Consider the following 82,285-nt stretch of genomic DNA (forward strand, 5'->3'; position numbering starts at 1 on the left):
GCGTAGGCCCGCCGGACGTCCAGCCCGGTGACGCCGGGGCGCAGCCGGCTGTAGGCGGTGATCACGATGCCGCGCGGGGTGTCCAGGCTGTACGTGGAGAACTGCAGCCGCGGTGCGGCGCCGCCCGCGTAGTCCGCCAGGGCCTGGGCGATCTCCGGCCCGTGCCGGTGGCCGAACAGCTTGTGGACCCGGAAGTTGCCCGCCCGGTCGGCCGGGTGCTCGTTCGAGGTCCGGCCCGAACCGCTGGAGCCGGTCTTGGCGTCCACCACCACGTCGTCCTCGACCAGGCCCGCGGCGAGCAGCGGGCGCAGGGCGTAGATCGTGGAGACGGCCATGCAGCCGGGCAGGTTGACGAACCGGTTCTCCGGGACGTCGTCGAACTCCGGGACGTGGTAGGCGAAGGGCTCCGGCCAGGCGGCCGAGGCCGGGTAGTGGGCCGCGGCCTGCTCGGGGTCGCGCAGCCGGAAGTCGCCGGCCAGGTTCAGCACCCGCTTGGCGCGCTCGGCCACCAGGCCCATCTTGCCGGGCAGTTGGCCGCCCGGCAGGCAGCCGAACGCGACGTCGACCTCGGTCAGCTCGTCCAGCGGGCGGTACTTGAGCTTGCCGGCGGCCGGGTGGTTGCGCAGCCAGGGCAGGACGGAGGCCACCGACTGGCCGGCGCTGCGCTCCGAGGAGAGGAAGGCGAGTTCGGCGTTCGGGTGCTCGGCCAGCAGCCGGATCAGCTCCGCACCGGTGTAGCCGGTGCCGCCGAGCACGGCGACGGTGAACGGACGCTCCTGCTGCGCCCCCGCGGGGGCGGTCTGCTCAGCCAAGGCGGGCCGCCCGCTCCTGCGGGCGCGGGTACTCGCGCTCGGTGGCCAGCTTGCGGATGGCGTCGGGCCGCCGGGCGACCTTGGTGAACGCGTCCGCGTAGCGCAGGGCCCGCTCGTACTCGACCGGCGAGCGCAGCTCGCGGCAGAGCACCAGGGTGCTCTCCAGCATCGCGACGACGTTCGGGAAGTCCTCCGGGCGGTGGTCGCGGACGGCCTGCGGGTTCAGCGTGAACGGGTAGCCGCCGCCGAAGCCGTCGCGCTGCCGGAACGGCAGGTGGCAGGGGATCGGGGTGTTCTGCCACTCGCGGGCCGGCACGCCCTCGGCCACCAGCAGCTGGTGGACCGCCTCCTTGACGGCGTGCACCGGCAGGTCCTCCAGGCCGACGGCCTCCGGGACCAGGGTGATCCGGTACATGTTGTAGGCGTGGGTGCTGCCCTCGGGGACGTGCGGCGGGCGGAACAGCCCGGTCTGCGCCAGGGACTCGGCCAGCAGCGTGGAGTTGCGGGCGCGGACGGCGTCGTAGTAGGGCAGTCGACGGAGCTGGCTGCTGCCGAAGGCGGCCGCGATCCAGGACATCCGGTAGTCGATGGCGTGGCGCTCCAGGTAGTCCACGGCGCGCTGGTGGGCCTCGTCGGTGGCGAAGAAGGCGATGCCGCCCTCGCCGCCGAGCGGGAAGTTCTTGTCGGCCATCAGGCTCTGTCCGGCGGTGTCGCCGAGCGAGCCGGCCACCTTGCCGCCGAGGGTGGCGGAGTGGGCGTGCGAGGCGTCCTCGACCAGGGCCAGGCCGTGCCGGTCGGCCAGCGCCCGCAGGGCGGGGACGTCGGCGGGCAGGCCGTGCACGTGGACCGGCATGAGCGCCCTGGTGCGCTCGGTGATCGCGGCCGCGGCGGCCTGCGGGTCCATGCAGTAGGTGAGCGGGTCGATGTCGACGAAGACCGGGACGGCCTTGGCGGCGACGACGGCCTGGGCGGTGGCGATGAAGGTGAAGGCCGGGACGATCACCTCGTCGCCCGGCTGGACGCCGGCGCCGATCAGGGCCATGTGCAGGCTGGAGGTGCCGCTCGCGGTCGGCAGGGCCCGGTGGGCCCCGACGTACGAGCGGTAGGCCTCCGCGAAGGTGTCGACGACCTTCTCGGGGCTGCTGCGCTGGGACAGCAGCATCGTGAAGATGTCTTCCTTGGTGATGACCGGGAAGATCGTCCGGCGCAGCTCCTTGGGGATGATCGCCTCGCCGCCGAACTCGGCCAGCTGGGCGTCGAGTTCTTCGGCGGTGGGCAGTGGCAGGGGGGCCGAGGGGAAATCGCTGATCACGCGGACGCTCCTGACGGGGCCGACGAGGAGGCCTGCTGGACGGCCATGCGGACGCAGGCGGCCACCAGCGGGCTCAGACGGTAGTTGAACTGGACGCCGGGGACGAGGTCGGCGTCGGCCTCCTCCTGGGTCCACATGGTGCGCAGGTCGTAGGCGCCGAAGATCTTCAGGCGCTCCGCCCGGGCCCAGACCTTGGGGTCGTCGGTCAGGACGGCGGCGGCCGGGCCGAAGCCGAGGCCGGTGAGGTCCACGACCAGGACGGGAGCCGGCTCGACGCCGACCGGCCGGGCGAGTTCGCGCAGCCGGTCGGCGTTCTGCTGGTCCAGCGAGATCTGGTCGAAGGCCGGGCGGGCACCCTCCTCCGCACGGACGGTGACACCCAGCCAGGAGACGAACGCCGCCGTCCGCGGGTCGAGGCCCGGGAGGTCGGCGGTGTCGCCGTGGCCGATGCCCTGACCGGCCAGCGCGGCGTGCACGGCCGCGGTGCGGCTGTTCACCAGAACCACCTTGGCCCGGCCGGTGGCCTTGGCCAACAGCCGCTCAAGCCCCGGGAGTTCGCGGTCACTCTTCTCGATGCTCATCACGGTCCCCGAGGTCATGACCCGGGTCAGCACGACCGCCGTGTCGAACAGTTCCATTGCACCTTCTTCTTCGGTGGAGCGGGGCGGGTACGGGCCCGGTCAGCCGGGCAGCGAGGCGGGTACGGGCCCGGTCAGCCGGGCAGCGAGGCGGCGAGGTAGGACGCGAGCCGGCCGGCCACGTCGACTCCGTGCTGGCCCGACGAGCGGGCGAACTCGGGGTTGGCGTTGATCTCCAGGACGCCGAGCTCGCCGGTGGCGCGGTTCTCGATCAGGTCGACGCCGTAGAAGCCCTCGCCGAGCAGGTCGACGGTGGCCAGGCAGAGCTTGGCCATCTCGTCGGTGATCTCGGTCCGTTCGACCTCGGCCCCGAGGTGGGTGTTGGTCCGCCAGTCGGCCGAGACCCGCCGGAAGGCGACCACCGGCTCCCGGCCGACGACCACGACCCGCAGGTCGTGACCGGGCTTGTCCACGTACTCCTGGACGAGCACCGGGAAGAGCTTGCCGGCCGCGTCGACCGACTCACGCGCTCCGACCCAGCTCTCCAGGCACTCCACGTCGGAGAGCCGGACCACGCCGCGGCCCCAGGAGCCGCTCACCGGCTTGACCACCGAGGGCCAGCCGAGCTCCGTGACGGCCTCGCGGACCTGGTCGTGGGTGAAGGCGTGCAGCGAGCGCGGGTGGGAGATCCCGTGCCGGGCCAGCATCAGGGCCTGGAGGCCCTTGTCGTTGCAGATCTCGATCGCGGCGGCGGTGTTGAAGGTCACCACACCGGCCTGCTCCAGCCGCCGGGCGGCGCCGATGGCCTCCCGGTGCGAGAGGTTCCGGAGCACCGCCAGCCGGGGGGCCGGGACCCGGCCGGAGAGGACTCCGGCCAGGTCCGGCACCAGCGCGGTGCGGGCGGTCAGCCCCTGGGCGCGCAGGGCGTCCAGGAGTTGCCGCTCCTCCGGGCGGAGCATGGTGAGGGACAGCAGGACGTCGACTGCCTCCGAACTCATTCGCCCCAGTCCTCCTCGACCTCGGGGGCGAGCTCGACCTTGACGGTGGCGTCGGACTTCTCGACGACCTCGTGCTCCTGACCGCAGGAGTCGCAGGCGACGATCTCGCCCACCTCCCAGTCGGTCTGGATCTCCACGGGGCTGTCGCAGACCAGGCAGGCAATGGCGGGTGCAACGGGTGCGGACATGTTTCCTCTCCAGGGTTTCTTGCGTCGGCTGGTGCCGGGCGGTTGGTCGCCGGCTGCCGGGATCGGTCAGCCGGTGGGGTGCGGGTCGACGATGACGCGCACCTGGTCGGTGAAGGTCTTGGTGGCCACCTCGATGGACTCGTCGAGCGGGACGTCGACGATCAGCGAGGCGGAGCGGTGGCCCGAGTCGACCTGGGCGTCGAGCAGGTCGCCGACACGGCGGCCGACCAGGACGCCGCGCAGCGCCGCGGGCGCCTGCGGGTCGAGCGGGGTGAGGACGGGCCAGCGGTCGTCCCGGACGATCCAGGAGACCTCGGCGTCCTCGGCGGTGACGTCCACCAGCCGCCCGTGCGGGTGGTCGACGAAGTGCTGGCGGGCCCGGCGGCGGGGCTGGGGGTGGCTGGTCGGGACCCCGGTGGCCAGGTCGATCATGGCGGGCTCCACGCCCTCGCCGGTGGCCAGCTCCCACAGGAAGGTGATGGCGTCGCCGGGCAGCCGGGCGGCCACCTCCATCAGCACCACGCCGTCCTCGGTGAGCCGGTACTCGGCGTGGGTGATGCCGTCCCGCACCCCGACGCTGCGCAGCACCTCGCGGTTGGCCTCGACCAGCGCGGTGCGGGAGGCCTCGTCCAGCTCGGCCGGGGAGGTGTGCTCCACCTCGGTGAAGAACGACCCGCCGGACTCGTTGCTCTCCTTGCCGGTGACGCCGGACCAGAGCACCTCGCCGCCCTGGACCAGGGCCTCCACCGAGAACTCGGGGCCGACCACGCGGCTCTCCACGAGGGCGATCTCGTGCGGCGCCAGCGCCGTCAGGGCCGCCGTCAGCTCCTCCTGGTCGTGCACCATGCGCACGCCGGAGCTGTAGAAGCGGCCGGCCGGCTTGACCACCGCGGGCAGCCGCTCCGCCGGGAGCGTGAAGCCGGCCCGCTCGTCGGCCGGGACCGTCTGCCAGGACGGTGCGTAGGCCGGGGCGGCGGTGCGCTGGAGCAGCTTGTTGCGGCAGATCAGCGCGGCCTTGGAACCGGTGCCGGGCAGTCCGAGGGTGTCGGCGAGGACGCCCACCGGTTCGACGAACACCTCGCCGACCGAGATGACGCCGCGGACGTGGTAGCGGCGCAGCAGCGGTTGCACGGCGGGGGCCACGGTGGCCACCTGGGCGTCGGCGACCTGGACGACCTCGGCGAGGCCGGACAGCGGGTGGGAGGCGTCGGCGCGCAGCTCGGCGAGCCGGTCCAGGTCGGTGTCCAGGCTGACCACGGCGAGCGGGGCCAGGCCGCGGCGGCGGGCCTCGGTGATCAGCCGGCCCTGGCGGGCCAGGACCACCAGGTCACCCATCAGGAGCAGGGCGTCGGGCCGGTTCTGCGGATCGGATTGGGACGGGGGCACGGAAGGCACGGTGGATCATCACTTCCTGGGGTAGGGGGTTCGGCCGGCCCGGGGGCGGGCCGCCGGGTCGTACGGCGGGGTCCGGGCGGCTCTCGGGGGCGTCCGGGCCCGGAGGCGGGCACGGTCGACCCGCCCGGGGCGGATCGGTTCGCCCCGGGGAGGGGCGCCGCGGGTGGCGGCGGCTTCGCGGTGGTGGCGGTTTCGCGGTCGGCGGCGGTTCGCCGCGCCGGGGTCAGGCTCCGTCGGCGGCCGCGACCGCGGCGACGGCGACGGGCCGGGGCTCGTCCGGGACCGCGGCGGGGTCCTCGTGCCGGCCGCCCTCACCGTCCGAGCCCGACCGGACCAGGCTGACCGCGAAGACCAGCCAGCCCGCGACCAGGCCGACGGTGGCGAGCACCAGGGCGGTCCGGAGGCCCAGCCAGGTACCGGCCCAGCCGCCGAGCGCGGCGCCGATGCCGATGGTGCCGAAGGCCACGAAGCGGTTGGTGGCGGAGGCCGGCGCCAGCAGGTCGTCCGGCGTGGTCCGCTGCCGGGCCGTCAGGCTGAAGATGTTGAACACGGTGAGGCCGAGACCGTACAGCACGAAGGCCGCGGTGCACACCGTGGCGGTGAGCGGCTTGGGACCGGACACCAACGGGATCACGAGCGGGGCGACCGAGGCCAGTCCCATGCCGATGATCAGCGTCCGGGCCGCCCCGAAGGACGTGCCCAGCCGGGTGGCGAACAGCGAACCGAGGACGGAGCCGGCGCCGCCGATGGTCATCGTCAGGCCCAGCAGGCCGGGCGAGAAGTCCAGGTCGCGCACCGCGTAGACCAGGTAGAGGGTGAGGACGGCCTGTTCGAACAGGTTGAACCAGGCCGCCTGGAGGGTGAGCCGACGCAGCAGCGGCACCCGCCAGGAGAACTTCAGCCCCTGGCCGATCAGTTGGAAGATGCCCGGCCCCTGGCTCGTCCCGGCCGCCGGAGCGGCCGGGACGGCCGGGACTTCGCGGTGACGGATCGTCAGGAACGCTCCCACGGCGAGCAGGTAGGCCGCAACACCGAGGGCCAGCGAGGTCGATCCGCCGAGCGTGCCGAGCAGGATGCCGCCCAGCCCGGGCGCCGCGACGGTGGCCAGCGCGTAGGTGGTCTCCAGCCTGCTGTTCGCCGTCACGAGCCGGTCGCCGACCACCAGGACCGGCGCGTAGGCGAGTGCGCACACGTCGGCGAAGCAGGTGATCGCGCCGATCGAGAAGACCACCACGTACAGCAGGTGGATGTCCAGCCAGTGGAACGCCATCGCCAGTGGCACGAGTGCCAGCAGCACCGCGTTGACGGCGTTGGCGGCGATCATCGTGGGCCGGTGGGCCCGCCCGCTCAACCAGGCCCCCGCGAACAGGGTGAAGATCAGCAGCGGCAGGAACTGCGCCGAGTTGATCAGACCGACCTCGGTCGGCCCCGCGTTCAGCGCGACCACGGCCACCAGCGGGATGAGCAGGGTGATGCTCTTGCCCGCCAGGTTGGCGAGCGCCTGACCCAGCCAGAACTTGGCGAAGTCCGGGGTGACGACCAGTGCCGCGGTACGGCGTCTGAGGTCGGAAGGCATGACGGTCCCTTCGGGCGGCGCGGGCGGTGCGCGCCGGCCGGTCGGTCGGTGAGGAGGGGCGGTCCGGTGGTCAGCGGATGCGCCAGCGGATACGTCGGCGGACGCGTCGGCAGTACGTCAGCAGTACGGGGCGAAGGCGTCGGTGACGACGGCCTTGGCGACCGCGCCGGAGGACGCGACGAGCTTCTGCAGCTCCGCGGCGTTGTGCGCGCGGATGGACTCCGCGTGGCCCGCCAGGGCGCTGTCCTCGGCGAGGTCGAGCAGCCACAGCGGCCGCAGTTCCGCGCCGCGCAGCGCCTTGGCGTCGGCGGCCTCGATGCCGGCGTGGACCCAGCGACAGCCCGCCTCGGCGGCGGCCCGGATGGGCTCGTAGTACACGGTGTTGAAGTACTCGCAGGCGTCCTTGAGGCGGGCGTAGTCGAAGCCCGCCGCGCGCAGGTACAGGGTGTCGCCCCAGGCGTAGTAGAGGCAGAACCCCACCGGGGGCTCCCCCTCGACGCCGCAGAACGCCACCTGGGCGGCATCGCCCATCGCCGCGGCCTGGCGGCGGAAGGACTCGGCGAGCACCGCCGGGTCCGAGGCGTGCCCGTACCGGGCCTGGGTGCCGACCAGCAGCTCGGCCGCCTCCTGGTAGCACTCGCCGAGCGTGGACCGGGTGATCCGGTAGCCGGCGTCCTCGAAGCGCTTGACGTCCCGTCGGACCATGTCGACCCGGCGCTTGGACGGCAGTCCGTGCATCCACTCGTTCCAGCCGCCGTCCGGGATCGGGATCCAGGCGTCGGCGGCCAGCAGCAGCGGCGGGCCGGCGGCTCCGGCCGCACGCAGCGCCAGCACGTCGTCGGTGCTCAGGAAGAGGCCGAAGGCGGGCACCGGCTGCGAGGCCGGGGTGGAGGGCAGCAGGTCGGAACCGGCCAGCTCCAGCCGCAGCTTGCCGACCGCGTCGAACACGGCGGCGGCCGCCTGCTCGCGCCCGACACCGGGCGACGCGAGCAGGTGGGTCTGGTAGCCGCGGCGCTGCCCGAGCAGCAGGCCGGCCTCCCCCGCGCCGGGCAGTCCCAGCGCGGAGAGGTGGGACTGCCACTGGTAGAAGGAGTTGGGCTCGTGCTCGACCGCGGTGACCGCCACCGCCGCCGTTCCCCCGTCCCCCACGGGTACGTGCAGACCGCCCGTGGTGGTGGTCCCGCCGATGTCCGTCGCGCAGAACCGCAACCAGTCGTGGGAGGAGTAGAGGCGGTTCCCGGTCAGGGCGTCCCAGGCCTCGGGCGCGAGTCCGCCGAGGACGTCCGCGAAGGGCGAGGTGTGTGTCATGCGTATGGGGTCCTGTCTGAAGAGGGCGACCGGTCGGCTCTGCTGAGGGCGACCGGTCAGCCGCGCCGGGCGGCGAGCTCCAGCTGCTGGACCCGGCTGCCGACCCGGGTGCGCAGGACCACGCGCGGCGCGTCGCCGGGGAGGACCTGGACGGTGCGCTCCTCGGTCCAGCCGGCGAAGCGGAACTCCTGGTCGCCGACGTGCACCAGGCGGAACTCCGGCCGGCCGTCCAGGGTGAGCACCAGGTGCTCGCCGTCGCGCTCGATGACGGCCGCCAGCTGCTTCTGCGGCTGGAGGAACTCGCCCTCGGTCTCCTCCCAGTTGGCGAAGGACTCGGGGAGGTCGAAGGCCACCAGGGAGGCCGCGGCGGCCTCCGCCGTCAGCGGCTGCCGGCCCCGGCTGAACACGATCTCGGCGCCGTCGACCTGGTCCCGCACCTCGGCGGGGAACAGCTCGAAGAGCTCCTTGCTCGGCAGGGTGTCGATCACCAGGTGGACCCGGGTCTCGGTGCCCGTGTTCTCCACCCGGTGGACCCGGCTGAAGTCGCCGAACCAGAAGGTGCCGGGCTGCCACTGCTGGAGCTCGTCCGCGATGTACATCCGCGCCTCGGCGTGGGTCAGGATCGGGACGTGCACCCGCGCGGTGCCCCACGCGACGCCGTACTTGTTGTCGAAGTGGTCGGCCGAGCGGGCGCCCGGGCCGAGCGCCATCAGGCGGGCGCTGCGCAGCTCGGCGGGGATGGTGTCGAGCACCTCCGCCAGGTACGGCGCCTTCGCCAGCCACTCGGTGGGCTCGAAGTCCTCCAGCGCCGGGCCGCCCGGGTCGGTGCGGTCGAGGGCGCCGCCGGGGCTGCGCAGCGGGAGGACCCGCCAGTCGATCGGCGCCTCGCCGATCACGCCGTCGGCGCCGTAGGTGGCCTGCAACTTCCAGGCCTGCCGGCGCAGTTCCGCGACGTCGGCGACCAGTCGCTCGACGTCGAAGTCGAGTGCCAGTCGTGCCGCCGCGGGCAGTCCGGGTACCACGTGCGCTTGGGTCGCCTCGGTCATCTCGTGCTTTCTCCTCTGGCCTTGATTGCTGATCGTGCGGGAGGTGCGGTGCCCGTCCCGGCGGTCCGTCGGTTCGACCCGGCGTCCGCGGTGGACCGTCAGCCCCAGCCCGGGTCACCGGGCATCAGGGCGGTCATGGTGCCGACCGCGAACGCGACCGCCGCGGAGACACGCAGCAGGAGGTAGAGGGTGGAACGCATCCTGGACTCGCTTTCGAAGGTCGCCGGTTGGGACGTGAGTAAGCCTGCGGGTCCGAGGGGGTGCTGCGGGAGACCCTTCGATGCGCATGAAGTTGCAGTGCAACAAGGTGAGCTCGGAAGGCGGATAACCCAGAACAAAAGTCCAGGACATGACAAATCGGATGTTTCCCACTATTCGCCCGGCCATTATGAACGCCCTGTAAAGAATTCCCCGGAACCTTTACGGCACACCACGTCCGACGGACACTGAGGCGCGTCCCCCCTCCGTATCCCCCCTGGTGAGTAACGGATGAGGACCGATAGCCGGTTCGACTCCGATCACCTAGAGTTGGCCGGGTGATATTGCCGAAGCCCGGAATTCCCGAACTCCTGCCTTCACTCGACGACACCAGCATCGCGATCTACAAACACGCGCTTGAGCTCGGTGAACTGACCGTCGAATCGGTCTCCGTCCTCACCGGCGCCGACCCCGCGGAGGCCGAGGCGACCCTCTCCGGCCTGCTCGCCATGCGCCTGCTCCATCCGCACCAGGACGGCTGGGTTCCAACTCATCCGTCCACGGCCCTCGCCACCCTGCTGGCACCGGTCGAAATCGAAATCCGCATGCGTGAATTGGACGTGGCCCGGGTCCGCGAGGAAGTCGCCGCACTCCTGCCGCTCTACGAAGAGCACAGCGCCGCAAGGGAGTTGCCGGCCACCACGATCGAGGTCCTGGACAACCTCGAATCGGTGCGCTCGGCCCTCGACGCCGCCAGCGCCCAGTGCCGCGAGGAGACCCTGACGGCCCAGCCGGGCGGCGGCCGCCAGCAGGAGATGCTGGCCGAGGCCACCCCGCGGGCCCTGGCGATGCTCCAGCGCGGGTTGCGGATGCGCACCATCTACCAGCACACGGCGGTCTTCAGCGGACCGACCCGGGACTACGTGCACGAGGTCACCCGCAAGGGCGCGGAGGTCCGGATCTTCGGCGAGGACTTCACCCGGATGATCATCTTCGACCGCCAGGTGGCCTTCGTCGGCGACCGCACCCGCCCCAACCTCGCCCTGGTGATCCGCGAACCCACCCTGGTCGGCTTCCTGGCCGACGACTTCGAGCGGCTCTGGCGCTGGAGCAACCCGTTCCTCGCCGCGCCGCAGCGCATCACCCGGGAGCCCGCCGGGGGCATGAGCAGCGCCAAGCGCACCGTGCTCCGGCTGATGGCCGACGGCCTGAAGGACGAGGTCATCGCGCGCTGCCTGGGCATGTCCGTCCGCACCTGCCGCAAGCACATCGCCGAGATCATGCAGGAGTTGGACGCCGGCAGCCGGTTCCAGGCGGGCTGCCGCGCGATGCAGCGGGGCCTGATCGACAGCGGACCGCTGAGCGTCACCCCGGACGGCTACCTGCTGCCCGACGGCAGCGACCCGGCCGCCGCGGCGGACGAGCGGGACCCGGGCAGCCGGGCGGCGGCCGGACTCGACCGCGTCCGGGGCTGATCGCTCGGGGCTGACCACACCCGGGGTTGACCACATCCGGGGCTGACCGCAGGGGCGCCGCACGCGCGGAACATCAGGAGCGCGGCGGGCCGGACGCCTCCGGCAGCAGGGCCGCGGCCGCCAGACAGGCGGCGACGGCGGGTTGGTGAGCGGTGCCCTGGCGGACCGCGGTCTCAATGGTGCGGGCCAGCCCGCGGTCGGTGACCGGTCGCGCGGTGAGGTTCGGGGGCAGGCCGTGGGTGGCCAGCCGGGGGATCAGGGCGGTGTGTCCGCCACCGGCGGCGAGGGCGACCATGGCGGAGAAGTCGGTGCAGGTGTGCCGCACCCGGGGGGTGAAGCCGGCCGACCGGCAGGCCTGGAGGACGGCGTCACCGCAGGCCGTCCGGGGCGGAGCGGTGATCCAGTCGGTGTCGGCGAGCTCCCTCAGGTCGACCGGGGCGCCGGCGGGGTCGGCGGCCGGGTGGTCGTCGCGCAGGACGGCGACCAGCGGATCGGTCTGCAGCAGCCGGGTCTCGATGCCCGCGGGCCGGGGCGCGGCGAGGTTGGTGTAGCGGTAGACCAGCGCGACGTCGACCCGGCGCTGGAGCAACAGCCGTGCGGCGGCCTCGGGTTCGGCCTCGGTGATGTGCAGTTCGAGGCCGCGGTGGGTGCCTTCGAGGGCCGCGCCGAGGGGGACGGCCAGCGATGCGAGGGCGCTCGGGAAGCAGGCCAGGTGCAGCGGGCCGACCGGTTCGCCGCTGCCGGCGCGCAGCCGGGCCCGGGCCCGTTCGAGCGCGGCGAGCACCTGCTCGGTGTCCTCGGCCAGCCGGTGGCCGGCGGCGGTGAGGTAGACCGAGCGCCCGGAGCGTTCCAACAGCTCGGCCCGGGTCTCCTCCTCCAGCAGCCGGAGCTGCTGGGAGACGGCGGACGGGGTGACGCCGTGGAGTTCGGCCACGGCGGTCACCGTGCCGTGCGCGGCCAGGTCGCGGAGCAGGACGAGTCGTCGGACATCAAGCATTAGCCCATCTTAAGGATGTGCTGTAGGAGATGTAGCTGGACACTCGAATGCCCGTCCGGCGAGGCTGGTCGCCGTAAACCCGAGTCCCCGAACAGTGCAGGAGTGTTCCGTGCGCGCCACCGTCATCCACGGCCCCGACGACATCCGGATCGAGGAGGTCCCCGACCCGGTGATCAGCCGGGCGACCGATGCGGTGGTGCGGGTGGTCGAGTCCTGCATCTGCGGCAGCGACCTGTGGGCGTACCGCGGCGTGGCGTCCCGGGCCCCCGGGCAGCGGATCGGCCACGAGTTCCTTGGCATCGTCGAGGAGGTCGGCTCCGGGGTGTCCGGGTTCGCCCCGGGTGACTTCGTCGTCGCCCCGTTCGTCTGGTCGGACGGCAGCTGCGAGTTCTGCCGCGAGGGCCTCCACACCTCCTGCCCCGAGGGCGGCATCTGGGGCCAGGTCGGCTCCGACGGCGGCCAGGGCGAGGCGGTCCGGGTGCCGTTCGCCGACGCCACGCTGGTGAAGCTGCCCAAGGAGACGGCCGGCGAGGAGAAGCTGCTGCCGAGCCTGCTCGCGCTCTCCGACGTGATGAGCACCGGGCACCACGCGGCGGTCTCCGCCCGGGTCCGGCCCGGCGCGACGGTCGCGGTGGTCGGTGACGGCGCGGTGGGCCTGTGCGGCGTACTCGCCGCGCACCGGCTCGGCGCCGGGCGGATCATCGCCCTCGGCCGGCACGAGCGGCGCACCGCGATCGCCCGCGACTTCGGGGCGACGGACGTGGTCGCGGAGCGCGGCGAGGCCGCGGTCGAGGCCGTCCGGGAGCTGACCGGCGGGCTGGGCGCACACGCCGTGCTGGAGGCGGTCGGCACCGAGGAGTCGATGCGGACGGCGATCTCGATCACCCGGGACGGCGGCGCGGTCGGCTACGTCGGCGTCCCGCACGGCGGCTCCGCGGGCGTGGAGATCGGCCGGATGTTCGACCGGAACGTGGCCCTGGTCGGCGGCGTCGCCCCGGCCCGCGCCTACATCCCGGAGCTGCTGGCCGACGTGCTCTCCGGCGCCATCGAGCCGGGCCTGGTCTTCGACCGTACCGTGGACCTGGACGGCGTGCCGGACGGCTACCGGGCGATGGACGAGCGTACGGCGCTCAAGGTCCGGATCACCCTCTGACGGCGGCCGGTGAACGTCCGCCGATGAACGTCCACCGAGTGTCCGCGGTCCGCGTCGGACCGCCGATCGTCCGTTCCGGAAGGGGAGTTGCATGAAGATCGCGATCGCCGGCGGCCACGGCCAGATCGCCCGGCGGCTGGGCCGACTGCTGGCCGCCCGGGGTGACGAGCCCGTCGGCATCGTCCGCAATCCCGCCCACCGCGACGACCTGCTCGCCGACGGCGTGCGGCCGGTGGTCTGCGACCTGGAGAGCGCCTCCGTCGAGGAGGTCGTCGCGGCCGTGGCCGGGGCGGACGCGGTGGTGTTCGCCGCCGGGGCCGGGCCGGGCAGCGGTGCGGCGCGCAAGCACACCGTGGACCACCAGGCCGCCGCCCTGCTCGCCGACGCGGCGCTGCGGGCGGGGATCCGGCGGTACCTGATGGTCTCCACCCGCGGCGCGGGCAGCCCTCCCCCGGCCGACGCGGACGAGGTCTGGGCGGCGTACGTCCGGGCCAAGACCGCCGCCGACGAGCACCTGATGGCCCAGGACCTGGACTGGACCGTCCTGCGGCCGGCCGCGCTCACCGACGCGCCGGGCACCGGCCACGTCCGCCTCACCGCCGGGCGGAGCGTCGGCGAGGTCACCCGCGACGACGTCGCCCGGGTGCTGCTCGCGCTGCTGGACACGCCCGCCGCCGCGGGGCTCGTACTGGAGCTGGCGGCGGGACCGGACCCGGTCCCCGACGCGGTGGCGCGCGCGGTGCGGGAGCGCACCGGCGCGCGGTAGTCGCCGCCGTCCGAACGCCCGGCGGCCGGATCAGGCCGGGGCGTCCAGGTGCCGGCGGGCGGCGGCGAGGATCTCCCGGGAGAGCTCCGGGTCCTCGCTGGCGCGGGCCAGCAGGATGGCGCCGACCAGGGTGGAGAGTTCGGCGAGGGCGGTGCCGCGGTCGCCCTCGTTCGTTCCGGCCGTGCCGGCCGTGCCGGCCGTTGCGACCGCGTCGTCCGTTCCGGCGGCCCGGGCGTCGAGCCGCCGGTAGCCGTCGACGAGGTCGCTCAGGCCGGCCGTGAAGGCCGTGCGGATCGGGGCGCCCGGTTCGGCCCGGGCGGCGTCGGCGGCCAGGGTGGCGGCGGCGCAGCCGGCGCCGGGGTGGTCGCGGTGGAGGTCGGAGAGGTAGCGGGTCAGGAACTCGGCCCGGCCGGAACCGACTTCGGGTCCGGACCCGTCCGAGGACCGGTCGGAGGACCCGTCGGAGGAGGCCTCGTCGGCGAGCCGGTCCATGGCCTCCCGCCGCTCGGTGAAGGCGGCCCGGAGGGCCTGGACGATCAGGTCGTCCTTCGAGGAGAAGTGCCGGTAGAAGCCGCCGTGGGTGAGTCCGGCGGCGGCCATCGCCTCGGGGACGCTGACCTGGTCGGCGCCCTTCTCCCGGATCAGCCGGGCGGTGTGGTCGATCACCTGCTGCCGGTGCTGCTGGGCCTCGGCTCGTGACACACGGGGCATGGTCGGCGGTCCCTTCTCACGGAAAGCTCCTGAGGATCCTACTTCCGCATCCGCTTTAGATGATGGTAATAATCTAAACGCCATCCTGGAGCGAAGGGAACGCACATGACCGTGATCGAAGGCTCTGTCGCGCTGGTCACCGGAGGCCGACGCGGCATCGGCCGGGCATTCGTCGAGGAACTGCTGCGGCGCGGGGCGCGGAAGGTCTACGCCACCGCCCGCACCCCCGACACCGAGACCGACGGGCGGATCGAGGTCCTCCCCCTGGACGTCACCGACGACGCCTCCGTCGCCGCCCTGGCCCGGCACGCCCGCGACGTCGACCTCGTCTTCAACAACGCCGGCGTGCTGCACCCGGCACCGCTGCTCACCACCGACCTGGCACTCGTCCGGGACACGTTCGAGACCAATGTGCTCGGCCCGCTGCGGATCGCCCGGGCGTTCGCGCCGGTGCTCGCCGCCCGCGGCGGGGGCGCGCTGATCGACATCCACTCGCTGCTGTCCTGGGGTTCCGGCGCCGGCGCGTACGGCGCGTCCAAGGCGGCCCTGTGGTCGCTGACGAACTCCCTGCGGCTCGAACTCGCCGCCCAGGGCACCCAGGTGGTCGGCGTCCACCTCGGCTTCGCGGACACCGAGATGGTCGCGGCCGTCCCGGTCACGAAGCTCGCGGTCGCCGACGTCGCCCGGGCCGTCCTGGACGGCGTCGAGCGCGGGGACACCGAGGTGCTCGTCGACGACGCCACCCGCGCGGTCAAGGCCGCGCTGTCCGGACCGGTCGAGGGCCTCGCCGTCGCCCTCCGCCGCTGAGACCCGCCCCCCTACCCGCCCCAGCCGCCCCGTCAGCCCCCGAGGAGAGCCATGCCGCTCTGGCACGTCTACCACCCGCCCGGCACGTACACCCCGCCGCAGAAGAAGCAACTCGCCGACGACGTCACCGGGTTCTACACCCGGTTCGGACTCCCCCGGTTCTACGTCGTGGTGCTCTTCCACGAGGTCGCCGCCGACTCCTTCCTGATCGGCGGCGAGCCCGCCCCGGACGCCGTGCGCATCGTCGTCGAGCACATCGCCCGGCACACCGAGGACCCGGAGCTGCGCCGCCGCACCCGGGAGCGCCTCGCCGAACTGCTCGCACCGCACACCGTGGAGCGCGGCCTGTACTGCGAGTTCCACATCGACGAGACCCCGCAGGACCTCTGGATGATCGACGGCCTGACCCCGCCCCCGCCGCAGAGCGAGGCCGAGCAGCGCTGGGCCCGGGAGAACCGCCCGAGCCCGTACTGAGCAGCGCTCTCCGCCGCCGGGCCGGTCAGGCCCGGCGGCGGAGGGCGATGACGGCCGCGCCGAGGACGCAGGCGACGGCGGCGACCACGTAGGCGAGGTGGTAGCCGGCGAGTTGGTCGCTGCGGCTGGCCGCGACCAGGACCATCACCGCGACGCCCACGCTGGCGCCGATCTGCTGGGTCACCACATTGACCGCGCCGGCCACGCCGTGCTGCTCGGGCTGGACGCCGGCCAGGGCGGCGGAGGTCATCGAGGGGAAGTTCAGCCCCTGGCCGATGCCGCTGAGCACCAGGCCGGGGGCCACCTGCAGCAGGTAGTTCCCGTCGTGCGGGGTGCCCAGCCACAGGCCGGTGCCCACGCCGATCAGGACCAGGCCGACGGCCATCAGGGTGTGCGGGGTGTAGCGGGCCAGCAGCTTGCCGGTGGCGAAGTTGGCGGTCAGGAAGACCGCGGCGGACATCGGCACCAGCGCGATGCCGGACTCGAACGGCGAGTAGTCCAGCATCCCCTGGAGGTACAGCGGCGCGAAGAACAGCATCCCGACCGAGGCCATGTACTGGAGGAAGGCCGCCAGGCTGGCGGCCCGCACCGGGGCGAGCCGGAACAGGCCGAGCGGGAGCACCGGGTCGGCGGTGGCGCGTTCACGCAGGACGAAGGCGACCAGCAGGACGACCGCGGCGGCGAGTCCGACCCACCGGGCCGCGCCCCCGCTGCTCGCCCCGACCACCAGCAGGGTGAGGCCGAGGGTGCCGGTCACCGCGCCGGGCAGGTCGAGCCGGCCGCTGTGCCCGGCGCCGTCGGGCAGGCCGATCCGGGTCACCGCGAGCACCGCGACACCGAGCAGGACGGAGAACCACAACACCGAACGCCAGCCGAGGAACTGGGTGAGCACGCCACCCAGCAGCACCCCGCCGCTGAAGCTGGCGGCGCCGACGGCCGCGTAGACGCCGAAGGCCCGGTTGCGGGCCGGACCGGCCGGGAAGGTCTCGGTGAGCAGCGCCAGCGCGGCCGGCCCGGACAGCGCGGCGCCGATCCCCTGGACGGCGCGCGCGCCCAGCAGCACCCCGATGCTCGGGGCCACCGCGCCGACCAGCGCGGAGAGGGTGAACAGGGCGATGCCGACCTCGAACACCCGCCGCCGGCCGAGCACATCGGCGAGTCGGCCGCCGATCAGCAGGAAGCCGGCGAAGGTGACGGCGTAGGCGGTCATCACCCACTGGAGGGTGGTGTCGCCCAGGTCGAAGCGGTCCCCGACGGACGGCAGGGCGGCGTTGAGCACTCCGAGTCCGCTGACGTCCAGGGCGAGTGCCCCGGCCAGCACGCCGAGCGCCAGTCCCGGCCGGCGCAGCGCCCCCACGGTGGTGTCGGTCATGCCGTGCCGCCCTGGACGTCGGGGCCGGTGCGCGCGGCGCGGGGTGCGGGGAGCGGGCGGACGGGGCCTAAGCCGTCGGCCGGGGCCGCGGTCGCATCAATAGTCTCAACTGCCATGCCGATCAGATTGCAGTGGTCACTCAACTGCTGTCCACCCCGCCCGGGCTCGAACTGTCTCTGGCTCCACCCCTGTTGAGCGGTGGCGGCGGCCCGCTGCCGGGCCGGGGCCGGGGTCGGCGGTTCGCGGGCGGCTGATTCGGAGCGGTACGGGTGAACCCGCCGACCGCTATCCTCCGTTCGCCCTCCGGGGGTCCGCTCCGGCCCGGGCGGGACGCCGTTGACCTGGGGTGACGGGGCCGGCGGGCGGTCGGGCGGGGTCGGTCCGGGCGGCTCGCCCGGTGGCCCGCTCCGGCCGCGACTGCCTGGTTTCGGTCGAGTGATCCGAAAGATTCCGAAAGATTCTGGGCATTTTTCGCGCCTGAAGAGACCGAACCGGACAGGTTCGAGATCAGATCACGCCACTATCACGCCGCTGCCCCAATCGGCCCTCAGGAGACGCTTGTCTCACCATTCACACGGTGGCACTCTGATGTCCGCCGGTCAGGAAAGCCCCGGACAATCCGGCCCCCTTTAAATCCGCATACTCCTTGCACGCGCTTTCCGCGACCGTGCGTTCCCGCCCTGCCCTGTCCAGGGCGGATGAAGAGATCAGCGCCACGGAATCCTGCCGCCGGGCCGCCGTCGAGCCGCCGCCGGCCCGAGGCGCACTTTCATTCGACCCTCAACGAATAACGGCTTCGCCCATGCCCGCCGCCACCCCCGACCGCCCCATTCCACCCGGCCTGCCGAGGGAGTCGCCATGCCCCAAGAACGCGCAGCGCTAGACCTGTCCGCCGTCACGGACTTCCTCCATTCCCGCGCGGCCGAACTGTTGGCCGTACCCCCGGCCACCCTGGACCGCCGGGCCCCGCTGCACCGGTACGGACTGGACTCCGCCAAGTCGGTGGCCCTGGCGGCCGCGCTGGCCGAGTTCACCGGCCGACCGGTCCCGGCCACCTGGATCTGGCAGTACCCGACCGTGGCGGACCTGGCCCGGGCGCTCGTCGAGGGCCCGCCCACCGCCGAGCCCGACCCGGTCGCCGAACGCCGCACGCCCTCCCGGGAACCGGTCGCCGTCGTCGGCATCGGCTGCCGCTTCCCCGGCGGGCCGGACCCGTCCGCATTCTGGCGGCTGCTCACCGAGGGCCGCGACGCCGTCGGCCCGGTGCCCGCCGACCGCCGGGCGCTGATGAACGACGCGGTCCGCTGGGGCGGGTTCATCGACGGCATCGACCGCTTCGACCCGCTGTTCTTCGGCATCTCGCCCCGCGAGGCCGTCCAGATGGACCCGCAGCAGCGGCTGATCCTGGAGCTGTCCTGGGAGGCCCTGGAGGACGCGGGCATCGCCCCGTCCACCCTGCTCGGCAGCGACACCGGCGTGTTCATGGCCTCCTGTTGGGGCGACTACGCCGCCCTCGCCCACTACCGCGGCCCGGACAGCCAGATCACCCCGCACACCGCGACCGGGATGCACGACGGCATCATCGCCAACCGGGTCTCCTACCTCCTCGGCCTCCAGGGCCCGAGCATGGCCATCGACGCCGCCTGCGCCGGCTCGCTGGTCTCGGTGCACGTGGGCTGCCAGTCGATCTGGCTCGGCGAGAGCGACCTGGTGCTGGCCGGCGGGGTGAACCTGAGCTTCGTCCCCGACTACTACACCGCGATGGACCGGATGGGCGCGCTCGCCCCGGACGGCCGCTGCAAGTCCTTCGACGCCCGCGCGAACGGCTACGTCCGCGGCGAGGGCGCCGGCGTCGTGGTGCTCGCCCCGCTGAGCGTCGCCCTGGAACGCGACCTGCCGGTGTACTGCCTGATCAAGGGCAGCTCCTCGAACAACGACGGCCTGAGCAACGGCATGACCGCGCCCAACCCCCAGGCGCAGGAGAAGATGCTGCGCACCGCGTACCGGCGGGCCGGCATCGCGCCGCACCTGGTGGACTACATCGAGTGCCACGGCTCCGCGACCCCGCTCGGCGACCCGATCGAGGCCAACGCGATCGGCGCCGTCCTGGGCGGCGACCGGACCGAACCGCTGCGGCTCGGCTCGGTCAAGTCCAACGTCGGGCACCTGGAGGCGGCCGCCGGGATCGTCGGCCTGGTCAAGCTCGCCCTCTCGCTGCGCAACGGCGTCCTGCCGCCGAGCCTGCACTACAGCGCGCCCAACCCGCAGATCATGTTCGACGAGTACCGGATGACCGTCCAGGACCGGCTGACCCCCTGGCCGCGGCGCTCCGACGCCCGCCGGGGCGGAGTCAGCTCCTTCGGCTTCGGCGGCGCGATCTGCCACCTCGCGGTCGAGGAACTCCCGCGCCCGGAGGCCTCGTTGCTGCTGCTGGCGGCGGACTCCCGGGAGGCGCTGGCCGAGCGGGCCCGGGCGCTGCGGGACGAGACCGACCTGCGCGCGCTGTGCGCCCGCACCCCCGGCGAGGGCGCCTTCCGGCTGGCGGCCGCCGCCCACGACATGGCCGAACTCCGCTCCCAGCTGGACGCCTTCGGCAGCGGCGAGGCGGCCCCGGGGCTGAGCGTCGGCGAGACCGACGGGCGCCGGCCTCGGGTGGCCTTCCTGTTCTCCGGCAACGGCTCCCAGTGGGTCGGCATGGGCCGCCAACTGCTGGCCGGCCTGCCGGTGTTCCGCCGCTCGATGCTGCGCTCCGACCGGCGGATGCGGGAGCTGCTGGGCTTCTCCCTGGTCGACCAGCTGCTGGCGCCGGACGGCCGGCTGGACGACATGGACGTCTTCCAGCCGCTGCTGTTCTCGCTCCAGGTCGCGCTGGCCGACGCCTGGCGCTCGCTCGGCGTCGAACCGGACGTCGTGGTCGGGCAGAGCGTCGGCGAGTTCGCCGCCGCCCACGTGGCCGGCGCGCTGGACTTCGCGGACGCCTCCCGGCTGGCCGCCCAGCACGGCCGGCTGCTCCAGCTGCTGGCGGTCGGCCGCGGCGAGGGCATCGTCGTGATGACCCCCGCCGAGGAGGTCCGGCCGTACCTGACCGGCGGCCTCACCCTCTCCGGCCGCAACGGCCTCGGCTCCACCCTGGTCACCGGCACCCCGCAGGAGATCGACGGGCTGGTCCGGCGGCTGACCGAGGCCGACGTCACCAACCACCGGGTCCGGATGGGCCACGCCCCGCACTCCCCGCTGGTCGACCACGTGCTCGCCCCGCTGAAGGTCGAACTCGACGGCATCCGGCCCCGGACCGCCCGCGTCCCGATGATCTCCTCGGTCACCGGCGAGGCCGTCGACGGCGCCGAACTCGGGCCGGACTACTGGGCGGAGAACCTGCGCCGGGAGATCCGGATGGTCGACGCCCTGACCGGGCTGCGCGCCCACGACGTCGACGCGGTGGTCGAACTCAGCCCCCACCCGCTGCTGCTCAAGTCGGTGTCCGAGCTGCTCCCGGCGACCACCCTGCCCTCGCTGCGGCGCGGCGCCGACGAGGCCGCCACCCTGCTGGGCTCGCTCGGCGCGCTGTACGCCGCCGGACTGCCCGCCCCGGCGCACCCGTTCCTGGCCGGCGACCGGGGGCGGCACACCACCCCGGTACACGCCGACGCCGCCCCGGACGGGCCGCCGTACCTCGTCCCGGTCTCCGCCCGGACCGCGGGCGCGCTGGCCGACACCTGCCGCGAGCTGTCCAACCACGTCGAACGCGACCCCGGTCTGCGGGTCGCCGACCTCGCCTACACCCTGGCCGCCCGGCGCACCCACCACAACCACCGGGTCGCGCTGTTCGCCCGCAACCGGCAGGACGTCCTGGACGGGCTGGCCCGGGTCGCCGCCGGCCGCCCGCACCCCGAGGTGCTCACCGGCACGGTCTCCGGCGGCGTCGACGGCCGGGTGGCGCTGGTGTTCTCCGGCGGCGGCACCCAGTGGGTCGGCATGGGGCGCGAACTGCTGCGCTCGCACGCCGGGTTCCGGGAGTCGATGCAGGCCTGCGACGCCGCCGTGCGCGCGGCCGGCGGCTGCTCGGTGCTCGACCGGCTGGCGGCCCCCGCCGAGGAGGCCGGGTACCACGAGATGGACGTCCAGCAGCCGGTGCTGTTCGCCCTCCAGGTCTCGCTGGCCCGGGTCTGGCTGGAGCTCGGCATCGAGCCGACCGCCGTGGTCGGACACAGCCTCGGCGAGGTCGCCGCCGCCCACGTGGCCGGCGCCCTGTCGCTGGCCGACGCCGCCCGGGTCGTGGTCACCCGCTCGCACCTGCTCGAACGCAAGGCCGCCGCAGGCGCGATGATCGCCGTCGACCTGCCGGAGGCCGAACTGCTCCCCCGGCTCGCGCCGTACGCCGCGCACGCGGCCGTCGCCGTGGTCAACAGCCCCACCAGCGCGGCCGTCTCCGGCTCGCCCGAGGCCGTCGCCGCGCTGCGGGCCGAACTCGAACGGGACGGCGTCTCCGTCCGCCTGATCCGGGTCGAACGCCCGGTGCACAGCCCCGGCATGGACCCGCTGCTCCAGCCGCTGCGCGAGGGCATCGAGGGGATCACCCCGCTCTCCCCCGGCATCGACTTCCACTCCACCGCCCTGGCCGACACCGTCAACCCGGCCACCGACGTCGAGTACTGGGTGCACAACCTGCGCAACCGGGTCCGCTTCGCCGACACCATCGGCGCGCTGGTCGACCGGGGCGTCACCACCTTCATCGAGATCGGCCCGCACGAGACGCTGCGCGGCGCGGTCGAGGAGACCGCCCTGAGCCGGGGCGCCCAGGTGCACGCCGTCAACTCGCTGCGGCGGGAGGAGAGCGACCTGCGCTGCCTGCTGGGCGCCGCCGCCTCGCTGTACGTCCGGGGGCTGCCGCTGACCTTCGACCCGCTGTTCGGCGACGACGTCGAGCTGGTGGAGACGCCGCTGGTGCAGTGGCAGAAGGAGCGGCACTGGATCGACACCGAGCCCCGGCCGGCCCCGGCCGGGCAGCCCGCCGCCGCGGTGGCGCCGCCCGAGGCGCACCCGGTGGAGCAGCCGGTGGAGCAGTCGCCGGTGGCGGCGGACCGGCCTGTGGCCGAGATCGTCCTCGCCGAGCTGGCCGATGCGCTGGGCGTGCCGGCCGACGGCTTCGACACCAACGCCTGTCCGCGCGACTTCGGCCTGGACTCGATGGTCGGGATCCGGCTGGTCAACCGGATGCAGGCGCTGTTCGGGCACCGGGTCTCGCCGGTGGTGTTCCTGGACGGGCGGCCGATCGCCGCGGTGGTCGATCACTTCGTCGAACTGACCGGCGGCGCACCGGCCGTACCCTCGCCCGTCATCGCAGCCGTACCCACACCGGATCCGGAGCCGGAGCCGCGGCCGTCCCTCCTCGACGAACTGTCCGAGCTGGACGCCGAGGAGCTGCTGGACGAACTGGACGCCCGCGGCCTGCTGGCCGCCACCGACGACCCCGCCCTGGACCAACTCCGCGCCGGCGGCCTCGGGTTGGAGCTGGCCCCGGCCTCGCACGGCCAGGCCTCGCTCTGGTTCATGCAGATGGTCTCGCCGGACGCCGTGCCGTACAACTTCATGGTGGCCGCCCGGATCCGGGCCGCCGTCGACGAGAAGGCGCTGGAGCGCGCCCTCCAGGCCGTGCTGGCCCGGCACCCGGCGCTGCGCACCCTGTTCGTGGAGGCGGGCGGCCGGCCGTACCAGGTCGTTCTGGACGAGCCGGTGTACGAGTTCCTGGTGGTGGACGGCGCCGGGCTGGACGACGAGCGGGCCCGCGAGGAACTGGCCCGGCACGGTCACCGGCCGCTCGACCTGGACCAGGGGCCGCTGGTGCGGGTCGTCCTGCTGAGCCGCGGCCCGGCCGACCACCACCTGCTGGTGCTGGTCCACCACATCGCCTCCGACGCGGCCTCCGCCGACGTGATGATCCGCGAACTCCAGGACTTCTACCAGGGCGGCGACCCCACCGCCGGCGCGCCGGTCGCCCCGTACACCGAGTTCGTCGAGTGGGAGCGCCAGTGGCTGGCCGGGCCGGCCGCCGCGGCGGCGCTGGACTGGTGGTCGGCGAAGCTGGCCGACCCGCCCGCCCACCTCGACCTGTCCACCAAGGAGCGGCCGCCGGGCGTCACCTACGAGGGCCGCGACCTCGCCTTCCGCTGGAGCGCCGAGGAGACCCGGCTGCTGCGGGAGTTCGCGGTGCGCGAGGGCGTGTCGATCAGCACCGTCGTGCTGGCCGGGTTCTTCGCCACCCTCAACCGGGCGGTCGGCACCGAGGACGCCCTGCTGGCCACCGCGATCGCCCAACGCGCCGAACCCGGTTGGGAGTCCGCGATCGGCTACTACCTCAACACCGTGCTGGTCCGGGCCGAACCGGCCGCCGACCGCAGCTTCCGCGAGCTGCTCCGGGAGGTCCACGCGTTCTCGCTCGGACTGCTGGAGCACATGAACTACCCCCTGGACCTGCTGGCCGCCCAGCTGAAGCCGCCGCGCGCCGAGGGCCGCTCCCCGTGGTTCGACGTGGTGGTGAACTGGCTGTCCTCGGACGCCTTCCCGCGCTCCGTCAAGCTCTTCCACGGCGTCGGCTCCACCATCGCCCCCGACGGCGGCCTGCCCCTCGAACCGGTCCAGGTCCGCCGCCACCTCGCCAAGTTCGACCTGGAGATCTCGATGGCCGACATCGACGGCGAGGTGGCCGGCCACGTCCAGTTCAAACCGAGCTACCTGGAAAGGCCCACCGTGACCGCCCTGCTCGCGCTGTACCGCAGCGTGCTCTTCGCCTCGATCGCCCGCCCCGACCTGCCGCTCGGTGCCGTCGCGCCGGCCGGCCTGCCCGAGGGGACGGACCGGTGACCGACACCCTGCACTCCGCGTTCGTCGAGCTGGCCGCCAAGAACCCCGACGCGACCGCCGTCTACTCCGAGGCCGGCGTCCTGAGCTACGGCGAACTCGACCGGCGCTCACGGGAGTTGGCCGAGCGGCTGACCGCCGCCGGCGCCGGCCCCGGCGTCCCGGTCGGGATCTGCGTCGAGCGCACCCCCGAGCTGCTGGTCGGCATCCTGGCCGCCCTGCGCAGCGGCTCCTGCTACCTGCCGCTGGACCCCAACTACCCCGCCGACCGGCTGGCGTTCATGGTCCGGGACAGCGGCACCCGGCTGCTGCTCACCACCCCGGCCTCCCGGACCGGCTGCCCGCCCGGCCCGACCGTGCTGGTCCTCGGCGCGGACGACACCGTGACCACCGAACCCGGCGCCGCCCCCGCCGCCGTGGTGCCCGGGGACACCGCGTACGTCATCTACACCTCGGGTACCACCGGCCGACCCAAGGGCGTGGCGGTGCGGCACTCCGGCTGCGTGGCGATGCTCGCCGCGATGGACCGCGTCCTGGAGGGCTGCGACCTGAGCGGGGTGTCGGCGGCCAGCTCGGTCTGCTTCGACATGTCGGTGATGGAGATCTTCAACGCGCTGTGCCGCGGCGGCGCCGTCGTGCTGGTGGAGAGCGCCGTGCACCTGCCGGAGAGCCGGTACGCGGACCGGATCACCCACCTCAACGTGGTCCCGTCCGTGATGAACGGCCTGCTGGACGCCGGGGCGCTGCCGCCCACCGTGCGGACCGTGGTGTTCGGCGGCGAGGCGCTGCGCCGCAAGCTGGTCGACCGGACGTACCGGGAGACCGGCGCGACCCGGGTGTTCAACGCCTACGGCCCCACCGAGGGCACCGTGTTCTGCACCTTCGGACCGGTCCCCGAGGACTCCGCCGAGGAGCCGACCATCGGCCCGCCGACCGAGGGCGCCCGGGTCTACGTGCTCGACGAGCGGCTGCGGCCCGCGCCGACCGGCGAGCTCCACCTCGGCGGCGCCGGCCTCGCCCACGGCTACGTCGCCCGGCCGGGCACCACCGCCGAGCGCTTCGTGCCGGACCCGTTCCGGGACGGCGAGCGGATGTACCGCACCGGCGACCTGGTCGAGGTGACCGAGAGCGGCGAGCTGCGCTTCCTCGGCCGCACCGACCACCAGGTCAAGCTGCGCGGCTACCGGATCGAGCTGGAGGAGGTCGAGGCCCGGCTGACCGGCTGCCCCGAGGTCCGCGAGGCCGCCGCCGCCGTCCGGGGCAACCGGCTGGTCGGCTACGTCGTCCCCGCCCACGGCACCGCCCCCGACGAACCCACGGTGGACGCCGCGCTGCAGCACGCCGTCACCGCCCGGCTCGCCGCCGAACTGCCCGACCACCTGGTGCCCGCCACCCTGGTCGTGCTGCCCGCCCTCCCGCTCGGCCCGGGCGGCAAGCTCGACCGCGCCGCGCTGCCCGAGCCCCCGGCGGCCGGCCCCGGCGGGCCGCGCACCGCCCCCGGCACCCCGACCGAGATCGCCCTGGCCGAGATCTGGGGCCAACTGCTCGGCCTGGAACCGTCGGAGCTCGACGTCCAGTCCGCCTTCTACGACCTCGGCGGCGACTCGCTGCTGCTGATCCGGCTGGCCCGGCTGATGACCCGGCGCTTCGACCGGCGGGTCCGGGTGCCCGACCTGTTCAGCTTCCGCGACATCGCCTCGCTCGCCCGGTGGCTCGACGACGACAGCGGCGCCGCCCCCGAGGTGGTCCAGTCCGCCCGACGGCGGGCCGGCGCCCGGCGCGCCGTGCTGCGCGGCCGCGGCGCCGACGACCGCTGACCTCCGTCCACGACCCGAAGCAGGAGCCCTCACATGACCGACAACCCCGAGCAGGAGTACGACCCGGGCGACGTGGCCGTCATCGGCATGTCGCTGCGCGCCCCCGGCGCCCGGACCAAGGAGGAGTTCTGGGACAACCTGGTGCACGGCCGGGAGTCCATCAGCTTCCTGGCCAAGGACGACATCCACGTCGACGAGACCCTGATCCACAGCCCGTTCTACGTCCGGGCCTGCGGGGTGCTCGACGGCTACGACCGGTTCGACCCCTCGGTGTTCGGCATCAGCGACCGGATGGCCGCCGCGATGACCCCGGAGAACCGGCTGTTCCTGGAGAGCGCCTGGGAGTCGCTGGAGGACGGCGGCTACGACCCGGACCGGCTCAAGGCCGAGGTCGGGATGTACGGCGCCAACAACCCGCAGACCGCCGCGCTCTACAGCTCGCCGCCGGACCGGGTGTCGGTCGGGCCCGAGGCGATCGAGGCCAGCCTGGCCTGGTCGCCGGACACCATGACCTCCAACGCGCTGTACTACCTGGGGCTCACCGGCGAGGCCGTCACCCTGGCCGCGGTCTGCGCGGGCTTCCACTACGCGGTGCACCTGGCCTGCCAGTCGCTGCTGCTGGGCCAGACCGACCTGGCGGTCGCGGGCGGCGCGATGGTCCGGCTGCCGCACCCGCGCGGCCACCTCTGGGAGGAGAACCGGGTGCTGTCCAAGGACGGCCACTGCCGCCCGTTCGACGCCCACGGCACCGGCACCGCACTGTCCAGCGGCGTGGTCACCGTGCTGCTCAAGCCGCTGAGCCACGCCGTCGCCGACCGCGACCACGTCTACGCCGTGGTCAAGGGCTCGGCCGTGAACAACAACGGGGTCAGCGCGATGGCCTACGGCCTGGCCCAGCCCGAGCGGCTGAGCGCCTGCATCGCCGCCGCCATGGAGGTCGGCGGGGTCGCCCCCGACACCGTCGGCCTGTACGAGGCCAACGGCCTGGGCCTGCCGATGACCGACGAACTGGAGGTGCACGCCGCCGGCATGGCCTTCGGCAAGCAGACCGCGACCACCTCGATCGGCGGGGTCAAGGGCAACGTCGGCCACGGCGGCGTGGTCTCCGGCGGGTTCGGGGCGGTCAAGGCCGCGCTGGCGCTGTACCACCGCAAGCTCCCGGCGACCGTCAACCTCACCGAGGTCAACCCGGACCTCGACTTCCCCAGCACCCCGTTCGTGCCGCAGCTCGAAGGGGCCGACTGGGAGCCGGAGTCCGGCATCCGCCGGGCCGGCGTCACCTCGATCGGCGGCGGCGGGTACAACGCCCACCTGCTGCTGGAGGAGCCGCCGGCCCCGGCCGGGCGGGCCGCCGAGGAGACGGGCCGGCCGCGGCTGGCCACCCTGTCCGCGCTGGACGACGAGGCCCTGGACCGGCAGCGCGCCCGGCTCCGGGAGCGGCTGGAGGCCGACCCGGACCTGCGGCTGGACGACGTCTGCTTCAGCCTCAACCTCGGCCGCAAGGTGCTGCCCCGCCGCTGGGCGGCCGTGGTGCGCAGCCGCGCCGAGCTGATCGCGGCGCTGGCCGGGGAGGGCGGCGTACCGGCCGTCAGCACCGCCGCCGCGCCGCGCGGCGACGCCGGCGCCTTCACCCGCACCGACCAGGGGATCGTCCCGGCCGGCCGGGACGCCGACGCGCTGGCCGCGCTGGCCGACGCCTGGGTGACCGGGCAGCAGGTGGACTTCGACGCCCTGCACCGCGGCGAGGCCAGCCACCGGGTGCCGCTGCCCACCTATCCGTTCCAGCCGCGCCGGTTCTGGCGGACGGACTGGTGACCGTGCACCCGCCGGCCCCGGCGCCGGCCGCCGTGGACCTGGGCGACCCGGCCACCTTCGCCGGCCACGACCTGGACGACCACTGGCGCACCCTGCGGGACACCGCCCCGGTCCACTGGAACCCGCCGACGGACGGCCGCCGCGGCTTCTGGGTGGTCTCCAGACACGAGTCCATCCTGGCCGTCTACCGGGATGACGCGCACTTCACCTCCGAGCGCGGCAACGTCCTGGTCACCCTGCTGGAGGGCGGCGACGCCGGGGCCGGCCGGATGCTGGCCGTCACCGACGGGCACCGCCACCACGAGTTGCGCAAGATCCTCCAACGGGTGCTCTCGCCCCGGGTGTTGGACCAGGTCGCGGCGACCGTCCGGGTGAACACCCGGCGGTGGATCCGCGAGGCCGTCGAGTCCGGCGGCTGCGACTTCGCGGAGCGGATCGCCGCCCGGATCCCGATGACCACCGTCGCCAACCTGCTGGGCGTGCCCGAGCAGGACCAGGACTACCTGCTCAGCCTGACCAGGGCGGCGCTGTCCGCGGACGACGAGGACGTCGACGAGGTCGACTCCGAGATGGCCCGCAACGAGATCCTGATGTACTTCGCCGACCTGGTCGACGAGCGCCGCGAGGCCCCGGGGGACGACGTGATCAGCATGCTGATCGCCAGTTCCGTGGACGGCGTGCCGCTGACCGACGAGGACGTGGTGCTCAACTGCTACAGCCTGATCATCGGCGGCGACGAGACCAGCCGGCTGACGATGATCGACTGCGTCCGCACCCTGGCGGCCCGGCCCGGCGAGTGGGGCCGGCTCAAGCGGGGCGAGGTCGCCGTGGACACCGCGGTGGACGAGGTGCTGCGTTGGGCCTCCCCCACCCTGCACTTCGGGCGCAGCGTCGTCCGGGAGACCGAACTGCACGGGGTCCGGCTGCGCCCGGGCGAGATCGTCACCCTCTGGCACGCCTCCGGCAACCGGGACGAGCGGGTCTTCGACCGGCCCGGGGAGTTCGACCTCGGCCGCACCCCCAACCGGCACCTGGCCTTCGGGTACGGACCGCACTTCTGCGTCGGCTCCTACCTGGCCAAGGTGGAGATCGCCGAACTGCTCACGGCGCTAAGGGACTTCACCACCGGATTCGAGCAGACCGCGGAGCCGCTGCGGATCCGCTCCAACTTCCTGACCGGGTTCTCCACCCTGCCGGTCCGGTTCGAGCCGGACGCCGGGGGCCTGGCCCGGGAAGGGGCCGAATGACGACCTGACCCGGCCCGAGACCCGACCAGTGAGCGCAGGAGTACGGATGAACATCTACCTATCGGGACAAGGGGCGTTCGCGGTGCAGGTCGCGGAAGCCCTGCTGGACAGAGGGCACAAGATCGTCGGGGCGGCCGCCCCCCGGCTGCGCAAGGGGCAGTCCGACGAGGCCAACGCGATGTGCTGGGACCGGCTGCGCTCCTGGGCGTACCCCCGGGACATCCCGTGGACCGACTCGGCCGAGCTGCGCGCGCACCACGTCCCGGACGGGGTGGACGTCATCCTCGCCGCCCACTCGCACGCCTTCCTCGGCCGGCGGACCCGGGCCCGGGCCGCCGTCGCCACCATCGGCTACCACCCCAGCCTGCTGCCGCTGCACCGGGGCCGGGACGCGATCCGCTGGACCGTCCGGGACGGCGACAAGGTGACCGGCGGCAGCGTCTACCACCTCACCGAGCGCACCGACGGCGGCCCGATCGCCGCCCAGGAGCACCTGTTCGTGCCCCCTGGCTCGACCGCGCAGAGCCTGTGGCGCGACCACCTGGCCCCGCTCGGGGTGCGGCTGCTGCTCAAGGTGGTCGCCGACCTCGCGGCGGACCGCCGGATCGAGGTGCCCCAGGACGAGTCGTTGGCGACCTGGGAGCCGGCGATGGACACCAAGCCGCTGTTCAAGCCCGAGCTGATCGCGCTGCCCGGATCGGTGCCGGTCGACGGCAGCAGGTGGGCGCTGCACGAGGACTGACCCCCGGAACGGCCGTGGCCCGCACAGGTGCTGTGCGGGCCACGTGCCGTGCCGTACGCGGGGTCAGAGCGGCAGCCGGAGGCGGAACAGCGCCCCGCCGCCGGGGGCGGCCTCGGCGGTGAGGGTGGCGCCGTGCGCCTGGGCGATCTGGCGGGCCATCGCCAGGCCGAGGCCGGAGCCGGGCAGGGCGCGCGCGGCCGAGGCCCGGTAGAAGCGGTCGAAGACGTACGGGAGGTCCTCGGGGGCGATGCCGGGGCCGTGGTCGCGCACGGTCAGCTCCAGCCGGTCCGGCGAGCCGGTGAGGCGGACCTCGACGGCGCCGCCGGGCGGGCTGAACTTGGCCGCGTTGTCCAGCAGGTTGGTGACCAGCCGGGCGAGCCGGGCGGGCACGCCGGCCACCGGCCGTCCGGGCCCGGTGACCTCCAGGGTGAAGGCGACGGCCGGCCAGTGGCCGCGCGCGGTGTCCACGCAGTGCTCGACCAGCGGGCCGAGGGCGACCTGTTCGAGCAGCGGCTGCGGCTCCTCGTCCCGGGCGAGTTCGATCAGGTCGTTCACCATGCCGGTCACCTCGCGCAGCTGGCGGCGCAGCGCGGCCGCCGCCCGTTCGCGCTGACCGTCCGTCAGGCGATCGGCCCGGGACAGCAGTTCGGCGTTGGTGCGGAGCGCGGTCAGCGGGGTGCGCAGCTCGTGCGAGGCGTCGGCGACCAGCCGGCGCCGAGCGGCGACGGACTGTTCCAGTTCGCCCAGCATGGCGTTGAAGCTGTCGGCGAGCCTGGTGAGTTCGTCCTCCCGGCGGCCGGGCGGCAGGTCGATCCGCAGTCCGGCGTCCCGGGTCGCGGCGATCCGTTCGGCGGTGCGGGTCAGCCGGGTGACCGGGGCGAGCGAGGTGCGGGCGACGGCCAGCCCGAGCAGGGCGGCCAGCAGCACCCCGGCGGCGGCGACGGCGGCCATCAGCACCCCGGCCTGGCGCACCCCCTCCTGGACGCTGTCGGAGCGCAGCGCGACCTGGACGGCCTGGCGGGCGCCGGGCGGCGCCGCGGTCATCGGGGTGGTGAGCATCCGGGCCGGGTGGCCGCCGATGGTGAGGTCGGTGAAGTAGCCGGCCCGCTGCCGGTCGGCGACCTGGCGGGTGGCTGCGGTGACGGGCAGCAGATAGGGCTCGTTGGCCGGTTTGGCCGGGTCGGCGGAGACGATCTGGGCGCAGGCCGGGGCGGCGAGGAAGTTGCACTCGCCGTAGACCACCTGGGGGCCCTGGTCGCGGTGCTGCTGCTGGACCAGGGTGGCCTGCTGGGTGAGGTGCTGGTCGAGCTGGTGGTCGAGTTCGTAGCGGACGATGCTGAACGCGGCCGCGCTGACCCCGAGCGCGACCAGCGCGACGGCCGCCGTGCAGGCCAGTGCCAGCCGGGTGCGCAGCGGGCGCCGGCGGCGCCAGCGGGCGTGCTCCCTCACGCCCGGTCCAGCCGGTAGCCGACCCCGTGCACGGTCTGCACCAACCGCGGCTCGCCGCCGGCCTCCAGCTTGCGGCGCAGGTAACCGACGTACACCGCGAGGGAGTTGGAGTCGGGGCCGAAGTCGGCGCCCCACACCCGCTCCATGATCATCTCGCGTGGCAGCACCTGGCCGGGGTGCCGCAGCAGCACCTCCAGCAGGGCGAACTCGGTGCGGGAGAACTCCACCGGCCGCCCGGCCCGGGTGCCGGTGCGGGTGACCGGGTCGACCTCCAGGTCGGCGAAGCGGTAGCCGGGCTCCTCCTCCGGGGCGGCGGCGCTGCGGCGCAGCAGGGCGCGCAGCCGGGCGGCCAGTTCGTCCAGCGCGAAGGGCTTGACCAGGTAGTCGTCGGCGCCCGCGTCCAGGCCGTCCACCCGCTCGCTCACCGAGTCGCGGGCGGTCAGCACCAGGATCGGGATCCGGTCGCCGAGCGCCCGCAGCCGGCGGCAGACCGCCAGGCCGTCGAGGACCGGCATCATCAGGTCGAGCACCATCGCGTCCGGCTGCCAGGCACCCACCTCGGTCAGCGCGGCCAGGCCGTCCGCGGCCCCGCGCACCCGGTAGCCCTCGACCGCCAGGCCGTCCTCGACGGCGGCCCGCACCTCGGGGTCGTCGTCCACGACCAGCACCTTCTGCCCGTTGTCCATGCGGACAACCCTCTCAAATCGGCTCTGAGAAGTCTCTTAGACGGCCTCGGCAGGGTCGACGGCATGCGGACGACGACGACAGAACACGAGACGCCCGGCACCTTCCACGACCAGCCGCCGCTGTCGGTGGTGATCGGCGCCGGCGGCACCGGCGGGCACATCTACCCGGGCCTGGCGCTGGCCGAGGCGCTGCGCCGGGCCGACCCGCGGACGGTGATCTCCTTCGTGGGCACCGAACGCGGACTGGAGACCACCCTGATCCCCCAGGCCGGCCACCGGCTGCACACCGTCGACATGATCCCCTTCGACGCCTCGCTCGGCCCGCGCCGCTACCTGCTGCCGGCCGCACTGCTGCGCTCGGGCCGGCAGTGCCGGGAGATCCTGCGCGAGCAAGGTGCCCAGGTGGCGGTCGGGATGGGCGGCTACCCGAGCGCGCCGGTCATCGTCGGCGCCCGGATGGCCGGACTGCCCAGCGTGGTGCACGAGTCCAACGCGGTGCCCGGACGGGCCAACCGCTTCGCCGCCCGGCTCACCCCGCACATCGCGCTCGCCTTCGACCGCACCCGTGAACACCTGCCCGCCGGACGGGCGGTACAGACCGTCGGGATGCCGCTGGTCGGCGCGGTCGCCCGGCTCGACCGGGCGGCGCTGCGGGCCGAGGCCCGCCGGCACTTCGGCGTCCCGGACGGCGCCGGGCTGCTGGTCCTCAACGGCGGCAGCCTGGGCGCCGCCCGGCTCACCGCGGCCGCCCTCGAACTGGCCGAACGCTGGCGCCACCGCACCGACCGGCGGCTGCTGATCAAGACCGGCCCGGCCGCGCTGGCGCAGGTGCAGGCCGCGCTCGCGGGCAACCCGGTGGCCCACGCGGTCGCCTACCTGGACCGGATGGACCTGGCCTACGCGGCCGCCGACCTGATGGTCTGCCGGGCCGGCGCGGCCACCGTCGCCGAACTGTCCAGCGTCCGGATGCCGTCCGTCCTGGTGCCCTACCCGCACGCGCCGCACGACCACCAGACCCACAACGCGCGGGTGCTCTCCGACGCCGGCGCCGGCCTGCTGCTGGCGGACGGCGAGTGCACCGGCGAGCGGCTGGCCGAGCTGACCGAGCCGCTGCTCGCCGACCCGGCCCGACTCGCCGCGATGGCCCGGGCCGCCGACCCGGGCGACCACGCCCGCGCCGCCGATCTGCTCGCCGCCAAGGTGCTGCGGGTGGCCGGCCGGGCGCCCGCCGCCGCCCACCACTGACCGACCGACCCCCGAACGACTGGAGCACAGCCATGACCGAGCACACCACCCCGCAGGACGTCACCGGCCCGCAGGGCTTCACCGGCCCGCAGGACTGGAGCGGCCGGACCGTCCTGGTCACCGGCGCCGAGGGCTTCATCGGCAGCACCCTGGTCGACCTGCTGGTCGCCCGCGGCGCCCGGGTCCGGGCCCTGGTGCACTACAAGCCGTACGCCGAACGCGGCTATCTGGCCCGCTACCTGAACGACCCCGACGGCCCGGTGGAGCTGCTCGCGGGCGACGTCCGGGACGCCCACCGGGTGCTGGACGCGGTGGCCGGCTGCGACACCGTCTTCCACCTCGCCGCGCTGATCGGCATCCCGTACAGCTACCAGGCCCCCGAGGCCTATGTGCAGACCAACGTGGTCGGTACCCAGAACGTCGCCGCGGCCTGTCTGAAGCACGGCGCCCGGCTGGTGCACACCTCCACCAGCGAGGTGTACGGGACGGCGATCACCGCGCCGATCGACGAGCACCACCCGCTGCAGCCGCAGTCCCCGTACTCCGCGTCGAAGATCGGCGCGGACATGACGGCACTCTCCCACTGGCACGCCTTCGAGCTGCCGGTCGCCGTGGTCCGCCCGTTCAACACCTACGGCCCGCGCCAGTCGGCGCGCGCCGTGATCCCCACCATCCTCGCCCAACTCCACTCCGGGGCACGGGAGATCAGGCTCGGCTCGATCACCCCGACGCGCGACTTCACGTACGCCACCGACACCGCCGAGGGCTTCCTCGCGGTGGCCCGGTCCGACCGGGCACTCGGCGAGGTGGTCAACCTCGGCACCGGCAGCGAGGTGTCGATCGGCGACCTGGCCAAGGCGCTGATCGTCGCCTCCGGCCGGGACGCCGAGATCGTGGTCGACCCGGGCCGGCTGCGCCCGGGCGGCAGCGAGGTCGAGCGGCTGCTCTCGGACAACCGCAAGGCGCGCGAACTGACGGGCTGGGAGCCGCTGGTGGGACTGGACGAGGGGCTGCGCCGGACCTCCGACTGGGTCGCCGAGCACCTCGGCCTGTTCGACCCGCTGCGCTACCAGGTCTGACGCGGGCACGACGCGCGCGGCCCGGGGCTGGGAGGCCCCGGGCCGCACCGCTTGCCGTGACGAGGTGAGCCCGTTACGAGGCGACCGTCCAACTCTGCCCGGCGACGGCGCCGTTCACCGCGTCGGTGGTCACCGTCGACCCCGCCGCCGCGCCGCCCGCACCGCCCGCGGTGAGCGCGAGGCCGGTGGCGACGTTGGTGATACCGAGCGCGCCGGTCGTCGGGTCCTGGGTGACCCGCCACTCCTGCCAGGGGTTGCCCGGCGAGTAGTTCAGCAGGTAGGCGCTGTTGCCCGGCGAGGTGCCGGCCGCCAGCACGGTGTGGACGTGGGTGGCGGTGTCGCAGTCGTCGCTGATCCGCACGGTGCCGTCGGGGTTGGCGGTGAAGGCCCACTGCTCCGAGGTGTGGGTGGGCCACCAGGTGTTGACGTCGGCCACCGAGCCCAGCGGCGAGCCGCAGGTGCCGGCGACCTCCAGCACCAGGCCGCCGGTGCCGCCCGCGCTCACGGCGTGGTACCTGCCGTCGCCCACGGCGGACGCCGCCGGGGTGGTGCCGGACTGCGGGGTGAGCCGGTACATCGCCACCGCGTGCGGGGCCACCGTGCCACCGCCGACCGTACCCCCGGCGGCGATCGTGCCGGTCGCGCCGGTCCACAGCTCCTTGTAGCTGTACCCGCCGGTCAGCCCGAGCGCGCCGAGCCCGGTGCCGATGGCCTGCGGGGTGGTCGGGTCCTGGTTGACCAGCAGCACGGCGGTGTCCCCGTTCGCCAGGCGCCGCTTCAGCACCACCGGTGCCGTGCCGCTCGTCGGCGCTGCCCCGACCAGGGTGGCGGGTTGGGCCAGCGCGTCCTGGTCGATCCCGATCACGTCCGCGTTCTTGAGCACCGCCAGGCTGGACGCGCCGATCCCGGTGGACCAGGTGGCGCCGTCCGCGCTGTGCCCGGACTGGGCGGCGGTGCGCAGGTCGGCGCCGGAGATCAGCGGGGCGGCGAGCATCGACAGCACCGAGGTCTCGGTGCGCGACTCGTCGTCGGTGAACGGCTTGTGGCAGGTGCAGGTGTCGGTGGTGCCGTAGCGCCCGTAGACGTCGTTCCAGCCGGTGAACATCATGTCGAGGTCGTTCCAGCTGCCCGGGCGCACATTGCCCGGGTACTGCAGCGCGGTGCGCAGCTGGCCGTTCCAGAGCACGCCGTCGAGTTCGCTGTCGCGGTCGCCGCCGATCCGGCACAGATTGGCCACCTGACCGCACCACACCCCGGTCGGGGCGTAGCCGGGCGCGTCGAACGGCGCGGTGCCGGCGGCCTGGACGACCGGGTCGGTGCGGGCCGGGTCGGCCGGGTCGAGGAGGTAGGGCACCCCGGTGTGGGCGGGCTGGGCGGAGACGCTGAGGGTGACCTCGGGCCGTCCCTGGGCTGCCGAGGCGGCGTCCAGGGCGTGCTGGAAGGTCTGCACCCGGGTGTAGATCGAGCGGGTGAGCTCCTTGCCCTCGCCCTGGGTGGAGTAGTCGTGGCCGTCCGGGCCGGTGATCGACGGGCCGTACGGGCAGTCGTCGTACTTGACGAAGTCGACGCCCCAGGCGACGAAGTCGGCCGCGTCGACGGACTCGTGGCCGAGGCTGCCGGGGTGCATCTGGCAGGTCTCGTAGCTGTCGGTGGCGTAGAGGCCGAACTTCATGCCCTTGCTGTGGGCGTACCGGGTGAGGTACTGGATGCCGTTGACGGTCCGGCCGTCGACGGTCTGCGCGGGGAAGTGGTCCGGGCGCGGGATCAGGTGGCCGGAGGTGGGGTCGTTGCCGGTGCCGTCGGTGCCCGCGACCGGGTTCCCGGCGGCGTCGTAGAGCTGCATCGAGCCGCTGGGGGTGCGGACGAAGTCGGTGCTCTGGCCGTCGCGGTGCCAGAGCGACCAGCCGTCGTCGACGGTGACGGTGTTGTATCCGGCGCTCACCAGGCCGTTGGCGGCCATGAAGTCGATGGTCTGGACGACCTGGTCCTCGGTGACCTCGGTGCCGAGCGAGTTCCAGGAGTTCCAACCCATCGGCGGGGTGAGGGCGTTGCCGTTGCCGAGGGCGGCGGCCGGGGTGGCCGCGCCGAGGCCGAGGGCGCCGAGGCCGGTGGCGGCCAGGGCGAGGGCGAGCAGGGGTGCCGCGAGGCGGCGTGGGTGACGGCGCATCTGCGCTCCTGTGGGGGTGTGGGGGTGGGGGTGGTACGGCGCCCCGGCCGAGTGGGGGTCGGCCGGGGCGCCCGCGGGTCAGCCGCTGACCGCCGCGGTGGCGGTGCGGCCGGGGGCGAGGGTGACGGTGGCGACGGTGTAGGTCACGCCGTCGACGGCGGTGGTGCGGACCGGGCGGGGCGTGCCGTCGACGGTGATCCCGGCGTGGGCGCCGGGGAAGCGGGCCTCCCAGGTCAGCGGCCGGGTGCCGGTGTTGGTGAGGGTGCTGCGGGTCGTCCCGTCCTGGCGCAGGGTCACCGTGCCCGCCCCGATCGGGATGTCGGCGATCTGCAACCAGCCGATGTCGGCGGGGAGTTGGGAGGCGGTGACGAGACGGTGGGCGGCGGCGTCGGGCTGCACCCCGAGCAGGCCCTGGACGGTCTGGCCGAGCAGGGTGAACGGCAGCTCGGGGTAGTCGCCGTTGAGCATCCGGCCGCTGGCGTGGACCTGGTCGACGCTCCGGTGGATCCGCTGCATCCACTTCCAGGCGGTGGCGCCGTCGTGGGCGGCGAAGAAGGCGTCGGGCAGGTAGCTGAGCGCCTCGGCGTTGACGGAGGCCTGCGGGCCCGACTCCTGGGCGTCGACGGACCGCAGGAACGCGTCCAACCGGGGCCCGGGGTCCAGGAGTTGCTTGGCCGGCATCAGCACGTCGGCCTCGTAGCCCCAGCCGGTGACCGGGCGCCCCTGGGTGTCGTAGCCGTGTACGACCTGGTCGGGGTGCGCCGGGTCGACGCTCCAGCTGGTGTTGACGTACTCCTTCAGGGCGTCGGCCGACTGCCGGTACCCGGCCGCCCCGGCCGCGTCGCCGCGGGCGTCGGCCAGGGTCGCGGCGGACAGGTAGGCCTGGTACTGGGCGGCCAGCGCGTCGCCGGCCTCGGCGTAGGTGCCGGTGGCGTTCTCGGCGTAACTGGCGGTCCCGGCGAAGATGCTGTCGCTGGTCGCCTGGGGGATCGGGAGGCCGTGGTTGTCGACCGGGCCGGGGTGCCGGTCGATGAAGGGGCCGAGGGTGGTGCGGACGAAGTCGGTCAGCAGGGGGTCGGCGGCGTAGTCCCGGTCGCCGGTCCACCGGTAGGCCTCACCGGCCTTCTGGACCAGTTCGAAGGGGGCGGGCAGCTCCCGGACGAAGGCGTCCGGGCCGTGGTAGTCGATGGCGGCGTAGCTGCGGGCGTCGAAGTTGAGGGCCCAGACCGGGTAGTGGCCGTTGAGGTCGGTGGCGGAGGCGGCGAAGCCGCGCAGCATGGTCTTGTTCTGGGCGTCGAGTCCGAGCAGGTGGGCGCCGACCAGCTGGTGGGCGAAGTCGCGGCTGTAGAAGGCGGACCGGAAGGGGTAGCCGGCCCAGTAGGTGGTGTCGTACGTCCCGCTGGAGGCGCCGCCGGTGTGGTTCTCGTCCATGTTCAGCACGCCGGTGGTGCCGGCCTGCTGGACCCAGCTGTTGGCCTTGGTCTTGGCCCAGTCGAACAGGGCGACCAGCTCGGGGTCGGAGGAGCTGATCCGCGGGTCGTTCGGCGCGGACGGCGCCACCGCGGCGTCGTCCACGTTGACCCAGCCGGACGGGGCGGAGCCGATCGCGAGGGTGACCCGGTCGCCCGCGGCGACCTTCACCCGGGGCAGGCTGTACTTGGCGTAGACGGGCTGCTCGGGCAGGGTCAGCGACTGCACGGTGGTGCCGTTGACGGCCACCGAGAGGGTGCCCCCGGCGGCGCCGGTGGCGATCCAGGCGGACAGGTCGTACGAGCCGGCGGTGACCGCGGTGACCTGCTGGCTCACCCGGTACCCGGGGCCGGCGTCGAGGTAGGCGAGTCGGCCGCCGGAGTGGGGGTTGTTGTCGGCGACGCCGGTGTGCTCGGTGAACGTCCAGCCGGCGGTGCCCTGTTCGAAGCCGGGGTCGGCGAGGACCAGCGGCTCGGTGCGGGTCAGCGTCCAGCGCTGGTCCGCACCGGCCGTGCAGTCGCGGGCCCGGACCGGCCGGCCGTCCGCCTCGCCGGGCGGCGCGGTGAGGCACTGGCGGGCGCGGTCGACCGGGGCGAGGGCGTAACCCCCGCCGGGGGCCGGGGAGATGGTGAACCGGGCGCTGTCCGGGAGGCTGCCGCAGTCCGCGGTGACCGCGCTGCGGGCCCGCCCGTCCAGCTCCAGGCAGCGGCCGGTCGCGGCGTTGATCAGGGCGTAGCCGGCCGGGGCGGTGGTGGTGACCCGCAGCAGTCGCCACCGCTGGCTCAACAGCCCCTGGCAGGCGGCCCGGACGGCCGGGGTGCCGGCCGCGGCCCCGGCGAAGCGGGTGCTCAGGCAGCCGCCGCCCGCCGCCGGGCCCAGGACGTAACTGCCGCCGTTCACCGGGGCGTCGCCGCCCGCCGCCCGGGCCGGGGCGGCGACGGCGGCCTGGGCGGTGAGCACGGCCAGGGCCGCGAGGACGGCGAGGCCGCCCGACGGCAGGGCGCGGGCGGTACGTGGCGAGGGCATCGGGGGCTCCTTGGCGATCCGCACGACGAGGGGCTCGGGTGGGGGCTGTGCGGGTGCGGGCTGGGCGGGCAACGGCTGGGCGGGTACGGGATTTGAACGTTCAAAGTCGCGCGCCGAGCGGTGCGGACGCGAACCTGGACCCCGGATTCTTGACCCATGCGATCGGTGACATGTGCCATTTCACATGCCGCACCGGGCGCCGTCAACGGACTGCGCACGGGCGGCCGCCACTTGACCGGCTGACGGCACCGCCCGCCGGCCGGGCCGGCGGGCGGTGCACGGTCCTACGGCGCACGGTCCTACGGCGCGCGGTCCGAGGGCGCGCGGTCCGAGGGCGCGCGGTCCGAGGGCGCGCGGTCCGACGGCGCGCGGTCCGAGGCGGTCAGGGACGCAGCTCCAGGGTGCAGCACTTCACGGCGCCGCCCGCCTTGAGGAGTTCGGTGAGGTCCACCCCGATCGGGTTGAAGCCCCGCCGCCGCAGCCGCTCGATCAGGCCCGCCGCCGCCTGCGGCAGGACGACGTTGTAGCCGTCGGAGAACGCGTTGAGGCCGAAGACCGCGGCGTCCTGGGGGTCCGCGTGCAGGGCGTCCGGGAAGAGGTTCTGCAGCACGGAGCGGCTGCCCGGGCTGAAGGCCGCCGGGTAGTACATGATCTCGGTGTCGGAGAGCACCGCCAGCGCGGTGTCCAGGTGGTAGTGCTCGGGGTCGACCAGGGTGAGCGAGGTGACCGGCAGCCCGAAGAACTCCTGGGCCTCGTGGTGCGAGCGCTGGTCGGTGCGGAAGCCGGTGCCGGCCAGGATGCGCCGCCCGACCGGCAGGTAGTCGCCCTCCCCCTCGTTGATGAACTCCGGCCAGAGCACGTCCCGGTAGCCCTGCGCCGCGAACCAGGAGAGGTAGGCCGGACCCTCGGCGGTGCGCTCCAGGTGCCGGAACCGGGCGCCGAGCACCTTGCCGTCCACCACCGTCGCGCCGTTGGCGGCGAACACCATGTCCGGCAGTCCGGGCAGCGGGTCGATCACCTCCACGGTGTGCCCGAGCGAGAGGTACACCTCGCGCAGCCGGTCCCACTGCAGCAGCGCCAGTTCACGGTCGACCGGCTTCTCCGGGTGCATCCACGGATTGATGGAGTACGTCACCTCGAAGTGCTGCGGCCGACACATCAGCAACCGGCGCGGGGTTGCCGTTCGGGCCGTCGGCCGTATCGGCTCGGGCTGCGTACCGCCAATGGACACAGGGGTCTCCTCTGTGATGGTGGTGCTCCGGGGAGTTGCGGGGGTCACCCGCCCGGCAGTCAACTACGCCCGGGTGAATGCGTCCACGGGTCGAGAATGAAATTCGCGCGTCATTCGCCGACCGCACCACGGGCGAGCCGGGGCGACTCGTCAGGACACCAAGGGCCCCTCCGCGATCTCGGTCAGCGTCACGGTGCACAGCCCGCCCCGCTGGGCCTGGACGTCGGTGACCTCCAACTGGGTGCCCGGCAGCAGGATGTACTCCTCCTCCCCGGTGAACGCCGAGTACCGCTGGATGCCCGTCGCGCGCAGCGGCCGCACCTCGAACAGCGTCCGCTTGCCCCGGCTGCCGAGGAAGGACTTCGCCACGCCGAGCTCGGACGTGCAGGAGGAGACGCCCCACCACGTCACCGTCCGGCCCAGCGGGTACTGCTTGCGCAGGTCCAGCGACACCCCGCGCCAGAGCGGCTCCGTCCGCACCGGCAGCTGCGCCACCGCCGCGAACAGCAGCCGCAGGTACGGCAGGTAGGGGACCAGCCGGGCGCGGTCCGGCGAGCGCAGCACCGCGTTGATCTCCCGGTAGAACGCGGACTCGCAGGTGTAGAGGTACAGCGCGGCGATCGCATCGGCGGACAGGCCGTCGGCCGCGCCCTCCCCGGCCCGCCGCCGACCGAACTCGTGCGACTGCGCCACGTGCCGGTCCAGACCGCGCAGCAGCGCCGCGACCGGGGCCACGGCCTCCCGGAAGTCCACCACCGGGGTGTCGAACACCCCGCTGATCGCCGGGAGTTCGAGGCCCTCGTCCTTGACGCTCGCGAGTCGGTCCAGGTAGAGCTGGTGCAGCTCCATGGTGGAGGCGATGAACGCGCCCATCCGCTCGGCGACCCCGCCGTCCGCCCCGCCGTCCGCGGCCGCACCGGCGTCCCAGCCCTTGCTGGGGAGCCAGTCGATCCCGTCCGCCCCGAGCGAGGCGAGCGCGGCGTTCACCGTGGCGAAGTGGTCGTTGTCGCAGAAGATGTCGCCCTGGGCGGCCGGGTTGGCGTGGTCGATGTGCCGGACCTCGACCTCCGGGTACTTCTTCTCCAGCCGCTGCACCACGCTCTTCAGGCTGCGCGCGTGCGCACCCCACCAGGCGAAGACGACGCCCCGGTCCTCCTCCCCCGCCTGCTGCTTGGCCCGGAGGATCTCCTCGACGATCCGCTCGGCCACCGGCCGCCAGAACCCGGTGTGCTGGTCCGGGCCCATCGCGCCGTCGGCGCTGGCGGTGAGCGCCGCGTTCAGCAGCAGCACGCCCTGGGTCAGCATCGCCTGGAACCACTCCGGCGGCTGGACCGTCTCCTCCTTCTTCAGCAGCGCGCGGATGTCGGCGATCGGCGTCTTCTTGGGGATGCCGTACTTCCACATCGCCGCGGCCTTGATGATGCAGCGGATGCTGATCACCCGGCCGAACTGGCTGTCCTTCCAGTCGTGGAAGGCGTTGTCGAACATCGCGATGCCGGTGGCGCTCTCCGGCCGCGGGTACGGGTTCTGACCGAAGACCACGACCTTCCAGCGGTGCGGGGCGTGCGGCTTGAGGGCCTGGAAGGTCAGCTCGCGGACCGGCACGACCTCCGGGCCGCGGCTCGGGCCGATGAACGAGGCCGCGCCGGGCTGCGCCTCGATGACCGGCTTCAGCAGCGGCAGCCACGGCTCGCCGCCGCCCCGGAACAGCTCCGCCAGGGCCAGCGGGTCGTTCGGGTCGGGCTGGGTGGTGGCGGGGGTGTCGGCAGCGCTCATGGTGGTACTCCGGCTGGGTCGGTCCACGCGGGACGTGGTGGTGACGGTCCGTCAGTTCTCCGGCGGACACCCCCTTCCTAACAGCCGGCACCGACAACCGGGACCGCCGATCCCGGTCGCCGGACAGCGCGGAAGGATCGGCGGACGGATTGTCAGTGCCGCCCGCTAGCGTCGGGATCGACAGCGGGAAACACCTCGACGTACGACAGGAGTTGCAGCATGACGACGGACCGCGCGCAGTCCCCGCTCAGGGTGGTGCTGACGGACCTCAACGCGACGGTGGTCGAGTCGTGGCGGGCCGCCTTCGCCGACACCCCCGAGATCGAGATCCGCAAGGGCTCGATCCTCACCGAGCAGGTCGACGCCTGGGTCAGCCCGACCAACTCCCGCGGCCTGATGGACGGCGGGGCGGACGCGGCGATCAAGCGGCACCTCGGAGCGGGCATCCAGCTGAAGGTGCAGCGGGCGATACGCGACCAGTACGCGGGCACCCTGCCGGTGGGCAGCGCGGTCTGCGTGCCGTCCGGGGCGGTCAACCCGAGGTTCCTGATCTCGGCGCCCACGATGCAGACCTCCTCGCAGAACGTCAGCGAGACCCTGAACGTCGCCCTCGCCTGCGCGGCCGCCTTCCAGGCCGTCCACCGCCAGAACCGGCTGGCGCCGGGCAGCATCCGCTCGGTGGCCCTGGTCGGCATGGGCGCCCGGACGGGCCGGGTCCCGGCCCGGGTCTGCGCCAACCTGATGTGGACGGGCTACACCCTCTTCAACGACCACCACTTCGAGGACTACGACGACCTGCGCGCCACCGTCCTGGGCCAGCTGCGGGACATCGAGGACGCGCCCGCCACCACCCGGGTGCGGATCAACGCCCCGGCGGCCGACGGCCGGCCCCGGCGCTGAGCGGAACCCCCGGGGGCCGATGCCACCCCGCCCGCTGAGCCCGCTCCCGCCCGGGCCCCGCGCCGCGCCGACCCTTCGGCGCGGCGCGGGGCGTTTCCGCGCGGGGCTTTCCGGCCGCGCGGGCCCGAGGCCGCCGCCGTCACCCGGCGGCCAGCGCCAGCCTGATCCAGCGCTCCGCCTCCGCGGTCGCCGTCGGCACGTCGAAGGCCTCCGGTGCGGCCGCGGCCTGCACCACCAGCCCCTTGAGCAGCCCCACGAAGGCGAACGCGAAGGCCCGGGCGTCCAGCCCGGCCCGCACCTCGCCCTCGGTCACACCCTGGCCGACCACGTCCGCCACCCAGTCGCGGGTCCGGGTGTCCAGCTCGGCCACCGCCACCGTCAGCTCGGAGGCCCCGGCCAGCGCCTCGGCGCCCAGCACCACGAAGGCCCGGCCCAGGTCGGTCGGGTTCCGCACACCGTCGAGCACTCCCCGGGCGAAGCCGCAGAGCTCCTCCGCCGCCCCGGCGCCGCTGCGCTCGGGCGCGGCCGCCGCCATCGCCTCCGCCAGCGCCTCCTCCTGGAGCCGGGCCAGCAGCGCGGCCTTGGAGCCGAAGTAGTGGGTGGCCAGCCCCCGGCTGAAGCCCGCCTCCTCGCCGACCCGGGCGAGGGTGACCCCGGTGCTGCCGTGCTCGGCGATCAGCCGGGCGGCGGCGGCGAGCAGCGCGGCCTCGGCACGGGCGCGCCGCTCCGCCTGGGTCCGCCGTTCGGCCTGGGCGCGGGGCGGCTTGGCGTCCTGCGGGACGGTCTCGGCGTCCTGCTGGGCGGTCTCGGCCTCCTGCGGGGCGATCGCGCGGGCCGTCGGGTCATCGTGCGTGGGCATGGCACCATGCTAGGCTCAACTTGCTTGTTGGTTAACAAGCAAGTTTGGGGCGGCGGGGCACTCCCCCGACCCCGCCACCCCCGACCGAAGGGAAGTCCCGATGACCGCCACGATGCTCGCCGGCCGCCTCGACGTCGCCAAGGGCGCTTTCGCCGTCGAGGAGGTGCCCGTCCCGACGCCGGGCCCGGGTCAGGTGCTGATCAAGGTCGAGGCCGCCGGCGTCTGCCTCTCCGACGTCCACCTGATCGACGGCACCCTCAAGCCCTTCCTCCTCCAGGGCTCCAAGGTCACCCTCGGCCACGAGGTCGCGGGCACCGTGCACACCCTCGGCGAGGGCGTGACCGGTACCGCCGTCGGCGACCGGGTGCTGCTGCAGGCCGGCGAGACCCGCGACGGCAAGGTCTTCACCCGCGGCGTGGACTACGACGGCGGCTGGGCCGAGTACGCGCTCGCCACCGTCGCCACCCTGGTGCCGATCCCGGACGAGCTCCCCTTCGAGCAGGCCTGCTTCATCCCCGACGCGGTCTCCACCCCCTGGTCCGCGATCACCGCCACCGGCGCCGTCCGCCCGGCCGAGGCCGTCGGTGTCTGGGGCGTCGGCGGACTGGGCGCCCACGGCATCCAGCTGCTGCGCGCGATCGGCGCCTTCCCGATCGTCGCCGTCGACCCGCTCCCGGCCGCCCGCGAGCGCGCCCTCGCCTTCGGCGCCGACGCCGCCCTCGACCCGGCCGACCCCGCGTTCGCCGAGCGGCTGCGCGCGGCCACCGGCGGCCGGCCGCTCTCCGCCGCCTTCGACTTCGCCGGCGTCGCCCCGGTCCGCGAGCAGGCCGTGGCCAGCCTCGGCGAGCACGGCCGCCTGGTGCTGGTCGGGCTCACCGACAAGCCGCTGACCATCACCAAGGGCACCATGGTCAGCTACCTGCGTCAGCAGATCCTCGGCCACTACGGCTCCCAGGGCCAGGACGTCATCGACCTGGTCAACCTGGTCCGCGGCGGCCGGCTGGACTTCGCCCGCTCGGTCAGCGGCACCTTCCCGCTGGCCGACGCCGCCCGCGCGGTGGAGGCGCTGGAGCGCAAGGAGGGCAACCCGATCCGCCTGGTCCTCAAGCCCTGAGACCTCCCCGCACCTGCCCGACTGAGCCGGGCACGGCACCGGGGGCCGGCAGCCGAACAGCGGCCGCCGGCCCCCGTTCTGTCGGCCCCCGACCTGCCGACCGCCGCTACTCCACCGGCGACACGTGCAGCCCCCACGGGGCCGCCTCGACCACGGCCGCGCGCTTCGACGCCAGGTACAGCCGCGCCCGGAACACCCCGAACAGACTCGCCGTCACCGTCACACCGGCCCCCAGGCACAGCGCCGCGCCGACCATCAGCGCCGTTCCGAGCACCCGGTCGGTCGCCATCAGCCCGATCGACAACACCACCAGCGACGGCACGATGCTCACCACGGCCGGCAGCGACAGCCAGGTCGTCCCGCGCAGGAACTCCCCGCGGTCCCGCCGGTACACCTCCCGGGAGCCGCGCATCGCCGCGCGCACCCCCGCCCCGTCGAGCACCAGCGCCGGCACCACCAGATAGCTCGCCAGCGACCACACCAGACCGACCATCAGAAGCGCCCCGAGCACCTGGACCGCCCCGAGCGGCGCCCACCTCGCGAGCACCCCCAGCCGTCCGGCAGCGCGCCGGTAGCTGGCCCCGACCCCCACCGGCCGCCCCCGCAACGCGTCGGCGGCCGCGACGAGCAGCGCCGAGGTGCCGAACACGGCGAGGAAGGAGAGCACCAGCAGCCCCAGCACGCCCAGCAGCAGGCTCCCGCCGAGCAGCACCTCCGCCCGGACCAGCAGCGCGGCCACCCCGCCGAACACGGCCACCGTGATCGCCGGCAGGAGCAGCAGCACCTTCCGCCGCCACACCACCCCGGCCAGTGCCCGCACGCCCCCGTCCTCGTCCACGTCCACGTCCTCGATCTCCACCACTACTCCAGCAGGCTGCCCATGTGCCCGTCGTCCACCCGGATCGGCCAGAAGTGGCTGTCGGTGGCGAACGCCTCCGGGTCCAGGGCCCGCAGCACCGCCTCGGCCGCGCTGTCCAGGAGTTCGGACGGTTCGAACACCGACCACGGTACCGGCGCCTGCGGGTCCTCCGCCTCGCGCCGTACGGCCCGCAGCCGCTCGAACGTCCACAACACGTACAGCAGCGCCGAGAGGTCCCGGTGCAGATAGGCGGCCGTCTCCCCGTCGCCCTCCGGGTCGGGCAGCTCGACCCGCCCGGTGGCGCCGTCGAGGGCGACCACGGAGTCGTACATCCACCCGCCGACCACCGGGAATCCGCCCTGGTAGGCGCGGGGCCCCTCCGAACAGCTCCCCGGGTAGGTCTCCGCCACGGTGCGGAACGGGCCCTCGGCGTCGACGGACAGCACGCAGCCCTCGGCGACCGGCAGCCCGACCTCGGTGAGCAGCCGCCGGGTCGGCCCGTGGGCGAGGCTCGCGGGCAACTCGGCCTCCGCGAGCCGGCGGACGTCACCCTCGCCCGCCACCGTCGCCAAGTCCTCGACCAGCGCCGGGGACACCTCGTACGCCAGCCCGTCCGCCGCACCGGCGGCACCCCGGGCGAGCGAGCGGATCGTCAACGCCGTTCCCCAGTGGGCCGGTCGGCCCGCCGTCCGCCGGTAGAGCTCCGGATCGGCCTCGCGCAGCCGCTGCCCCACCGCCCGCTCGACCTCGGCGACGGCCGCCGGACCGTGCGCCCGCTCCGCCCCCGCCGGCCGGAGCCCCTCGACCTCCGCCGCCAGCGCGATCAGGCACCCCGGGCTGCTGGCCAACAGATCCCGCCGGAGCACCCCGTCGTCGTCCGGCCGGGCCAGGTACACCTCGCCGCCCGCACCGTCCAGCAGCACCGTGACCGGCCCCTGCCAGTCGTCGTACCGGGCCTCCCCCAGCACGTACAGCCCCTCGGCGCCCCGCACCCCCTGCCGCTCGTACCAGGACACGGCCGTCTGCAGCGGTTCGTCCCCCGAGGCCTCCAAGTCCAGGTAGGCGCGCGACCAGCACAACTCCCCGGCGGTGAGCAGCTCCCGGCTCGGCCCGTGGGTCACCCCCTCGGGCAGCACCGGCACCGCTCCGGCCCCCGCACCCGTCCCCGCCATCGCGCTCCCCCTGCCCGCCGCCCACGACGGCCGATCACCCACCGATGCGAACGACCCTAGCGGAGCCCACCGACAACCCGTCCTGGCCCACCCCCGAGGACCGCTGACGACGGGTCAACTGTCGCTACGGCAAAGGCGAAATGGCATGCACGCCACTAGCCAACCGGCCAGTAGCGCCCCTACCGTCGACTCCCCGTGGCTTCGACGGAGGAGCTCGCCTTGCGCCTACGCCCCCACCCCCTCCACCGCCCCCGCAGACCCCGCAGCCGGTTCCCGAGGGCGGCCGCGGCCGTCCTCGCGTCGGCCCTGTTCGCCACCGCCGCCCTGACCGCCCCCGGCAGCGCCGCCGCCTCCCCCACGGCGGCGGCCGCACCGGACTACTGCGGCGGCCGGTGCACCGACATCCTCCCGCCCGGCGAGAACGGCAACGCGACGCTCGCCGAGATCCTGCTGAACCGGATGTTCGGCAGCCGCCCCGCGCACACCGACGACCAGCTCGGCCCGTACTCCGCCCTCGCCTCCGGCTACCCCGGCCTGACCGAGGCCGGGCTGCGGAACTTCTTCAATGACGCCTCGTCCGGCGTCCCCGCCGACCAGGCGGCGAGCACCACCAGCCCGCGCCCGGACGTGACGATCGTGCGCGACAAGGCCACCGGCGTGCCGCACATCACCGGCACGACGCGCTACGGCACCGAGTTCGGCGCGGGCTACGCGGCCGCCCAGGACCGGCTCTGGGTGATGGACCTGTTCCGGCACGTCGGCCGCGGCGAACTGTCCGGCTTCGCCGGCGGTGCGGCCGCCAACCGGCAGCTGGAGCAGAGCTTCTGGCAGGCCGCGCCGTACACCGAGACCGAGTTGCAGCAGCAGATCGACGCGCTGGCCGCCCGCGGCGGCCGGGCCACCCAGGCCCTCGCCGACGCCAACGCCTACCTGGACGGCATCAACCAGTACGTCACCCAGGCGTACAACGGCCGGACCTTCCCCGGCGAGTACGACCTCACCGGCCACATCGACCCGATCACCAACGCCGGTTCGATCGAGCCGTTCAAGCTGACCGACCTGGTCGCCCTGGCCTCCGTGGTGGGCGCCCTGTTCGGCTCCGGCGGCGGAGGTCAACTCGCCTCCGCCCAGGTGAAGTCGGCGGCCGAGGCCCGGTACGGCAAGGACGCCGGGGACGCGGTGTGGGCGTCGCTGCGCGAGGCCGACGACCCGGAGGCGGTGCGGACCCTGCACGACGGGCAGAGCTTCCCGTACGGGACCGTGCCGGACGACCCGCAGGGCCAGGCACTGCCGGACCCGGGCTCGGTGGTGCCCGAGCGGATGATCTACGACGCCACCGGGTCCGCGGGCACCGCGACGACGGCCGCGAAGGGCGTGCTGCCCGGCAACCTGCTCACCGCCAAGCACGGCATGTCCAACGCCCTGGTGGTCTCCGGCGCGCACACCGACGACGGCCACCCGGTCGCCGTTTTCGGCCCGCAAACCGGCTACTTCGCCCCGCAGTTGCTGATGCTGGAGGAACTCCAGGGCCCGGGCATCAGCGCCCGTGGCGCGGCCTTCGCGGGCCTCAGCTTCTACGTCCAGCTCGGCCGCGGCCAGGACTACGCCTGGAGCGCCACCTCCGCCGGGCAGAACATCACCGACACCTACGCCGTGCCGCTCTGCACCACCGACGGCTCACCGGTCACCACCGCCGCCAACTCCTACCTCTGGCACGGGCAGTGCCTGCCCTTCGACCGGCTGGAACGCCGGGACGCATGGAGCCCGACCACCGCCGACGCCACCCCGGCCGGCTCGTACACCCTGGTGATGTACCGGTCGAACTACGGACTGGTGACCGCCCGCGGGACGGTCGGCGGGGCACCCGTCGCCTTCACCGCGCTGCGCTCCACCTACCGGCACGAGGCCGATTCCATCATCGGCTTCCAGGAGTTGAACGACCCCGGCGCGGTGCACGACGCACCGAGCTTCCAGCAGGCGGCGCAGGACATCAACTACACCTTCAACTGGTTCTACGCCGACTCCCGCGACACCGCCTACTACAACTCCGGCAGCAACCCGGTGCGCGCCGCCGGGGTCGACGCCGGGCTCCCGGTGCTGGCCCGACCCGCCTACGAGTGGGCCGGCTTCGACCCCGCCACCAACACCGCCCGGTACACCCCGCCGGCCGAGCACCCGCAGTCCGTCGACCAGGACTACTACGTCTCCTGGAACAACAAGCAGGCGAGCGGCTTCACCTCGGCCGGCTTCGGCAACGGCTCGGTGCACCGCGCCAACCTGCTCGACGACCGGGTCAAGGCGCTGATCGCCGGCGGCGGCAAGGTCAGCCGGGTCTCGCTCACCCAGGCCATGGAGGGCGCCGCACTGGCCGACCTGCGGGCCGAGGACGTACTGCCCGACCTGATCCGGGTGCTGCGCAGCGCCCCGGTCACCGACCCGGCCGCACTCACCGCCCTCCAGCAGTTGGAGGCCTGGCTGGCCGACGGCGCCCAGCGGAAGGAGACCTCGGCCGGCAGCCACGGCTACGCGGACGCGGACGCGATCCGGGTGCTGGACGCCTGGTGGCCGCTGGTCGCCGACGGGGTGATGCGCCCCGGGCTCGGCGACCCGCTGTTCACCGCGCTGACCGGCGCCCTGCAGATCAACGAGTCGCCGTCCGGCGGCCAGAGCGGCGCGACGGGCGGCGGCCCGGTCAGCGCCAACGAGTCCATCCCGCACAAGGGTTCGGCCTTCCAGTACGGCTGGTGGAGCTACCTCGACAAGGACCTGCGCGCCGTCCTCGGCGACCGGGTGGCCGGCCCGCTGGCCCGTCCGTTCTGCGGCGGGGGCGACCTCACGGCCTGTCGCACCGTCCTGCTGAACACCCTGGTCCGGGCCGCCGCCGAGACCCCGGCCCAGGTCTACCCGGGCGACGGGGACTGCGCGGCGGGCGACCAGTGGTGCGCCGACACCATCATCCAGCGGCCGCTGGGCGGGGTGACGGACGACAAGACCACCTGGCAGAACCGGCCGACGTACCAGCAGGTGGTGCAGTTCTCCGGCCACCGCTGAACCGGCGCCGAGCCGAACCGGCCCTGCGACGCGGCGCGGCCGCCGGCACCCTTCCCGGGGTGTCGGCGGCCGCGCGCGCCGCCGGGTCTCAGCTCAACCGCTCAGCTCAACCGCTCGGCTCAACCGCTCAGCTCAGCCGCTCGGCGACCTTCCGCTCGGCCTCCCGGAGATTGCCCGCCTCGCCCCGGAGCCGGACGCCCGCCTGGTGGTAGACGTCCGGGCCCTGGTGGGTGGCCATCCGCTCGGACAGGGCCGCCGCCAGCTCCCCGGTCACCTCCAGCAGATCGGCGAGCGAGCCGAGCATCACGACGGCCTCCGCCGCCGGGACCCGCTCCCGAACCCGGGCCTCCGCCTTCGGCAGCGCGTTCTCCCGCAGCTGCCGCCGGGCCTCGTCGACCGCGTCGACCATCGCCCCGATCCCACTGTCCGTCACACTGTCCATCCCGCTCCCCAGCTCCCGTCCGGTTGTCCGTCGTCGAACATCCCCCGGAGTGTGTCCGCCGCCCAAGATTCAAAAACCCGCCCGGTAGCACCCGAAACCGCCCTAGGCTGCTTACATGGCAACCGACGACTCCCTCGCAACCGGCCAGCGCTCACTCGGCGACCCCACCCTCGACTACCCCCTCTGGCCTCCGCTGACCTCGGGCTGCCCGCGCACCGGCACGGCGGAGCTCGCCTACCCCGTCGAGGTCGACTACGCCTACGACAAGGTCGACCCGGCCGCCCTGTTCGCCCCCGTCCGGGCCCGCGGCGGCCTGGAGCGCTGGGCGCCGCTGCTGCCCCCGCTGCTCGCACCGGGCCTCGGCGAGGGCGCCACCCCGCTGGTGGAGATCGAGCCGGGCGTGTACGTCAAGGACGAGTCCCGCAACCCGACCTGGAGCCACAAGGACCGGCTGAACCGCTGCACCACCAGCGCCGCCGTCGGCGCGGGCGCACCCGGCATCGCGGTCGCCTCCTCCGGCAACCACGGCGCCTCGGCGGCCGCGTACGCCGCCCGGGCCGGACTGCCCTGCGTGGTCTTCACCGGCCCGGACGCACCGCCCGCCGTGGACGCCTTCCTGAACGCCTACGGCGCCGTGGTGCTGCCCGTGCCGTGGGAGGCGCGCTGGCCGCTGCTGCGCCTGGTGGTCGAGCGGCTCGGACTGCACCCGGTCAGCAACCTGACCCCCACCCACACCGGTCACGCGTACGGCCCGGAGGGCTACAAGACCGTCGCCTACGAGATCTTCCAGGACGTGGGCGTGCCGAGCGCGGTCTTCGTCCCCACCGGCTACGGCGAGCTGCTCTTCGGCGTCTGGAAGGGCTTCACCGAGCTGCAGCGCCTCGGCCTGGCCGACCGGGTGCCGCGGATCTTCGCCTGCGAGTCGGCGGCCTCCGGCCCGCTGCACCGGGCGATCGCCGAGGGCCTCCCCGCCGCGCACGTGACGGTCGCCCCGAGCGCGGCGTACTCGATCGCCTCGCCGGTCAGCGGCTACCGGGGCGTGCTGGCGGTGCGCGGCAGCGGCGGTGCGGCGCTGACCGTCGACGACCGCCGACTCGCCGACGCCCAGGCCGAACTGGCCCGCGCCGGACTGTGGACCGAGCTGTCCGCGGCGGCCGGTCTGGCCGGACTGCGCAGCCTCGGCGAGCGGGCGCCGCGACCGGACGAGGGCCCGGTGGTCTGCGTCTCCACCTCCAGCGGGTTCAAGGACAAGGGCATGGGCAGCCGCCCGACCGCCCCGGTCACCCCGACCTGGGAGGAGGTCGAGCGCCGCCTGCGCGCGGCCGGGATCGGCGCCTGACCCCGGCGGGGACGGCTCACCCCGGGACGGCTCACCCCCGGGGCGGCGCACCCCGGGGACGGCTCGCGCACGACCGGTTCCGGAAGCCTGCTGTTCGTCGTACCGTTCGCTGACGTAGGGTCGGCGTTCGCCCACGCACAGCAGGCTGACTCCGCCCCAACTCCCCCGCGTCGAAGGGCCGTCACCGTGATCCGTTCCCCCCGCCGCCTGCTGCCGCTGGCCGTCGCCGTCGCGGCGGTGCCCGTGCTCGCCCTCCCGGCGGTGCCGTCCGCCGCGGTCTCCTACGGCACCCCGACGATCACCTTCTCGGCCGGCTACCTGTCCGGCGCGGTCGGCGCCGTCGGCGACCCGACGGTGGGCGTCACGATCGCCCAGAGCGGCGCCCCCGCCTCGGCGTTGACGGTCGCCGCCTCGGGCAGCACCCGCACCGCCGTGGCCCGGACCGGCGACGTCACGGTGACCGGCAGCGGCGGGACCCGCACCCTGGCGGTCGCCGCCCAGGGCGTCGGCTACACCGACCTGACCGTCAAGGTCACCGGCCTGGGCGGCAAGACCGCCACCCGCACCCTGCACTACGCCGCCTCGCCGGCCGTCCACGACTCCGGCGCCAGCCGCTACCTGACCGGCTCCAGCGACGCCTCCGCCGCCGTGGACGCGGGCGGCGGCCATATCCTGGTCGGCGACGACGAGTCCAACACCCTGCGGCTCTACGACCGCAACAACTCCGGTGCCCCCGTGCGCACCTGGGACTTCAGCGCGGCGCTCGGGGTCAGCAAGGAGATCGACATCGAGGCCGCCGCCCGGGTCGGCGACACCGTCTACTGGACCGGCTCGCTCGGCAACAACAAGGACGGCAAGGTCAAGCCCGACCGGCACACCCTGTTCGCCACCAAGGTGACCGGCTCCGGCGCCGACACCCAGCTCTCGCTGGCCGGTTCGTACCACGGGCTGCGCGACGACCTGATCGCCTGGGACAGCGCCCACGGCAACCGCTACGGCTTCGCGGAGGGCTCCGCCGAGGGTCAGGCGCCCAAGCAGATCGACGGATTCAACGTCGAGGGGCTGGAGTTCGCCCCCGGCAGCGGCACCACCGCGTACATCGGCTTCCGCGCGCCGCTCACCCCGGCGGTCACTGGTGGCCGGGCGCTGCTCGTGCCGGTCACCAACTTCCCGTCCCTGTTCGACGGTTCGGCGAAGCACGCGACCATCGGCGAGCCGATCGAGCTGGACCTCGGCGGCCTGTCCGTCCGCGACCTGCGCCGCAACGCGCTCGGCCAGTACCTGATCGTGGCCGGCTCCTGGGCGGCCGAGGACAACTCCGCCCCGTACGCCCTCTACCGCTGGGACGGCCGGCCGACCTCCAAGCCGGTCAAGCTGATCGACCTGCCCACCGGCGACGCCGGCGCCTGGGAGGCCGTCCCGGACGTGCCGGACCTGGACGCCCCCGGCGCCCGCGCCCAGCTGATCACCGACAACGGCTCCGCCGACCTGTACGGCGACGGCACCGCCGCCAAGGACCTCACCCACCCGGAGTGGCAGAAGTCCCGCAGCACCTGGTTCACCCTGGGCTGACCCGAACCGGCCCCTCGGCTCCGCCAGGCCGAGGGGTCTCCCCGTGCGAGGGGCCCGGCCCACGGGGCGCACGCGGACCCACCGCGTCGCCCAGGAACCGGCCCGCTCCGCTCAGGAACCGGCCCGCTCCGCTCAGGAACCGGCCCGCTCCGCCAACTGCCGGGCGGCCTGCGGCTCGTACGGTGCGAGCCGCTCGCACAGCCCGCGCAGCTCGTGCCCGACCAGCGCGGGCACCGCACCCACCGGGACCGTCTCCAGGGCGGGCCCGAGCAGCTCGACGGCCGCCCGCGGATCGTGGGCGCACACATGGCAGTCGGCGGCCCGTACCGTGAACAGCAGCCGGCTGGCCGGCAGTTGGTCCGGTCCGAGCAGCCCGAGCGCGGTCTCCGTCGCCGCCAGCGCCCGCCGGGCCAGCCGGGGGTCGTCCACGGCGGCGGCGAGGTCGCGCAGGGCGGCCGCCGCGGCGGACTCCACCCGCAGTCGCATCGAGGCGATGGACAGCCACGGCACGTCCGCCTCGTCCCGGGCGTCGATGTGCTCCAACTCGGCCCGGGCCAAGGTGATCTGTCGTACGGTGCCGCGCACGTCGCCGGTCAGGGCGCGCGCCCGGGCCTGGCTGACCCGGCCCATCGCCCCCGCCCACGGACGGTCGGGGGCGACCCGGTCGATCTCCCGGGCGTAGCCGAGCGCGGCCGCCGGATCGCCGTCCAGCCGGGCCAGCACGCTCAGGTCGCTCAAGGTGCCCACCTGGGTGGCCTGGTCCCCGGCGAGTTCGGCCCAGACCAGCGCGCGGTCGAAACAGGCCATCGCGGTGGCGCTCCGGCCGCCCTGCATCCGCAACGCCCCGGCGGCGTGGGCGTGTTCGGCGGCGAGCCGGGCGAGCGGACGTCGCTGGGCGGCCGGTGCGACGGCCAGCCGGGCGAGCACCACGTGCAGGGTCCGCTCGACGTCGGCGACCAGCCCCGGGTGCACGCCGGCCTCGGCGGCACGCAGCTGGGCGGCGAGCAACCCGGCCAGGGCGTGCGCGGTGTCGGCGTCCAGCGGGGCGCCGGTCGCCGGGTCGGCGGTGCAGAACTCGGTGTACCGGGCGATGAGTTCGTCCGGCGGGGGGACGGCGCAGCCCTCGGCGTCGTGCAACGGGCAGAGCAGCCCGTAGTCGGGCAGCCGGGCGGGTGCGACGGCCGCCCCGGGGGAGCCGACCGGGTCGCCGGACCCCCCGCCCGGCAGCGGCGGCCGGAGCACCCCGGGGGCGAAGGGCCCGAGCGGCGACATCCCGGCCGTCTCGGCGCGCAGCCCGGCAGCCGCCAACTCCCCTCCGGCGCCGAGGAGTCCGTCGATCCGGTCGACCAGCCGGGGGGCGACCCGACGGGTCCCGTGCTCGATCTTGCTGACCGCCGTGTGGTCGTAGCCGATCCCGGCGCCGAGCTGCGCCTGGGTGAGTCCGGCCCGGCGGCGCCAGTGCCGCAGCAGGGCGCCGAACTCCCGCCAGACGTGGGGATCCGGTGCGAGGGCGGGCGGCGGGGCCGGCGGAGCCGAGGTGGCGACGGAGCCCACACGGTGCACGACTGCCTCCCCGACGGCGGGCCCCGACCCGGGGCCCTGGGACGATTGCCGACGGGAAGGACGCTACTCGATCGCACCCGCCCCGTACATGATGTGGTCTCAACCACTCGCGGGAAAGCCCAGCTTGACGCGAAACGGCAGCCGCACCTTGACGGAATTTGCCAACCCTATGCCGAGCCCGCACCAGCCATTGACCCGAGCATGACGTCATGTGAGTGTTCGGGCACCCGAGCGCGGACGGCCCGCAGCGGCCGTCCCCCGGACGCGGCCTGCGGTGCGCCACCAGCCTTGCCGTCCGCGGTCGAGGACCCCCACACGCGAGGAGCCTCGATGCAACGCAGAGTTTCCCCACGCCGGTTGCTCAGCACGGCGACCACCCTTGCCGTGCTGGCCGGCCTGGTCGGCGCCACCGCCGGAACGGCCGCCGGCGCGCCGGCGCCCTCCCCCGCGCCGCCCAGCGCCCTGGCCGCCGCCGTCAACGCCGCCGACACGGCCGCCGCGGCCGGCGCCGACGCGCTGGCCAAGGGCCCCGGCGAGAGTTATGAGCGCCGCACCGTCACCCCCTGGCTGAACGGCCTCTACTCCGTCTCCTACGAACGCAGTTACCACGGCCTCCCGGTGGTCGGCGGCGACGCCGTGGTGCTCGCCGACGGACAGGGCAGGGTGCGCGGCCTCCAGTCGGCCGCCACCGGTCCGGTCGGCGGATCCACCACCCCGCAGATCAGCGCGGCCGACGCGGAGAAGACCGCGCGGACCGAGCTGCCGACCGTGGACAAGGCGGACTCCCCCCGCCTGGTCGTCCGGGTCAAGGACGGCGCCGGCCGGCTCGCCTGGGAGACGGTCCTCACCGGCCGCACCGAGCACGCCCCCAGCCACCTGCACGTCTTCGTCGACGCCGGCACCGGCGAGGTGGTCGACAGCTACGACGACGTCGAGGCCGGCACCGTCAACAGCAAGTGGAACGGCCCCGGGCCGCTCACCATCAGCACCACCAACTCCGGCGGCTCGTACTCGTTGAGCGACCCGAACCGGCCCGGCCTGTCCTGTTCCGACATCGACTCCGGCCAGGTGTTCACCAAGTCCTCGGACTCCTGGGGCAACGGCGACCCGTCCAGCCGGGAGAACGGCTGCGGCGACGCCATGTGGGCGGCCCAGAAGGAATGGGACATGCTCCGCGACTGGCTCGGCCGCAACGGACACGACGGCAACGGCGGCAGCTGGCCGATCAAGATGGGCCTGAACGACGTCAACGCCTACTGGGACGGCAGCTCGGTCTCGATCGGCCACAACCAGGCCGGCGAGTGGATAGCCGCCCAGGACGTCGTCGGCCATGAGTTCGGCCACGGCATCGACCAGTACACCCCGGGCGGCGCCAACAACGAGAACGGCCTCGGCGAGGGCACCGGCGACATCTTCGGCGCGCTCACCAAGGAGTACAACAACGAGCCCGCGCCCTACGACTACCCGGACTACCAGGTCGGCCGCGTGATCAACCTGGTCGGCCAGGGCCCGATCCGCAACCTCTACCAGCCCTCGCGGGTCAACAACGACCCGGACTGCTACTCCTCCTCGATCCCGAGCACCGAGGTGCACGCCGCCGCCGGGCCGCTGAACCACTGGTTCTACCTGCTGTCCAACGGCTCCAACCCGGGCGGCGGCAAGCCCACCAGCCCGACCTGCAACAACTCCAGCGTCACCGGCATCGGCGTCAAGCAGGCCGGCCAGGTCTGGTACGGCGGCATGCTGCTGAAGACCAGCGGCATGACCTACAAGCGGTACCGCACCACCACCCTGACCGCGGCCAAGAACCTCGACCCGAGCTGCACCTTCTACAACCGCACCAAGGCGGCCTGGGACGCGGTCAGCGTGCCCGCGCAGAGCGGCGACCCGACCTGCACGCCGTCCGGCAACAACGACTTCTCGCTCGCGCTCGGCCCGGCCGCCGGTTCCGTCCAGCCCGGTTCGTCGACCACCGCGACGATCTCCACCGCCGTCACCTCGGGCACCGCGCAGACCGTCAACCTGACCGCCACCGGCGCCCCGACCGGGGTCACCGCGACGGTCAACCCCGGTTCCGTGCAGGCGGGTTCGTCCGCGACGCTGACCCTCTCGGCCTCCGCCTCGGCCCCCGCCGGCAGCTACGTGATCACCGTCACCGGCACCGCCGGCCCGGCCACCCACACCGCCCAGTACACCCTGACGGTCGGCGGCGGCGGAACACCCGGCGGCCCCGCACCGGACATCGACGTGGCCAAGATCCAGGCCGACCTGGCCCAGCTGAACACCATCGCCACCCAGAACGGCGGCAACCGCCGGGCCGGCAGCGCCGGACACACCCAGTCCGTCGCGTACCTCAAGGGCAAGCTGCAGGCCGCCGGCTTCCAGGTCAGCGAGCAGACCTGCACCTCCTGCACCTACCAGTCCAACAACCTGATCGCCGACTGGCCCGGCGGCCCGACCGACCAGGTCACCATGCTCGGCGCCCACCTGGACAGCGTCGCGGCCGGCCCCGGCATCAACGACAACGGCTCCGGCTCCGCCGTCCTGCTGGAGAACGCCCTCGCGCTCGCCCAGCAGAACCCGAGCCTCACCCGGCACGTCCGGTTCGCCTGGTGGACCGGCGAGGAGCAGGGCCTCCAGGGCTCCCAGTACTACGTCGGCCAGCTGAGCTCCGCCCAGCGCTCGGCGATCAAGGCCTACTACAACTTCGACATGGTCGGCTCGCCCAACGCCGGCTACTTCATCAACAACCTCACCTCCGCGGCCTCCGCGCCGCTGAAGGCCTACTGGGACTCGCTCAACCTCCAGCCCGAGGAGAACGTCGAGGGCCAGGGCCGCTCCGACGACTCCTCCTTCCAGCAGGCCGGCGTCCCGACCTCCGGCTACGCGGCCGGCGCCAGCGCCGTCAAGACCTCCGCGCAGGCCGCCAAGTGGGGCGGCTCGGCCGGGCAGTCCTACGACTCCTGCTACCACCAGTCCTGCGACACCACCAGCAACGTCGACGCCACCGTGCTCAAGCGCAACGCCAACGGCGTGGCCGCCACCATCTGGAAGACCTCCGTCGGCGGCACCACCCCCGCCAACGACTTCTCCCTCTCGGTGAACCCGACCACCGCCACCGTCAAGGCCGGCGCCTCCGCCACCGCGACGGTCGCCACCGCCACCACCTCCGGCAGCGCCCAGACGGTCAAGCTGACCGCCACCGGCGCCCCCGCCGGGGTGACGGTCTCCTTCAGCCCGTCCTCCGTCCAGTCCGGCGCCTCCGCAACGCTGACCGTCGCCACCGCGGCCAACACGGCGGCCGGCACCTACAGCATCACCCTCACCGGGACCGGCTCCGCCACCCACACCACCAGCTTCACCCTGGTCGTGAGCAGCGGTAACCCCAACCCCGGCAACGCCTGGACCCCCGGCACCACCTACCAGGCCGGCGACGTGGTCACCTACAACGGCGTCAGCTACCGCTGCGTCCAGGGCCACACCGCCCAGGTCGGCTGGGAGCCGCCGATCGTCCCCGCCCTCTGGGAGGCCGTGTGACCTTGACCGTCTGACACCCCCTTAGCCGCTGCGCCGCGATCCGTCGAGGGGGACGGACCGCGGCGCAGCCATGTCCGGGGCGCCACCCAGGCGGACGGTGACCTCGCGTGACCGTCCGGCCACCCGACTGCCGTAGAGTCGGCCCGCTGCGCCCCCACCCTTCGCAGCCCACCCGCCGCGCGCCGGGGACGGACCGCGTCGGGCCGAGCCGAACCGAACCGAATCGAGCCGAGGAGCCCCCTGGTGACCACGGACACCGCCCCCGTACCCGAGCTGTCACCCGAGGCCGTCGAGCAGTGGCGGGCCGAGGAGGCCCAGCTGGTCGAGCTGCTCGCCCGGGCGAAGCGCGGCATCGGCGGGATCGCCGCCTTCCGGCTCGGCGGCCCGACGCCGACCGTGCTGGTGACCGACCCGGCCGCCGTCCAGCACGTGCTGGGCCACCACCCCGACCGGTACGTCAAGCGCTCGCACCGGGCCAGGATGCTGGTCGGCGACGGCGTGCTGTCCGCAACCGGGGACGCCTGGAAGCGCCAACGGCGGCTGCTGCAGTCCCAGTTCACCGGCACCGGAATGCGCCGCTACGAGCAGCGGATCGCCGCCGCGGCGCGCCGCACCGCCGATCGCTGGGAGGAGTACCGGCGCAGCGGGGAGACCTTCGACGTGGCCGAGGAGATGCGCGGCTTCGCCCTGGACACGGTGTGGCGGGCGCTCACCGGGCGGGAGCTGGACGACCGGACGGACGGCGAACTGCGCTCCGTGGAGCGGGTGGTGGCCGCGATGCCGACCCTGCCCACCGATGCGGCGGACGCCCGGGACGCCGTCGCCGAGGACCTCGCCCGGATCGACGCCGTCGCCCAGGCCGCGATCGAGACGGCGCGCGACACGGACCCGACGGACCCCGCGGAGCCCGGGGTGCTGCGGGTGCTGCTCGACGCCGCCGACGAACACCCGGAGTACACCGACCGGTTGATCCGGGACGAGCTGGTCACCCTGCTGGTCGCCGGGCACGAGACCACCGCCACCACGCTCACCTGGCTGTTCCTGCTGCTCGACGGCGACCCCACCAAGCACGACCCCGCCGCGCGCGGCGCCGACCCGCAGGCGCTGGTCGCCGAGACCCTCCGGCTGTACCCCTCGGCCTGGCTGCTCCCCCGGCACGCGGTCGAGGACGACGTGATCTCCGGCCACCGCATCGCGGCCGGCACCGACGTGCTGGTCTGCCCCTACCTCACCCACCGCGACCCGGAGTTGTGGCCCGACCCGGAGCGGTTCGACCCCGCGCGCTTCGCACCCGGCGCCCCCCGGCCCGCCCAGCACGGCGCCTACCTCCCGTTCGGCCTGGGCGCCCGCGCCTGCCTGGGCACCCAGTTCGCCCTGCGCGAGACCACCGCGCTGCTCGAACTGCTGCTGCCGCTGGGACGGTTGGAATTCCGCTCGCGCCCGACGGGTGCGGCCTACAGCATCACCGTCCGCCCCGACGGGCCGACCCCGGCGGTGCTCCACCGGTAGGCGTCGCCTCAACCGCCGGGTGGAGAGCGGCGGTTGGCGGTCCACCCGGCCTCTCCACCCCCCGACTCCACCCGCCGTCCGAGGCCCGCACCCGGCCGGCGGCCTACCGTCGGGCGCATGACCGCGCTCATGCGCCGCACGGCCGCCACCGGCGCCCTGCTGCTCTCCCTCGCCCTTCTGCCGACCGCCGTGGCCCCGGCCACCGCCGAGGCCGCTCCCGCCGCCCTCTCCTGGGGCGTCTGCCCGACGCCCACGCCCAACGCCGACGGCACCCCGTGGCCGCGCGACCCGCGCCAGCAGTGCGCGACCCTGCGCGTCCCCCGCGACTACCGGCACCCGCGCTCCGGCAGCATCACGCTGACCGTCTCCCGGATCCGCACCGCCGACCCGGCCCACCGACGCGGCGACCTCGTGGTGGTCCCCGGCGGGCCGGGCGGCTCGGGCCTGGACTACCCCGGCCAGGCCGTCGGCTTCCTCCCGCCCGAGGTACTGCGCTCCTACGACCTGATCGGCTTCGACGAGCGCGGGGTCGGCAACAGCACCCCGGTGCACTGCGACCTGCCCGTCGAGGAACGCGCCGCCCAGCTCAACTACCCCTTCCCGGCCGGCGACGGCTCGATCACCGCCAACCTCGACCACGCCCGTCGCATCGCCGACGCCTGCGCGGCCGCCACCGGCCCGTACCTGGCCGACGTCACCACCGCCAACTCGGCCCGCGACCTGGACCGCATCCGGGCCGCCCTCGGCCAACGCCGGATCTCCTACCTGGGCACCTCGTACGCCACCTACCTCGGCCAGGTCTACGCCACCCTGTTCCCGTCCCGCACCGACCGGGTGGTGCTGGACAGCACGGTCAACCCCGACGGTGAACAGCGCGGCGTCCAGCTGTTCAGCGAGGGCGCCGAGGACGCCTTCCCGGCCCTGGCCCGCCACCTCGCCGGCCTCGACTCCACCCTGCACCTGGGTGCCACCCCCGCGGACGTCCGGGCGAGCTACCTGCGACTGGCCGCCGAACTCGACCGCTCGCCCCTCGTCCTGCCCTCCGGCCGGACCCTGGACGGCGTCGCCCTGCGCGCCGTGGTCTACTCCTCGCTCACCAACCCGCGCTACTACCCGCTGGCCGCCCACGCCCTCCAGCTCGCCGCCACCCGCTCCGCGCCGCCCGCGACCGGCCCGTCGCTCCCCATGGTGATCCCGGACAACTTCGTCGCCGCCCAGGACGCGGTGCTCTGCGACGACGCCGCCTGGCCGCGCGACCCGGCGGGCTACGCCGCCCGCACCGCCGCCGACGCCCGCCGGTACCCGCTCACCGCCGGCATGGGCGGCAACGTCTGGCCCTGCGCCTTCTGGCACTACTCCCCGAAGGAGCCCGAGGTCCGCCCCACCCCGGACGGCCCCCGCAACGTCCTCCTGCTGCAGAACCGCTACGACCCGGCGACCCCGTACTCCGGCGCCCGCCAGACCCTCGACGCCTTCGGCCACCGGGCCGCCATGGTGACGGTCGACGCCACCGGCCACGGCGTCGACTTCGCCGACCCCCACGTCCGGGACCCGTTCACCACCTTCCTGCTCACCGGCCGACTGCCCCGCTGAACGGCCCGGAGCAGAACGGGCGTGGCCGCCCCCGAACGCCGGGGGGCGGCCACGCCTGGAGCCGTGGAGTCAGCTCAGGACTCAGGACTCAGGACTCAGGAATCGGTGTTCAGGACTCAGAAGCCGAAGACGTCGCCGGTGTACTTGGCCAGCGTGCTGGGGTTGTTGAAGGTGTTCGACCAGTTGACGGCGGTGGCGCCCCAGGTGCCCTGCGCGGTGACGGAGACCGGCGCCGGCTGGGCCAGCGGCAGCCAGGTCGGGTGCACCAGCAGCTTGCTGAAGTCACCGTTGACGGCGTTCAGTTCGGTGCAGGCCGCGTTGGGGTTGGTGACGGTGCCGGTCCCGGTGACGGTGGTCACGCCGGAACCGTCCACGGTGGCCGAACAGGACAGGTCCGCCGAGGTGGTGACGCCCGAGGCGTCGGTCTTGGTCAGGTGCACCGAGCCGAGCTGCGTGGTGTCCGTGGTGAGGGCCTGGGCAGAACCGGCCGCGAAGATGATCGAGGCCGCACCGGCCGCCAGCAGACCGGTGACCGCGATGGCGTTGCGTCGCATTTGTGATGCCTTTCCCCTGTGCTGCCCGGATCTTGTGTTTCCGGGCAGTGCGTGGGCGCCACACAATCAGCCTGAGGTGTTCACTTCAAGAAGATCACATGAACGACGGCAGCAGGCGCATGCCCCACGGTCTAGACCACCCTGGAACGGGTCGTACCCATGCCGTTCTCCCGCGCCGACGATGATCGCAGGTACACCGGCCCGCCGGGCCGGAACGCCCGCCACCCCGCCGAGGCCGTGCACAACGTCGATCCTTTTCAAACTGTGCCACAGATCACCGACTAACCGCAGTGGCAGTCCAACTGACCGACAATCACCTTGCGGACCACGAAGTACCCCGCCCCCGACAGGGAACGGGGTACTCGTCACATCGGCCCGGAAACCTGCCCGCAGATCCGGCTACTTCCGGACGAAGGCCTCCTGCCCCGCGTCCACGCCCGTCATCTGCAGCCAGTCCTGACCATCGCGCTTGCCGTACTGGAAGAACCGCTCGCACTTCAGGTCACCAGCCACGGAGACCAGTTCGGCGACGGCGCCGGGCCCCGCATCGTCCAGCTTGCCCCGCCGCCAGCTCCCGGTGAACTTCACCGCCGTCGGAGACGCGTCCCCCCGACACATGGCCGGCAACAGGCTCACCTCGCCGAGCCTGCCACCGTCCAGGAACTCGATCGACGCGACACTCGACCTCCAGGCCCCGACCACCGGCGGCGGCTGCTCCCCGGCGGCACACGACACCGACAACGGCAGCACCACGGCCAGCGCAACGCACCGGCCACCCCACACCACAGCCTCCGGAGCCCGCCTGGTTCCCTGCCGCAATCCCCTCACCCGCATCCTCGAATGCCTCGACGTTCTCGCATGGTTGACGCCTTCGTCTTCGTCCGGGTCGCCCCCTTCGATCCGTCGAAGGCACACGAACGGATGACCCCGGCGGAGAGTAGACGATTTGTTGAATCCCCCCAGGAGGACGGGGCACCCGTCACTACTCGTCGTCCGCCAGATCCCGACGGACCGCCGGTCAGTCGGTGCGCGCCGTCGGATTCACGGTGCAGAAATAGACCCGGCTGTTCTGCCGGTCGAAGTAGAAGCTCCCGGAGTACTGGTTCCGCGTCACCGTCCGGTCGAACGACTCGCTGTGCAACCACGCCGACGTGGTGGCGCCGACCTCCTCGACGAGCGCGCTCGGGACGGGACAGGCGATGCCCCCCTCCTGCCACGTCCCGTTCCCCGTGATGGTCGCGAGCGTCCCGGGATCGATGCGGGCGACCCCGTCCAGGCTCACGTCGGTCGGCCCGGGAAGTCCCGATCCGGCGTACTGCCCCAGGGTCCGGCCGATCCACTTCGTCGCCGACAGCTCGCCCAGCTCCGGGAAGCGGCGCTTCAGCGGATCGACATCGGTGCGGATCTGCGGCGCGGTCGCGTCAGCGACGGGGGCCACCGAGGGATTCCGGCGGTCCGCGGTGCTCTGCCGGCCGGGCCCGGCCGCACAGCCCGCGGCGAGCAGGGCCGCCGTCGGCAGGAGGAGCAGGGATCGGGCGGGGAGGGAACGCCGCTTCAGCCGCACAGGGTCCATCGGTTGACCATCCTCGAATGCCTCGACGTTCTCGCACGGTTGACGCCTTCGTCTTCGTCCGGGTCGCCCCCTTCGATCCGTCGAAGGCACACGAACGGATGACCCCGGCGGAGAGTAGAGGATGGGCGAGCTCGCGGTCCAGGGATTTCCAGGTGCGCCTGGAGAAAAGGTTTGACCTTGTCACCGTGACAAGGTGTCCACTGGGCGCAGGAGGTGGTCCCGATCAACACGACAACCGGAACCGAGCAGTACACCCGCATGATCGCCGCACTGGGCGCCGAGGACTCGTCGGTCCGGCTCCAGGCGGCCCTGGCGGTCGGCTCGAACCCCGACCCCGGACTGCTGGAGCCGCTCGTCGAGCGGTGCGCGGTCGAACCCGACTTCTTCGTCCGGGACATGCTGTCCTGGGCGCTGACCCGCCTCCCGGCGGAGCTCGCCCTGCCCCGGATCCGCCGGGAACTCGACTCCGGGCGCAGCCAGGCCCGCAGTCAGGCCCTGCACACCCTGTCCAAGATCGGCGACCGGAGCGCGTGGGGCTGGATCACCCGCGACCTGCTGCGGGACGCCGACGACGAGGTCGCCCGGACGGCGTGGCGGGTCGCGGTCGTCCTCGTCCCCGAGGACGGGCGGACGGAGCTGGCGGAGGAGTTGGTGCGCCAGCTCGGCCGCGGCGGCCGGACCGTGCAGCTGAGCCTGAGCCGGGCCTTCGTCGACCTCGGTGCCGGGAGCGAGCCGGTGCTGGAGCGGGCCGCGGCCCACCCGGACCCGGAGGTGGCCGCGCACGCCCGCGCCACCGTGCTGCTGATCCACGACCCGGAGACCGGCTTCGACGAGGCCCTGTTCGAAGCGAAGCGGGTCACCGCGCTCGGCCCCGAGCGGACGGCCGCCGCCGAGGCCGCCCGCGCGACCGCCCACGAGACCGCCGGAACCGTGGAGACCGCGGAGTGCTGATCGGTGAGGTCGCCCGCCGCTCCGGGGTGAGCACCCGGATGCTCCGGCACTACGACGCCCTCGGGCTGGTGCGGCCCACTGGCCGCACCGTCGGCGGCTACCGCGAGTACTCCGCCGAGGACGTCCGCAGGATCTTCCACGTGGAGAGCCTGCGCTCGCTCGGGCTCTCGCTCAAGCAGATCGCCCGCGCCCTGGAGGACCCGGCCTTCACGCCGTCCGACCTGGTCGGCGACCTGATCCGGTGGACGGAGGACCGCCTGGAACGGGAACAGGAGCTGCTCGGGCGGCTGCGTGCGGTGGACGCCTCGGCCCCCACCGGCTGGCAGGACGTCCTGCGGATCGTCGAGCTCCTCCAGGGGCTCGGTTCGAGCAGTGCCGCGCGCCGCCAGCAGGCCGTGCTGGCCCCGCCGGAGGACGTGCCGGTGCCCGCCGAGGTGCTGGCCGGGGCGGTGCTCTCGGAGGCCGACCCCCATGTCGCGGGCGCCCTGCGCTGGGCGCTGGCCCGTTCGGGCGGCGACGCCGTGGCGACGCTGACCGTCGGCCTCCGGTCGGCGGACGTCGACGTCCGGCGGCGCGCGGTGCGGGCGATCGCCGAGCTGCCCGAGGCCCCCGGTGCGGCGGCGGCGCTCGCGGACGCCCTCGGCGACCCGGACCCGACGGTCCGCGATCACGCCGCGCTGGCCCTGGGCCGACGCGGCGCGACCGCGGCCGTACCGGCCCTCCTCGCCATGGTGGTCACGGGCTCCCACGACGTCGACGCGGCGGAGGTGCTCGCGGCGCTCGCCCAGGACTGGGAGTCCGCGGACCGGATCGCAACCGCCCTGCTCGACGCCCTCGCCGCCCACCCCGCCGACCCCGCGGTACGGATCCGGCTGACCCAGGCCCTGGTCGAACTACCGGGGCCTGCCGCGGAGCAGGCCCTCCGCCGACTGGCCCGGGACGGGGACCCCACCGTCGCCCTCGTCGCCTCGGCCTTCGTCGCCGTCCGCGCGGAACAGTCCCCCGAAGCCGAAGCCGAAGTCGACCCCGACTCCAGCCCCGACGAGCGAGCCTGAACGGGCGGCCGCCGCTCCTCAGTGGCGGTGGTGGTTGTCGGGTTGGGCCGGGTCGCCCGGGTGTTCCAACCCCTCGACCAGGGTGAGGCGTCGGGCCCGCTCGCAGTCGAGCCAGCGGACGAACTCCGCGCGGCGGGCGGCTTCGCGCAGGACGGGCGCGGGGTCGGGGTTGCGCGGGATGGTGAGGGTGGCGAGCAGGGCGGCCTGCCAGGGACCGACAGTGACCCACTCGCCGGGGGCGGCGGCGCGCAGGGCCTCGGCGAGCGCGGTCGGGAGGGTGTCGGGGTCGGCCTCCAGGCAGCCGTCGGGGAGGGCGAGGTGCCAGCGGGTGGCCGGTGGGCGGGCGGTCAGGGTGCGGTAGTGGGCGAGGTCGGCCGGGGCGGGTTCGACCTCGGCGGTCACGGACTCGTACACCGCCCGGACGGCCGCGCTGCCCTCGTAGGCGGCGGCGGTGATGGAGCCGAGTTCGACGGCGGCCTGCTGGTCGAGCCGGGCGGGCCCGACGGAGTCGACGGTCAGGCCGCGCTCGGCGGCGACCGTCTCGCACAGCGCCTCGGTCAGCAGCACCTGGGCGACCCACCGGACCAGCTGCCGGTCCTCCGAACTCCCGGGCTGGGGAAGGGCGGTGGAGCGCGGTCCGGACCGCAGCGCGGCGAGGCGGGAGTCGAGGGCGGTCCGGGGCAGCGGCCGCCCGTCGAGCAGGCCGAGGGTCATGCCTCCACCACCAGGGCCACCGTGGGTGCGTACTGGCAGCGGCCGAACCACATCACCTTGGCCAGCGCCCAGGACGACCCGGGCTCGCTGAACTCCGGTACTGCTACGGCGAATTCGACGGTCGTCGTCCCGCCCGCCGGCACCGCGAAGCCCCGGACCGGGTCGGCGAACGCCTCCCAGGTCCCCCACGGGGAGACCAGCTGGAGCTCCCCCCGGATCTCGCCCCGGGTCCGGTTGGTGAGGGTGAGCCCGAGGGCGGTGCGGCCGCCGGGGGCGACGCGCAGGGTCTCGGCGGACACCTCGACGGACAGCCCGGTGTCCCGACCGGTCGCCGCCTTGGTGCCCTGGGTGACCGACCAGTCCTGGGGCGCGTCGCCGGGGACGGGCAGCAGCTCCGGCAGGTCGCCGACGGCGATCGTCACCACGTCCTCGATCTGCTGGCCGTCGTGCTCGATCCGGACGGCGGCGAAGTACAGCCCCGGTTCGACGTCGGCCGGCGGGGTCAGGGTGACCGGGAAGCGCAGGTGCCCGTCGGGCGCCAGCCGGTACGGGCGGCTCCCCGGACCGCACTCCCAGCCCTCCGGCGGCAGCACCACCGCCGTGCCCTCGACCGCCGCGTCCCCCAGCTGCGAGGACAGGGCGACCGACAGCGTCACCGCCTCCCCCGCCGTCCGCAGCAGCCCGGGCGAGGCGCCGACCGACACCGGCAGGTAGCCGAGCGGGGCCGGGCCCCGGTTGTGCAGCCAGTAGCGGGCATGGACGGGCTGGGCCGCTTCGGCGACCGGGCCGAGTACCGGGCCCTCCCCCGGGCCCGCCGTCACCCCGGGGACCGCGAGCAGGGTGGCGATCCGCGAACCGGCGAGGTCCAGGGCGTCGGCCGTCCCGTCGAGCGGCCGCTCCAGCAGGTCGGCGGGCCGCACGTCGTCCAGCCCGAGCGCACCGCCGAGCCGTGCCGTCCGTCCGAGGCCGGTCGACTCCACCAGCCGGACGGTGAGCTCCTCGCCCCCCGGCTGCGCCGAACCGTGGGCGATCGGGTTCCCGGCGGGCTTGAGCGCGCCGAGCAGCACCTCCCGCTGCGGTTCGACCCGCAGCCAGGACAGGGTGCCGGGCAGCGGGCCGTCCTGGGCGGCCACGATCCGCGCGTACAGCGGGTGGTTGAACTCCTGCCCCTGCGCGGGCAGGGTCGCGGTCCGCCAGTCGCCGTCGCCGCCGACCAGCGCATAGCCGAACTCATGGGTCCAGTGCTGGAGTTGGAAGGAGGAGCCGTCCGGCAGGGTGCGCCGGGGCGGGTCGATCCAGACCCCGGACGGCCAGCCCGTGCAGGAGCGCATCAGCGACAGGTGCAGCGCGCCGGTCGCGTCCACCGCGAAACCGGGCAGCCCGAAGGTGAGCAATGCCACGGTGTGGTCGACCAGTTGATCGTCCACCGGCACCGGGCAGACGGCGGTGATCCGCGCGTCCGCGAGGTCCTCGACCAGCGCCGCGACGTCGGAGACGACCAGCGCCGGAAGGGCTCGCAGGTCCCGCAGGTCCGCGTCCGGCCGCCAGACCTCGGCGAGCGGGGTCAGCGCCGGCACCCACACCGCGCCGTGCGCCTTCAGCACCGCCGCGTAGTCCTCACCCGCCCGGTCGAGCAGTTCCCGGGCCGCGTCGTTGACGTCCGGGCCGCCGACGACGATCCGGAAGTCCGGCAGGTTGGAGTCCACGTCCAGCCAGCCGTAGCGCGCCCAGTCCGCACCCGAGGTGGTGGCGGTGACCCCGACCCGGGCCAGGGCGACCACCAGCGACCGGGCGTCGGCGGCGTCGTCCAGCGTCGGCACCACCACCTCGGCGACGCCGAGCGCCCGCACGCCGGTGACCTCGCCCGCGGCGGAGGTCAGCACCGCCCGCGCCGTGGCGCCGAGGCCGAACCAGGTGTTGGCCGGGTTGTCCAGGGTCCACGGCGCCTCCGCCGAGTCCACGTCCGGCAGCGCGAAGCCGCGCCCGATGACCGCGCCCGCGACCTCGCTGACCGGCAGCCCGCCGGGGACGTCCACCGGGAAGCGCAGCCGCAGCAGCCGGTCGGCGCCGGAGTAGTCGAGCACCCTGGTCCGGCAGTCGACGCGGTCCAGGCCGTGCCAGAGCGTCACGGTCTGCTCGTACCGGACGCCGTCGACCGACCCGCCGATCACCAGCCGCTCGCCGAGCGGTCCGGTCTCCCGCCGCACCGACGCCGTGGTGTCCCCGGAGCCGACCACCGGCCCGCTCGGCACCAGGTGCCACGGGCCCTCGCCGAAGTCGGGGTGCTGGGGGTACTCCTGGTACACCCGCAGCTCGTTGCCGATCCGGCCGTCCTGGATCAACTCCCGCTCGTGCAGCAGGTCGTGGACCGAGGACAGCCCGCCGCCACGCGCCGGGTCGGCCGTCACCCGGTGGCGTCCGCCCTCGATCGTGCAGCCCTCCGCAGCCGACCACAGGGGATCGGGCTCGCCCGCCACCAGCCGCCAGGTGCGCCAGCCGAGCGCGGGCACGTCCGCCGCCAGGAACCGCAGCACTCCCCGGTCGACGGCGCTCGGTACCGATGCGCCCGCGTCGTCCAGCACCCGCACCGACCGGACGCCGTCCGGGAGTTCGACCGACACCAGGTCCGTCCGGTCGAAGGACAGCGTGTTGGTCACCACCACCGCCGGGCCCGAGGACGCCGAACCGTGCCCCGTCGTCGAGACCCCCGCCGTCGAGACCCCCACCGTGGAGATCCGCGCCGCCAGCGCGTCCAGCGCCGCGTCCCGGACGGCCGAGGCCAGGTCGTACGCCTCGCGCCAACCGCCCAGCAGGTCCAGGTACACCTGGTCCGACTCCGAGCCGGTGATCGCGTCGTGGTGCGCCCCGTAGGCGAGTTGGCGCCACACCTTGTCGAGCGCGGCCGTCGGGTAGCTCCCGAGTCCGTTCACCGTCGCCAGCACGGCGAGCTTCTCGGCGTCCACGGCAGCGACCTCGCCCGCCCGTTGGGCCTGCTTGGTGTCGATGTACGAGACGTCCTTGCCGGTGTACACCGGGTTCATGTCGCGGGTCTGCGGACTCAACCGACCCCCGGTGGCGGCGAGTTCGGCCCGGACGGAATCCAGGAACTCGCGCGGGGTGGCGCAGACGAACCGCGGCCAGAGGTACTTGTCACCCCAGGAGCGGTGGATCGCGGTGACCCACTTGTTCGGCGGGGTGTAGTCCGTCCCCACCGGCAGCAGCAGGTTCTTCGTCGCCCCGACCGGCTTGAGCTTCCGGTACAGCTCGTACACGGCCCGCTCGGCGGCGGCCAGGTCGGGCGAGGAGTCCATCCACCAGCCGGCCGAGTAGTGGTGCGGCATGTAGTGGGTGAGCACCCCGTCGCCGCCGGGCGCGATCCACTCGAACTCGCTGGGGAACTGCATCACCCGGGCGTCGTCCTTGCCCTGGCGGAAGTTCTTCTGGATCGGGCCCCACTGGTGGAACGGCCCGCGGGCCCAGGCACTGCCGGTGAGGCCGGCCGCGGCGAGGTGGCCGGGGAACTGCGGGTCGTGCCCGAACACGTCGAGCTGCCAGGCGGTCTGCGGGTCGCCGCCGAGGATGTCGCGCTGGTAGCCGATGCCGTAGACGATGTTGCGGATGGTCGTCTCGGCGCCGGTCAGGTTGGTGTTGGGCTCGTTGTAGGTGCCGCCGACGAGTTCGACCTGCCCGCGCTCCAGCAGGGTCCGGAGCACCGCGCGCCGCTCCGGGTGCTGGTCGAAGTACGGCTTCAGGTAGTCGACTTCGGCGAGCACGAACTTGTACACCGGGTCGCGCAGGGCGAGGTCCAGGTGGGCGTCGACCAGGGCGAAGCCGTTGCGTTCCCAGAGCGGGCGGGTGGTCGCGTCGGCGGAGAGCAGTTCCCACGGGGAGGTGTAGGCGGCCTGGGTGTTCCACCAGACCGGGTCGTAGTGGAAGTGGGAGACCAGGAACATGGTCCATCCGGGCTCCGCGACCTCCACCACCCCCTCGGCCTCGCTCCCCTCCGCCCGTACGGTGACCGGCAGCCGGTCGCCGACGGCCGTTCCGGTGATCTCCAGGGGGACTTCGAGCAGTCCCGTGCCGGTCGCCTCGCCACGGACTCCGGGACCACGGACGGTGATCCGGGCCGCCGGGCCCTCGACCGTCACCCGCAGCAGCTGGCGCGGGGCGTCCTCGGGTCCGATGAACAGGTCGGTGCTCTCCACGGCGCTGATGGTGCTGACCGGCACGGGGGTTGGTCCTCTCGGTACGGGGGCCTACCGGCCCCAGGCCTCGAACTCGTAGATGCGGGCGGCCGGGTCGGTGTTCTGGGTGGGCTTGGTGACGACCAGCCGGACGTAGCGGGCGGTGGTGTCCACCGGGTGGCTGGTCACCCCCGCCGTGTTGCCGGTCACGTTCGCGACCGTCGTCCACGGGTCGGTGCTCTTCGAGCGGACCTGGATCGAGAAGTCCCGGGTGTTGAGGGCGGCGCTCTCGCCGCCCGCCTGGGCGTGCTTGACCACGAAGCGGTCCAGCTTCTTCGCCGAACCGAGGTCCACCTCAAGCCACTTGGCGGCGGTCAGGGTGCACCACTTGTCGCTGTTCCCGCCGCTGACACTGCCGTTGACGGCCTTGGCGGGCCCTTCGTTCGCGTTGCACTGGCCGGAGGCGGTGGCCGGGCGGTTGAGCGCCAGGTCCGTCGAGGTCGACGGCGGGGCGCCGTTCCAACTCACTGCCGTGGAGGCGACATCGGAGCGCCCGTAGGTGGTGGACACCGCCTCGACGTCCAGGGTGGTGGCGGTCTCGGTGCCGACCCGGTCGAGCCGCCCGACGAAGTAGGCGTCGTTGGGCGTGGCCCCCAGGAAGGTCCGGCTGCCGTCCGGGTTGCGCCGGTACACCTCGTAGTGGTGGACGTTGCCACCGGGGGCGGCCGTCCAGGAGAGCCGCAGCGACTGGCTGCTGCCCGGCGTGAGGTCGCCGGCGCCCAGGACGGTCAGCCCGCTCGGCGCGGCCGGCGTCTCCACCGCGCCGTCGTAGAGGGCGACTTGGCCGACCCGCAGGTCGTAGGAGGGCACCGTTCCGGAGGAGCCGTCGACCTGCAGCGCGAGCTGGGAGATCGTCCGCCCCGCGAACCCGGAGAGGTCGAGGGTGTGCCGCTCCCAGCCCGTTCCGGCGTTGTCCCCGACGTCCACGGTGCTGAAGCTGCCCGGGGAGTCGGTGAAGGAAACGGCGGCTTTGAGTCTGGTCGGGCCGGCGGCCGGGGTCTTGACCACCAGGTCCAGTCTGGTGTTCGCGGCGACCGGCAGGCTGGTCTGGTAGAGCCGCACGGTGTTGGTCGCGTCCAGGGTGCCGGTGAGCCGCAGCGAGGAGCCGCCCTGGTAGGCGTCGGTGAAGTCGACGGACGGGGTGAGCCTGCTGCCCGCGGAGTCGACCACCCAGCGGTAGGTCGGCGGGACGTCCTGCAGCGAGAGGTTGTTCCAGCCGCCGGTGGCGACCCGGGTGCCGGCCGCGTTGTAGAAGTCGCCCTGGCCGGTGTCGAAGTTGCTGACGAAGGGCTTGGCGGTGATCGGCGAGGACTCGGCGACGTACCCGGCCAGTCCGGGCCAGCCGGCGGAGAGGTCGAGGTTGGAGGGGTCGTTGTTGGCGCCGACCCAGTACCGGGCGTCCTTGGCGTAGAAGTCGGCCCGGTCGGTGGCGGACTTCCAGGTCCACTCGGGGCGGTAGAGGCCGAGCGAGGTGGTGTGCGGCTGCCCGGGCGGGAAGAGGGTGTTCCAGTCGACCGAGGTGTTGTAGCCGTTCGCCTCGGTGTCGATGCCGGAGTACAACTCGTACTCACTGCGGCCGAGTTGGCGGGCGAGGGTGCGGGAGGAGTTGAGGCCGTCGGGCGTCCAGCCGAAGTTCAGGAACATCGAGTCGGCGGTGCGCTTCGAACCGTCCTGGAGGAAGGGCGAGTTGGCGGAGGTCAGGGCGTTCTGCCAGTCCACCGCGCCCGAGGTGGTCATCGCGTCGTACCACATGAACTCGGTGCCGCTCTGCGCCTTGGTGTACTGCATCAGCTTGCGCAGGTCGGTGGCCAGGGCCGAATCGCCGCCCCCGGTCTCCTGGTTGATGAACCAGCCGTCGAAGCCGTAGTACTGCGCGGCCTGGGCCAGCTTGTCCGCGACGGGGTAGCGGTCGCCGGACTTCTGGGTGAAGTCCCGCACCCACTGGAGTTGGCCGCCGTACGCGGCGGGCGGGAAGAAGACCGTCCCGTAGACCTTGACGCCATTGCGGTGGGCGGCGTCGATCACGGTGGGGTTCGGTGCCAGGATCAGCCCCTCGCCCGCCGAGCCGCCCCAGAACACCAGCTTGTCGACGTACTGCCAGTAGCCGAAGGCGTAGTAGTTGGGATCGGCGGAGCCCTGGGAGGGGTTGTTGGAGGTGGGGCCGAAGGAGACCAGCGAGGCGATCTTCCCTTCGCCCGCACGGGCGTTGGGGTTGGCGGCCAGGGCCGGATCGCTGGTGCGGGGCTGGAGCGGGACGCGGGAGCGGTTGAACCGGGCGTCCGGATCGGTGGCCGGGTCCCAGTTGAGGATCGTGCTGGGGTACCAGTACGAGGCGTACGGCTGGCTTCCGGTGCCCGAGGCGACCGGAACGGCCGTGCCCGCAGGGGTGGTCGAGGGGGTGGCGGCGGCGCCGGGCGGGGGCAGGACGCCCAGCGCGGCCATCGCGAGCGCGGCGCTGAGCAGCAGGGGGAGGCGTCGTGACATGCGGTGGCTCCGATCGAGCGGAGTGGGTGGGGGCGGGCCCGCCGTCACGGACGGGGGCCCGGCTGCATGCGGGCGTGCCGGTACGAATGGACGGTTCGACGGATCGACGGATCGACGGAGGACGGATCGACGGGGGACGCAACGAGCGGGCGGCCGGGGCCGCAGTGCGCGCCCGGCCCGGGCCCCACTCGGCGCAGCGAGGCTAAACCGGTTCAGAACCGCTGTCAACGATCCGCGCAGCAACCACCCCGGCGGGGGACCCGCCCCCGGCCGACCCACCCCCGGCCCGCCCGCCCCCGGCCGACCCGCTCCCGGCCGGCCCGCCCCCCGGCGGCGAGGTGGACTCCCGCACGGTCAGCCGCGGCGTCGGCATCTGCAGGTCCCGCCCGGGCCCGGCGTCGTCCAGCTCGGCCAGCAGGCTGCGGGCGACCTGCTCGCCGAGCGCGAAGGTGTCCCGACTGAGCGCGGTGAGCGGCGGGTGGACGATCCGGGCGAGCACCGAGTCGTCGAAGGAGACGATGGACAGCTCGCCGGGCACCGCCACGCCCATCTCCCCCGCCACGCCGAGCCCGGCCACCGCCATCACGTCGCTGTCGTAGACGATCGCGGTGGGCCGGCCGCGCCGGGAGAGCAGCGTCCGGGTGGCGGCCGCGCCCTCGGCGTCGCTGAAGTCGGTGGGCACCGACACGGCTTCCTCCAGCCCGAGTCGGCGCGCGGCGTCGCGCAGCGCGCGGATCCGGCGCTGGGTGTGCTGGAAGTGCGGCAGCCCGGCGAGGTGGGCGATCCGGCGGTGCCCGATGGCGGCCAGGTAGTCGACGATGGAGAGCATCGCCTCCCGGTCGTCGGCCCAGATCCGCAGCTGGTTGCCGCCCTTGCCGGGGCCGCCGAGCACGACGGCGGGCAGCCCGAGCGCGTCCAGCACGGGCAGTCGCGGGTCTTTGACCTGGAGGTCGACCACGATGAAGCCGTCCACCCGGTGCTCGGAGGCCCAGCGCCGGTAGACCTCGGTCTCGGCGGCGGTGTCCTCGACCACCATCAGGTGCAGGGCGACCGAGCTGGCGGAGAGCACGGCCTGGAGGCCGGAGAGCAGTTGGCTGAAGAAGGGCTCGACGCCGATGGTGCGGGCCGGGCGGGCGATCACCAGGCCGACGGCGTCGGCCCGGGCGCCGCCGAGGGCGCGCGCGGCACTGTGCGGGCGCCAGTTCATCTCCTCGGCGACCCGCAGGATCCGGTCCCGGGTCGCCTCGCTGACGCCCGGGCGGCCGTTGAGCGCGAAGGACACCGCGCCCTTGGACACACCGGCTTGGCGCGCGATGTCGGCGATCGTCGGTCTACCCACGAACGCGCTCCTCTCTTGACATCCCAGTTTAGGCGGGAGCATAGTCCCTGCCAGAGCTAGACCGGTTTAGTAGATCGAGTTTTGACCGCGGATCCCGCCCCGAAACCCGACACCACCCCGACGTGCGCGCGATCCCCCACCCACCCCCAGGACCGGGAGACCCTCATGCGAAGAATCTGGGCGGCAGTGACCACCACGGCCCTCACCGCGGCGGCCCTCACCGGCTGCGGACTCGGCTCCGGCGACACCAAGAACAGCGACAGCGTGGCGAGTGCGGCCGCCACCGGTGAGGTCAAGGGCAAGGTCTCGATCCAGACCTGGTCACTGAAGCCGAAGTTCACCGACTACATGCAGGGCGTGATCGACGGCTTCAAGAAGAAGTACCCCGGCGTCGAGGTGGACTGGCTGGACCAGCCCGGCGAGGGCTACTCCGACAAGGTGCTCAGCCAGGCCGCCGCCGGCACCCTGCCCGACGTGGTCAACCTCCCGCCGGACTTCGCCTTCCCGCTCGCCAAGAAGGACGTCCTGCTGGACGTGGCCAAGGCCGACCCCAAGCTCGCCGACGAGTACGTGACCGGCGGCGTCGAGGCCTACCGCTACCACGGCTACCAGGGCACCTTCGGCTACCCGTGGTACCTCAACACCGATGTGAACTACTGGAGTTCCGAACTCCTCACGAAGAACGGCCTGAACCCGGCCAAGCCCCCGGCCAGCCTGGACGAGCTGATCGCCCAGGCCCGGGTGATGAAAGAGAAGTCCGGCGGCCAGACCTATCTGATGAGCCGCAAGCCCGGCCTCGGCGACCTCTACAACATCGGCGTGAAGATCATGGCCGACGACGGCAAGTCCTTCACCTTCAACACCCCCGAGGCCGCCGCGCTGCTCGACAAGTACCGCGACGCCTTCAAGGAGGGGCTGATGCCGAACGGGGTGCTCACCGACACCTACGCCGGCAACTCCAAGCTGTTCAGCGCCGGCACCGCGGCCTGGACCACCGGCGGCGGCAACTTCATCACCAGCCTCGCCACCGACAACCCCACCCTGGCACCGAAGGTCGTCTCCTCCCCCGCGATGGACACCCCGCCGCTGTACGTCCAGGGCCTGTCCATCCCCAAGAGCACCAAGAACCCGGCCGCCGCCGTCGCCCTCGCCCGCTGGGTCACCAGCCCCGAGAACCAGGCCGCCTTCGCCCATCTGACCAGCGTCTTCCCCTCCACCAAGGCCTCCGCGAACGACCCGTTCTTCAGCAAGAGCGACGGCACCAACGCGGGCGACGCCAAGGTGACCGCCTTCACCTCGCTCGCCAAGGCCAAGCTGATCCAGCCGGTCGAGGTGGACGACGCGATGGGCACCGTCGTCAAGCAGCAGTTCGCCCTCGCCATCAGCGGCCAGACCAGCTCCAAGCAGGCCCTGGACACCGCCGTCGAGCAGTGCGACAAGCTGCTCAAGGGCTGACCCGCGCACCCGCACCTACACGTACACCTGCACCCGCACCTGTCCTCACGAGAACCCTCACCACCCCGTACCGGTACGGCGGCGGGCCCCCACCCGCCGCCCACCGGAGAACGGCGCACACCCCCAGGCCCCCGGAGGGCCCAGCCCCAGGAAGGCACCCGCATGACCCACCGGCGCTGGTTCACCCCCTGGCTGCTCGCCGGCCCCGCGATACTCTGGCTGGCCGTCTTCAACCTCTGGCCGGCCGTCAACACGGTGATCCTCTCCTTCACCAACGCCAAGCCCATCGGCGGCGGCCACTTCACCGGCCTGGAGAACTACGGCCGCCTGCTCGACGACGCCCAGCTCGCCGACGCCCTGCTCAACAGCATCGTCTTCATGCTGGTCTGCCTCCCGCTGCTGACCTTCCTGCCGCTGCTGCTCGCCCTGCTGGTCCAGCGCCGCATCCCCGGCATCACCTTCTTCCGCACCGCCTTCTACACCCCGGTGATCGCCTCCGCCGTCGTGGTGGCGCTGATCTGGGGCTGGGTGCTGGACGACCGCGGCCTGGCCAACGGCCTGCTCCGGCAGACCGGACTGGCCGACTCCCCGGTCCCCTTCCTCACCGACCGCTGGCTGCTGCTGTTCAGCGCGATCGCCCTGACCGTCTGGAAGGGCCTCGGCTACTACATGGTGATCTACCTGTCCGCCCTCGCCAACGTCCCGCACGAGCTGCACGAGGCGGCGGCCGTGGACGGCGCCAGCCCGCTGCGACGCTTCTGGCACGTCACCCTGCCCGGGGTGCGCCCCACCATGGTGCTGATCTCCGCGCTCATCTCGGTGAGTTCGCTGCGCGTCTTCTCCGAGCTGTACGTGCTCTCCAACGGGCAGGGCGGCCCCGGCGGCCGCGACATGTCGGTGGTGATGCTGATCCAGATGTACAGCCGCGGCTTCAACGGCCACCTGGGCTACGCCTCGGCGCTCAGCCTGCTGCTGTTCGTCATCACCCTCGGCCCGATGCTGTTCCTGATGCGGCTGAACCGGAAGGCGGCCTGACCCCGTGACCACCCTCCGCAGCAAGCCCTCCCGCGGCTCCGACACCCCCTCCCCCGGTTCCGACACCACCGCCCGCAGCCTCAACTCCCCCTCCCGCGGCTTCAACACCCCGTCCCGGGCGCAGACCGCCGCCCGCTACCTGCTCCTGCTGCTCGTCCTGCTCCTGGTGATCGGCCCGTTCCTGTGGCAGCTCTCCACCTCCCTCAAGGGCCCCGCCGAGGACGTCTACACCCGTACCCCGGCCTTCCTGCCCACGCAGCCCACCCTCGGCAACTTCGGCAAGGTCGCCGAGACCATCCCGGTGTGGACATACGCCCTCAACTCGGTGATCGTCGCCGCCGTCTGCATCGCCGGCAACGTGGTCGGCTGCACCCTGGCCGGCTACGCCCTCGCCCGGTTGCGCTTCCGCGGCGCCCGGCTGGTGCTCGGCCTCTTCCTGGCGACGCTGGTGCTGCCCGGCGAGGTCACCATCGTCTCCCAGTACGTGCTGGTGCGCGGCCTCGGCCTGGCCGACAGCCTGCTCGGCGTGGCCCTGCCCGGCGCGATCGCGATGCTCAACGTGCTGCTGATGCGCACCGCCTTCGCCGCCGTCCCGGTCGAACTCGACCAGGCCGCACTGGTGGACGGCGCCAACGTCTGGCAACGGCTGTGGCACATCGGCCTGCCGAACGTGCGCGGCATGCTCAGCGTGATCGTCATCTTCACCTTCATCGGCGCCTGGGACGACTTCCTCTGGCCGCTGATCGTGCTCAACGACCCGCAGAAGTACACCCTGACCGTCGGGCTCCAGTACCTCAACGGCACCTTCTCCGCCAACCCCCGGCTGATCGCGGCCGGCACCATGATCGCGTTCCTGCCGATCGTCGTGGTGTTCGCCGTCTGCCAGCGCTTCTTCTTCAAGGGCGTCGAGGAGGGAGCCGTCAAGGGCTAGGGCCCGTCCGTCCCGACCCTACATCCCGTACGCCCCACCACAGTTGAGGACGCCATCTGTGACCGCCCCCGTGCCCACCACCCCGCAGGCGCCGCGCTTCGGCGTCAACTACACCCCCAGCGCCGGCTGGTTCCACCACTGGCTCGACTTCGACCTCGACGCCGTGCGCGCCGACTTCGACTCCATCGCCGCCCTCGGCCTGGACCACGTCCGGGTCTTCCCGCTCTGGCCGCTGTTCCAGCCCAACCGCACCCTGATCCGCCCGCGCGCCGTCGACCAGCTGACGGCCCTGGTGGACGCGGCCGGTGAACGCGGTCTGGACGTCGCGGTGGACGGCCTCCAGGGCCACCTGTCCAGCTTCGACTTCCTGCCGTCCTGGACCCAAACCTGGCACCGGCGCAACCTGTTCACCGACCCCGAGGTCCTCGACGGCCAGGCCGCCTACCTGCGCACCCTGGCCGGGGCACTGACCGAGCGGCCGAACTTCCTCGGGATGACCCTCGGCAACGAGATCAACCAGTTCTCCGGCGCCCCGCACCCCGACCCGGACCGGGCCACCCCCGCCGAGGCGGAGGCCTGGCTGCGCCGGATGCTCGCCGCCTGCGAGCAGGGCGCGCCCGGCCGGCTGCACCTGCACGCCTCCTACGACGCGGCCTGGTACCTGGACGAACACCCCTTCACCCCCTGGCACTCGGCCCGTCTGGGCGCCGCCACCGCCGTGCACTCCTGGGTGTTCAACGGCACCGCCCAGCGCTACGGCGCCCACTCCACCGCCACCGCCCAGCACGCCGCCTACCTGGTCGAACTGTCCAAGGCCTGGGCGGACGACCCGGCCCGCCCGGTCTGGCTGCAGGAGGTCGGCGCGCCCGCCCCGCACATCACCGCCGAGGACGCCGCCCGGTTCACCGGCGCCACCGTCGAGGCCGTGCTGGACTGCCCGGAACTGTGGGGGGTCACCTGGTGGTGCTCCCACGACGTGGACCGCTCGCTCGCCGACTTCCCCGAACTGGAGTACAGCCTCGGCCTGTTGACCACCGACCGGAGGGTGAAACCGGCCGGCGCCCAGCTGGCCGAGGCCGCCGCCGCGGTCCGGCGCGACTGGCGCCCGCCCGAGCCGCGCCGCACCGCGGTGGTGGTCGCCACCGGCGACGAGGTCACCTCCCCGCGGCGCGCGGTCTGCGGGCCCGGCGGCCCGGTGTACGAGGCCTTCATGCGCCTCGCCGAGGCCGGCGCCCGACCGACCGCCGTGCTCGCCGAACGCGCCGACGACCAGGCGCACCTGGCCGCGCGCGGCATCACCGAGCTGGTCCACCCCTCCGACGTACGTTCTCTGTAACCGTCCCGAAGCACGCAACGGAGCCTGCCGACATGCACGATGACCGCACCCTCGTCGAGTCCCGTCTCAAGCGCGTCCTGGAGGAGCGCATCCTCCCCGCCGTCCACCCCGAGTCCGTCCCGCTGGAGGTCGGCATCTGGACCGCCCCCGGCGAGCCCGTCCCGGTCGCCGAGGGCCTGGCCGCGCCGCGCACCCCGATCGCGGTCGGCGACGCCTGGGGCGCGCCCTGGGGCACCAGTTGGCTGACCGTCTCCGGCACCGTGCCCGAGGCCTGGGCCGGTCGGACGGTCGAGGCGCTGATCGACCTCGGCTTCGACGCCAACATGCCCGGCTTCCAGTGCGAGGGCCTGGTCTACCGCCCGGACGGCAGCCCGGTGAAGGGCCTCAACCCGCGCAACCAGTGGGTGCGGATCGCCGCCCCGGCGGACGGCGGCGAGCAGGTGCTGCTGCACGTCGAGGCCGCCGCCAACCCGGTCATCCTGGACTACCACCCCTTCCTGCCCACCGAGTTGGGCGACAAGGAGACGGCCGGCGACCAGCCGCAGTACAAGCTGGCCCGGATGGACCTCGCGGTCTTCGACGACACCGTCTGGCAGCTGTCGCTGGACCTGGAGGTGCTCGGCGAGCTGATGGCCGAGCTGCCGGTGGACGGCGCCCACCGCTGGGAGATCCTGCGCGCGGTCGAACGCTGCCTGGACGCGATCGACCTCCAGGACGTCAACGGCACGGCGGCGGCCGCCCGTTCGGAACTCACCGCGGTGCTGTCCGCGCCCGCCGCACCGTCCGCGCACCGGATCAGCGCCATCGGCCACGCCCACATCGACTCCGCCTGGCTGTGGCCGCTGCGCGAGACGGTCCGCAAGGTCGCCCGCACCACGGCCAACATGACCGCCCTGCTGGAGGACGAACCGGAGTTCCGCTACACCATGTCCCAGGCGCAGCAGTACGCCTGGATCAAGGAGCACCGCCCGGAGGTGTACGCCCGGGTGCGCAAGGCGGTGGCCGCGGGCCGGTTCATCCCGGCCGGCGGCATGTGGGTGGAGTCCGACACCAACATGCCGAGCTCGGAGGCGATGGCCCGGCAGTTCGTGCACGGCAAGCGGTTCTTCCTGGAGGAGTTCGGGGTCGAGAACCACGAGGCCTGGCTGCCCGACACCTTCGGCTTCACCGGCGGCCTGCCGCAGATCATCCGCAACGCCGGCTCCAAGTGGCTGCTGACCCAGAAGATCTCCTGGAGCCAGATCAACAAGTTCCCGCACCACACCTTCCTCTGGGAGGGCATCGACGGGACCCGCATCTTCACCCACTTCCCGCCCGTGGACACCTACAACTGCTCCATGAAGGGCAGCGAGATCGCCCACGCCGCACGGAACTTCAAGGACAAGGGGGTGGCCCGGCACTCGCTCGCCCCGACCGGCTGGGGCGACGGCGGCGGCGGCACGACCCGGGAGATGGTCGGCAAGGCCGCCCGGCTGCGGAACCTGGAGGGCGCGGCCACCGTCCACTGGGAGGACCCGGCCGAGTTCTTCACCAAGGCCGAGGCCGAGTACCCGAACCCGCCGGTCTGGGTCGGCGAACTCTACCTGGAGCTGCACCGCGCCACCCTGACCAGCCAGGCGAAGACCAAGCAGGGCAACCGGCGCAGCGAGAACCTGCTGCGCGAGGCCGAACTCTGGTGCGCCACCGCCTCCTTGCGCACCGGCGCCGAGTACCCGTACGAGCAGCTGGACCGGATCTGGAAGACCGTGCTGCTGCACCAGTTCCACGACATCCTGCCCGGCTCCTCGATCGCCTGGGTGCACCGCGAGGCCGAGGCCACCTACGCCGCGCTGGCCGGGGAGCTGGACGGGCTGATCGCCGCCGCCCAGCAGGCGCTGGCCGGATCACCGGACGGCGGGCGGGAGTTGACGTTCAACGCGGCGCCGCACACCCGCTCGGCCGTCCCGGCGGGCGGCGCGGCGCCGGCCGTCACGGCCGGTCCGGCCTGCACGGCCACCCCGCTGGAGGGCGGCGGGTTCACCCTGGACAACGGCCTGCTGAGGGTCGTGGTCGACGCCGACGGGCTGATCGGCTCGGCCGTCGACCTGGCCGGCGGCCGGGAGACGGTCGCCCCCGGCGGCCGCGCCAACCTGCTCCAGCTGCACCCCGACTTCCCCAACATGTGGGACGCCTGGGACGTGGACCAGTTCTACCGCAACACCGTCACCGACCTGACCGGCGTGGACTCGCTCACCGCCTCGGCCGGGGACGGCACGGCCTCGGTGCGGATCGCCCGCTCCTTCGGCTCCTCCACCGTGGTCCAGACCCTCACCCTGCGCGCGGGCGAACAGCGCCTCGACATCGACACCGAGGTCGACTGGCACGAGACCGAGAAGTTCCTCAAGGCCGCGTTCCCGCTGGACGTCCACACCGAGCGCTACGCCGCCGAGACCCAGTTCGGCCACCTCTACCGCCCCACCCACACCAACACCAGCTGGGACGCGGCCAAGTTCGAGGCCTGCAACCACCGCTTCGTCCACCTGGAGGAGCCCGGCTGGGGCGTGGCCCTGGTGACCGCCTCCACCTACGGCCACGACGTCACCCGCACGGTGCGCCCGGCCGACGGCGGCACCACCACCACGGTCCGCTTCTCCCTGCTGCGCGCCCCGCGCTTCCCCGACCCGAAGACCGACCAGGGCCTGCACCGGTTCCGGCACGCGCTGGTCCCAGGCGCGGCGATCGGCGACGCCGTCCGCGAGGGCTACCGGATCGGCCTGCCCGAGCGGCGGGTCACCGGCAGCGCCGAGCACGTCGCTCCGCTGGTCGAGGTGGACCACGAGGCCCTGGTGGTCAGCGCGGTGAAGCTCGCCGACGACGGCAGCGGGGACCTGGTCGTCCGGGTCTACGAGGCGGGCGGCGGCCGCGTCCGGGGCCGGCTCACCACCTCCTTCCCGCTGGCCGGGGCCGTCCCCTGCGACCTGCTGGAGCGGCCCTGGGACGGCACCCGCGGCGAGGTGACGGTCGAGGACGGCGCGGTCCGACTGGCCCTGCGGCCGTTCGAACTGGTCACCCTGCGGCTCAGCCCGGCCCGCTGACCGGCTCGCAGCCGACCTGCTGACCGCTTCGCGCCGACCGGCTCGCAGCCGGCCCGCTGACAGACCGTACGGTCCCGCCGACCGCCGCGTACGGTAAGGGCGCCCCGACCCGCCCGGTCGGGGCGCCACCCCCCCCCCCCCCCGGGGCCCCCCCCCCCCCCCAACCCCCCCCCCCCCCCCCCCCGGCCCAAACGCGGGCCCCAAAAAGCCCGGGCGCGGGGCGACCCCGCCCGCCCGGGGCGGCCCCCCCCCCCCG

The 82,285-nt window shown here is 73.8% G+C and carries 57 protein-coding genes (1 of these 57 running past the window's edge); 27 read left to right on the forward strand and 30 right to left on the reverse strand.

Annotated features, from left to right (window positions below; genetic code table 11):
- From argC to ACIP4P_RS16330, 9 genes are all read right to left on the reverse strand, one after another.
- A protein-coding gene (gene argC / locus ACIP4P_RS16290) for an N-acetyl-gamma-glutamyl-phosphate reductase (protein ID WP_400918622.1) crosses the window boundary here: on the reverse strand, nucleotides 1-812 show its 5' portion. 256 nt of this gene lie to the left of the window's left edge; the window shows 812 of its 1,068 coding nt (coding positions 1-812); its start codon is at nucleotides 810-812; its stop codon lies off the left edge, out of view.
- Nucleotides 805-2,124 (reverse strand): aminotransferase class I/II-fold pyridoxal phosphate-dependent enzyme, encoded by a 1,320-nt coding sequence (locus ACIP4P_RS16295; protein ID WP_350514068.1) that lies wholly within the window; start codon nucleotides 2,122-2,124, stop codon nucleotides 805-807. The genes argC and ACIP4P_RS16295 overlap by 8 nt, the downstream gene beginning before the upstream one ends.
- Complete coding sequence (locus tag ACIP4P_RS16300; RefSeq protein ID WP_350514067.1) at nucleotides 2,121-2,762, reverse strand: degT/DnrJ/EryC1/StrS aminotransferase; 642 nt, start codon at nucleotides 2,760-2,762, stop codon at nucleotides 2,121-2,123. The genes ACIP4P_RS16295 and ACIP4P_RS16300 overlap by 4 nt, the downstream gene beginning before the upstream one ends.
- A gap of 74 nt (nucleotides 2,763-2,836) precedes the next feature.
- Nucleotides 2,837-3,700 carry a RimK family alpha-L-glutamate ligase gene (locus tag ACIP4P_RS16305; protein ID WP_400918626.1) on the reverse strand — a complete coding sequence of 288 codons (864 nt, stop codon included), beginning with the start codon at nucleotides 3,698-3,700 and terminating at the stop codon, nucleotides 2,837-2,839.
- Nucleotides 3,697-3,888 carry a lysine biosynthesis protein LysW gene (locus ACIP4P_RS16310; RefSeq protein ID WP_400918628.1) on the reverse strand — a complete coding sequence of 64 codons (192 nt, stop codon included), beginning with the start codon at nucleotides 3,886-3,888 and terminating at the stop codon, nucleotides 3,697-3,699. Before ACIP4P_RS16310 ends, ACIP4P_RS16305 begins: the two co-directional genes overlap by 4 nt.
- 66 nt (nucleotides 3,889-3,954) lie before the next feature.
- A complete protein-coding gene (locus ACIP4P_RS16315) occupies nucleotides 3,955-5,274 on the reverse strand; it encodes an acetyl-CoA carboxylase biotin carboxylase subunit family protein (protein WP_400918630.1) in 1,320 nt (439 codons plus the stop codon).
- A 232-nt stretch (nucleotides 5,275-5,506) separates the two neighbouring features.
- Entirely contained in the window at nucleotides 5,507-6,859 is a 1,353-nt protein-coding gene (locus ACIP4P_RS16320; RefSeq protein ID WP_400918633.1) for an MFS transporter, read from the reverse strand.
- Nucleotides 6,860-6,976: 117 nt separating this feature from the next.
- Nucleotides 6,977-8,167 carry a GNAT family N-acetyltransferase gene (locus ACIP4P_RS16325; RefSeq protein ID WP_400918636.1) on the reverse strand — a complete coding sequence of 397 codons (1,191 nt, stop codon included), beginning with the start codon at nucleotides 8,165-8,167 and terminating at the stop codon, nucleotides 6,977-6,979.
- 56 nt (nucleotides 8,168-8,223) lie between these two features.
- On the reverse strand, nucleotides 8,224-9,213 hold the full coding sequence (locus ACIP4P_RS16330; protein WP_400918639.1) for an aspartyl/asparaginyl beta-hydroxylase domain-containing protein: 990 nt from the start codon (nucleotides 9,211-9,213) through the stop codon (nucleotides 8,224-8,226).
- 536 nt (nucleotides 9,214-9,749) lie between these two features.
- Between ACIP4P_RS16330 and ACIP4P_RS16335 the strand changes: the two genes are divergently transcribed.
- Complete coding sequence (locus ACIP4P_RS16335; RefSeq protein ID WP_400918642.1) at nucleotides 9,750-10,886, forward strand: LuxR C-terminal-related transcriptional regulator; 1,137 nt, start codon at nucleotides 9,750-9,752, stop codon at nucleotides 10,884-10,886.
- 73 nt (nucleotides 10,887-10,959) lie between these two features.
- On the opposite strand, the gene ACIP4P_RS16340 is transcribed toward ACIP4P_RS16335, so the two are convergent.
- Nucleotides 10,960-11,883: a LysR family transcriptional regulator gene (locus tag ACIP4P_RS16340; protein WP_400918644.1), complete on the reverse strand. Its 924-nt coding sequence runs from the start codon at nucleotides 11,881-11,883 to the stop codon at nucleotides 10,960-10,962.
- Nucleotides 11,884-11,992: 109 nt separating this feature from the next.
- On the opposite strand from ACIP4P_RS16340, the gene ACIP4P_RS16345 reads away from it, so the two are divergent.
- Complete coding sequence (locus tag ACIP4P_RS16345; protein ID WP_400918646.1) at nucleotides 11,993-13,036, forward strand: zinc-dependent alcohol dehydrogenase family protein; 1,044 nt, start codon at nucleotides 11,993-11,995, stop codon at nucleotides 13,034-13,036.
- Nucleotides 13,037-13,127: 91 nt separating this feature from the next.
- Nucleotides 13,128-13,802, forward strand: coding sequence for an NAD(P)H-binding protein (locus ACIP4P_RS16350; RefSeq protein WP_400918649.1), 675 nt, complete (start codon nucleotides 13,128-13,130; stop codon nucleotides 13,800-13,802).
- 30 nt (nucleotides 13,803-13,832) lie between these two features.
- Here ACIP4P_RS16350 and ACIP4P_RS16355 read toward each other — a convergent pair whose 3' ends face one another.
- Nucleotides 13,833-14,513, reverse strand: coding sequence for a TetR/AcrR family transcriptional regulator (locus tag ACIP4P_RS16355; protein ID WP_400918652.1), 681 nt, complete (start codon nucleotides 14,511-14,513; stop codon nucleotides 13,833-13,835).
- Nucleotides 14,514-14,618: 105 nt separating this feature from the next.
- Here ACIP4P_RS16355 and ACIP4P_RS16360 point away from each other — a divergent pair, with 105 nt between their 5' ends.
- Both ACIP4P_RS16360 and ACIP4P_RS16365 read left to right on the forward strand, forming a co-directional pair.
- Complete coding sequence (locus ACIP4P_RS16360; RefSeq protein WP_400918655.1) at nucleotides 14,619-15,320, forward strand: SDR family oxidoreductase; 702 nt, start codon at nucleotides 14,619-14,621, stop codon at nucleotides 15,318-15,320.
- A 51-nt stretch (nucleotides 15,321-15,371) separates the two neighbouring features.
- Nucleotides 15,372-15,794, forward strand: a complete 423-nt coding sequence (locus ACIP4P_RS16365; protein ID WP_400918657.1) for a tautomerase family protein — start codon at nucleotides 15,372-15,374, stop codon at nucleotides 15,792-15,794.
- Nucleotides 15,795-15,819: 25 nt separating this feature from the next.
- Here ACIP4P_RS16365 and ACIP4P_RS16370 read toward each other — a convergent pair whose 3' ends face one another.
- Nucleotides 15,820-17,166, reverse strand: a complete 1,347-nt coding sequence (locus ACIP4P_RS16370) for an MFS transporter (protein WP_400918660.1) — start codon at nucleotides 17,164-17,166, stop codon at nucleotides 15,820-15,822.
- Nucleotides 17,167-18,024: 858 nt separating this feature from the next.
- On the opposite strand from ACIP4P_RS16370, the gene ACIP4P_RS16375 reads away from it, so the two are divergent.
- From ACIP4P_RS16375 to ACIP4P_RS16395, 5 genes are read left to right on the forward strand one after another with little or no spacing between them, the layout of a single operon-like run.
- Nucleotides 18,025-24,027, forward strand: a complete 6,003-nt coding sequence (locus ACIP4P_RS16375; RefSeq protein WP_400918663.1) for an acyltransferase domain-containing protein — start codon at nucleotides 18,025-18,027, stop codon at nucleotides 24,025-24,027.
- Nucleotides 24,024-25,841, forward strand: a complete 1,818-nt coding sequence (locus tag ACIP4P_RS16380) for an amino acid adenylation domain-containing protein (RefSeq protein WP_400918666.1) — start codon at nucleotides 24,024-24,026, stop codon at nucleotides 25,839-25,841. Before ACIP4P_RS16375 ends, ACIP4P_RS16380 begins: the two co-directional genes overlap by 4 nt.
- Nucleotides 25,842-25,874: 33 nt before the next feature.
- Nucleotides 25,875-27,656 carry a beta-ketoacyl synthase N-terminal-like domain-containing protein gene (locus tag ACIP4P_RS16385; protein WP_400918669.1) on the forward strand — a complete coding sequence of 594 codons (1,782 nt, stop codon included), beginning with the start codon at nucleotides 25,875-25,877 and terminating at the stop codon, nucleotides 27,654-27,656.
- Nucleotides 27,657-27,658: 2 nt separating this feature from the next.
- Nucleotides 27,659-28,903 (forward strand): cytochrome P450, encoded by a 1,245-nt coding sequence (locus ACIP4P_RS16390; protein ID WP_400918907.1) that lies wholly within the window; start codon nucleotides 27,659-27,661, stop codon nucleotides 28,901-28,903.
- A 46-nt stretch (nucleotides 28,904-28,949) separates the two neighbouring features.
- Nucleotides 28,950-29,645 (forward strand): formyltransferase family protein, encoded by a 696-nt coding sequence (locus ACIP4P_RS16395; protein WP_400918671.1) that lies wholly within the window; start codon nucleotides 28,950-28,952, stop codon nucleotides 29,643-29,645.
- 63 nt (nucleotides 29,646-29,708) lie between these two features.
- Here ACIP4P_RS16395 and ACIP4P_RS16400 read toward each other — a convergent pair whose 3' ends face one another.
- Together ACIP4P_RS16400 and ACIP4P_RS16405 are read right to left on the reverse strand one after the other, a co-directional pair.
- Nucleotides 29,709-31,094, reverse strand: coding sequence for an ATP-binding protein (locus ACIP4P_RS16400; RefSeq protein WP_400918674.1), 1,386 nt, complete (start codon nucleotides 31,092-31,094; stop codon nucleotides 29,709-29,711).
- Nucleotides 31,091-31,780, reverse strand: coding sequence for a response regulator transcription factor (locus ACIP4P_RS16405; RefSeq protein ID WP_350514047.1), 690 nt, complete (start codon nucleotides 31,778-31,780; stop codon nucleotides 31,091-31,093). Before ACIP4P_RS16405 ends, ACIP4P_RS16400 begins: the two co-directional genes overlap by 4 nt.
- 63 nt (nucleotides 31,781-31,843) lie before the next feature.
- On the opposite strand from ACIP4P_RS16405, the gene ACIP4P_RS16410 reads away from it, so the two are divergent.
- Nucleotides 31,844-33,025, forward strand: a complete 1,182-nt coding sequence (locus ACIP4P_RS16410; RefSeq protein WP_400918678.1) for a UDP-N-acetylglucosamine--N-acetylmuramyl-(pentapeptide) pyrophosphoryl-undecaprenol N-acetylglucosamine transferase — start codon at nucleotides 31,844-31,846, stop codon at nucleotides 33,023-33,025.
- Between the two features lie 32 nt (nucleotides 33,026-33,057).
- Nucleotides 33,058-34,104 (forward strand): SDR family NAD(P)-dependent oxidoreductase, encoded by a 1,047-nt coding sequence (locus tag ACIP4P_RS16415; protein WP_400918681.1) that lies wholly within the window; start codon nucleotides 33,058-33,060, stop codon nucleotides 34,102-34,104.
- Nucleotides 34,105-34,177: 73 nt separating this feature from the next.
- Here the strand turns inward: ACIP4P_RS16415 and ACIP4P_RS16420 are convergent, their stop codons facing one another.
- The 4 genes from ACIP4P_RS16420 to ACIP4P_RS16435 form a co-directional block, all read right to left on the reverse strand.
- Nucleotides 34,178-36,271, reverse strand: coding sequence for a glycoside hydrolase family 27 protein (locus ACIP4P_RS16420; protein WP_400918684.1), 2,094 nt, complete (start codon nucleotides 36,269-36,271; stop codon nucleotides 34,178-34,180).
- 78 nt (nucleotides 36,272-36,349) lie between these two features.
- Nucleotides 36,350-38,767 carry an RICIN domain-containing protein gene (locus tag ACIP4P_RS16425; RefSeq protein ID WP_400918687.1) on the reverse strand — a complete coding sequence of 806 codons (2,418 nt, stop codon included), beginning with the start codon at nucleotides 38,765-38,767 and terminating at the stop codon, nucleotides 36,350-36,352.
- Nucleotides 38,768-39,149: 382 nt separating this feature from the next.
- Nucleotides 39,150-39,998, reverse strand: coding sequence for a dimethylargininase (gene ddaH, locus ACIP4P_RS16430; protein WP_400918689.1), 849 nt, complete (start codon nucleotides 39,996-39,998; stop codon nucleotides 39,150-39,152).
- A gap of 150 nt (nucleotides 39,999-40,148) precedes the next feature.
- Nucleotides 40,149-41,774, reverse strand: coding sequence for an ADP-ribosyltransferase domain-containing protein (locus tag ACIP4P_RS16435; protein WP_400918692.1), 1,626 nt, complete (start codon nucleotides 41,772-41,774; stop codon nucleotides 40,149-40,151).
- A gap of 219 nt (nucleotides 41,775-41,993) precedes the next feature.
- Here ACIP4P_RS16435 and ACIP4P_RS16440 point away from each other — a divergent pair, with 219 nt between their 5' ends.
- Complete coding sequence (locus tag ACIP4P_RS16440; RefSeq protein WP_350514041.1) at nucleotides 41,994-42,674, forward strand: macro domain-containing protein; 681 nt, start codon at nucleotides 41,994-41,996, stop codon at nucleotides 42,672-42,674.
- 139 nt (nucleotides 42,675-42,813) lie between these two features.
- On the opposite strand, the gene ACIP4P_RS16445 is transcribed toward ACIP4P_RS16440, so the two are convergent.
- Complete coding sequence (locus ACIP4P_RS16445) at nucleotides 42,814-43,533, reverse strand: TetR/AcrR family transcriptional regulator (RefSeq protein WP_400918696.1); 720 nt, start codon at nucleotides 43,531-43,533, stop codon at nucleotides 42,814-42,816.
- Nucleotides 43,534-43,633: 100 nt separating this feature from the next.
- Between ACIP4P_RS16445 and ACIP4P_RS16450 the strand changes: the two genes are divergently transcribed.
- Nucleotides 43,634-44,647 (forward strand): zinc-binding dehydrogenase, encoded by a 1,014-nt coding sequence (locus ACIP4P_RS16450; RefSeq protein WP_400918698.1) that lies wholly within the window; start codon nucleotides 43,634-43,636, stop codon nucleotides 44,645-44,647.
- 106 nt (nucleotides 44,648-44,753) lie between these two features.
- Here the strand turns inward: ACIP4P_RS16450 and ACIP4P_RS16455 are convergent, their stop codons facing one another.
- Both ACIP4P_RS16455 and ACIP4P_RS16460 read right to left on the reverse strand, forming a co-directional pair.
- Complete coding sequence (locus tag ACIP4P_RS16455) at nucleotides 44,754-45,506, reverse strand: hypothetical protein (RefSeq protein WP_400918701.1); 753 nt, start codon at nucleotides 45,504-45,506, stop codon at nucleotides 44,754-44,756.
- Nucleotides 45,507-45,508: 2 nt separating this feature from the next.
- Complete coding sequence (locus tag ACIP4P_RS16460; protein WP_400918704.1) at nucleotides 45,509-46,678, reverse strand: SUKH-4 family immunity protein; 1,170 nt, start codon at nucleotides 46,676-46,678, stop codon at nucleotides 45,509-45,511.
- A gap of 219 nt (nucleotides 46,679-46,897) precedes the next feature.
- On the opposite strand from ACIP4P_RS16460, the gene ACIP4P_RS16465 reads away from it, so the two are divergent.
- Entirely contained in the window at nucleotides 46,898-49,729 is a 2,832-nt protein-coding gene (locus tag ACIP4P_RS16465; protein ID WP_400918706.1) for a penicillin acylase family protein, read from the forward strand.
- A 127-nt stretch (nucleotides 49,730-49,856) separates the two neighbouring features.
- Here the strand turns inward: ACIP4P_RS16465 and ACIP4P_RS16470 are convergent, their stop codons facing one another.
- Nucleotides 49,857-50,171, reverse strand: a complete 315-nt coding sequence (locus ACIP4P_RS16470; protein ID WP_400918708.1) for a hypothetical protein — start codon at nucleotides 50,169-50,171, stop codon at nucleotides 49,857-49,859.
- A gap of 115 nt (nucleotides 50,172-50,286) precedes the next feature.
- Here ACIP4P_RS16470 and ACIP4P_RS16475 point away from each other — a divergent pair, with 115 nt between their 5' ends.
- Both ACIP4P_RS16475 and ACIP4P_RS16480 read left to right on the forward strand, forming a co-directional pair.
- On the forward strand, nucleotides 50,287-51,510 hold the full coding sequence (locus tag ACIP4P_RS16475; protein WP_400918711.1) for a pyridoxal-phosphate dependent enzyme: 1,224 nt from the start codon (nucleotides 50,287-50,289) through the stop codon (nucleotides 51,508-51,510).
- 216 nt (nucleotides 51,511-51,726) lie between these two features.
- Nucleotides 51,727-53,082: a hypothetical protein gene (locus ACIP4P_RS16480; RefSeq protein WP_400918910.1), complete on the forward strand. Its 1,356-nt coding sequence runs from the start codon at nucleotides 51,727-51,729 to the stop codon at nucleotides 53,080-53,082.
- 132 nt (nucleotides 53,083-53,214) lie between these two features.
- Here ACIP4P_RS16480 and ACIP4P_RS16485 read toward each other — a convergent pair whose 3' ends face one another.
- Nucleotides 53,215-54,645 carry a helix-turn-helix domain-containing protein gene (locus ACIP4P_RS16485; RefSeq protein ID WP_400918714.1) on the reverse strand — a complete coding sequence of 477 codons (1,431 nt, stop codon included), beginning with the start codon at nucleotides 54,643-54,645 and terminating at the stop codon, nucleotides 53,215-53,217.
- A 330-nt stretch (nucleotides 54,646-54,975) separates the two neighbouring features.
- Here ACIP4P_RS16485 and ACIP4P_RS16490 point away from each other — a divergent pair, with 330 nt between their 5' ends.
- The 3 genes from ACIP4P_RS16490 (at nucleotide 54,976) to ACIP4P_RS16500 (ending at nucleotide 61,284) form a co-directional block, all read left to right on the forward strand.
- Nucleotides 54,976-58,182, forward strand: a complete 3,207-nt coding sequence (locus tag ACIP4P_RS16490) for a M28 family peptidase (RefSeq protein ID WP_400918717.1) — start codon at nucleotides 54,976-54,978, stop codon at nucleotides 58,180-58,182.
- Nucleotides 58,183-58,422: 240 nt separating this feature from the next.
- On the forward strand, nucleotides 58,423-59,691 hold the full coding sequence (locus ACIP4P_RS16495) for a cytochrome P450 (protein ID WP_400918913.1): 1,269 nt from the start codon (nucleotides 58,423-58,425) through the stop codon (nucleotides 59,689-59,691).
- Nucleotides 59,692-59,808: 117 nt separating this feature from the next.
- Nucleotides 59,809-61,284 carry an alpha/beta hydrolase gene (locus ACIP4P_RS16500; RefSeq protein ID WP_400918719.1) on the forward strand — a complete coding sequence of 492 codons (1,476 nt, stop codon included), beginning with the start codon at nucleotides 59,809-59,811 and terminating at the stop codon, nucleotides 61,282-61,284.
- A gap of 116 nt (nucleotides 61,285-61,400) precedes the next feature.
- On the opposite strand, the gene ACIP4P_RS16505 is transcribed toward ACIP4P_RS16500, so the two are convergent.
- The 3 genes from ACIP4P_RS16505 to ACIP4P_RS16515 form a co-directional block, all read right to left on the reverse strand.
- The gene (locus ACIP4P_RS16505; RefSeq protein WP_400918722.1) at nucleotides 61,401-61,838 is read right to left on the reverse strand and encodes an SSI family serine proteinase inhibitor; all 438 of its coding nucleotides are present in this window, start codon (nucleotides 61,836-61,838) and stop codon (nucleotides 61,401-61,403) included.
- A gap of 399 nt (nucleotides 61,839-62,237) precedes the next feature.
- On the reverse strand, nucleotides 62,238-62,588 hold the full coding sequence (locus ACIP4P_RS16510) for a hypothetical protein (protein WP_400918725.1): 351 nt from the start codon (nucleotides 62,586-62,588) through the stop codon (nucleotides 62,238-62,240).
- A 268-nt stretch (nucleotides 62,589-62,856) separates the two neighbouring features.
- Nucleotides 62,857-63,276 carry a hypothetical protein gene (locus ACIP4P_RS16515; RefSeq protein ID WP_400918728.1) on the reverse strand — a complete coding sequence of 140 codons (420 nt, stop codon included), beginning with the start codon at nucleotides 63,274-63,276 and terminating at the stop codon, nucleotides 62,857-62,859.
- 393 nt (nucleotides 63,277-63,669) lie between these two features.
- Between ACIP4P_RS16515 and ACIP4P_RS16520 the strand changes: the two genes are divergently transcribed.
- Nucleotides 63,670-64,362, forward strand: coding sequence for a HEAT repeat domain-containing protein (locus ACIP4P_RS16520; protein WP_400918731.1), 693 nt, complete (start codon nucleotides 63,670-63,672; stop codon nucleotides 64,360-64,362).
- Nucleotides 64,356-65,417 carry a HEAT repeat domain-containing protein gene (locus tag ACIP4P_RS16525; RefSeq protein ID WP_400918734.1) on the forward strand — a complete coding sequence of 354 codons (1,062 nt, stop codon included), beginning with the start codon at nucleotides 64,356-64,358 and terminating at the stop codon, nucleotides 65,415-65,417. The genes ACIP4P_RS16520 and ACIP4P_RS16525 overlap by 7 nt, the downstream gene beginning before the upstream one ends.
- An 18-nt stretch (nucleotides 65,418-65,435) precedes the next feature.
- Here ACIP4P_RS16525 and ACIP4P_RS16530 read toward each other — a convergent pair whose 3' ends face one another.
- From ACIP4P_RS16530 to ACIP4P_RS16545, 4 genes are all read right to left on the reverse strand, one after another.
- Nucleotides 65,436-66,131: a hypothetical protein gene (locus ACIP4P_RS16530; protein ID WP_400918737.1), complete on the reverse strand. Its 696-nt coding sequence runs from the start codon at nucleotides 66,129-66,131 to the stop codon at nucleotides 65,436-65,438.
- Complete coding sequence (locus ACIP4P_RS16535; protein WP_400918739.1) at nucleotides 66,128-70,360, reverse strand: NEW3 domain-containing protein; 4,233 nt, start codon at nucleotides 70,358-70,360, stop codon at nucleotides 66,128-66,130. The genes ACIP4P_RS16530 and ACIP4P_RS16535 overlap by 4 nt, the downstream gene beginning before the upstream one ends.
- Before the next feature lie 27 nt (nucleotides 70,361-70,387).
- Complete coding sequence (locus ACIP4P_RS16540; RefSeq protein WP_400918742.1) at nucleotides 70,388-72,859, reverse strand: discoidin domain-containing protein; 2,472 nt, start codon at nucleotides 72,857-72,859, stop codon at nucleotides 70,388-70,390.
- Between the two features lie 202 nt (nucleotides 72,860-73,061).
- Nucleotides 73,062-74,198, reverse strand: coding sequence for a LacI family DNA-binding transcriptional regulator (locus ACIP4P_RS16545; protein WP_400918745.1), 1,137 nt, complete (start codon nucleotides 74,196-74,198; stop codon nucleotides 73,062-73,064).
- 165 nt (nucleotides 74,199-74,363) lie between these two features.
- On the opposite strand from ACIP4P_RS16545, the gene ACIP4P_RS16550 reads away from it, so the two are divergent.
- The 5 genes from ACIP4P_RS16550 to ACIP4P_RS16570 all read left to right on the forward strand — a co-directional run bounded on the left by ACIP4P_RS16550 (nucleotide 74,364) and on the right by ACIP4P_RS16570 (nucleotide 82,029).
- A complete protein-coding gene (locus tag ACIP4P_RS16550) occupies nucleotides 74,364-75,653 on the forward strand; it encodes an ABC transporter substrate-binding protein (protein ID WP_400918748.1) in 1,290 nt (429 codons plus the stop codon).
- Nucleotides 75,654-75,815: 162 nt separating this feature from the next.
- Complete coding sequence (locus ACIP4P_RS16555) at nucleotides 75,816-76,688, forward strand: sugar ABC transporter permease (RefSeq protein ID WP_350514018.1); 873 nt, start codon at nucleotides 75,816-75,818, stop codon at nucleotides 76,686-76,688.
- A gap of 4 nt (nucleotides 76,689-76,692) precedes the next feature.
- Entirely contained in the window at nucleotides 76,693-77,619 is a 927-nt protein-coding gene (locus ACIP4P_RS16560) for a carbohydrate ABC transporter permease (protein ID WP_400918752.1), read from the forward strand.
- A gap of 58 nt (nucleotides 77,620-77,677) precedes the next feature.
- Complete coding sequence (locus ACIP4P_RS16565; protein WP_400918754.1) at nucleotides 77,678-78,955, forward strand: glycosyl hydrolase; 1,278 nt, start codon at nucleotides 77,678-77,680, stop codon at nucleotides 78,953-78,955.
- 32 nt (nucleotides 78,956-78,987) lie between these two features.
- Nucleotides 78,988-82,029, forward strand: coding sequence for an alpha-mannosidase (locus ACIP4P_RS16570; protein ID WP_400918757.1), 3,042 nt, complete (start codon nucleotides 78,988-78,990; stop codon nucleotides 82,027-82,029).
- The last annotated feature ends 256 nt before the right edge of the window (nucleotides 82,030-82,285 follow it).

It is taken from the genome of Kitasatospora sp. NPDC089509 (assembly GCF_044749365.1).
In the GTDB taxonomy this organism is placed as follows: Bacteria; Actinomycetota; Actinomycetes; order Streptomycetales; family Streptomycetaceae; genus Kitasatospora.

Coding starts and splice junctions, on each gene's coding strand:
- ACIP4P_RS16320 (WP_400918633.1), bottom strand. CDS start 6,859: ATGCCTTCCGACCTCAGACGCCGTACCGCGGCACTGGTCGTCACCCCG.
- ACIP4P_RS16410 (WP_400918678.1), top strand. CDS start 31,844: ATGCGGACGACGACGACAGAACACGAGACGCCCGGCACCTTCCACGAC.
- ACIP4P_RS16540 (WP_400918742.1), bottom strand. CDS start 72,859: ATGTCACGACGCCTCCCCCTGCTGCTCAGCGCCGCGCTCGCGATGGCC.
- ACIP4P_RS16365 (WP_400918657.1), top strand. CDS start 15,372: ATGCCGCTCTGGCACGTCTACCACCCGCCCGGCACGTACACCCCGCCG.
- ACIP4P_RS16355 (WP_400918652.1), bottom strand. CDS start 14,513: ATGCCCCGTGTGTCACGAGCCGAGGCCCAGCAGCACCGGCAGCAGGTG.
- ACIP4P_RS16570 (WP_400918757.1), top strand. CDS start 78,988: ATGCACGATGACCGCACCCTCGTCGAGTCCCGTCTCAAGCGCGTCCTG.
- ACIP4P_RS16330 (WP_400918639.1), bottom strand. CDS start 9,213: ATGACCGAGGCGACCCAAGCGCACGTGGTACCCGGACTGCCCGCGGCG.
- ACIP4P_RS16475 (WP_400918711.1), top strand. CDS start 50,287: ATGGCAACCGACGACTCCCTCGCAACCGGCCAGCGCTCACTCGGCGAC.
- ACIP4P_RS16310 (WP_400918628.1), bottom strand. CDS start 3,888: ATGTCCGCACCCGTTGCACCCGCCATTGCCTGCCTGGTCTGCGACAGC.
- ACIP4P_RS16395 (WP_400918671.1), top strand. CDS start 28,950: ATGAACATCTACCTATCGGGACAAGGGGCGTTCGCGGTGCAGGTCGCG.
- ACIP4P_RS16470 (WP_400918708.1), bottom strand. CDS start 50,171: ATGGACAGTGTGACGGACAGTGGGATCGGGGCGATGGTCGACGCGGTC.
- ACIP4P_RS16460 (WP_400918704.1), bottom strand. CDS start 46,678: ATGGCGGGGACGGGTGCGGGGGCCGGAGCGGTGCCGGTGCTGCCCGAG.
- ACIP4P_RS16440 (WP_350514041.1), top strand. CDS start 41,994: ATGACGACGGACCGCGCGCAGTCCCCGCTCAGGGTGGTGCTGACGGAC.
- ACIP4P_RS16300 (WP_350514067.1), bottom strand. CDS start 2,762: ATGGAACTGTTCGACACGGCGGTCGTGCTGACCCGGGTCATGACCTCG.
- ACIP4P_RS16375 (WP_400918663.1), top strand. CDS start 18,025: ATGCCCCAAGAACGCGCAGCGCTAGACCTGTCCGCCGTCACGGACTTC.
- ACIP4P_RS16530 (WP_400918737.1), bottom strand. CDS start 66,131: ATGACCCTCGGCCTGCTCGACGGGCGGCCGCTGCCCCGGACCGCCCTC.
- ACIP4P_RS16415 (WP_400918681.1), top strand. CDS start 33,058: ATGACCGAGCACACCACCCCGCAGGACGTCACCGGCCCGCAGGGCTTC.
- ACIP4P_RS16435 (WP_400918692.1), bottom strand. CDS start 41,774: ATGAGCGCTGCCGACACCCCCGCCACCACCCAGCCCGACCCGAACGAC.
- ACIP4P_RS16370 (WP_400918660.1), bottom strand. CDS start 17,166: ATGACCGACACCACCGTGGGGGCGCTGCGCCGGCCGGGACTGGCGCTC.
- ACIP4P_RS16405 (WP_350514047.1), bottom strand. CDS start 31,780: ATGGACAACGGGCAGAAGGTGCTGGTCGTGGACGACGACCCCGAGGTG.
- ACIP4P_RS16325 (WP_400918636.1), bottom strand. CDS start 8,167: ATGACACACACCTCGCCCTTCGCGGACGTCCTCGGCGGACTCGCGCCC.
- ACIP4P_RS16520 (WP_400918731.1), top strand. CDS start 63,670: ATGATCGCCGCACTGGGCGCCGAGGACTCGTCGGTCCGGCTCCAGGCG.
- ACIP4P_RS16340 (WP_400918644.1), bottom strand. CDS start 11,883: ATGCTTGATGTCCGACGACTCGTCCTGCTCCGCGACCTGGCCGCGCAC.
- ACIP4P_RS16445 (WP_400918696.1), bottom strand. CDS start 43,533: ATGCCCACGCACGATGACCCGACGGCCCGCGCGATCGCCCCGCAGGAG.
- ACIP4P_RS16305 (WP_400918626.1), bottom strand. CDS start 3,700: ATGAGTTCGGAGGCAGTCGACGTCCTGCTGTCCCTCACCATGCTCCGC.
- ACIP4P_RS16500 (WP_400918719.1), top strand. CDS start 59,809: ATGACCGCGCTCATGCGCCGCACGGCCGCCACCGGCGCCCTGCTGCTC.
- ACIP4P_RS16555 (WP_350514018.1), top strand. CDS start 75,816: ATGACCCACCGGCGCTGGTTCACCCCCTGGCTGCTCGCCGGCCCCGCG.
- ACIP4P_RS16425 (WP_400918687.1), bottom strand. CDS start 38,767: ATGCCCTCGCCACGTACCGCCCGCGCCCTGCCGTCGGGCGGCCTCGCC.
- ACIP4P_RS16450 (WP_400918698.1), top strand. CDS start 43,634: ATGACCGCCACGATGCTCGCCGGCCGCCTCGACGTCGCCAAGGGCGCT.
- ACIP4P_RS16490 (WP_400918717.1), top strand. CDS start 54,976: ATGCAACGCAGAGTTTCCCCACGCCGGTTGCTCAGCACGGCGACCACC.
- ACIP4P_RS16550 (WP_400918748.1), top strand. CDS start 74,364: ATGCGAAGAATCTGGGCGGCAGTGACCACCACGGCCCTCACCGCGGCG.
- ACIP4P_RS16350 (WP_400918649.1), top strand. CDS start 13,128: ATGAAGATCGCGATCGCCGGCGGCCACGGCCAGATCGCCCGGCGGCTG.
- ACIP4P_RS16385 (WP_400918669.1), top strand. CDS start 25,875: ATGACCGACAACCCCGAGCAGGAGTACGACCCGGGCGACGTGGCCGTC.
- ACIP4P_RS16360 (WP_400918655.1), top strand. CDS start 14,619: ATGACCGTGATCGAAGGCTCTGTCGCGCTGGTCACCGGAGGCCGACGC.
- ACIP4P_RS16420 (WP_400918684.1), bottom strand. CDS start 36,271: ATGCGCCGTCACCCACGCCGCCTCGCGGCACCCCTGCTCGCCCTCGCC.
- ACIP4P_RS16505 (WP_400918722.1), bottom strand. CDS start 61,838: ATGCGACGCAACGCCATCGCGGTCACCGGTCTGCTGGCGGCCGGTGCG.